A 115343-nucleotide genomic window follows, 5' to 3' on the forward strand; every position below is an offset into this window, starting at 1 on the left:
AGCATCAACGACATCATCTGCTCCGCCTTGAGCTGCTTCTGGATTTTCTTGAGCTTGTTGTTGTGCAGCTTGTTCGTATAGTTTAACAGTCAAGTTTTGAACGATTTCGTTCAATGCATCGCGTTTAGTTTTCATTTCCTCGATGTTGTTTGCTTCAACAGCGGCTTTTAATTCGTCACGAGCTGTTTCTGCTTTTTTCACTTCTTCTTCGTCCACTTTGCCTTCTAATTCTTTCAATGTTTTGTCCACAGAGAATAGCAATGCGTCTACATCATTACGTAGGTCAACTTCCTCTTTACGAGCTTTATCTGCTTCAGCGTTTGCTTCTGCATCTTTCACCATACGTTCGATTTCTTCGTCTGTTAGACCTGAAGAAGATTTGATCGTGATTTTTTGTTCTTTTTGTGTACCTAGATCTTTCGCAGATACATTTACAATCCCGTTTTTATCAATATCGAATGTTACTTCGATTTGTGGAATACCACGAGGAGCTGCTGGAATATCTGTCAATTGGAATCTTCCTAGAGTTTTGTTGTCAGCAGCCATTGGGCGTTCACCTTGTAATACATGGATGTCTACTGCTGGTTGATTATCTGCCGCAGTTGAGAATACTTGTGATTTACTTGTTGGAATCGTTGTATTGCGGTCAATCAATTTAGTGAACACTCCACCCATTGTTTCGATACCTAATGACAATGGTGTAACGTCAAGTAAAACAACATCTTTCACATCACCAGTGATCACGCCACCTTGGATAGCAGCACCCATAGCAACTACTTCATCAGGGTTAACTGATTTGTTTGGTTCTTTTCCTGTTTCTTTACGTACTGCTTCTACAACTGCAGGGATACGAGTAGATCCACCGACTAAAATAACTTCGTCGATTTCTGATTGTGACAGACCTGCATCTTTTAACGCTTGACGTACTGGTACTTTTGTACGTTCTACTAAGTCAGCTGTTAATTCATCAAATTTTGCACGTGTCAATGTCATTTCCAAATGCAATGGTCCAGATTCTCCTGCTGTGATAAATGGCAAGCTGATTTGTGTGCTTGATACGCCAGATAAATCTTTTTTCGCTTTTTCAGCAGCGTCTTTCAAGCGTTGTAAAGCCATTTTGTCTTGAGACAAGTCAATGCTGTTTTCTTTTTTGAATTCTGCTACCATGTAGTCGATGATTTTGTTATCAAAGTCGTCCCCACCTAGATGGTTGTCGCCAGCTGTTGACAATACATCAAAGACACCGTCTCCTAGTTCAAGGATAGATACGTCAAAAGTACCGCCACCAAGGTCGAATACTAAGATTTTTTCGTCGCGATCTGTTTTATCTAAACCATAGGCAAGAGCAGCTGCAGTTGGTTCATTGACGATACGTTCTACTTCTAGACCAGCGATCTTACCAGCATCTTTTGTTGCTTGACGTTGTGCATCATTAAAGTAAGCTGGCACAGTGATAACTGCTTTTTCGACTTTTTCACCTAAATAGTCTTCTGCGAATCCTTTGATATATTGAAGGATCATTGCTGAGATTTCTTGTGGTGTATATGATTTACCTTCTACATCTACTTTGTAACCTGCTTCACCGATATGGCGTTTGATTGATGAAATCGTATTTGGGTTTGTCACAGCTTGACGTTTTGCAACTTCCCCTACTTGGATTTCTCCATTTTTGAATGATACAACAGAAGGTGTTGTACGGTTTCCTTCTGGGTTAGCGATGATTTTTGCTTCGTTTCCTTCCAATACTGCTACTGCAGAGTTAGTCGTACCTAAGTCAATACCGATAATTTTACTCATAATTAACGTCTCCTTCTTTAATTGAAAGTGTAAGTTTTATATCCGCACAATTATTGTGCAACAATGACCATAGTTGGTCTTAACACGCGATCATGTAATTTGTAGCCTTCTTGTAGTACTTCTACAATCGTATCGGCTGGTGTATCTTCAGTCGCTGGAACAGTTTGTACTGCTTGATGAAGATTAGGATCAAAGGCTTCTCCTTTAGCAGGGATTTTTTCAATTCCTTCTTCTTCCAGTGCGTTACGCAAACTTTCCAAGACCATTTCCACGCCTTTTTTCAAACCTGCCCCTTGATCATCTGACACTTCTGTGGCTAATGCACGTTCCAGGTTGTCAATTGATGGAAGTAATTTTTTGGCTAAATCTTGCGAACGGTATTTTTGTAATTGCTCACGCTCATTTTTTCCTCGATTTGCCATATTTGCGATTTCAGCACGAGCCCGCAAGTATCTATCTTCCATTTCTTCTAACTCAGCTTTTAATTTCGCTGTTTCGAATTCTTCCGCTTCAGCTTCTGAAATACCCGAATCTTCTGCAGCTTCGACATCGATTTCCGGTTCTGGCTGAGCATCTGTCATTTCTTTATCTAGTTCTTCTTGATTTTCTTTCACGATACAGTCTTCCTTTCATTATTCAGTCAGCTGTTTGATTGCTCTTACTAAGAAAGAGAGAACGATCAGCTGCAAATAGCTTCGTTATTCACATTACGAGTTTGACAAGTCAAGCGAGCGGTAATAATCAGCAAGTTTAGCTGCTAGTTCTCTTCGATAAACATCGACTAGACCGAACATCCGAGAATAAGGCATACTAGTAGGCCCTAACAAGGCTATTGTACCTCTTCCATGACCATCTATCTCGTAACTTGCTTGAATCATACTCATATTCTGCAATAAATCATTGCCTAATTCAGCACCAATCTTGATATGAATATTGCTATCCATCGGAGTGATCATTTGTGTAAGTCCGTCTGAGTCTTTCATAAAAGAAAACATCGATTTGAACTGATCAAGATCTTGACGGGGCTCATAATCCAAGAGATTCATTTGTCCACTGACATAAACCTTTTCTTCAAAAACATGACCAAGAACGGTGTCAAATAACTGAGACATCCCTTCTGTCGTCTGGAAATATTTATGAAGAATCATCGGAATCTCCGTACGAAGTTTATGGTACACCGTCATCAGAGGATCTCCGACTAGACGGTCGTTTACAATCTGTACCATTTTTTCTAGTTCCTGACTTCCCATATATTCGGGAAGAGTGAACACTTGGCTTTCTACATTCCCCATATCTGTTACGACGATAGCAATAATCTGTCGATTATTCAAGGGTACGATACGAAAGCCAGTCAGTCGGCGGTCTTTTATTTCAGGTCCCAATGAAAAAGTCGTATAGCTTGTCAGCTCAGATAATATCTCAGCAGATTGCTTAATAATCTCATTGATTTCATGAAATTCTCTGCCTAGAGACTGACGAATCAGCAGCAAATCATCTTCTGCTACGCGAGCAGGTTTTAACAAATGATCCACGTAATAACGATAGCCTAAAGCAGATGGAATCCGCCCAGAAGAAGAGTGAGTCTTCAACAGCAATCCTTCATCTTCTAATGCTTTCATATCATTGCGAATCGTTGCTGAGCTGGCCTTGACTCCCTCAGACATTAATGTTTTGGAACCAACGGGCACGCCACTACTCGTATAGTGTTGGATGATCAGACGTAAAATGTCGTTTTGTCGCTTTGTTAACATCTTCCTCACCTCTCATTAGCACTCATATATTCTAAGTGCTAATTCACTTATAAATATAGCAAGAAGCCCTTCTCCTGTCAAGAGAAAGACTCCATTTTTTAGCACTCTAAACACAAGAGTGCTAATTCTAAATAATTGATGTAAATCCAGTTATATCAATACTTCAATACCTCATTGTCAAACTTTCTAAACTTTTTCTTTTCAAGTTTCGATAAAAAACAAATATTCTTCAAACTATTTTTCAAATAAAAAGCGCTCAAACACATTGTTCCCCAAAAAAGTCCCTCTTGGTGTCAAATAAACACGGTCTTCTTCATTAACAAGTAACCCTTCTTGCTCTAATTCCCTTAGCACATCACCGTACACCGATTCAATTGTTTTTTGATAGCGATCATAGAAATGTTTTTTAGTAATCCCTGTTTTTTTTCTTAGTCCTAAGAACATTTCTTCTTCTATTTGATTTTTTCGTGTCAATTTTTCTTCTTCCAATACCGGGCGTTCATTTGCTCGTAATGGGCGTAAATAGTGTTGGATCGGTCCTTTGTTGCGGTAACGAATATCTCCAAGATAACCGCTAGCACCAGCTCCAAACCCAAAATAGTGGTCATTGTTCCAGTACATGAGGTTATGTTGAGATTCATGTCCGGAGAGCCCAAAGTTACTTATTTCATATTGGTGACGTCCATGCTTTTCCATTGCTTCAATCGTCTCTTCAAACATTCTGGTTTCCGTTTCCTGATCAGGCAGTTCGAGTCTTCCTTGTCGTACCCAGTTCATGAACATTGTTTTGTTTTCGAGGATCAATGAGTACAAAGAATAGTGAGGCAGATCCAAAGCCAAAGCTTTTTCCAAAGTATCCCGATATCCTTCTAGTGTTTGTCCCGGTAATGCATAAATCAAATCGATGCTTACATTGGTAAAATTTTCTGCTTCTAAAAATTGCATTGTTTGATACACATCTTCTGCAGTATGTTTACGTCCAATTTTTTTCAATAAGCGATTGTCAAATGTCTGCACTCCCATGGATAAACGATTGACGCCATAGTTTTTCATCACTTGAAGTTTTTCACGGGTCAAATCACCAGGATTCGCTTCTACAGTAAACTCATTACCATTTTGAAAAGGCAGGATCTCTCTAGCACCTGATAATAGTCGATCAAGTTGTTTAGCAGATAAAGAAGTTGGTGTTCCGCCTCCTACATAAAGTGTTTCCAAATTCGCTGTAGGATGACTTTCCAGCATTAATCTCATTTCATTCAGCAGCATTTCCACATACTCATCTACTGGCTGCCCTTCTAAAAAAACTTTATTAAAGTCACAGTAATAGCAGATATGCTCGCAAAATGGGATATGAATGTACGCAGAAACCTTGTTTTCTGCGGGATTTATTGTTTCTATCATTGAAATTCTTTCTCCTTACGTCGAAAAGTCGTGCCTGTTTTCGACCTTCTTAAAATCGCGTTCAAGCACCAACTCATTGAAATAAGCCGCATATTTAGAATCAAGGAAACCTAGCTCTAAAAATGCTTGCTTATTGTCATCGGAGCTACACGGTGCTTTTACAGCCTCTCGATAAACGGTAATCGCAAAGCTGACCTTCGGCATTAAGTCAAAATCTGCAAAAATATGAAAAGCTATTTTCACAGATTCCTCCTTAAGTGCTCAGACCACAACGCTTTGCTTACAACCTCTCATATACGCATACTAAACGTATTTGGCGAACAAATCCACTAAAAAATCCAAGAATCGACTTCTTGGATGATTTTTTTACACTCATGATTCTTCCTAAACAATTTTGTCCTTATTTTATTCATAAAAAAATCTAGTCAAATCTCTCACTTCAAGAGTTTTAACTAGATTCCAATTATTATTTTTTTGTAAAAATAAACAGTCTCTTAATCATAGACATTTCTTCGGTGCCCTACTTGAATAGCGATAACAACGAATTGATTATCTTCTATCTCTACCAATACACGTATTTGCCAATCAGAGCTGCTTCTGAATTTCGGGCGTGAATTTTAAACGGCAGGTCATTCCAGCCCACCAAATTCATTAAGGATTCTTCCATGAATACTGTTGTTTTCCCACTTCTTATCCAATGTTTATGGGCAATTTCAGCCGTTTGACGATTGTATTCATCTTCTAGTTGTTCCATCGAATAGTTTTTTAGAAGTTCAGATAAAGTAATCCCATAAAATTCAGCTATATAAGAAAGCCATTCTTTTTTGGCGTCACTTACACGAACCGTAATCATAGCCCTATAATTGCCTCTCTTAAAGAATCTCATGCATTTCCTGATGTGATTTTAGAAAAATTTACTTGCTAAAAAACTGTGAAAATGTAGGAGCTAGCATCCTTGTAGTAAATGATCGAGCTCTTTATTATACATTAAAAAAGTTCAGAAATTTTGATGAAGTAGACAACTACTTTTTCATGAGTAAAGCAACACTAGAAAAAGAATCCTCCAGTACTTAGAATTTACTGGAGGATGTACTTTTGAAGAAGCCTATAGGTTATTTAAAAAATATTACTACAGGAAGGAACGAGAATTACTTCGTTACTTATAATAGAACTTAGTCTTATATAGAAGGCATAGCTCACATTAGCTTATTTGTCCTATAAAAATAAATTACGGTATTTTAGAAAAGCTATTTTCTCTTTTTTCAACGATCTTCAGCAATTTTTCTTTATCGTCAGGTAACTCAAGTTCATGAATTCTAGCATGACAATTGGGACATAACGCGATACAGTTTTCAATCACATCTTTTCCACCTTGCGACAAATATTCTATATGATGACAATGTAAATAAGGTACACCTTCTTTTATAAATGGCCCTTTTTCTTGGCAAAGTTGACAAATACCTTTTGCAAGTCGTTTAACATATTCAGATACGAAGGGATTACGTTTATATATTTTTGTTTTTGAGAAGCAAAACTCCTCTTCGTTAACATATTTTGCAGCCATTTTTTTATTATAATTACTAACTTTTCTTGCTTCTTCCTCTAATTTAGCATCAGATAAATTACGAATATGTCTAGTTTGATTTTCTTCCTGGTTATATATATCTTTATCTTCAATCAATTGCATATATATCTTTATCTTCAATCAATTGCTCTTGATTTATTAAAGCTAATGGAAATTTATATACTTTTCTGCTGTTGCCCGAACTATCTTTTTCATTAACAGTATATATTTGTCCTGCTAAATATACTTCTCCCAGATACGTGTGTTCTTTTGGTTTAAATGTTTCAAATAAATGAATCTTTACAAAATTACTTTTTGAATTGGCTAAAACTTTATTTTGATTCTTATCCAATACTTGATCCCCTTTTAGTCCCATACCGGTATATTGTAAAATACCATTTAACCACTTATCTTTATAAACATTACTTCCTGTTTGATCACTAAACAGTACAAGAGTATTAGTTTGATGAGATCTTCTCATTCCACCCTGTTTGGAACATTTAAACTTCTCTGAAATTTCTTTGTTAGTATATACTCTACCAACTTCTAACTCACCTAATATGTTTTTAGACCAATTTTCTCGCCATGTAATAATCTTATCAAGATTAAACATTTCTCCCTCTTTTGGCATGCCATTTCTAATTAAATCAGCTAATACACCAGTAGAAATATCTAATTTTTTTAGTAATTCTTTCTTAGTAATCAATGTTGGATTCATAACAATGCAGCTCCTAATGATATCAATATAATTGCATTAGATAACTTGAAAAATCGAAAAAAACTCATTTTGTGTCAAGTTATCTGTAATATATAAAAACATCATTATTATACCTCATCTATGTGAATTTTTACTATTCTTACCTTAGCATATTCTTTATAGGTATATCAGAGCTAATCAAACTAAAAAATACCCGAAGTCTTCTTATGTAAAAACACCGGTTATTACTTAAATATGACTTAGGTAAAACAATGAGTGATCCAATTATAAAATTTTATGGCGAATAATTTAGTAAGCGCTACATATTGAATGATTTAGAAATTTTGAAAAAGTAGCTAGTTCCTTTTATACCAGAAAAGTAAACCTAATAAAAAACACAACTAATTTTTAGCTGTGTTTTTTAAGTTACAATAATTATCTATTTAATAGTCTTAATTCATTAAAATAAAAAACTCAACTTTACAAGGATATGGTTTAAAAAATTTATTTATCCAACCCAACTAGTTTTCGCTGCTTACGATTTGCTTCATCTGCTACGTACTTCATTACTGTTTTAAATTCTTTCGCTGAGGCGTTTTCTGATAAATCAGCGATACTTTTATTATACTTCTTCACGATTTGTTGTACTTGTTCTTTCTCAGTCATGTAATTCCTCCTCCAACTCTTTTGAAGTATATTGTATTGGTAGTACTAATTGAATATTATCTGCTGCATAATGCACTTCAGAAATGTCGTTTTGATAATCCTTAATCATTATGTGAAGGACTACTTCAGGATGTCTATTTTTGACTTTTTCAATATTCTCTCTGGACTTAAAAAACGCATTGATAAACATTTCTTTTGGCACATGACGTCCTTCAGCTAGTTCACGTTTTCGAGTGAAATCCCAGGCAACTTTGGGATCTTGGTAAACATAGAAAATCGTAACGCGAAAGTTATTTTTAAGGGCTCGAATAATATTTTTCTCTGCACTAAGGATAGCAAAAGTATCCTTTAGTATGAAAGAATAGCCATGTTCCAGTACATATTTTAATGATTGTTCAACTAACCAAGAAGAAGCTTTCTGAAAAACACTTGAGTTCTTTCCATTGTATTCTGGAAATTGTGCTCTAAAATAGTCCGCATCAATCACAACATGGTTGTCATAATTTTCAGCTAAACCTAGTGCAACCTCTGTTTTACCTGCTCCTGGGCTTCCAGCCATGAATACCGCATCTTTTTCATCATCAGGGATTTTTCCCTTGATGATTGTTTCAATAAATTTATCTTTATTGACCCTAGCGTAATCTAAATACTTGTCTTTAGGTTCCAAGATTGCAGCTTCTTTCCTTCTTCTATATTCATACTAATTATACGATATTTATATAAAAAATATAACGGTCATTTTAACCATATTAACATTTAGTCACAGTAATAGCAGATATGCTCGCAAAATGAGATATGAATGTACGCAGAATCCTTGTTTTCTACGGCATTCGCTGTTTTTTCATTGGACTAGTTATATATTTCTAGGGTTGTTTTCATGTCTGAGTGCCCGATATGATTTATTTTTCGTTTCTATAATTACTTTTTGCCTTCCAGTTTCTTTTAAGATTGTACTCAAGCAAGTGGGAATTGGTTCTTTTGTCATCCATGTATGCAAAATGTTATAATGCTGGTAAACAAAAATGATTACCTGTCATTTTTATTTAGTTCGTATTTAATTAAGTTGACTGTCTGTATACTCTGTCTAAAACTTAAGAATTGTTGTTTTCGCTGTCGCTATCCAAATTTAATGAATGTCTGTATGTTAAAACTGTTGTCCTTGTCATAGATAGTAAAGGAGAGCTTGAAAATGAAAACTGCGATTACGTTTCTATTAGAGGAATATGCCGATTGGGAAGGTGCTTATATTACTAGCACACTAAACCAAAAAGAGGGATGGCAAAACAAAACTGCTTCTATCCAATCAGAGGTCACTTCCATTGGAGGATTAAAAACAAAAATCGATTACTTAATCGAACAAATACCTGAAAAAGTTGACCTTTTTATTATGATCGGTGGCAATTCATGGGACATAAAAAATCATCATTTATATCAAATAATCGATAAATTGTTAAAAACAGACGTACCAGTAGCTGCTATTTGTGGGGCAGTTGATTATTTAGCTCAGAGCGGATTATTGCAAGGTTACAAACACACCGGAAATGCGCAATTTCCTTGGTTAGAATCGGAAAATTATCAGAATAAAGAAGATTTTATAGAACAACAAGCTGTGAAAGATCGTAATTTGATTACTGCGAATGGAACAGCTCCTATAGAATTCACAGACTTGATTCTTCAAGCAGTCCATTTTGAAACAGAAGAAATAAGAGAAAAAAAGATTCGTCTATACAAACTTGGATTCTATGATTACTATAAAAAGTACGGAGATCCTTTCTCCTAATCATTCTCTTCAATTAAATACTCCTTATCAATAGTATGACAAGTAATTTTACTGATGGTTATTTGTCACACTTTTTCTGACATTTATCAAAGAAGATACACTCTATTTATATTCATAGACAAGGTTTTACGGATTCAAAAATTCAGGATTATGCTATACTGGTATTAAAAAAATAATGAGGTATTTTATATGAAAAAGTTAGGTTTTATTTTATTGTTGGTCTCTTTATTCCTTGTAGGATGTACGTCTCCTAGTAAAGAAAATAGTGATCCATCTGCGACCACAGACAAAAGTTCAATCAAACAAACCAGTTCAGCTGAAAAATCAAGTACTCAGAAATCAGCTTCTACTGAAACGAATACATCTTCAACAAGCAGTAAAGTCTCAGAGCCCAATACTTCTTCTACATCTAGTAGTACAGTTGAGACAAATATTTCTTCTTCAACAATAGACACAACTTCCTCACAGTCTTCTCAGTCAATAGATCCGTTAGCAGGATATTCTGATCTACAAATTGAGTACGCACGTGTTTGGCTAGCAATTAGAGGTAATACTTTTAGAGATACATCGGGTGATTTCGAACTACATGTTATTCATTATCCTGCAGGAACACCTATCGCCCCTTATGATGCAGGGAGTGCAGTCTATCCGAAAGATGTGGTTATGCTCACTGGGAAATACAGTTACCAGGGAGTTTTAGTGTATTCAAGTAACCATGACGGGACAATCACTAGTTATCCAGTTCCTTCACATTGGCAAATGCCTGCAGATCAAACATCTTATCCAGCGTTCATTAGAGAAACAACTCAAGAAATTATTGATAATGCATCTGTAGTAGCTATTCCTACAGGTAATCCAAATGATGTGAAACAGCTGATCAATGTGATAGTTATGGATAATTAAAATTTCTAATAGATCATACAAAAAGAAGCTGGCAAAATACTGTCAGCTTCTTTCATTTTCTTTTCTATTTAGATTTGTTGGTCTTTGATAAACTCCAAGGCAGGAAAAAATTTTTTAAATAAACGTTTGCAAAACAGTCGCTTTTCTATCTTCTACCGCTACTTCTGCATAGGCACCATTGATCAATGTCAGTTGTGGCGGTACATGACCACAATCAATATCATACAAGATCGGTAGTTTTAATTCCTTTGACAGATCTTCATATACATCCTTCATTTTATAATCTAACAAATCCTCTGCTGCACTTCTACCGAACATGATCCCCGAGCTGCCATCAAACCATCCTGCCAGTTTCATCTGAACAAGTGATCTTCTTAAATCAACTGACGATAGCTCACAATTTTCTAGAAACCACAAGATCGGCTTTCCATCATTATACTTTCTTTTAAAAGATTGGACATCTCCATAAGGGGTACCGATTAAATGACTGATCGTATCAATACAGCCACCTAATAATCGTCCCTTCATCCTTACTGCATCTCCGCTGACTGATTGCCAATTTGTTGGTTCAGTGAGATGGAAAACAGAAGATGATGAATGCTCATGGGGCCACTCTTTTTGATACTTTTCAGAAGGTTGCTGTAGAATCGATTCTCCTTCTCTTGTTTTCAGTACACTTTCCCACATTGCTGTCGTTTCATCCAAGTACTCTCCTCTTAAATCAATAAGGTTGGTTCCATGTGCAGTGGCTATCCCTGTTTTTAATGTGACAGCAAGTAGCAACGTACTAATATCTGAATAACCTACTATCCATTTTGGTTGTAGAGCATCAAAATCGACAAAATCGAGAATCTCAATCAATAATTCTCCTCCCCAAGGCGGAAAGATCATTTGGATATTTTCATCTTGCATCATTTGATTGAATTCATCTGCTCGTTTTCTTGCTGGACCTGATTTTTCCTTATCTTGCGTCCAAAGCGTCTTTCCAGTAACTACTTGGAAAGATTTTTCTTCCATTCTCTTTAAAGCTGATTCGAGTAACGAATGGTGTTCCTCTGATACGCCTGAGGATGGTGCAGTAACCCCAATCGTTGCATTTCTTTCTAATAATGGATAACTTATCATGTTGCTTCACCTCCAAGTATGCACTATTTTACTTGGTTAATTGTTTTTTTCGTTTGCCGGCATCAAAAATATCGGCATCTCAAGTAGCTGGATGATTTTGTTTAAGTCAACCGTTTGGATGACCATCGTTTGATCTGGTCTACCTGGTGCAAAAACAAGTTTTTCATTTGATAAGAGCTCTTCATCAATAATAATCGGAATCTGTTTTTCATAACCAAACGGAGAAACAGCGCCCTGCTTTTGTCCCGTTTGTTCTTCCATGCGTTCTGATGAAACAATAGAAAGCCTTTTACCGACGATCTTCCCTAATGCTTTGAAATCCGTTTGTTTCGTAGTAAAAGTCAGATATACGTAGTTATTATCTTTTTTATCTTTTAAGAATAAGCTTTTGGTCTCTGTACCTGTAAATCCTTGTTCTTTCTTTATTACCAAAGCATCTTCATTTGTATAAATGGCTCGATGATGATACAACTCAAAATATATATTTTCGTGTAAGAATTTCTTTGCCAAGTCAATCATTTTTATGTCTCTTTTCTATTTTATTATTTGAGACATCTTATCATATAAATATAGCGGTTACAACATTACTTGTGTTTTGTTCGTTTTTTATACATAACTATTGTTTTTCTGGTAAAATAAATCAAACCACTTAATGGAGGCGTTTTAGAATGGAAAAATTTCAGCCGATCATCAATCAGATCAAAGAAAAAGAACATCAACAAAAGATCAAAGACCTTTTTGCTAAGATAACAGAAACGTATCCCCAGCTAGACACAACTGTAAAATGGAACCAACCTATGTTTACTGACCATGGTACCTTTATTATTGCATTTAGTTTTGCTAAAAATCATTTTTCTATCGCACCGGAAAAAGCAGCGATTCGTGCCCTTGAAAAAAATATCCAAGAAGCAGGCTACGTATATACGGATAACGTCATCAAAGTTCCTTGGAAAAGTGTAATCAACTGGGAATTGATTGAACAATTGATTTCATTTAATATTGAAGATAAAAAAGGTCATGATAAATTTTGGCGATAAAGCTTTATACGAATAAACCTTTTACTGGCGAGGAAACTATTCATCAGCTTATACAGGTTTTGTTCAATCCTATCCTTTTTATCATCCCTGGTTAAACACTTAATTGACAAAGTATCTGCTATTTTTATAAGGAGTCTTTCTTGTGCTGAAAAAAATCACTGATTGAATGGCTTTGAATTTTCCACTTAGTAAAATTATTTTTTCAGCAATTTTCCTGCAAAACTTTTGAATAAGGAAAAAATACGAGAAAATATCAGTGATCTTTCATAATACTGCCCATTATTTTCAGGTATATTTAAATATAATATCACTTTAGGAGAGAACGAATTTCTTTAGAGAAAGAAAAGTTAGAATTTTCTGACTTGATTTTTACAATGACCTTAATTAAAATCGTTCTTTCTACATTTCGTGATTAAGCAAATATCAACTAAGTCAGTAGAACCATTCACATAGGAGGGTGAACATTGAAAGATTTTTACTCAGTAAATGAATTAGCCGAACAATTAGGTGTTACTACACGTTCTATCAGAAATTATCTTCATGAAGGAAAACTAAAAGGAACAAAGGTTGGCGGGCAATGGAAATTTTCTGAACGTAATCTTTTTGAGTTCCTATACGGAGATCAAGCAGAGGAAGCAGCAAAAGAAATGCAGCGATTCATGCTAAATGCACCAATCACGATGCGTTTCAACCTTCAGTATCGTGATTTTACAGCAATCAATCAAATCCGAGAACAATTAGTCCAGTACCATAACGATGTTTACGCAAATAAAAAAGACCGTCTTTTACAATACGATCTTTATAAAGACAATCATGCGGAGATACTAATCGGTGGTAACTTCAATCATGTCGTAAATTTTAGTCAATGGATCAATGAAAAATTATTGATGCAGACAGATATTTCACTTGTATCTTAAACAATTAAAAAGCGCTAGAAATTCCAGAGATGTTGGAAATTCTAGCGCTATTTTTTTATAAGTACTTACTGTTTGGTTCAAACAAATATTTTTTTAATAAATGAGATTTTACCATCTTTATCCTCAAATAAAGACCGTGACCATGCTTCCTACTACGATCAGCAATAATCCGATAATCGTTAATTTTTTTTCTTTTGGTGTCTTATTTTCATGCAGGATGTACATACCGCCTAATGTAGAGATAACTACGTTTAGCTGTGTAATGATATATGCAGTAGCAACCCCATTTTCATTTGCTGAAAAAATATAAGCCAATGCTGACACACTGAAGATGGCTCCAACTATTGTTGCTTTCCAACTCTTGTCTTCAGAAAATGCGGTTGGTTTTCGGAAAATCACATAAATCACTGCCCCTAAAAAGACACCGATCATTTGCGGAAAGAAAAGGGAAAGTCCGCTTGCATCAACTAGTTTGGGCAATGCACTGTAAACCCAATAACCAATACTTGTTGATGCTAATAGACTGATTCCTTTTGTGATACCGCCTTTTTTTCCAGGATCATCACTGATTGCCGTTAAAGCAGAACCAAATACAAGAAGAATGATTGCTGCTGCACCAATGATTTTTCCCATACTTCCAGACCATTCTCCAAAAGCGAAGACACCAATCAATGAGGTTCCGACTAACTGTAATGCAGTCGAAATTGGCATCGTTTTAGAAACACCAATCAAGTTGAAAGATGTATACTGTCCTGTTTGTCCGATGACCCAGAATGCACCAGAAAGTAAACTAATCAAAAATGTAGTCACTGAAATACCAGCTGGAGAAGCGAATAATTGAACAAGTAAGCCAACGAGCACGGCTCCAATACCAGTTCCTAATATCTCATTTGTTGGTCTGCCACCAATCTTTTTCAAAATCAGTGGCTGGATCCCCCACCCAACTGCCGGGATCAATGCAATCAATAAACCCATTTTTATTCACCCTTATCCTTTTCCACCTTGGAAAGAAGGATATAAAGTCATCCCACCATCTGCAAATAGTGTAATACCTGTAACATAACTGGATTCGTCTGAAGCCAACCATGCAGCTGTCGCCGCTATTTCTTTTGGTTCACCTACGCGTCCTAGTGGGATCATACTTTCCAAGAGTTCTTTTTGTTCAGGATCATCAAATTTTGCCGCATTAATAGGTGTACGGATAGCACCAGGTCCTATACTATTGATTCTGATTCCCTTTGGTGCGTACTCCATTGCTACCGTTTCGGTGAATAGTTTTACTCCGCCTTTTGAAGCAGCGTAATGAGCAAACGTTGGCCATGGGATTTGTTCATGAACAGAAGACATATTGATGATATTTCCTTTTTTATCATTCTCTGTAAAGTAATTTAAAGCCGCTTTCGTTCCGATAAAAACGCCAGTCAAATTGACTTTTAATACTCTTTCCCAATCTTCAAGGCTAAGTTCATGGGTTGGATGCTGATTTTCCATCCCAGCATTATTAATCCAAACGTCCAGTGTCCCAAAATTTTCTAAAGCCGTATCAAGTAAACGCTGTATTCCTTCTTCAGAACTGACATCTGCTTGTACAGAGACTGCTTTTCCGCCTGCCTCTTCGATTGCTTTGACTGCTTTTTCTGCTCCTTCTTTATCCGAGTTATAGTTGACAACTACATTCATTTTTTCTTTCCCGAATCGTTGAGCAATCGCTGTTCCAATCCCCTTTGAGCCACCAGTTACTACTGCGACTTTGTTTTCTAATTCCTTATACATAGTACCCACTCCTTTTTCATACCTAAACCTGTTATTACGGATAACTTTTATTTCCGTCTTAAAGTGAGTGTACACCAAGATATATAGTCTAAAGCAAATGATACGCTTTAGCAATCGTTTTCATGAATTGCTAGTGTCCTTTTATTTCTATAAAGAAAGAGGTTGTGACAGAAGTGGCCAGCTTCAAGAAATAAGAAGTAATTTACAAAAATTACTTCTCAAATTTTTGTGAAATTTCGGCTTATTTCCGAAGAAGCTACTTCTGAAAAACCATTTATTTGGAAAAAAAGGCTGTGACAAGACTTTTGTCACAGCCCCTTTCCTGGGCTTATTTATCACCCATTTTATTGAAATTGCTAGTTATACATAAACAAGAGATTTTATGCATAATGTTTTATTGCTGAGAAAAATATTCAGCTGTTGCTTGTTCATCCTCTTTGAGTTGTTCAATCAATTCCTCTACACTAGAAAATTTCACTTGATCTCTTAAAAATTGATTCCAGCGTACTGCGACATGTTCACCATAGATATCTTGATTAAAGTCCAAAATATACAATTCTACAGTCAGCTCCCGTCCTTCACCGAATGTATCATTATGTCCAATTGAACCCATGGCTGGATACCAAATTTCCCCAATTTTTATTTCCGATACATAAACACCTTCTTTAGGCAAATGAACTGTGCTCTTTACTTTGACATTTGCTGTAGGGAATCCTAGTAGTCTGCCTCGTGCATCGCCATGGACAACTACCCCTTCTACCTCATATGTGCAACCTAATAGTTTTGCTGCTTCTTTTACTTGTCCGCTGTCTAGTAATCCTCGAATACGGGTAGAGCTGATTTTTTCACCTTGTTCTTCTTCTTTAGAAACTGTGACGATTTTGAATCTTCCTTTGGCATATTCAGGAAAATGAGCGACATCTGCAATGTCTTTTGGTCCATACGTATAATCAAAACCGGAAACAGCATATTTTGCATGTAACCCTACGATGTATTGATCAACAAATTCCTGCGGTGCTAAATGAGCAAAAGAAGAAGTAAAATCAACTTCATATAAATAATCTATACCCAAAGCGGCCATTTTTTCTTCTTTTTGCTTAAGGCTAGTCAAATATTTCACGCTGCTAGGATCGATCTTTTTAAAGACAATCGATGGATGCTGATTGAAAGTCATCAATGCTAATTTCAATCCTTCTTTTTGTGCAATTTCCATACCTGTCTTTATGACTTTCTGGTGTCCAATATGCACGCCGTCAAAAAATCCCAGTACTAAAACGACATCGTCTTCTGGAATTTGTTCTGATTGGTAAGGATGTCTGATCTTGATGATATTCATTCGTTATTCCTCATTTCTCAATACTTTACTAGGTTTTAATTTGTTTTTTTCTTTCGGGTTTGGCTGATAGATACTGACAACTTTGCCTTTATAAAACAAAGCAATTTCTTCTGACGGCATTTCTGGGAGCGCAAATACAGTATAATTAAGTCTCATACCGTTTTTTACTTTCTGCCATACTTCATCAGTAATATCTACTCGTTTGAATCGTTTCACTCCTTTTTCTATTGGCAGCAAACAATCATCGATTGTCCCATTTTTCACAGCTTGAGCTACTTCTTCTAATGTCAGAGCATCTTTCTGGGACATACCGGCACTTGCTGTTCGGGTCAGATCAGACATGTGCGCAGGGTAACCAAGTTTCTTGCCTGTATCTACAGCTAATGTGCGGACATAGGTTCCTTTCCCGCATTCTACTTCGAAGCGCCAAGAAATGGTTCCTGTCACTTCGTCTCTTGTCAATTCACTTGTCCGGATAAAACGGTAAATCTGAGCCTTTCTAACAGGACGCTCCACTGTTTCATTATTGCGGGCATATTCATATAACCGCTTACCGTTGACTTTTATCGCTGAGTACATTGGTGGTATCTGGGTGATCTCACCAATAAATGAAGCCATCACTTCATCTATTTTTTCTTCAGATAAAGACATATCTACTGGTTTTGTTTCTACCCGTTCTCCGGATCGATCTTCCGTCGTTGTACTGAAACCTAGAGTTATCTCGCCTACATAGATTTTCCCAGAATCTGTCAAATATTCGATAACTTTTGTGGCTTTTCCAATACAAATGGGCAACACACCGTCTACGTCTGGGTCAAGCGTACCCCCATGTCCGATTTTTTTCGTATGTAAGATTTTTCTTAATTTGAATACGCAATCATGACTTGTCATTCCGCGTTCTTTCCATAAAGTTAATAACCCGTCCATGTCTTTTCTCCATTTCATTTTTGATTTAACTGAATTATTATAACACATTGCATCAATTACTGACGAATTTGACATCATAATGAACGGTTTTTATTTTTCGGCAATAAAAACGTAACAAAATTCATGCTCACGTAAATAGAAATCATGTTATGTTTTTTTTAAAGGAGGGAATAGAATGGAAGATTTTTTCTTTGCACCATTTGATTGGATTTATGGGTGGCTTACAGGTAAATAGTTTGGTTTTCACTTCCCAAAAACGAAAAAAAAGACTGTCCATTCTTCCAGTCTTTTTTCCGTTTTTTTTTATTTATTTTTTCAGTTTCTTAATCAATGTAAAAAATTCTGTTTTGCGGGATCGATTTTATCATTTTATTGGTCAAGATTTTTCCATTTCCAATCCAATACTTCTGGCAGATCAATACCATTTTCACGAATATAGTTTTGATGTTCTTGTAATTTCTGATCCATTTTTTCCGCAAAATCTTCTGCTTGACTTCCTTTGATTTTTAAAGCTGCGTCTTTTGCCAAATGATAACGATCAAGTTCATTTACTACACGCATGTCAAATGGTGTCGTGATATCTCCATTTTCTTTGTAGCCATGAATCATTAAATGATGGTTATGACGATCAAAGAAAATCGTGCGGACCAATGTTTCATAACCGTGGAAAGCAAATAAGATCGGTTTGTCTTTTGTAAAATATTGATCAAATTCTTCATCGCTCAACCCACGCGGATCTTGACTTGGATGACGTAATTTCAATAAATCTACGACATTGATGAACCGAATTTTTAGTTTTGGGAATTCTTCCAGCAGCAAAGTTACAGCTGCTAATGCTTCTAAGTTAGATTCCGTTCCTGCAGCAGCAATGACCAATTCAGGTTCCTCCTCTTTTGCTGTCGAAGCCCAATCAATGATTTTCAAGCCTTCATTCACTAAGACGGCTGCTTCTTCTGCTGAGTAAAATTGAGCACGCGGATGTTTGGAAGAGATGATCAAATTGATTTTTTCTGACGAGCGGAATGCTTTATCCATGACTGCGAGCAATGTATTTGCATCCGCAGGCAGATATTCACGGATGAACTCCGCCTTCTTTTCTGCCAAATGTGTCAATATTCCTGGATCTTGGTGGCTATATCCATTGTGATCTTGCTGGAAGACTGTTGAGCTTGCAATGAGATTCAGCGAAGGATAATCTTTTCGCCAAGAAAGGTCATGTGATTTCCGTATCCATTTGAAGTGCTGAGTCAACATAGAGTCAACCACTCGCAAGAATGATTCGTAACTTGCAAAAAAACCATGCCGTCCAGTCAGAACGTACCCTTCTAAGAACCCTTCATCTTGGTGTTCCGATAATTGACTGTCGATGACGCGACCAGATGGCGAAAGCCATTCATCATTTTCTGGTTCGATTTTTTCCATCCATTGGCGATTTGTCGTTTTGAAAACTTGATTCAATCGGTTTGATTTTGTTTCATCTGGTCCAAATATACGGAAATTTTCTGGATTTTTCTCAATGATCTCGCGAACGAATTTACCAAGTTCGGTCATATCTTCTGCTTTAACGGAGCCTGGTTTTTCAAATTGCAAAGTATATTTTTTCCAATCTGGCATAATAAGCGGTCTTGGATCGATTCCACCATTGGTGATAGGATTTTTTGCCATTCTTTGGTCACCAGTAGGCGCAATTTCTCTGATTTCTTCTAAAATACGTCCTTGTGCATCAAATAATTTTTCTGGTTCATAGGATTTCAGCCAACGGAGTAAAGCATCTACATGATCCATATGTTCTTGATCTACAGGAATCGGTACTTGGTGTGCTCGGAAGGTTCCTTCAATTGGTTCCCCGTCCCATTCTTTTGGACCGGTCCATCCTTTTGGTGTGCGTACGATCAATACTGGCCATTTTGGCATCACGACATCTGTTGCTGTCTTCAGGCGAGCTTCTTTTTGGATGGATTTGATTTTCTCGATTGCTTGATCCATTTTTTCAGCCATAACAGGATTTAATTTTTCTGGATCATTTCCTTCAATAAAGAAAGGCTCCCAGCCAAGTCCGTTAAAGTAATTTGCTAATTCTCCATCTGATTTACGTGCCAAGATCGTTGGGTTGGCTATTTTTGCACCATTTAAATGAAGGATCGGTAAAACAGCTCCATCTATCACTGGATTGATAAAGACATTTGAGAACCAGCTTCCAGCTAAAGGACCGGTTTCTGCTTCACCATCACCAATCACGACAGCAGAGATTACTTCAGGATTGTCTAATACAGCTCCGACTGCATGTGAAAGAGAGTATCCAAGCTCTCCGCCTTCATGGATAGAACCTGGTGTTTCTGGTGCTGCATGAGAAGCAATGCCTCCAGGAAATGAAAATCGCTTGAATAATTTTTGCATTCCTGTCTCATCTTCCGTTACTTCTGGATAGATCTCTGTGTAACTTCCATCTAAATAAGCATTCGATACCATGACTTGTCCGCCGTGTCCTGGCCCTTCGATATAAAACATGTTCAAATCATATTTATTGATGACTCGGTTCAAATGGACATAAATAAAATTTTGGCCAGGAATCGTTCCCCAATGACCGATTGGATGTTTTTTGACATCTTCTGGTTTCAGTGTACGTCTCAGTAAGGGGTTATCTTTAAGATAAAGTTGCCCAACAGAAAGATAATTAGCAGCACGCCACCAAGCCGTCATTTTATCAAAGTATTCTTTACTAGAATAATCCATACATAACACTCCTTTTCATTATTACTCTTATTCTAGCGCAGATACTCCCAATTGAAACCTAATAAGCACTTCTGTTCATTTGTTTGGATTTTATATCTAGCCAAATGAACAGGTATAAAAAACCACGAAATTTTTCCTTTCGCTGACGTTTTTTACATTGATCCAAAAAACTTGTCGTTATCACAATGGCTGTTCCGCAGTTCATTTCGCTCCTCATCATGCATAATTTGCTGAATGACGCTAGGCCAGTTAACACATTGTTGGAAAACTGGGGCTGGATCGAGCAATTCCTTTCCTGATTGATCCGTTTTATGTAAAAGTCTCTGTTATCTTTGTCAATATGTGAATTGGTATCCCAGCTACTATGCTAATTTCTACAGGGATTATCCAAAATTTGGATCGTGACCAAATCGAAGCGGCGTAATCGGAAATATCAATAACTTCAACGTGATTTTTCTTTTAACTGTCAACGGACCGACAAACTCAAACTTTTATGGTGCAGGTTCCACTGATCTTCTAGTTACTTGGCTATACCTGACTGTCACTAAAATAGATTACAATCTAGCTTCCGTTATCGGTATCTTGATCTTTATCTATATGCAAAAATTTATATACTATAGAAAAAAGAAAGTCGAATTTTTTACTTTTCTTTTTCTCTTTTTTGGTTAGCTGACACGCTACCAGACTAAAGTCATGGAACTCTTAGGTAATACGTCTTAATGAAAACAAAAAAATCCCGCAACCCCTGATTTCACAGGATTTGCGGGATTTTTTGATTAGTCTTTGTTCAAGTCGCGAAGCAATTCATCGATATGGTTCCCATAGACAACTGATTCATCAAGTTCAAAGAACAATTCAGGTGTCTTATAAATACTTAGATTGTGCCCTAACTCTCGACGAATCAATCCTGATGCTTTATTCAATCCATCTTGTGCTTTTTTCTTATCTGATGCTAAGTCAGATAAAATGCTGTAATAGATCGTTGCTTGCTGTAAGTCCCCCGTAACTTTCACATCTGTGATCGTTACGTTCTCCACACGAGGGTCACGGACCTTTTTGCGCAAAATATCATTGACTTCTTTTAAGATTTCTTGACCGACTCGGCGATCACGGTAGTTAGCCATAATGATTGGCCTCCTTTTATCAGTTTTTAGTCATTTTTGACTTCTTCCATGATAAATCCTTCAATTACGTCATCTACTTTGATGTCATTGAATTTTTCAATCATCGCACCACATTCATAACCCATTTTGACTTCTTTCACGTCATCTTTGAATCGTTTCAGACTTGCAAGTTGGCCTTCATAGATTACGATTCCGTCACGGATTACACGGACACCGCTATCTCTACGAATATATCCTTCTGTTACATAGGCACCTGCAATCGTACCAACTTTAGAAACTTTGAAGGTTTCACGAACGATCATTTGACCGGTGATTTTTTCTTCAAATTCAGGGTCTAGCATCCCTTTCATCGCAGTTTCGATTTCTTCGATGGCTTTATAGATGATACGGTGAAGACGAATATCGACTTCTTCAGTATCAGCTTGCACTTTTGCCTGCGGTGTAGGACGAACGTTGAAACCGATGATAATAGCGTTGCTGGCTGCTGCTAAGGTTACATCACTTTCATTGATTGCTCCGACAGCTGAATGGACGATTTTTACACGGACACCTTCCACATCAATCTTCTTCAATGATGCAGCCAGTGCTTCTGCTGAACCTTGTACATCTGCTTTGATGATTACGTTAACTTCTTTCAATTCGCCTTCTTTCAGGCTTTCAAATAAGTTGTCCAAAGTCACACGGCTTGTGGCAGCACGGTTTTCCAATAATGCACGTTTTGCGCGTTCTTCACCCGCTGCACGTGCTGTCTTTTCGTCTTCGAAGACTACGAAACGGTCACCTGCTTGAGGTACATCATTCAAGCCAGTGATTTCTACTGGCGTTGCAGGTCCTGCTTCTTTATCGCGACGGCCAAGATCGTTTGTCATTACACGGACACGTCCGTAAGTATTACCGACAACGATTGGGTCACCAACGTGAAGTGTTCCTTCTTGGACAAGTAAGGTTGACACAGGACCTTTACCTTTATCAAGACGTGCTTCGATCACTGTTCCGATTGCGCGTTGTGTTGGATCTGCTTTTAAATCTTCTACTTCTGCGACTAACAGGATCATTTCCAGCAATTCTTCGATGTTTTGGCCGAATTTCGCTGAGATCTCAACAAAAATCGTTTCTCCACCCCATGCTTCAGGAATTAATTCATACTCACTTAATTCTTGCATAACATGCTGAGGATTTGCACCTGGTTTATCAATTTTATTTACAGCGACGATGATTGGAACGCCTGCAGCTTTGGCATGGTTGATTGCTTCAACTGTTTGTGGCATGACGCCATCATCTGCAGCAACAACTAAGATCGTGATATCTGTGATACTTGCTCCACGTGCACGCATACTTGTAAAGGCCGCATGTCCTGGTGTATCCAAGAAAGTGATTGGTTTACCATCAATATCGATCTGGTAGGCACCGATATGCTGTGTGATTCCGCCGGCTTCGCCGCTTGTTACACGTGAATGGCGCAATGTATCCAATAAGGTTGTTTTCCCGTGGTCTACGTGTCCCATAATCGTTACTACTGGCGGACGTGAGACTAATTTATCTGGATCGACTTCTTCTGCCTCGAAGAATTTATCGATATCAGCAATGTCAACTTGGACTTTTTCTTGTGGTTCCATGCCATAGTCCGTCGCTAACAGTTCAATCGTATCTTTATCCAGTGCTTGGTTTTGATTGACCATGACACCAAGCATAAATAATTTTTTAATGATTTCTGCTGGCTCACGATGAATTTTTTTCGCAATATCTGCTACGTTCATACCTTCAGTATACTCTAATACATCTGGCAATTCACGGAATTTGCGTGGTGGTACAGCTGGTTTAGTTGATTGTTGCTGTTTGCCTTTTTTACCTTTTTTATTATAACGATTACGGTTATTATTATTAAATTTGCCGCGATTGTTATTGTTTGGTTTGTTGTTATTGTTAGTACGGTTTTGATTGCCGCCTTGGCTCGTTCCTTGACGATTTTGGCTGCTGGTATTTCCCGTATTATTTTGGTTTGTTGTTGGTTTTTTTCCTTGATTCACTTGACCGCTCCCTTGACCGCGATCTTGATAACTGCGGTTATTTTTATTTTTTTGTTGATTGTTCGTTGTTTCTTTTTTACGTTGATCGTTCGGCTGTTGATTGGCTGGTTTTCTGCTTGCTTGTTGTGCAGCTTGTTGTTTCGTGCTTGGGTTTTTGAACGCTTGTTGCAATTTCTTCTCATCACTGCTAGTAATCGCACCCATATGGTTTTTCACATCGATGCCAAGTTGTTGTGCTTTTTCCACGACGTCTTTACTAGATTTTTTGAGTTCTTTTGCTAATTCATAGATTCTTTTGTTGCCCATGCAATCACCTTCCTAACCTTCAATTAGCTCCTTGGTCTTCTTCGCAAATCCGGCATCCATTATTCCGAATACCTTGCGAGGTTTTCCGATCATCTGCGTGATTTCTGCTTCAGAAAATAGCTCAAAGCAAGGAACTTCATAATATGAACTCTTATCTTTTATCTTTTTTCTTGTATTCTCACTTGCATCGGTTGCCACAAACACCAATTTTGCTTTTTGTTTGCGGATTTCAGCAATGGTCAGTTCTTCACCCGTGATTAGTTTTCCCGCGCGCATCGCTAGACCGATGAGATTCATGGCTTTTTGCCGATTAACTGTATTCATTTTCCAAATAACTCTTTACGTGCTTTTTGGTGAGTGACATAGTCAAGAAGTTCTTGATAAAACTCATCTGTTAATGTTGTTTCGAGTACTCGATCGAGAATTTTTTTATCCCAAGCTTGTTGTACTTCTTCCGGCTCAAGTGAGACATACGCTCCTCGTCCAGGCATTTTTCCAGTTGGATCGATCGATACTTCCCCTTCTTTTGAACGGGTGATTCGGACCATCTCTTTTTTAGGTTTCATTTCACCTGAAACCACGGATTTGCGTAAAGGAATTTTCCTTTGTTTCATCTCTTTGCCTCCTTACTAAAGTTAAGCTTCTGGTTTTTCTTCGACCGTTTCATTGTTGAATGCAATTGTTTCATATTCATCGTCTGTTAAATCTGACTGAACGATTGCTTCATCATGCAGTTCTTCTGTTTCTTTTTGTTGTTCTTGATTTTCATAAAATTCCGTCATGTCAGATTCTGATTTGATATCGATTTTATGGTTAGTCAATTTAGCAGCTAAACGTGCATTTTGTCCGCGTTTACCGATTGCTAGCGATAATTGGTAGTCTGGAACGACAACTGTGCAGGCCTTTGGATTTGTCTCATCGAAGATCACATCCATGACTTGTGCAGGATTCAATGCATTTGCGATGAATACAGCTGGATCTTCATTCCATTCGACGATATCCATGTTTTCGCCTTTTAATTCATTGACGATTGCTTGAACTCGTTGTCCCTTTGGCCCGACACATGTACCGACTGCATCGATATTTGGATCATTTGAGCGAACTGCCACTTTTGAACGATCGCCAGCTTCACGGGCGATGCTGACAATTTCAACGATTCCATCATAGACTTCTGGTACTTCTTGTTCAAATAAGCGACGCAATAGGTCTGGATGGCTGCGGCTAACAAATACTTGCGGACCTTTAGACGTATTTTCTACTCGGGAAACATAAACTTTGATTCGATCATGTGGTTGATAAAATTCATTTGGCATTTGATCTTGTTTAGAAAGAACTGCCTCAATTTTACCAAGATTGACATAAATATAACGTTTATCCTGGCGTTCGACGATTCCTTGCATGATGTCTTTTTCATAAGCACTGAATTCGTTATAAATAATCGTTCTTTCTGCTTCACGTACACGCTGTAAAATAACTTGTTTAGCCGTTTGCGCAGCGATCCGTCCAAAATCTTTTGGTGTTACTTCAAAACGGATCGTATCACCGATCTCATATGCTGGATTGATTAAAAGTGCATCTTTCAATGAGACTTCCAACTGTGAATCCATCACTTCTTCCGTTACTTCTTTTACCGCATAGACATGGATCTTTCCTTTTTTCTGATCAAATTCCACTTCGACGTTTTGTGCTTGGCCATAGTGACGTTTGTATGCAGAAACCAATGCTGCTTCTAAAGCATCGATCACGATTTCTTTTGAGATCCCTTTTTCAGCTTCTAAAGCGTCTAACGCATTTAACATTTCTTTACTCATTTTTTTCTGATTCCTCTCCGTGATTAAAATTGGATAGCTAAGCGAGCTTTTGCAATATTTTTTCGGTCAAAAGTCAATTCTTTTTCTCGTGTTTTTATGCGTATTTTCAATGTAAGCTGTTCAGCATCAAATGATTGAAGAAATCCTTCATATTGTTTTTCGCCATCTACTGGTTGGTATAAGGAGACATGGACATAATCACCAAGTGCCTTTTCATAGTCGCTTTCTTTTTTCAATGGCCGCTCTGCTCCCGGGGAGGATACCTCCAGGAAATAAGCTTGAGGAATCGGATCTGGATCTGCTGCATCAAGTTTTTCACTCAGTTTCTCACTGACAAAGGCGCATTCTTCGATATCGATACCGCCTTCTTTGTCAATAAATACTCGTAAGAACCAGCTTTTTCCTTCTTTTACAAATTCGACTTCGACAAGTTCAAAATTTTGTTCATCTAAAATCGGTGTCACCATTTCTGTGACTGTTTCAACGACGCTACTCAAAAGTTTCGCCTCCTTAAAAATTAAGTGCGTAATTCCATTAAAAAGAGTGAGCGAAAAATCCGCTCACTCACAGTTAGTATCATTACCTATAAGAACTATACCATACTCTGCTTAAAATTACAAGCAGACAGGAAAACAGATGCTTATAGCATATCGAATAACGATAATTGATTTTCATCTGGTAGATCTTTCAATACGCCATTGTCGTTCATATATTCGATCAATGTTTTTGAAACTTTACCGCGGGTGGCAAGATCTTCTTTGGATAAAAATGGACCGTCTTTTCTTGCTTCAACGATTTGTTTCGCCACGTTGGTTCCCAAACTTGGGACAGCTCTAAATGGTGCGATCAACGTATCACCTTCAATAACAAAGTTAACGGCATCCGATTTATACAAATCAATCATTCCAAATTTGAATCCTCGTTCCAGCATTTCATTGGCTAACTCCAGCACTGTCAGTTGATTCTTTTCTTTTACGGAAGCATCTAATCCCTTGTCCGTGATTTCTTTCATTGCTTGTTTCACAGCATCTTTTCCTTTGCACATGGAGACTAGATCAAAGTCGTCTGCACGTACAGAAAAGTATGCACAGTAATACAAAATAGGGAAATAAACCTTGAAATAAGCGACACGAAGAGCCATCAATACGTAAGCTGCAGCATGGGCTTTCGGAAACATATATTTGATTTTTGAACAAGAATCGATATACCAGTCGGGCACATTATTTTCTTTCATCGCCGATAGATAGGTTTCTCGCAATTCATCAGGGATCTTGTTCCATTGTCCTTTACGAACAGTTTCCATGATTTTAAATGCCATCCCGCTATCTAATCCAGCATGGATCAAATAAACCATAATATCATCACGACAGCCGATTACTTCCGCCAGTGTCGCATCTCCTCGTCGAATCAATTCTTCCGCATTTCCTAACCATACGTCTGTACCATGAGATAGTCCGGAAATTTGCAGTAGTTCTGCAAAAGTTGTAGGATGCGTTTCTTCTAACATCCCTCGAACAAAACGAGTGCCGAATTCTGGAATACCTAATGTCCCTGTTTTGGAATAAATTTGTTCCTGACTTACTCCAAGTACTTCAGGACCGGCAAATATCCGCATCACTTCCGGGTCATCCGTAGGGATCGTTTGTGGGTCGATCCCTGATAAATCTTGAAGCATCCGAATAACAGTTGGGTCATCATGCCCTAGAATATCTAATTTCAATACATTATCGTGAATCGAGTGGAAATCAAAATGAGTCGTTTTCCATTCTGAATTTTGATCGTCTGCTGGATATTGGATCGGCGTAAAATCATAGACATCCATATAATCGGGAATAACGATGATCCCCCCTGGATGCTGGCCGGTTGTCCGTTTGACTCCAGTAGCGCCTTTTGCTAATCTGTCGACTTCTGCACTTCGAAACTGCAGATTATTGTCCCTTTCGTATCCTTTTACATAGCCATATGCTGTTTTGTCGGCGACTGTACCAATCGTTCCGGCACGGTAAACATAGTCTTCGCCAAACAATACTTTCGTATAGTTATGGGCTTCTGCTTGATAATCACCTGAGAAGTTCAAATCAATATCGGGCACTTTGTCTCCATGGAATCCTAAAAATGTCTCAAATGGAATATCATGACCGTCTTTGTTTAAGCGTGCACCACATTTTGGACATTGTTTTTCTGGCATGTCAAATCCAGAACCATACGTACCATCTTCAAAAAACTCGGAATATTGGCACTCTGGACAATAATAATGAGGGGCTAATGGATTAACTTCAGTGATTCCTGTCATCGTCGCAACAAAGCTAGAGCCAACAGAGCCACGTGAACCTACTAGATAGCCATCTTCATTACTTTTATGCACTAGTTTTTGGGCGATCAGATAAATAACCGAGAAGCCATTACCATTAATAGAATTCAACTCTTTTTCTAATCGTTTTTGAATGATCTCAGGTAACGGATCTCCGTACATTTGTTTTGCTTTTGTGTAACTCAATTCTGATATTTCATCTTCTGAACCTGGAATCTTCGGTGTATAAAGTTCATCTTTGACTGGAATCACTTCTTCGCAGATATCTGCGATTTTATTCGTATTTTCTACTACGATCTCTTTCGCTGTTTCTTCCCCTAAAAAGTGAAATGCAGTTAGCATCTCATCGGTTGTTCGGAAATGGACATCCGGCAAACTATGACGATTCAACGGATTCGCTCCGCCCATAGAATTGATCAAAATTTTTCGGTAAATGGCATCTTCTTCGTTCAGATAATGTACATTACCTGTTGCAACAACGATTTTATCCAAACTTTTTCCGATTTCTACCAAATTTTGGATAATTTCTTCCAAATCATGTTCATTTTTTACCAATTCTTGCTCGATCAAAGGCGCATAGACCGCTTTTGGCATAACTTCAATATAATCATAGAATTTTGCTCGGTTTCTTGCCTCTTCTACCCCTTTTTGCATCATGGCTTCGAATATTTCTCCCTTATCACAAGCTGAGCCGATCAATAGATTTTCACGCATCTTTTTCAATTGGGAGCGTGGTATTCGTGGGACGCGTTCGAAGTATTCGACATTCGACATTGAAATCAGTTTGAACAAATCTTTCAGTCCTGCCTGATTTTTTGCTAAAATCGTTACATGGAAAGGTCGAGCCCTTTTGTAAGAATCTCCTTCTCCGATATGCTCATTTAGCTGATCATGATAAAGCATGTTATGATTGTCCATTGCCTCTTTCACAAAGATCCATGCTAAGTGACCAGTTGCTTCAGCATCATAGATTGCTCGGTGATGCTGTTCCAAGCTAACACCAAACTTTTTAGATAACACACCTAATCCGAAACGTTTGAATTGAGGATACAGATATCTAGCTAATTCCAACGTATCAATGACTGGATTGGCCGCTTCAGGAATACCATACCTTGCGTAGCTAGTATTCAAGAACCCCATATCAAAAGCCGCGTTGTGGGCTACCAAAATTGTATCTTTTGAAAATTCAAGGAACATCCGCAATACTTCTTCTTCCGACTTTGACCCTCGAACCATTTCATCCGTGATACCAGTCAGATCTACCGTTGTTCGTGACAATGGATGTCCTGGATCGATAAATTCATCAAAGCTTTCGATCACATTTCCTTTATACATTTTGACTGCGGCTAGCTCGATGATCGTGTCATATACTGCAGACAATCCTGTCGTTTCCACGTCAAATACGACGTATGTGGCTTCACTCAATGCTTCATGTGCATCATTATAAGCAATTGGGACACCATCATCTACGACATTCGCTTCCACGCCGTATAAGATTTTCACACCTGCTTTTTTTCCAGCACTATGTGCTTCCGGAAAGGCTTGCGCACCACCATGGTCTGTAATGGCGATAGCTCGGTGTCCCCATTTTCCTGCTTGTGCCACAAGATCAGAGATGCTGTTTGTTGCATCCATCGTACTCATATTGCTATGAACATGAAGCTCTACTCGTTTTTCCCCTTCAGGAGCATAATCTTTGCGAGGTGTATGTTTGACTTCTATGATATCTTGCGCATTCATGACCAAATCACGGACAAACGTATCTTCTTGAATACTTCCTCGTACCTTTAACCAGCTACCGACACTGATCGCATCAAATACTTGTTCATCTTTTTCGCCGTTCGAGAATTTTTTGACGATAAATGATGAAGTATAATCTGTGATTTTCAAAGTCAAGATCTTGCGTTTTGAACGTAGTTCTCTGACTTCTTTGTCGAATACGTACCCCTCAAGTGTGACTCTTCGTTCTTCTTCAACGATACTGATCATTGGTGTCGTTGGTTCATCGGCTGGAATATTTCGTCCTAGCTGGATGGGTCCTTCAAGAGCTGGCGATTGCTCTTTTCTTTCCTTTTTCTTTTGTTCGTGGACAACTAGACTTTCAGCTGCTTGCTTCATAAAGGCTTCTGCCTGTTCTTGTTTGCGTTCTTCAAAAAGTTTCAATACACGTTCCGCTTGCTGCTCATCCACTTCTGGTTCGATACGAAATTTTGGGAATCCGTAACTGACGAACAACTCTTCTACTAATGGCAAGTATTGTTGCTTCAAATAAGAAATAGCTCCTGTACTGTCGATTGGCAAGATGACTTTACGATCTTTTATCACAGGTACCTGCGTTTTCAATACTTGCTGTGCTAGTGGTGTATCGCATTGCTGATTTTCCAAAGCTTGGGCCCAGTAATCTTGCAAGAGCTGTTCATCGAATGTCTGGTCATCTGCTAAGATATTCAGTTTGACTTGTGCAATATCTTTAAAAGCGATAGTCAGATGCTGAGTCAATGACCGATATAGCATAATAGGCAAAATTTTGGAAAAATGTAGCGTAAATTCCCATAAACGCGATTTACGATGGACCACTACACTATCCATTTCACCAGCAGTAAGCAGTGGATGATTTTTTTCTGCTTCCTCTAGTTGGATTTGTTCCAACAGTTTTTCAAATAAATCTCGTTTTTCTGACAAAGATATACGCCCTTTCTGATGAGAAACAATGCAATTGATCGCATCTTATCCTCTTCTTTTTCAGTACCTTTTAGTATACTCGTTTTTTCTGAGTTTTACATTAAAAAATTGGAACTGCGATTCAAATCGCAGTTCCAATTTTAAAAGCGAATCATCAGATTGTCAAAAACAGCTGATTCAGCTATTTTTATTTTCTGTGTTTTAACGCTTATTATTCGCCTTGGTTCAAGAGGATTGGTAAAGTATTCGCCAATTCTTCTTTACGTACTTCAACCATTTCGCCAGTTTTCTTGATTTTCACTTCTACGATTCCATCCACTGCTTTTTTACCGACAGTGATTCTGATTGGACAGCCAATCAAATCAGAATCCGCGAATTTCACTCCTGCGCGTTCATTTCTGTCATCAACCAGTACTTCATAGCCAGCTTTTGTCATCGCTTCTTCTAGTTCATTCGTCAGGCTTGTTTGGTATTCGTCTTTTAGATTCATTTGGACGATATGCAGATCAAATGGCGCAATTCCTTTTGGCCAATTGATTCCTTGTTCATCTGAATGTTGTTCTACGATTGCTGATAATAAACGACTTACACCGATACCATAACAGCCCATAATCACAAATTTTTCTCGTCCATTTTCGTCTAGTACAGTTGCTCCCATAGATTCACTGTAACGAGTGCCGATTTTGAATATATGTCCGATTTCGATTCCTCGAGTAAAGGCAAGAACACCGTTGTTGTCTGGTGAAGGATCTCCTTCTTGTACAAAACGAAGATCTTCATAAGAAAGCACAGTGAAATCGCGTTCTGGATTCACATTTTTATAGTGGAATCCTGTTTCGTTCGCTCCAGTAATGGCATTCGCTAAATCTTGGACATAACGGTCTGCATATACTTTTACGTCATCTGAAACACCGACTGGTCCGACAGAACCAAACTCAGCACCTAGATATTTTTGTGCTTCTTCTTCTGTTGCTTCTTCTAAAAAGTCAGCAGATAAAAAGTTTTTCAGTTTTACGTCATTGACTTCATGGTCTCCACGTACCAAAACAAGGACAGGTTGTTCATCCGCAATGAACAATACAGACTTGATGATTTTTTGAGGTTCAACAGAAAAGAAATCTGCTACTTCGTCAATTGATTTTACGTTAGGTGTAGCTACTTTCTCCAATTCAAGCTGTGTTTCATGCGATTTTTTTGATACATAGTAGCTTGTAGCCATCTCCAAGTTTGCAGCATAATCACTTTCAGTCGAATAACAGATCGTATCCTCCCCGATTTCTGAGATCGCCATGAATTCCTTTGAGTCTTTCCCGCCCATTGCGCCGCCGTCTCCGATGATCGAGCGAAATTCTAAGCCACAACGCTTGAATACTTCGGTATAGGCTTTTTCGTAATCTTTATATGTCTCGTCCAAACTTTCTTCCGTTGCATGGAAAGAATATGCATCTTTCATGATAAACTCTCTTCCGCGAAGCAAACCGAAGCGAGGTCGTTTTTCGTCACGATATTTAGGTTGGATTTGATAAAGATTTAAAGGTAATTTCTTATATGAATTGATTTCATTACGCATCAAATCAGTAAAAGTTTCTTCGTGAGTTGGTCCAAGGATCATTTTTCGATCATTGCGGTCTTTGAAACGATACAAGTTTGGTCCATATGTTTCGTAACGCCCGGATTCTTCCCAAAGTTCTGCTGGCAAGATGGCAGGCATCAGCATTTCTACCGCTCCGATTTTTTCAAATTCTTCCCGCATAATGCGTTTCAGTTTTTCCAATACACGATTTGCTAATGGCAGATATGAATAAATACCCGCTGATACTTGGCGGATATATCCAGCTCTTAGCAAGATTTGATGGCTTAATACTTCTGCATCATTTGGAACTTCGCGTAATGTTGGAATCAACATTTTTGATTGTCTCATTCTATATACTCCTTTATTTCCTCAAAATAGTTATCGTTTGTTATTATACCCTATTTGTCAACTTTTTCTAGAAAAAGAATCGTTGAATATCGTTCCATGTAACTAGCACCATCAACAACATTAAAAATCCAAAGCCAGCTAATGTCAATATTCCTTCTTTTTCTTGACTTAATGGTTTCCCGCGAATCCCTTCAAAAATATTCAAGACTAATTTCCCGCCATCTAAGGCAGGAATCGGAAGCAGATTGACGATTCCGAGATTCATTGAAAGAAGCGCCATCAAACTAATAACAGTTGTTACACCTTGATTTGCTGCTTCTGAAGACAATTGGTACATCATGACAGGTCCGCCTAATTTATCTAAACTGAAACCTGTAAATAGTGATCCTAAGGCTTTGAAAATTTCCAATGAACCGCTGAAAGCTTGACGCGTCCCTCCAATGATCTTATCCATAAAACCTGTATTCATTGGGGCTTTTATACCAAGTTGGCCAACTTTTTCGCCATTTGACTCTACAGATTTCGGTGTCACGTCGACAGATTGCACCTGACCTTCTCGTTCGATCTTAAAGTCTAATGTTTTACCTGGATTTTTCGTAATGACTGTTGTCAGATCATTCCATGAATGGATTTCTTTTCCGTCCACACTGACTACCTCATCATTTTCTTTTAAGCCTGCTTCTGCCGCAGCTCCATTAGGCATGATCTCTCCTACGCGATTAGTGTTCGTCACTTGAACACCACCTTGCATAAATGCCAGAATGATGAATAACACGATTGCCAAAATAAAGTTATTCATGGGTCCAGCAAAGTTGGTCAGCATACGCTGCCACAATTTAGCCGATTGGAACTGTACGTCTTTTGGCGCAATTCTGATTTCTGTTCCGTCGTTTTCAATAATCGTCGCATCGTGATCAACAGGGTAGGTTACTACTTCTGTTTCGTCTCCATTCACATAACCAGTGATAGTCAGCTCATCTTCTAAATCATAACGGCTCAATTCCATCGGGATAGCATTTGTCAATTGGATTTTCTTACTTAAATTTATCTTCTCTACGATGCCGTCAGAATTTAGTAAAAGAGAAAGAGGCATTCCTGGTGCCATTTCTGTTTCATCATCCCCATTGCCTGCCATTCGAACATAACCGCCAATAGGTAATAGGCGAAGCGTATATGTTGTCCCGTCTTTTGCTTGATGCCCATAAATTTTCGGACCCATACCGATAGCAAATTCGCGGACGAGGATTCCTGATCGTTTCGCAAAGAAGAAATGACCAAACTCATGAACAATCACTAATATACCAAAAACGATGATAAATGTCAGAATCGTTTTCATAGCTTTTTTCTCCTTTACTTGTTTTTTGTGTTTTTTATAAAACAACGATAAAACACTATAATTTTACCATAGTATACCAAAGACACCAATAGTATCAATATAATGAAAAATAAAAACCTGCGTCTTTTATGAAATTCACAAAGAAACGCAGGTATACTTACTAAATAATGCCAAATAAATGCATGATAGGAAATACAAACAGCAAACTGTCGAAACGGTCTAAGATTCCACCATGGCCTGGTAAGATATTTCCCGAGTCTTTCACATCATAATGACGTTTGATTGCAGATTCGACCAAATCACCAAATTGTCCGACTGCTGAAAAAATAATCGTCATCAGAAGCATGACAAACATACCATGATTGAATAGTTCTTTTGCTGGGTATAGCAATAAATAAAGAAATGCGACTACAACAGCACTACCGATACCACCGAGCGCACCTTCAATCGTTTTGTTGGGCGAAATATCAGGACTTAACTTATGCTGACCATAACGTCGACCAACCATATATGCTCCGATATCAGTTGCCCAAACAATAAATAGACCAAATATCAAAACAGCCAAGCTTTCTGTTCGTGCATTGACAAAATTCTGGAAACCTATTCCCACATACAAGCTGACAAGCACAGGAAAACCTGCTTCATCAATCGTATACGTATTTTTAGAAATAACTGATGTTCCTAAAAGAATCATAACTATAAGATAAAATAACATAAATGTACTTACATTCTCTGGAAGAAAGAAAAACCATCTTTCTTTTGGCAAAACAAGTAACACTGCACCAACGGCGGATAAAACTCCTTCAAAACTTAAGAGTGTCAATCCTTTCATCCGGAACAGCTCGTAAACTCCTACTACCGCTAAGATTGCTGCTGTAAGCTCAACCGCTATGCCTCCGATCCATATAATCGGAATAAACAAGACTAGCGCCACAGCTGCTGTGATCACACGTTGTTTCATGACTGATCCCCTTTCTCATCTTCTGTTTTTTTTACACCGCCGAATCGACGGTCTCGATTTTGATAAGAGGCGATTGCTTCTTCAAGATGCGCACCATCAAAATCAGGCCAAAGCGCTTTTGTAAAATACAGCTCACTATATGCGATCTGCCATAACAGAAAATTACTAATTCGCTCTTCTCCACTTGTACGGATCATCAGCTCAGGATCTTGTAACTCTTTAGGCAAGAAACCTGTCATTAAATGCTTAGCAATCAATTCATCATCGATTTCTTCTGCGTGTATTTCTCCTTTTGCTACTTCTTCGGCAATTTCTTGGACAGCAGTCACGATCTCTGCTCTACTTCCATAATTCAAAGCAAAATTCAATACCATTCCAGTATTGTTTTTTGTTTGCTCAATTGCACGTCTTACAGCATCTTGCGTATGTTCTGGCAATACGTTTTCATAACCCATGACATGAACTTTGACATTTTCTTTAATCAATTCTGGTACGAACGTATCAAAGAAGTCGACAGGTAGTTGCATGAGAAAACTTACTTCATCTTTTGGTCGCTTCCAGTTTTCAGTCGAAAAGGCATAAAGCGTCAACACTTTCACTCCAAGCCTTGATGCTTTTTTTGTGACTTTCTTTACTGTTTCCATGCCTTCTTTATGGCCAGCAACTCGTGGCAAACGACGGTTTTGCGCCCAACGACCATTGCCGTCCATGATGATGGCAATGTGCTGAGGAATTGGTCCATCAGTATTAAATTGAAATTCGCTTTTTTCTTGAATATATTTGTTTTTTTGCGGAAAAAAACGTAACATTCTTTTTCCTCCTATACTTAAAAGATTCCCACTATCTTAAGTATTATAGCAATATCTAACTGTTTTTCCTATGAAATCATTGTTTTTTTATTTAAAAACTGAATAATTTTTTCTTTTTTTAATTTTTAAATAAAAGAAATATAAATAAAAACAGAGGAAGCGGAATGATCCGCCCCTCTGTTTTTATGATTTTATTAAACTTCCAATAATTCTTTTTCTTTATCAGCAGCGATCTTATCTACTTCTTTAATGCTGTTATCTGTCAATGTTTGTACGTCTTTTTCTAATCCGCGCAAATCATCTTCGGTAATATCACCATTTTTTTGTTGTTTTTTATATTCATCGATCGCATCACGACGGATGTTACGAATCGCGATTTTTGCATTTTCTGCTTCTTTTTTCACATCTTTAGCTAATTCTTTTCTGCGTTCTTCTGTCAGTTGCGGGATAACTAAGCGAATGACATTTCCATCATTGGTTGGACTGATTCCGATATCACTTGCCATAATAGCTTTTTCAACATCTTGAAGAATGCTCTTGTCAAAAGGTGTGATCATTAAAACACGTGCTTCTGGAATTTGGATTGATGCCATTTGGTTCAATGGTGTTGGCGCACCGTAGTAGTTCACAGTAATACGGTCCAAAAGGCTAGCGTTCGCACGGCCTGCGCGGATTTGCCCAAGTTCACGTTGAAGATTTTGTGCTGCTTTTTTCATTTTTTCTTTTGCTTCTGTCATAATTGCATCTGCCATTTTTATTTCCCCCTTACAGTTGTTCCGATATTTTCGCCTAAGATTGCACGGCGAATATTTCCGTGTTCATTTAAATTGAAGACAAGCAGTGGAATATCATTATCCATGCTTAGTGAACTTGCAGTTGAATCCATGACTTGTAATCCTTTGGCAATAACTTCCAGATGAGTCAGTTCTTCAAATTTTACTGCATTTGCATCTACTTTCGGATCAGCAGAATAAACACCGTCTACATTGTTTTTAGCCATCAGGATAACATCTGCGCCGATTTCTGCCGCTCGTAATGCTGCTGTTGTGTCTGTCGAGAAGTACGGGTTGCCGGTACCGCCTGCAAAGATAACGATCCGTCCTTTTTCTAAATGACGTTCTGCTTTACGGCGAATATATGGCTCTGCGATTTGACGCATTTCAATCGAAGTTTGCACGCGTGTCGGTACACCCACGTTTTCCAACGTATCCTGTAAAGCTAAGGCATTCATAACTGTAGCTAACATACCCATGTAATCAGCTTGAGCACGTTCCATGCCCATTTGTGCTCCGATTTGTCCGCGCCAGATATTTCCGCCACCCACAACGATTGCCATTTCAACGCCCAGCTCGTGAACTTCTTTGATTTCTTGGATGATTTCTTTGATTACTGGTGGTTTGATTCCAAATCCTGCATCCCCAGCTAAAGCTTCTCCACTCAATTTTAAGACTACACGCTGATATTTCGGTGTGACCATGTTCATTCCTCCAATATTTTCTATTGCCATTTTACCATACTTAGATGATTTCGACACTCTAAGACTGGTTTTTCTTGTTTTGCTTAAAAAAAGGGAGCGCACAAACCGTGCGTTCCCGTCTGTTATTCAACAGAATTATTTTTTCACTTGGCTCATAACTTCTTCTACAAAGTTATCTTCGCGTTTTTCGATACCTTCGCCAACTTCGAAACGTACGAATGTTTTAACAGTTGCGCCTTTTGATGCAACGTATTTTTCAACAGTCATATCAGGATCTTTAACGAATGGTTGGTCCACCAAAGCGATTTCTGCTTTGAATTTCTTCAAGCGTCCTTCTACCATTTTTTCAACGATATTCGCTGGTTTGCCTTCGTTCAATGCTTGTTCTGTAAGAACAGTTTTTTCATGTTCTAATTCAGCTTCTGGAATTTGTGATTCGTTTACATAACGAGGATTGATAGCTGCTACGTGCATAGCTACGTCTCTTGCAACTGTTTCGTCAGTTGTTCCATCTAGAACAGTCAATACGGCAATACGTCCGCCCATATGCAAGTATCCACCAAATGCAGCATTGTCGTCTTTTTCTACAACTTCAAAGCGACGGAAGCTGATTTTTTCTCCGATAACTTGAGTTGCTTCGATCAAGTCAGATTCAATTGTACCTTTATCTGTTTTGATTTTCATTGCAGCTTCCATGTCTGCTGGTTTGTTTTCAGCAACAAGTTCTGCAATTTCTTTTACTAAATCTTGGAACATTTCGTTTTTAGAAACAAAGTCTGTTTCTGAGTTTACTTCAACGATTGCTGCAGTGTTACCTTTCACAGCAACTGAAGCCAATCCTTCAGCTGCAATGCGGTCATTTTTCTTCGCAGCCTTTGCCATTCCTTTTTCACGTAAAAGATCAACTGCTTTTTCCATGTCGCCTTCTACTTCAACTAATGCTTTTTTCGCATCCATCATTCCTACGCCAGTCATTTCGCGTAGTTCTTTTACCATTTTAGCTGTAACGTCTGCCATGTTTAACTCCTCCTGTGTGTTTTTCTTTTTAAAAAAAGCTGCTTCAAAGGAGAGTGAGGCTTGTCGCCCAGCCTTTGAAACAGCTCCATCATTCAAAATTATTCTGCTGAAGAATTGTCGCCTTCAACAACATCTACGATTTCTTCGATTGATGTTGCTGTGTTTTCTTCTGTGAAATCTTCTTCAACTACTTGATCTTCACCTTGGTTTCCTTCGATGAAAGCATCAGCCATTTTTGAAGTAATCAATTTAACGGCACGAATTGCATCGTCGTTTGAAGGGATTACTACGTCGATTTCATCTGGATCGCAGTTTGTATCAACCATAGCTACGATTGGGATATTTAATTTGTGTGCTTCTTGAACAGCAATACGTTCTTTACGTGGGTCAACGATGTACATTACATCTGGGATTCTTGGCATATCAGCGATACCGCCTAAGAATTTTTCAAGACGTTCACGTTCTTTGTTCAAACCAGCAACTTCTTTTTTAGGTAGAACTTCAAAAGTTCCATCTTCTTCCATTGCATTGATTTGTTTCAAACGGCTGATACGTTTTTGGATAGTATCCCAGTTTGTCAATGTTCCGCCTAACCAACGATGGTTAACGAAGTATTGTCCTGCACGAGTTGCTTCTTCTTTGATTGCTTCTTGTGCTTGTTTTTTTGTACCTACGAATAATGCTACGCCGCCTTCTTCAGCAACGCTCTTCATGTAATCATAAGCTGCATCTACTAATTTAACTGTTTTTTGCAAGTCAATGATGTAGATTCCGTTTCTTTCTGTGAAGATATATTTCTTCATTTTTGGATTCCAGCGACGAGTTTGGTGACCAAAGTGTACGCCGGCTTCTAGTAATTGTTTCATAGAAATTACTGCCATGTTTGTTTCCTCCGATTTGGTTTTATTTTTCCTCTTCTTATCTTCTACCTTGCCGGCAAACTTTTTCAAGCACCTACCGACAATCCAATAAGAATGTGGATTTGCTGATGCATAAAGCACCCTCAGCTATTATACAGACAAAAGATCCGTATCGCAAGAGCAAATATACTTTTCTGCTCAACATTCAATAGTTTACCTGAAAGATAAAAAGAATTCAAGAAAAACAGTAGATTTCTCTTTGTTTCTTTATTATCCTTTTTCCATAAAATAATTTTAGGTATAAAAGACGAATATTATTGGGCAATCCTTCTTTTTTTTGTTATGATACATGTGAAATCTTTCGTAAAGGAGAAAGAAAATGCGCAAAGCTCAAAGACATTTGCTGATTAAACAAGTCATTGAAGAATTCCCGATCCGTACGCAAGAAGAACTATTAAACAAACTTGGGCATTATGGCGTTACCGCCACGCAGGCAACGATTTCTCGAGATATCCGTGATCTAAAAATCGTGAAGGCACCTGATGAAAATGGCGTTTCCCGCTTCGTATTGTTTCGCGAAAAAGGAACTCCTGAGACTAGGACTGAGGAAGAGGATCGGCTGGTTCAAATGATTGAAGACATTGTATTGAAAGTCGAACGAGTCCACTTTTTGACGATCGTCAATACCTTGCCAGACAATGCTCATTTATTTGCATCTGTTTTAGATGAGATCAAACCTCCCTCTATTGTCAGTACAATTGCTGGATTCGATACGATCATGGTCATCTCGGAAAATGAGGAGGACGCAAAACGAGTAGAAGAATTTCTTCACCATCCAACTGAAGTATCACTTTTTTAATCAGAGCACGTATTCCTAATATGGAATGCGTGTTTTTTTATTTTCAATATTTTCCTTATTAAATAAACCTTTACACTCTTTACAAAAATACATCATTTTTTATTCAATTTTTTCAACACCTTGATTGAATCACAATAATCATCATTTATATTGGATGTTAACAAGAGCAGCTTCTTGCTCTTTGTGTATTTCAAAAAAGAAATGAAAGGAAATCATATGTATAAATTATTAACTCCTGGACCATTGACGACTTCTGAAACAGTGAAAAATGCTATGCTGATCGATCATTGTACTTGGGATCAAGAATACAAAGAAATTACACAATGGATAAGAAAAAAATTATTGGATCTTGCTCAAGTATCGGAAGGAATATACACAACGGTCTTAATGCAAGGTAGCGGCTCCTTTGGGGTAGAATCGGTATTAAGTTCTGTGATCAGGCCAGAAGATACTGTACTGATTTGTTCAAACGGCGCATATGGACAACGAATGATCAACATGTGCGAATGTCTGAAACTGAACTATACCGTTTATGAGGTATCGGAACATCAAATCCTCCAAGCTCATGTGATTACACAGCTGATTGAAGAGAATCCCTCTATCTCCGCACTAGCAATGGTCCATAGCGAGACTACTTCCGGTATTTTGAATAATTTGGAAGAGATTGCTGCTGTCACACAAGAAAAAGATCTTTTGTTTATAGTGGACGCGATGTCAAGCTTTGGTGGGATACCGATTCGTGTAGCCGAACTAGGGATTGATTTTTTGATTTCCAGCTCAAACAAATGTATTCAAGGTGTTCCAGGCTTTTCTTTTGTACTTGCTAATAAAGCGGAACTAGAAAAGCGAAAAAATGGGAGTCGAAGTTTGCCACTTGATCTATATGACCAGTACCGCGTGATGGAAAACGAGAATGGCAAATGGCGTTTCACTTCCCCTACCCATACGGTTTTGGCTTTTCAACAAGCGCTGAAGGAACTAGAGGCAGAAGGAGGAATCGAAACTCGATATTCACGTTATCTCGCCAATAATCATGTACTATGACAAAAAATGACAGAGATGGGGTTCCAGCCTTTCATTCAAGAATATCAGGGGCCATTCATCACCTCTTTTCTTTACCCTAAGGACTGGCGATTTGATTTTAATCATTTTTATCAGTATTTAAAGCAAAACGGATTTGTGATCTATCCCGGGAAAATCAGCGATCATGAATGTTTTCGTATCGGAAATATTGGCGAGATCTATCCGGAAGATATTTTGGAACTGACAGCAATTATCAAAGACTATAAGGAGAACGTTAATGATTAAAACTGTAATTTTTGATTGGGCAGGAACAACTGTGGACTTTGGCTGTATGGCTCCTGTCCACGCTTTTAGAAATGCTTTTCTAGAAAAAGGAATCCAACTGACTGACAAAGAAATCCGCGAACCGATGGGAAAATTAAAATGGGATCATATCCAACAGCTTCTTTCCCTCCCTTCTGTCAAAAAACAATGGATAGCTATTTATGGACAACTACCTCAGGAAAAAGAGGTGGAGGAATTGTATCAACAATTTGAACATTATCTGTTTAAAGATTTGGTCAAGCATTCTACCTTGAAACCCGACACATTGGAAACGATCGAACGGTTGAGAAACGCTGGGATCAATATTGGTTCCACGACTGGATTTACTGCTCCTATGATGACAATCGTAGCAGAAACCGCAAAAAAAGAAGGGTATTCACCAGACTTCATGGCAACTTCTGAAGACGTCGAAGGGTATGGTCGACCGTTTCCTTATATGATCCATAAAAACATGCAGTACTTCAAAAACAAGTCGGTTGATGAAGTAATCAAAGTCGGAGATACGGTCTCAGATATCCAGGAAGGGAAAAATGCCGGAGTGTTGACAGTAGGTGTAATTGAAGGTAGTTCGCTAATGGGGATTTCTTATGATGAGTACCAAAAATTAGAGATGGGGAAAAAAGATCGTTTAAAACAGTCTGTTGCTCTTAGATTCCAACAAGCTGGCGCTGATATTTGTGTAAACAATTTAAAAGAGTTAACAGAATACATTTTGTACGCTGACAAGAATCCAGAATGACTTTTATACAAAATCAGAGGTCGTGAAAAAGCTGTACTGCATCAAGTAATAAGAACAGCCAAACAAAAATAGCTCCTCATATTTTTCGTTTGGTTAGGCTTATTACCGCAGATGCAAGCTTTTGAACACCGTTTATTCGAAAAAAAAGGGAGCTGTGACACGACTTTTGTCACAGTCCCCTTATTTACAAACAAACAGTGTTTAAGAGACAACCTCTCCACTAAACGGTGTTCATTCAGCTGACTCTCGGTATTTGCTCAAAAAACGATAAAATTTGAAAAGCTATTTTCTCTTTTGTTTCTCTAATACTCGGATCAGAACGCTGATTTCACATTCTCTTTTTCTTACATCTTATCTGGTGCATGAAGTCCTAGCAAACGAAGGTCTTCTTTCAATAATACAGTCACTGCATAAACTAGAGCTAAGCGTGCTTCTTTTTGTTCATCATCAGCTAAAATCTTCGTATGAGCATAGTATTTGTTGAATGCTTGTGCTAATTTGATTGCATGTTTCGCAATCACTGACGGTTCGTATTTTTCCCCAGCAGACAAGACCGTTTCAGGGTATTTTTGAACTAATTTAACCACTTCCCAGCTGGTATCGTCATTCAATGCATAGTCTGCTGTTTCTGAAGGGACAAATCCTGCTTTTTCCAACAGGCTGACTGCACGAGCATGTGTATATTGCACATAAGGTCCAGTTTCTCCTTCAAATCGAACAACTTCTTCCAGGTTAAAGTCAAATGTATTCAGTCGATCGTTTTTCAAATCGTGGAAAATGACTGCCCCAACCCCAACTTGTTTAGCTACAGCATCTTTGTTTTCCAAATCAGGGTTTTTCTCGCTGATTTGTTCTTTAGCAGATTGGATTGCTTCATTTAATACTTCTTCTAATAAGACGATCTTTCCTTTACGAGTTGATAATTTTTTACCACCTTGCGTGATCAAACCAAATGGAATATGGCGCATATCGTCAGACCAGTCAAAGCCCATTTCCTTCAAGACAGCTTTCAACTGTTTAAAATGATAGCTTTGTTCATTCCCTACTACATATAGAGATTGTTTGAAGTCGTAAGTACGTTTACGGTACAATGCAGCAGCTAAGTCACGTGTAATGTATAGTGTCGCACCGTCTGACTTCTTAATCAACGCTGGATTCAGGTCATAAGCAGATAGGTCAACGATCTCTGCACCTTTATCCTCGTTCAGCAAATGTTTTTCTTCTAAAAGTTTGACGATTTCATCCATCTTGTCATTGTAGAAAGCTTCACCGTTCAACGAATCGAAACGTACTTCCAGCAGATCATAGATTTTATTGAATTCTTTCATCGATTCATCACGGAACCATTGCCATAATTGAATAGCCTCTTCATCGCCTTCTTCCAGACGTTTGAACCAAGCACGAGCTTCTTCATTTAATTCTGGTTCTGTTTCAGCTACTTCATGGAATTGGACATATAAACGAAGCAATTCATTGATTGGTTCTGCTTTAACAGCTTCTTCTGTACCCCATTTTTTGTAAGCGACGATCAGTTTTCCAAACTGTGTTCCCCAGTCACCTAAATGGTTGATGCGGATTGGCTGATAACCGATTTTTTCCATAATGAAACCGATCGAATTACCGATAACTGTCGAACGCAAATGTCCCATTGAGATTGGTTTGGCAATATTAGGAGAAGACATGTCGATTGGTACTGTTCCTTGATTCCCGATATTGCTATCCCCATAATGTTCTTTTTCTTTCACTACTGTTTGCAAAACTTTTTTGCTGATAAGTTCTTTATTCATGAAAAAGTTCAAGTAAGGTCCGACAACTTCGATTTTTTCAAAGTTGGCAGAATCGATTTTTTCTGCTAAATCTGCAGCGATTTGCTGTGGCGCTTTTCGGTAAACTTTTGCTAATGAAAAGGCTGGAAATGCAACATCTCCGTGTTCAGCTGATTTTGGATTTTCTAGTAATTGTTCGACTTGTTCCAGTGTTAAATCATCTTTGACAGCGTCATAGACAGCTTTTGCGACAAGATCTTTATTATTCATCTTTATTCCTCCTAAAGTGCTCCCTTGATTGTTAAACAAAAAAAATCTCTAGCGACGGCATACTTAGTATGCCATCACTAGAGACGAGATTTCCCGCGGTACCACTCCAATTGTCCTAAAAAAGGACCAGCTCCATCTGATATCGGTAGACGACCGTCTGTTTAAAACAGAATTCTCCAAGTGCGCTTCGTTGTATCTTCTTCATTCGGCTTCCACCACTTCCGAATTCGCTAGCCAAGAATGATACAAGTACTCTCTTGTTCAACAAATCTTAGTCTTATTAAACTTTCTTGAATTATATCAGAAAAAAAAACGAAAGGCTAGTCGTTTCTGATAAAAAAACAATCCAGATGGCCTAAAGGAGAAGAAATACCACCTGGATAGCTATAAATCATTTCGTAAATACGAAAGACTTAACAAATTAATCAGCTACGATAATCGTTCCTTCTTCAGAAGCTAAAAGATTCTCGATATTTTCTAAAGAAGTGATGATTGCCTTAGCGTTTGGTTTTGCTTCAACAAATGCAATAGCTGCCTCTACTTTCGGAAGCATGCTTCCTGGAGCAAATTGCTTTTCATCAATGTATTGTTTCATTTCTGAAACAGTAACAGTTTCTAATTTCTTTTGATCTGGTTTTTGGTAATTGACATACACATTGTCTACTCCTGTCAATACGATCAGCAAATCCGCATCGATGATTTCGGCTAATTTTTCTGAAGCAAAATCTTTATCGATTACGGCTTCTCGTCCTTCTAATCCAGTAGCTGTTTCTACAACAGGAATCCCACCGCCACCAACAGAGACTGTGATAACTCCTTGATCGACCAGCGTTTCGATGACACGTGCTTCTTTAATCGAGATGGGTTTAGGGGAAGCGACTACTTTTCTCCATCCACGTCCAGCATCTTCTTTGAATGTCACAGTGGAGTCAGCATTCATTTGTTCTTTGGCTTCTTCTTCCGTGTAGAATGGACCGACTGGTTTACTTGGATTTTTGAATGAAGGATCATTTTCATCCACAATAACTTGAGTGACTAAAGAAACCACATCTTTATCGATCCCTTTTTCCTTCAGTACTTCGCCCATGGCATTTTGTAACCAGTAACCGATAGATCCTTCTGTCATTGCAACACATGTATCTAAAGGCATTGCCGGTGTTTTCTCAGAATCAGCAGCTTGCTGCTGAATCAATAGGTTACCGACTTGCGGACCATTTCCGTGGGAGATGATCAATTCATCTCCTTGTTCGATAAATTTCACTAAATACTTTGCTGTTTCCATTAACGCTTCTTGTTGGGCTTTTGCACTTGCATCCGTAGACAAGATTGCATTACCCCCTAAAGCGACAACTACTTTTCGTTTGGCCATTTCATTCGTCCTTTCTTCAGTTCTACCGAATTTTCTAGATAACAAAACGAGCCAGCGTTTTGTGATTTTCCCTCAATGCTGACTCGTTTTTTCGTGAGATGAATGTGGTTATGCTTAAACGCGAGGGATAAACAAGTTACCTAATGTTGCTGCCATGATCGCTTTGATTGAGTGCATACGATTTTCTGCTTGGTCAAATTGACGAGCATATTTGCTGCGGAAGACTTCATCTGTTACTTCCATTTCAGTGATGCCAAAGCGTTCTTTCATTTGTTCACCGTAAACAGTGTTTGTATCATGGAAAGCTGGCAAGCAGTGCAAGAAGATCAAACGATCTGTGTTGTGTGTTTTTTCTACCATTTCCATATTGATTTGGTAAGGTTTCAACAATTTGATACGTTCTTCGAATTTATCTTCTTCACCCATTGATACCCATACATCAGAATAAAGGACGTCTGCTCCGTCTACACCTTTATCAACATCGTCGGTAATCATCAATTGTGCACCGGATTTTTCAGCAAAGCCTTCTGCCATTTTGACGATTTCTTCTTCAGGTTGTAATTCTTTTGGTGCAACGATACGCATATTCGCTCCTAAAATTGCACCTGTGACTAATAAAGAGTTAGCCATATTGTTTCGACCATCTCCGCAGTAAGCAACAGTGATACCTTCTACTGTTCCAAAGTTTTCTTGGATAGTTAAAAAGTCAGCGATCATTTGTGTTGGATGCCATTCATCAGTCAAGCCATTCCAAACTGGAACACCAGAGAATTCTGCTAGTTCCTCTACCATTTTTTGACTGAATCCACGGAATTCGATTCCATCAAACATACGACCTAGTACTTTAGCTGTATCTTCTGTGGATTCTTTTTTACCTAATTGGATATCATTTGCACCTAGATATTCAGGATGTGCACCTAGATCGATCGCTGCAGTAGTAAATGCAGAACGAGTACGTGTAGATGTTTTTTCAAATAAAAGCGCAATATTTTTTCCTTCTAGATAGTGATGTGGGATACCACGTTTTTTCAAGTCTTTCAAGTGTTCTGAAAAATCGATCAAATATTGTAATTCTTCTTTTGTAAAGTCTTTTTCTGCTAATAAGCTTCTTCCTTGGAATACTGATTCTTTCATATTAAACATTCTCCTTTAGATTGTTTTTATTTAAGATTAAAGAGGAAATCCCGACGGCAGCTGACAGTAAGACCGCCGTCAGGAAACAAATTACTTCAAGTCTTCACGGACAAGTGGTTGGCTCATGCAGCGTGGACCACCACGGCCTCGTGACAATTCACTTGAATTGATTTCTAACACTTTGATGCCATAGCTACGAAGCAATTCGTTCGATACATAATTTCGGTTATAAGTGACTACAACACCTGGAGCGATTGCCAATGTGTTTGATCCATCATTCCATTGTTCTCGAGGTGCAACGATCTCATCTCCATTACCAGTTGGGATCAGTACAAGATCATCTAATCCAAGAGCAGCTTTCATCGTTTCGTGTAAGTTATCTGAATGAGTAATTTTGATATCATCACCATCTGGTTCGATTGTAAAGACATCCATCTTACCGTCTTTACTTTGAATTGCTGGATGGATAGTGAATTTATCGTGATCTACCATTGTAAATACGGTATCCAAATGCATCATTGCACGGTTGTTTGGAATTTTGATTGCTAACACTTTTTCAAATCCTGAATTTTTTGCGAATAGGTGGCGTGCTAATTTTTCTAAAGCTTTCGCATTAGTTCGTTGAGAAATCCCAACAGCTACTACTTTATCGCTTAAGATCAATTCGTCTCCGCCTTCGATATGATCTGGATTTTCACGATCCAACCATACTTCGATTCCTTTATTTGCAAATCTTGGATGATGTTTCAAAATATATTCTGTAAACATCGATTCACGACGACGTGCTTCAAAAGTCATCTTATTGACTGTCATCCCATTTCCCATTGATGCGGAAGGGTCGCGTGTAAAGTACAAGTTTGGCATTGGGTCCATGTAAAATGGATAGTCATCGTCTGCTGACAGATCGTATAGACTGCTAGAACGTACTTCAATATCTTTTGTACGAACCCCAGCCATGATTTTATCTACCATTTCTTGCGTTTCCATTGATAGAAGGAACTCATGAAGACCCTCTCTTACAGCATTCGATGCAATATGAGATTCATCCAACATTTTATTCAAGAATTGTTCTTTGACATTGCCTGCGTCAATCGCTTCTGCCGCTAATTTTTCCAAGTAAAGAGTCTCGACGCCTTCATTTTGCAATGTCTTTGCAAAGTTGTCATGTTCTTCTTGAGCAATCGGAAGATATGGAATATCATCGAACAACAGACGATCCATAATATCTGGTGTCAAATTTTCCACTTCTTGTCCAGGCCTTTTCAGTAAAACTGTCTTTAATTTCCCTATTTCAGAGAAAACGTGAATAGGTTTATCCATGTTGTGTTGCCTCCTTCTTTTTGATTACATGTATAGGATATCCTCCTTTTGTAATCACTTTCATAATTTTGTCTCATTCAAAATGAGACATTCCTCACATTAATATTCGATAATTAAATAATTAAACGTTTTTCTATTTTTAAGCGTAATTTATTCATTTTTTATTCTGTATACACTTTCAAAAAAATATTTATTCATTGAAAAAAATTTTTTGAATAAATTAAAAAAATAAATTATATTAGCGTTGTTAGCGTTTACTATATGTATTATTGTTGTTTTTTATACACAAATCATTCGCTTCAAAACAAATTATTCAATACCATTGTATATTTTTTACATAATAACAAATTATATTTGTAAAGTATTAAAACTTGTTTCTAATGTTGGTATGTTAAAACTTTACAAATTCTTTAAAAAAAGTGACAATAAATATAGTGAACAATAAGGAGAGGACTTTTTAATGCGCGTTAATAAAATCGATTTTCACTTTTCAAAACTCAGATATCAACCTGATTTTGAACATTTCTCGGATGAAGAGTTCCAACAGATCAAGGAACATACTGTTCTTCGTTCTTATAAAAAAGGACAGATCCTTTTCGACGATGGTGATCCCAGACAACGGTTGTATATCTTGACCAAAGGACTCGTTCGTTTAGAACGTTATGATGAAAGTGCAACTTATTACTACTATGACTATGTGAATACAAATAACCTTTTTCCTATGTCAGGAATGTTTGGAGAAGAGACCTACACTTATACAGCTCAAGCGATGACTGATATTGAAACATTCTACCTTCCTGTTTCCTACTATGAAAAATTAGCACGAAAAAATCCCGAACAGTTGATCTATATGATACAAAAAATTTCTAAAGTAGTTGAAATACATGAATTGCGTATCCAAATCGGATTGACCTCTAGCGCCTTTGACCGGGTAAAACAAAATTTATTCATTTTGAAAGAAGAATTGGGCGTACCAACAAAAGATGGTCATATCACCATTCCTTATCCGATCACCTTAAAAGAATTAGCAGTGAATAGCGGCACGACACGTGAAACTGCTGGACAAGTAATCAAACAACTACGTGATTCCGGACTGTTAGATTATGACAAAAAGCGTTTTACTTTCTGTAAGACAGCTACTACTCCAGCTATGAGAGAATAACGCGAACAAAAATAAGCAGTGACCCTGATATTTATCAGGGTCACTGCTTATTTTCCTCCCTAAAACTTCTGAAAGATCCGGCAGTTTTAGATCACTGGGCAAGACTCAAAGATTTTCTATGTGTGTTTCAGTTATGTAATATTCACTGTTTGCAAAAAATACTGATAGATTAACTAGAGGAAGCGTCTTGTCCTCATCCGACCTAGATTATTCGATATTCCTCGACAATAAACGATTAATCAGTGAGGGCAATCAGAGGAACGGATAATGATGAATAAGCTGTAAAAAATAGGGCTTTGACAAAAGCGTGTCACAGCCCTTATTTCGATTAAACGGTGTGTACCTGTCAACTCTTCGGTCACAAGTCATAATGTTCATAAACATGAGGAGCTGTTTTTTGAAATTGTTCCTTGTGAATCAGAGTTAAACGACAGGCTTACGAACTCTTGATTAAACGGCGTTCAAAAGCTTGCATACGCGGTAATAAGAACAGCCAGGTCAAAAACATGAGAAGCCGTTTTTCCTGGGCTGTTCTTATTACTTGATGCAGGGCAGATTTTTCACAACCTCTTTATTCAGATAAAACCAAGCTTGGATCAGCATTCAACTGATAGCTAGCAAAATTTCTTTTTTGCATTTCCACATGTGCTGCTGCTCCAATCATTGCAGCATTATCTCCACAAAGTCGAAGAGGGGGAATCACTAGTTCTACCTCAGGGAGTTTAGTTGCCAAAGCATCCTGCAATCCTTCACGCAACCCTTGATTGGCCGCTACACCTCCAGCTACAATCAGTTGCTTGACTGGATAATTTTGACAAGCTCGAAGTGTTTTAGTAATCAATACATCGATCACACTTGCTTGAAAGCTAGCTGCTAAATCATTTTTGTCTAGATCTTCTCCACGCTGTTGTGCATTATGCACCAAATTGATAAATGCACTTTTTAATCCGCTAAAACTGAAATCATAATTATCTTCATGGATCATCGCTCGTGGAAAATGGTAATTATCTTTTCCCTGATGAGCTAGCTGATCGATTTCTTTTCCGCTTGGGTAAGAAAGACCTAATACTCTTCCAACTTTGTCATAAGCTTCTCCTGCTGCGTCATCTCTTGTCTCCCCAATGATTTCATATGATCCATCTTCTTGCATATAGACTAATTCTGTATGTCCTCCGCTAACAAGAAGTGCCATCAATGGAAACTGGAATGGTTTAACCAGACGGGCTGCATAGATATGCCCTGCCATATGGTTTACAGGAATAAGCGGCAATTGGTGTGCCCAAGCAAAAGCCTTAGCTGCAGAAATACCAATCAGCAACGAGCCGACAAGTCCTGGTCCATAAGTGACAGCGACTGCCGATAAATCTTCTGCCGACACACCAGCTTCTACCAGTGCATCTTCCAAGCATAAGGTGATTTGTTCTACGTGATGGCGGCTAGCTACTTCAGGAACTACGCCACCAAAACGTTTATGACTGTTTATTTGAGAAGCAACGATGTTAGATAAGATCTCTGTTCCATTTCTAACGACCGCTACACTCGTTTCATCACAACTTGATTCAATCGCCAGAATCAATTCTTCATTCATTTCATCGTCTCCGTTTTTAACTTTCTGCTCATAATGATCGCATCTTCCGTCGGATTGCGATAATATGATTTCCGTTTACCTAATATACGAAACTTTTCTGATTCATAAAGTTTTCTTGCTGCTTCATTAGATAGACGTACTTCTAAAAAAACATGCAGCGAATCTTTTATTTGTTCCGTAATCAGTAATTGTAACAAATGCCGTGCATGCCCTTTTCCTTGTTCTGAAACTGCAACAGCAATATTTGTGATCTCGACTTCATCTATTACTTTCGAGTATCCAATAAAGCCACAGATCTGGTTATCTTCAACTAAAAGCAGATAATCAGAGTGAGGCTGTTGGATGTCTGCCAAAAACTGCATTTTCGTCCAAGGTGAACCATGTGGATAAGCATTTTCGCTAATCATCCATACGCATTCTGCCAAGTACGCTTCATCAAAATCTTTTTTTCTGCAAATCAACTAATCTCACTCATTTTCTAAAAGTTTTATCATATCCAACGCATCTTCTTTTGTTTCAGTGTAATATCTTTTTTTGATCGTTGTTGCTTGAAAACCTAACTTCCGATAAAGTCTTTGTGCATCTTGATTACTCATACGCACTTCTAATGACATCGTCTCACAGCGATTCATTATAGCAAAGTTCTCGATTTCGTCAATAAGCAGCGAACCGATTCGTTTACGCTGATATGCCGGTCGAACGGCAATATTCGTGATATGGCAATCTAAACCGAACGCTCTTGAACCGATAAAACCAATCATTCTTCCATTATCAAAGATACCTAGATATAGATGAGGAAGCGGTGACTTCAATTCTGATATAAAGGCACTTTTTGTCCATGGCAATTCGCCATTATAGACTTCTCGTTCGACATCCAGCAGCTCTTTGATATCTTCTGTAGTCAATTCTCTTAGTACGTAACGACGATCGATTTGTTCGATTGTTTTTTCTGTATAAATCATTTTATCTTGAAAAAAGCTTCTGGCATACGCTCTAAATTTTTTCAACATAACTTTCGTCTCCAGGTGTGTGCGTCTCCAACCATTTTTCTTCTGCTTCTACCCGTTTTAAATAGCGAGGAAGAAAAGCTTGTTTCTCTGCAACTGGTTCAGCTAAAGCACCTAATTGAGCCACAGTTACACCACTTGGAATATCCCATGCTGGAACTGTATTAATCATCGCACTAGGCAATATTTCCTTTATTTCATAGAAGAATTTGTGACAATCACTCCCGACGAAATAAATAGCTTCATTCAGCTTTTGTAGTTGTGTGAACAAATCAGAAGCAGAAATATGTACATCTTCAAGTACAATTTCTAATCTATTTTCTTTCCAGCGGTATGCCCCAGCGTATACATTTTTTCTTCGAGCATCAAACATGGGCACAATAATTTTATCCACACCGATGCAATTAGCCGCGATGGTTTTCAGACTAGATACTCCTACTAGCTCTTTATCTAATGTATAAGCAATCGTTTTTGCTGTCGTTACACCTATACGAAGCCCTGTATAAGAACCGGGACCATCAGAAACCGCGATTCGGTCAATGTCTTTTGGACTTATTTGAAGATCTGCAAACAATTGGTCGATTGCAGGCATCAGTGTTACACTGTGGTTGCGTTTGATATTTGTTTGTATTTGTCCAAGAATTTGTTCGTCTTCTACCACACCGATCGCCAAAGTTTGGTTTGCAGTATCTATTCCTAATGTAATCATATATTTGATCCTTTCTGCTATGACATTCTCGCCTTCCATTGTAGCATACTTTTTTATTCTGAGGATGAAAATACCAAAGGCAAAACTAGTACAATGATACATGATTATCTGCTGGCGGGCAAATTTTGCCCCTTCCTGAAACACAAAAAAGCTGCGGTATCACTTCATTTCCCCACAGCTTTTCCATCTTTTATTTCGTTGATTCTCGAATAATCAACTCTGTTTCCACAATAATCTTTCTTGAAACCGGTGCTTTGGAATTACTTAATTGAAGAATCGTCTCCACTGCTAGCTCTCCCATCCATTCGGTATAAACTTTTACAGTAGAAAGAGAGGGCGTTACATATTTCGCTACACTGACATCATTGAAACCCATCACAGAAATATCTTCTGGTACCACTAAACCTTTTTCTTGAATCGCTTTCAGTGCGCCAATCGCTAATGCATCATTAGCTGCAAAAAGCGCATCAGGAACATGCGGATTCGTTTTTAAATACTGCTTCACTGCTTGATATCCTGACTCGACAGAAAAATCTGCTTCGATAATTGGACCTTCGTCGTAGCCTTTTTCTGCCAAAACTTGTTGAAATGCCATAATTCTGGGATCTTTTAGCCGCTGATGGTTTTTCTTCGTATATTCTGTTCCAGCAAGCATAGCGATATGTTGCGCTTTATGGGAGACAAAATGTTCAATGACTTTTTGAACACTTGACTTAAAGTCGACAACTAGAGAGTCGATTCCTTGAGAAGTGCCGTCAGAATCTACCAAAAGCAAGGCATTTTGGGATCCTTTCATTTCTAATAACTGAGCTTCGTCGAATTTTCCTAGTGCGATCGTTCCATCTGTCGGAAGATCACTAATGGAATCCCACGTTTCTTTCAATAAAGTAACGTTTGCTTCTTCTGCCTTTTTTTCGATTCCTAGACGAATAGATAAATAATAAAGATCTTCAAGCTCTTCCGTATCGTCGTACCACTGGATCAGGCGAAGCGTTTGCTTAGTATTTGCTGCATTTTTACGATGTTTCGTATAATTTAAGCGTTCTGCTGCTTCAAAAATTTTTTGCTTTGTGGCTAAGCCAACGGAAAGATCAGGATCATAGTTGAGAACTCTTGAAACAGTAGCAGGAGAAACTCCTGCCAACTGCGCAATGTCTTTAATTGTTGCCATTTGTCTCTCCTCCTTTTTTACGTTTATAAAATTGCAGTAAATCGTTCAAACGCTGCCTGTCCTTTTTCATCTCGCTTGAATACTCCAGCGTCTTCCAGTACACGTGCAAAAACCTGACCTACAGATTTTTGTACGACATCGGTGACCGTATCTTTCGTCAAATCAGGATGTTCTTTTTTTAATTGTTCTGCCCACGGACGATGATATTCAGCCATCTGGTTTTCTTCTCCTAATAAGAAATGCTCTACTTCTACTAGTTCTGGTTTCAAACGAGGTGGTAAAACAGCAAGCCCCATTACTTCGATCAACCCAATGTTCTCCTTTTTGATATGTTGGACATCTTTATGTGGATGAAAAATCCCATCAGGATGTTCTTCTGAAACATTGTTGTCTCGAAGGACAAGGTCCAACTCAAAGTAATTGTCCCTTCTTCGTGCAATTGGCGTAATCGTATGGTGTGGTGTACCATCTGCTGAAAAAGCTCTGATAGATACTGTTTCATCCGAATATGCTTTCCACTTTTCCAATACTGAGTTAGCTGCTTCAATCAACAATTTTTTCTCTGTTGATTGCAAACGGATCACAGACATCGGCCATTTCACGACTCCTGCGATGACTTGCGGATAATCTGCTAGTTTGATAAGTTTTTCTATCGGTGCTTTTGCCATAGGAAATTCATGACGTCCTGCCTGATAATGATCATGAGAAAGAATCGATCCTCCAACAATCGGCAAGTCAGCATTCGAACCAACAAAGTAATGAGGCAAGACTTCAGTAATCCGAAGCAGTCTAGCAAATGTTTCCTTTGTGATTTTCATCGGGCGGTGTTGTTCTGATAAAATGATCGAATGTTCATTGTAATAAGCATAAGGAGAATATTGGAATCCCCAGCTTTCACCGTCTAGATTCATTCGAATAATCCGGTGATTGGTGCGGGCTGGATAGTTCAAGCGACCTCTATATCCTTCGTTTTCCATGCAAAGCATGCAGGTAGGATAGTCTACTTTTACCGCCTCGCGTTCTGCTGCGATTTGTTTTGGATCTTTTTCTGGCTTAGATAAATTGATTGTGATTTCCAGTTCACCATACTCCGACTCTGCCGGAAATTTGATGTTTTTTGCGATGGCTCTTGTTTTGATGTAGTCATTTTTCTTACTTAAATTAAAGAAATACTCAGTTGCTTCCTCTGGGCTTTTCGAATAGTGCTGTGCAAAGAATGCATTGACGACTGAAGGTGGCGGTGTGAGAAAATCCATTAATTGCGCTTCAAAAATCTCTTGTTCTGCTGGCAATTCTGAAAGAACACCATTTTCTCTTGCCTTAGCGACAAGCTGATCCAATAAGTCTACAGATTCTTCCTTAACTGGTCTTACTTCAATGCTTTCTAGAGCATCTTCTCCTACCATCCCTAAAAGACGATTCTGTAAATATAAGCGGTCCATTTCCATCCATCCGCCAGCTTCGATCGCAAGTGTGGCAAAATCACAAATCGTTTGACTGATTGACATATCTCATTCCCCTATTCTTCATAACCATTTGGATGGCTGACATGCCAATCCCATGCTGTTTTGATAATTGCTTTGATATCTGTGTATTCAGGTTTCCAACCCAGAACCTCTCTCGCTTTTTCACTTGAAGCGACTAATCGGCTAGGATCTCCAGCTCTTCTTGGTGCTATTTCTGCTGGAATTTCTTTTCCTGTCACTTCTCTAGCTGCTTCTAGCATTTCCTTGACTGAGTATCCTTTGCTGCTGCCTAAATTGAAGAAGTTGCTTTCATTTCCTTCTTTCAAGTATTCCAAAGCTAAAATATGTGCAGCAATCAAATCTTCTACTTGAACATAATCTCTGATACATGTTCCATCTGGTGTATCATAATCGTCTCCATAAACAGCCAATGCTTTTCTTTGACCAAGAGCTACTTGTAAAATGATTGGGACAAGATGCGTTTCTGGTGTATGATCTTCTCCGATAGATGCATCTGCTTTTGCTCCGGCTACATTGAAGTAGCGCAAAGCGACATAGCGCATGCCATATGCTTGGTCACACCACTTCATCATTTTTTCCATCATCAATTTACTTTCACCATACGGATTTTTAGGATTAGCTGGTGTATCTTCTGTGATTGGAGACTCTTTTGGTTCTCCGTAAGTTGCTGCAGTAGAAGAGAACACGATTTTATTCACATTGAACTCGTGCATGACTTCAAGTAAGATTTGCATACCGTATACGTTGTTGTTGAAATACATCAATGGTTTTTCGACAGATTCTCCTACTAAAGAGCTTGCAGCAAAATGGATTACTCCTTCAATCGGTTCCTTTTCAAATACGGAACGTAGAAATTCTTTATCCCGGATGTCTCCTTCATAAAAATGAGCATCTGGATGTACTGCTTGTTTGTGACCTGTGAGCAAATTATCTACCACAGCTACTGGATACCCCTTTTGAACTAGCTGGTCTACAGCGTGCGAACCGATATAACCGGCTCCGCCTAGTACTAAAATTGTCATAAAAAACACTCCTTTGATTAGTAAAATTGTGTTTGTTGATTATATATAATTTAAAAAAACGAAGTTTACTTTTATGGTGAAAACAAACAAAGTAAAATTTCGTAAATTCATATGGTAAATTTATAATAAAACATTTAGTAAACATTTTCAAGGATTTTTTGCAAAGGTTTACAAACAAACGTAAAACTAGCCTTTTTTTCTCTTTTGTTCCATAATAGATATAACAAATAATAAATGAGGTGGATTCAATGAAAAAATTTGTATCTGGAATATTAGTAGGAAGTCTGGCAACAGCCGCTGCCGTTGCTGGTTTGGTCGCTTCTGTGAAAAAAACAGTGATCGATCCAATTGACGAAAAAGAAGCAATGATCGAAGAAAACCGTAAAAAAGCAATGCGCAAACGCGTTTCTCGTTAATAATTATTTAAAAACACGCATGAAGACTTGTGAAAGAACAGATAAGTCATCATGCGTATTTTTATTTGTCAGTCAATATAAGTTGTGCTATTTTATCTGCCTGTCTCAGATTCCATGGATCTGTATAAGGTCTAGCTACTGCTGCAGTTAGCCAATCCACACCTTCAACAGGTATTCCATAGCAATAAAAGTCAGACTGGATTTCCCCTGAAGCATCAATCACGCGATTCGTACCTCGCTCAACATCTATAGCTTCTGAATGATAACTTCCTGTATTATCTGAAAATGAAAAAGGGCGAACAAGTTTGTTTTCCTTCAAATTTTTTATGACAGGATTACTTGAACGAGAAAAGCTTGTTTGTGGCAATCGAGCTTCAATCAAATAGCGACTGCTGATTTCTTTATCTTGTAGAGAAATAACATAGCGGTTGTGCTTTTGCTGAATATCAAATGGCGGTTCGAACAAATGAAAAATACCCGCATCTATCAGTGCTGCTAATTCTTTCGTCCGAATGACTGGCGGACCGATCGTTAAAAAGCTATTTAGATGAGTAAACCATCCCCATAGTATTTCTTTGTATTCCTTTGCAGAAAAAACGTGCCATTCAATAGCCTGCCGGATTGGATCACGCCAGTCTTTTAATGCATCAAATGTTGAAGCAAATGCTCCTGTGCAATTGCCTTTTTCCGCTTCTTTTATCTGCCCTTCAATAAATGCTCGGCTAGCTTCTGCAAAGGACTCATCCTGATAGGTAAGAGGAATTTCTAAATACGACCAATCCCATCTATAAGGGATTAGTGCTGGATGCTTTCCGAGACACTCCTCTGAAGAGAGGGAGAGAAAATCATGCTCAAAATTTTTCTTTGGAATCGGCAAATGATATTCTTCGATGATTTTCTTGTAATAAAACAACTCAACGTCTTTTTTCAGATAGTCAAAAAATGTTTCGCCAGTCAAAAATCCCGACTGATGCCATTGCTCCAGGTTTTCTTTTGTTAGTAACCGTGGCCATGCCATTGATCCGCCTTGCTTTTGGTTTCTTCCTCGAGGGTAATAAGGGAGCCCCCTTCTTGATCCACTGTATACAATCGGTTCCTTGCCTGATGGATGATAGACAAGTTTTCCTTTTTCGTTCTCGAAGCGCCCTTCTCTTGATACTGTAAACAATCCGACATAATCAAAAAAACTTAAGCCTAGACCTCTTAAAAAGACATTTTCTTTAGGCGGTATCTTCGAAAGATCGACATCTGCAGGATTAGAAGGAAGCTGATACAGTAAATCATTTTTCTTTGCGTAGTCTACCCACACTCTTTCTTCTTCTGTCTCATCATTTTCCCAGTGACCGCTTGCTAAAACAAGCTGATCGATAGAATAGCTTTGCTGATCTGTCTGTAAAAGATAACCATCTTTTCTTTTGCTGACTTTTTTTACTAAAGAATAAACAAACTGAATAGAAGCTGGAAATTCTTCTTGCAACTTTGAGAAAAACCAGCGTTGATAGAGTCCGTATAAACATCGAGTAGATTGCTGATCTTTTTCCAGACGATTGATTTCTTCTATAATTAGTTGCTTATTTTTGGTTACCGTCTGTTCGATATAATCTGTAGCAGGTCCTTTACTCCATTGAAACAAGTTGGGTCCCTGTGTTACCAATCCTCCACTGGACAATGTTTCATCTGTAAAAAGCGTCACTTGTTGAGAAACAGAATTCATTAATAACTCCGGTGGCTGATTCAACCGCCAAACTCGACCTCCAGGACCATTGGGATCGAAAAGAAAAAGTTCAAGAGAATGTCTGTCCTGATTATTATGGAGAATCCTTTCTGCTATACTTAATCCTCTAGGTCCGGCACCAATGATCCCTATTTTCATTTGCATGCCTCCATTTCGATAAATTTTTTCAATAAAACAGCATGGTTCTGATGTTCATTTTTTGCACCATAAACAAAAGTAATGACTGGATGTTCTTTCATAAGTTGACTGAGTTTAAAAATAGCTTGCTTCTTTTCTTCTTCGAAAATCAATTCTTGCTGGTATTTCTTTGCAAATGAAGCAAATCGTTCTGGTACATGGTCAAAAGTTTTGCGTGCTTCATTACTAGGTGCAATTTCTTTCAACCACAGATCTAACTGCGCTTTTTCTTTTGAAATTCCTCGTGGCCAGAACCTATCCACGAGTATTCTATAGCCATCCTCTTTTTCAGCATCAAGGTAAACACGTTTTAATTTGATCATAGTTGTTTCCTTCTTTCTGCCTTTTCGCTTAGCTTATATATGTAGATAATAGCACAAAATAAAAAAAATGAACGGCACAACTATCCATTGCGCCGTTCATGTGATCTTGGTCAAAATCTAATGATTGATTCGGTTTTTAAAGCTGTCATACAATCATCTGTTTTATACTTTTTTACTTTTGATTTTTCCAGACCATCCGTCATATCCACCCTTAAGTAAATAAATCTCTTGATAACCTGCTTTACGTAATTTATTTGCTGTACGGATGCTCAAGCTTTTCTTTTGATCGTAAATATAGACAGGCTGGTCTTTTCGAATAGATCCTAATGAATCTTTCAAAACAGTGTAAGGGATGTTTCTTGCACCTAAAATATGCCCAGCATCAAACACATCTTTTTCGCGAACATCGATTACTTGTGCTTTTCTCATTCCTTCTCGAAATTCTTCTTCTGTCAAAGTCGTTGCTGAACGCTTGGCCATTACTCGTAGATAGACTTCCCAAAAGATGATTGCAAGCACAATCAATAGCAAAATGATATTAATTACCCATAAAACCATGTAATGCCTCCGTTTTTTTAAGCAAATTTCAAGGCTAATGAGGCAGCACCAATGACACCAGCTTCATTACCAAGCTCTGCTAATTTGATTTTTGTTGATTCTCTTACTTGCGGGAAAGTAAATTCTTTAAAATATTTCTCTACACGGCTACGTAAAAATTCTCCTGCTGCCGATACTCCTCCACCTAACACAATACTTGACGGATTCAATGTATTCCCCAAGTTGGCGCAAGCTAAACCTAAGTAGAAGCATACGCGATCAACAACCATCAATGCAAACGGATCGTCTTCTTGAGCCATTTCAAAGATATCTTTACTTGTTACTTCTTCACCGTTGTCTAACATTGCTTTCAGTTTTGAATCTCCTGCGTATTCTTCTGCCAAGTAACGACCTAGACGTACCACACCAGTAGCGCTAGACACAGTTTCTAAACATCCGCGTTTACCGCAAGTACATTCGAACCCTTCAGGATCCACAGTGATATGGCCGATCTCTCCGCCTGCTCCGCTCACGCCGTGAATCAAATTTCCGCCAGCAACGATACCACCGCCAACACCTGTTCCTAGAGTAACGAATACAACGTCTGGATCGTTTTCTCCAGCACCTTTCCATCGTTCACCTAAAGCAGCAACATTCGCATCATTATCGATAGCGAATTTGATTCCTGTTCCTGCCTCGATCAGTTTTTTCACAAATTGAACTTCTGTCCAGTTTAAGTTATACGCACCAATAACCGTTCCAGCTTCGCTGTCCACGCTTCCTGGGGTACCCATGCCGATTCCGATAAAGTCTTCGGCTTTCATATTATATAAATTCAAACGATGGTTGATTGATTCAATGATTTCAGGAACGATATGCTTACCATCATCCAAAATATTGGTATCGATGCTCCATTTTTGTTGAATCTCTCCTTCTGGTGTTAAAATTGCAAATTTTGCTGTTGTTCCACCTAAATCAATCCCAATAATCTTCTTGTCCATTACAAATTTCCTTTCTTTCGGCTTTCTTCAATTCGGTGCTCTCTTTTTAATATGCGCCACGCTGTCATGTATGTATCATGATCAATCAAACGGCTATCATACAGATTACGCAATTCGATAGTCATTAATTCAATGTCATAGATGCGTGCACCCACATAGATAAAGATGCCAAATTTTTTGAACAGCTGCTGTACATCATATAAGCTCTCCATCTTTAAGCACTTCCTTCATATTATACAAGTAAACCATATTTTTTTAAACCCAGTAAAATACATATTACAAAAAGAAATACAAAAACTAGTGTAGAAAGAATCCTTTGGTGTATCGAATAGCTTGTCTGTTGTTTCGGTAGACCCAAAACATTCCCTAACACTAATCCGCCAATTAGCCCACCGACATGTCCCCAAACATCTACAGAGGTATCCAGAAGACCAAAAACAAATGTCAACACAATAAATAAAAGAAAATGTCTGACTAGCTGCTGGATCGCTGGGTTATGTTTAAAATGAAACCCTAAGATAAACAACGCACCGAACAAACCGAATATCGAAGTACTCGCACCACCAGACAGAACATTCGCTTCGTTAAAAGCAAAGCTTGCTGTATTTCCCATTATCCCGCTGAACATATAAATCAAGAAAAAACGCCAATGGCCATAGATTGCCTCGATTTGCTGCCCCATAAAATACAGTATCAGTGAGTTCATTACGAAATGCATCAGTCCAAAATGGATGAAGATTGGTGTCACTAAACGCCACCATTCATTGAAGTGAACAAGATAAGGACCATACATTCCGGCATAATAAGGGATCTCAAGTCGCGGAAATAATTCCATCATGAGGAAGACCGCTGTCTGTATCCCTAAAAAAGCATAGGTCCATAACGGTCGTCTTAACCATGCACGCAATTTTATTTGCTGTTGATAATTCATGAAAACCTCCCATTTCATTTTAGTCAATAAACAATTGTTGGATCTTCTGATCAAAGCTCTCCGGTTGCCATTGTTCATTCAATTGTTCACGAAAAACAAGGCTACATGTTTTTTTATGAAAATTATTTAAATACCGGTCGTAATAACCACCGCCAAAACCGATTCGATAACCGGCTCTATTGTAGATAATACCTGGTACAATGAGGAGATCGATCATCTCCGGCAAATAGAGCTTCTCTGATTGTGGCTCAAGAACACCAAAACTCGAACGTACAAGAACGGACTGTTCATCCATTTCATAAAACGCCATCTGACGTTTCGGCAAAGTTTTAGGTACAACTATTTTCTTTTGTTCTTTTTCTGCTCGTTGGATAACCGGCTGTGTATCCAGTTCAAATTCATTCGATAAAGTCGTCCCTATCACTTTTGCTGACTTCCAGTACTCGCTGGCGAATAGCTGTTTATAAATTCGCTGTTCTTTTTCCTTTTTCTTGCCACTTTTGGCCAGATTTTTCAGCTTTTCGATTCCTTTCCGGCGTAATCTTACTTTCAATTGGTCCAAAAACTCACCCTTCCTTCTCTCATAAAATGGTATAGGAAAAAAAGAAAAATAGCAATCGAACTTTCAAATAAATGCATAAATAGAATAAAAAGAAGACCTAGAAATGATTGACCTTCCTTTTTTAATGAATTTCAACTGTTCAGCGCGTGTTTTTGTCTGATAAAAAGTGCATACAGAAAATATGGCGCACCAAAAAGGGCAATCAAAATTCCTGTAGGTACTTCCCCACTTGGTAGAATCACTCTAGCAACCATATCTGCACTAAGCACAAAAATGGAACCGAACAAACCGCTCAGAACAAAGGTCCAGTTATTTTCTTTACGTACGACTAGCTTCGCAGCATGAGGAGCTAGTAGTCCTACAAAAGATAAACTACCTGTCACCGCTACACTACCGCTTGCCAAAGCAACAGCTAACAACAAAAGGATTTTTTGACTTTTAGCCACGTTAAGGCCTAATCCTTGCGCGCGTTCTTGACCAAATGATAGCAATCCAATCCTCTGTGCATAAAGTCCTCCTAGCGGAATTAAGATAACCGCCCATGGAAGCAATGCCCAAACATAAGGCCAGCTCGCACCCCAGATTGATCCCGCTAACCATGCATTCACAAATCCATAATTTTCCTTAGATAATTGGATCGTGCATAGCAATGTTAATGCAGAAAGGCCGGCATTAACGGCAATACCGGACAATAAGATTCGATTCATACCCAAAAAGCCATTTCGATCATAGGCCGCAAGATAGACACAGCAAGCAGCTAAAACACCACCTAGAAAGGCTACAACTAGCAATAGAAACGGCAGCGAATAGTGCGAAAAGAAACCTAAATAAAGCATCACTAAAAATCCTGCTCCGGCATTAATGCCCAATATACTAGAATCTGCCAATTCATTTCTTGTTACTCCTTGCAAGATATAACCAGAAACGCCAAGACAAGCTCCTGCTAATAAACTGATCAGTAATCGAGGAACTCGAAATTCTCTAACAATCAGCGCCAAAGAAGATGATTCTTTCCCTATGAACGTGGCAAAAAGCTGATCCAGGTAAATAAAAGGCGTACCAATCATTAAACTACCTATAGACAGGATGACAAGTACAAAAAGCAAGAAATAAAACGTCCAATATATTTTTTTCACCGTTGTTCCCTCCTTACTTGTATCAGTAAAAACGGAACGCCAATCAATGCAATGACTAATCCAAAAGGTGTTTCAAAAGGGGGATTGATCATCCTCGCTGTAAAATCCGCCAACATAACCAATCCACCGCCAACTAAAAAAGAGACAGGTAGAACATAACGATAGTCCGTTCCAACCATTCCACGAACAACTGGCGGAACCAACAGTCCAATAAAGGAGACTGGACCGACTAACGAAACTGCTATGGCTGCCAACACTGCGACTAGACAGAAAACAATCAACCGCGTTCGTTTAGGATGACTTCCAAGAGCTAATGCATGTGTTTCACTCAAATGAATCAAAGATATTGCTTTTCCTAATGAAAAAGAAACCAAAACAGCAAGTATATATAAAGGAAACAATACTGCTAATTGTTTCCATGTGATATTGGCAGCTCCGCCTACAAACCAAAAAGCAAGATCCTGCTGCAGATTAAAGAATTGGGTCAGTGCTTGGCTGATAGCAGTAAAAAAAGAACTAATAGCTACGCCAGCTAAAATCAGCTGTAAAGGATTCATGCCCATTTTCGAAAACTGCAAAAAACCAAATACGAGCAAAGTTACAGCAAAAGAACCTGCCAATGACATTAGAAATACAGAAAAATCAGAAGCTTTAGGCCAAAAAGCAAAACTAAGGGCCATTGCCAACGAAGCACCCGCGTTGATTCCTAGTAAGCCTGAATCTGCTAAAGGATTTCTTGTCACTCCTTGCATCAATGCACCGCTCAATGCAAAACAACTCCCTACAAGAAATGCTCCCGCCACACGAGGCAAACGAATATTTCGTATGATTTGGTGACTTTGTTTTGATCTATCAAAATCAAACAACGCCTGCCAAAAATCTGCTTTTCCCACAGTCGCTGCGCCATTTGAAAGAGCAACAAAAAAAATAATCAAAAGAACAAAACAGACCAAAAGCAGGAGTCTATTTTTCTTCATAGTCCTCATAATTGATCCTCCTGCTCTTTTGGCAACAAATCATAGGTTAGAAAAACTGGTTTATTTGTTCTTGGAAGCGTGACAATCGTTGCATCAATCTCAAATATTTTTTTCATACACTCTTTTGTGATCACTTCTTCAGGTGTACCTTCTGTGATCAACTTACCGTTTTTCATTGCTAATAAATAATCTGAAAAACGTGAAGCATGATTAATGTCATGAATCGACATCAAGATCGTTGTTTGTTTCATTTGATTGATTTCAGTCAATAACTGTAGGATCTCTAATTGGTGTGCCGGATCTAAAAATGTTGTCGGTTCATCCAAGATCAAGATATCTGTTTCCTGAGCAAGCGCCATAGCGATCCAGACACGCTGGGTTTGTCCACCAGACAGCGTTGCGATATCCCGCATACGAAATCCAGCTAGACCTGTAGCATCCAACGCCCACTCGATTGCTTCATGATCTTGCGTGTCCATGCCACTGAACAGTTTTTGATAAGGGTATCGTCCGTAAGATACTACTTCTTCTACTGTCATACCTGTAGGGTGTTCACTAGTTTGTGCTAATAATGCAATTTTTTTTGCAAGTTCTTTTGAACTGTATGTAGAGATATCAGAGTTATTGACAATGATCTTTCCTGATTTCACAGGTAGTATACGGGTAAAACTTTTCAATAAAGTAGATTTTCCACTTCCATTTGGCCCAATCAAACTAGTGATTTTCCCTTCAGGAATCGTAACAGACATGTTTTCAATGATTTTTTTGTTTTCGTAGCCGGCTGCAATGTCAGCTGCTCTTAATCTCGTCATTTCACCCATCCTTTCGCTGAAAATCATTCTCAATTATGACGCTGTTTCAACATTTCGTCAAGCGCTACTTTCATATCTATAGCCAAATGAAGCGGTTGACAGCGTTCGAAATATCAGGAATAATAACCAATGAGAAAGATTCTCAATTATGTCAGGAGGAAAGAAATGAAATTAAAAACAAAAGTATTCACATTATCTAGCATATTGCTGCTGGCTGGAGTACTGAGCGCTTGCTCCCCCTCTTCAGATAAAGAAACAGCTACAACTGCCAATTCGACGACTTCATCCAATAGTACTCATACAGTCACAGATACACTTGGACATAAAGTAGAGATTCCAAACGCGCCCAAACGGATCATCGGCAGTTACTTAGAAGACTATCTGATTGCACTAGGGGAAAAACCTATCGCCCAGTGGACTGTTGGCAGTGGTTCCATTCAAGATTATCTGCAAGATGATTTAAAGGATGTCCCAACGATTTCTTATGACCTTCCTTATGAGAAAGTGTTAAGCTTTGAACCTGATTTGCTGTTGATTTCTTCTTCCGCTACTGTCGAAGGCGGGAAATACGAACAATATAGCAAAATCGCGCCAACTTATGTTGTAAAAAACGGAACAGATGTCACATGGGAAGAACAACTAAAAGATGTCGGCAAAGCTTTGGCAAAAGAAAAAGAGGCAGAAAAAATCATTTCCGATTATCAAAAATCCATCAAGAAAACTCGAGAAGAACTAGCAGATAAAATCGAGAACAAGACAGCTGCAGTGTTGTGGGTGACCAACAACTCAGCCTTTATGGTCAGCAAAAATCGGTCAAGTGGAAGAATCGTATACGACGATCTGGAATTTGGTGTTCCTGATCTAGTGGAAGAGGTCTCCAAAAAAGCCACTTCTGACTGGTCTGCTGTTTCCTCTGAAAAGCTAGCTGAATTAGATGCTGACTACATCATCCTTGTGAACAGTGACAAAGATGCTGCCATGTTCAATGAACCAAGCTGGAAGAATCTTAAAGCAGTGACAGACAATCATGTACTGCAATTCGGACCTGAATCTAGCTGGCTATATAACGGACCTATTGCCAGTCAGGAAATGGTCAATGATATCAAAGAAAAACTAAATTGATTTTAACTAAAAAAAGCATCTTCACGATTAGTCGTGAGATGCTTTTGTTCTTATTAACAAACTAGACGCATAGATTTTATTCTTCTTTTGAAGCAACCCTATTTTTTACTCTTTCCCATTTTTGAAAACGATGGGCATATAGATTTTCTTGATCCGTTATCCCCTCATACTCCTCTATAAGGGCGAAGTCTGAAAAATCAATATTCCCAATATACGTATCGCCTTCAAACGTGCTATCGATCAATGTTCGCCAGATCCGACCAGTGTAAGGAAGAAGTTCTTGAAAAATCCGACTACCACCCGAAACATAGATATCTTCTGAGATCGTTTGACTATACGACAAAAGTTCATCAATCGAATGCATTACTTCCGCATTTTCTTTCGTACGGAAATTTGGTTGCGTTGTCAACACGATGATATGACGATAAGGAAGTGAAAGATCCCCCATTCCTTCATAGGTCTTTCTTCCCATCACTAAAATTCGATCCATTGTATGTTCGCGAAAGAAACGCATATCATTTGGCAATCGCCATGGTAACAAACCATTTTTGCCGATCAGACCATTTTTATCTTGTGCCCACATGGAAATAAACATATTATCCGCTCCTTATGATTTTAGATGTTTTGAGATAAAAAAAGTCTCAATTCTTTGACCAGCAAGGAATTGAGAACTTTAAAAACATTATTTTGTTTCACGGTGCAAAGTAACTTTGCGTTCGCGTGGGCAATATTTTTGTTTTTCCAAACGATCAGGATTGTTACGTTTGTTTTTGCTTGTTAGATAGTTACGTTCTTTACAAGAAGTACACTCTAAAGTGATGTTTACGCGCATGATTTTCCCTCCCATTTTTACAAGAATCCTCTAAGATGACTCTCAGACTTGATTATCTTACCATGATTTTTTCCAGATTGCTAGTGTTTTTCACGATTTTGTTAAGTAAAACTACTTGACGATAAATACAACGGTTTTACTTCTCAGACAAAATCTTTTTCTTTTTGTATAAATACCCTTACACTTGTTTATAGAGACTATGTTTTTTTAAATAAAGGGGGATACTAATATGCCATGGAACATGAAGGACTTTCCTGCATCAATGAAAAACTTAGATAAACTGACAAGAAAAAAGGCGATCGACATCGCAAATGCTCTATTAGATGAGGGTTACCCTGATAGCCGTGCGATCCCAATTGCCATTGATCAAGCAAAAGAGTGGTATGAAAATGCTAGTGAATCAGAAAGACGAACATTCGAAAAAGAAAAAAATCCAAGTAAGTCGGATAAACATGATACGAATCCTCGTGCCGGAAAATTGCTTGATTCAGATGTGATCGTAGAATATGCCGAAGAACAATGGATCGTGAAATCTAAAGGAGCAAAAAAGGCTAGCAACCATTTTGATACAAAGAAAGAAGCGATCGAAAAAGGAAAGCAAGTAGCACAAAACAAAGAATCAACTTTGGTCATTTATAAAAAAGATGGGACAAAAGAAAAAGAAATCGATTATTGAACATATGTAAAGGGGTTGTGACGAAAATCGTGTCACAACCCCTTATGTTCGAAACAATGGTGTTCCTCTGCCAAATCCGAACCACAAGTCATAATATCTATAAAACGGGAAGAGCTGTTTTTTTTAATTGTTTCTTATCACTCGGTGTTAAACGGTAGGAGCAAACCTATTTTTTATTGATATTTGATTTTCATCAAACAGTCACATAGTCGATTGCTTCTGCTTGCGGAATCGTTTCATCTACAAAGTAGACTTTATACCATGTCAAGAAACTGAAGATTGTCCAGATTTTTCTTTGCTCTTCTTTACGTCCTTCGTGATGGTCATCTAGCAACTTCATGATTTTTTCTTGATCAAAAAATTCTTTTGCAAAATCTGCTTCGAATAATGCTTTGACTTGTTCGTAGCCGTGTTCTTCTTTCAACCAAGCTTTGATTGGCACAGGGAATCCTAATTTCACACGATTCGACCATTCTTCCGGAAGATGTTTGTTCGCAGCTTGTCTGAAAATATCTTTTGTGTTGTTTTGATTCAATAAGAACTTACTTGGTATTTGTTGAGCCAATTTCATGACTTCGATATCCAATAAAGGTACTCGGACTTCCAAAGAACTTGCCATAGAAAGTTTATCTGCCTTCAACAAGATATCTTTTGGCATCCATTGATGAAGATCGACATATTGCATCTTATTGACTTCATCTTTGATTCCTTCTGTTTTCTCGTAATGAACAGTCATGATTTCATCCACAGATGGTGCTGTTTGATATTTTGGTGTCAACACTTCTGATGCTTCTGATTCTTCGAACACTCGAGCATGACCGATAAAATATTCTTTTGCAGGAGCAAGTGATTCATATAAATGGATCCGTCCATGGAAATTTTTCATTTTTCCGATTTTACGTCCTAAATTATAGCGTGTTCCTTTTGGTAATTTTTTCAATCCTTGAGCAATCACACGGATGAATTTTGAATTCGTATGGAATCCATACGTTTGGTATCCCGCAAACAGTTCATCCGCCCCTTCTCCAGATTGGACTACCCGCACGCTTTGTGAAGCAAGATTTGCTAAAAAGTACAAAGGTACGCAAGAAGGATTTGAATCAGGTTCATCTAAGTGATACTGGATCAAAGGGAATGCTTTGAACGACATGTCTCCGTCGATCACTGCTGCTGTATTATCTAAATCCAATAGTTCGGTTAGTTTTCTGGCTTCAATCGCTTCATTATAGGTTTTATCATCAAACCCGATTGAGAAAGAATGATCTGGTTTCAATACAGAGGTTACATAACTGGAATCAACCCCGCTGGATAAGAAAGAACCAACTTCTACATCACTGACCGTATGTGCTTCAATAGAAGCTTGAACGGTTTCGTCGATTTTTTCGATCCATTCTTGTCGGGAATGCGTTTCTTTTGTTTCAAAATCTGCATCCCAATATTGCTGAATGTCTAGTTTTCCATCTTTATACGTATAATAATGGCCTTCAGGCAAACGATAGACATCTTTGAAGAATGTTTCGCCGTTTAATGGAGAATATTGGAAAGTCATATAAGGTTTCAACGCTTCTTTGTTCAATTCTTTGTTAAAATCAGGATGAGGCAGAAAACTTTTGATTTCTGAACCAAACATAAATGTTCCGTTCATTTCTGCATAATAATATGGTTTGATCCCAAAGTGGTCTCTTGCACCGAATAACTCATTCTTTTCATTATCCCAAATAGCAAAAGCAAACATTCCGCGGATCTTTTGCAATAATTCTGTTCCCCATTCTTCGTAACCATGCAAAAGGACTTCTGTATCTGCATGTGTTTGAAAAACGTGGCCAGCTGCAATCAATTCTTCTCTCAAAGGCTGGTAATTATAGATTTCGCCATTAAAAATAATGATCTTTGTCCGATCTTCATTGTAAATAGGCTGAGTACCGCCCTCTAAGTCAATAATACTTAATCTTCTGAATCCTAAAGCAACATGTTTATCGATATATTCTCCTGAACTATTAGGTCCACGGTGAACGATTCGATCCATCATTGTATTAATAATTGTTTTTTTGTTGTCCTTGTCGTTAACAAAACCTACAATACCGCACATTTAACTTTCACATCCTAATATAAAATTACTGTTTATTTCATTCATATGCATCTTATCATAGAATAAATAGCGGACGAATATTTTCTCTCTTACAGTTTCGTCACGTGAAAACAAAAGATGAAAGTTTCTGTTTTTACAGAAAATAAAGTCCCAATATCTAATTTACCATGTTTTCTTTTTTGAGGCTATCTTATTCTCTTCGTGTTAAAAAAATATTAGTGGATGCTATTTCCAAAAAAACCAGCAAAAAAAGACACGACCTAAAGATCGTGTCTAATTATGACTGTATCAGAAAATATGATACCAAACGGATCTATTCATTAATTAATTGACATAGTTTATCTGTTGCTCTTTTATGACTGGATAACTGACCAATTCATGACGATCCAAGTCTTCTTTATTCATATTTACAGCAGTAATTTGACTGTCTTCATACGTACGATAATAATAAATCCCTTTATCAACGTTACAGCAAGAAGAATAAATCGTATATTCGTATTTTCCTTCTCCAGTATCGCATACTCCTTTTTGTTGCTCGACTGAGCCTAGTATATGAAAAAATTGACTGATACTTTCAGATTCTGAATCACCTGATGCAGCATTCATTTTAGTAAATGTGGCTTTTACAAATCGAGAAACAGAAGAGAGAACTCCAGGTAAGCCCAATCCTCCCATCCCACGACTATAAACATCCAAGCTGATCTGGTTTGAAAAATGATTTTCTGGTGTTCCATTTGATAGCGAGCGATAATTGTTCAGATTAAATAATTGATAATCAAATGGTGGATTATTTGTCAACACACCGACAGGATTATCATATAAATGAAGTCCATCTTTCATACTTTCAATTACTATCGATTTTTCTTTATCAGCTAATAACCAGTGTAAAGGTGACAAGGGTAGTTTTTCACTAAAATCGATATTGACTAGATTGATAGTAGTCAATAATTCTTTAGCTTCGTCTATGGTTGAGCATTGCCCTAGTATCCATGGAATAAACTCAAATGGTGCAACGTTATCTTTTCCTTCTTGTAATTCTTTATAATCAGCATTGCCAGGAAAATTCAGTCCTGCCATACTCAATCCTTTTTCATTTGTAGCCTCATAATAGAGTGGATAGTTGGCTACCCCAGCTGCTATCCCAATCATTGCATAATGTTTATCTAAATTTTTTACCTTTCTAAAATCGAAACGATAATTTCTTGGAGTAATAGTGACTACTTCATTATAAGACATCTCATAATCAAAATTCCTTCCAAAATAATGGTCTTTCGTCGCATAAGTGATTGCGGTACACATCGTTTTCCCTCCTAAAACAAATCGTTTTTACACTTTTATCTTACATCTAGTATTTTTTTTATCAAAAAAAAGGCCAAAGAAGATTGATTTACTAGCATTTATAAAAAATAGTACTCAGGGGGAATCAAAAAATATTGTAGGCTAAAAGTACAACAAAAATAAGGGGCTGTGACAAAAGCCTTGTCACAGCCCCTTATTCCGAACAAACGGTGTTCAAAAGCTTGCATCTGCGGTAATAAGTCCAACCAAACGAAAAAATAGGAAAAGCTATTTTTGTTTGGCCGTTCTTATTACTTGATGCAGGACAGCTTCTTTACAACCTCTAATCGTTGATATAAGGAAGGTACAGGATTTGAACCTGCGCGCCGGTATTAGCCGGTTCGCCGGATTTCGAGTCCGGTGCATTACCACTCTGCCAACCTTCCGTAAGTACTATTTTTAAACTTTTTCCACGAAATGTCAAGCCTATTTCTAATAGATAAATAACAGAAATCGCTTTTTTTAGCAAAAAAGTCCATTGACAGTTTGCAGCCAACGGACTTACCGATCAAATTCATACTGATAGAACACTATCTGATTATTTCAGGATTATCTAATGCTAAAATCGAGTCAATTGTCCGTTTGATCAGTGCAATGATTTGTTCTTCTGTTGGATGCATGATATTTGATGACATCAATGACGCTAAGCCAGTCACTGCTACCCACGTACCAGTATGCAGAGCATCGACATATTCATCCGATAATTGATTGTATCTTTCATCTTCTTTAACTATTTCACAGAAATAATTGTATGAAAAATCATGCATTTTCTTTCCGTCCCCATGTTCATCAATGTACAATGCCATGTAAAGACTATGATGCTTTTTTGCAAAGTAGATATAGTTCAAACCGAGATCAATGATTTTATCACCAGTACGTTCAATAGGGAAAACATCTTCTTTTAGTTGTTCAAAGATAGAATCCAGCAACGTATTTTTTAAATCTTCCATGTTTTTGAATTCCAGATAAATCGGCTGTGTCGAAATCCCCATCTTTTTAGCAATATTTCTCGCAGTAAATCCTTTAAACCCTTCCTTTGCAACAACATCATAAGCAGCTTTTAGAATTTGATCCTTGGTATAGACTTTTCTTCTCATTAAAACTCCCCCACTTCTTTACTGCAGTATATGTTGTTTTATTGTACCCTATTTTTAGCATTTTTTGCAAACATTTTACTCAAAACGTTATATTTTAAATTTTTTTCTCAGTCTTCTTTAACTTTTTTTGCAAAATTAAAAAAATTTGGTTAAATTCAATGGGTTCCCTTACATTTTTAGTTTTGACCTAAATGATAGTTGACCAAATCTTTCATTTCAAGTTATAGTTAAAGAAAATGAAAAAGAAGGTGTGTAATGGAAAACGAAACTGACGTTATTTATATTCATCCTCAAAAACGAATCGTTTCACAGAAAAGAAAGTATTTTTATCTTGGTTTTACAGGTGCTTTTTTTCTTTTTATTGGCTTGCTTTCTGGTACTCCTACTGATAATTGGAGTGGATTGCTAACTATTCTTACCTCGCCAAGCAATCTTTTGACAGATTATTTTGCTTTAGGCGGTTTCGGAAGCGCATTCATAAATGTAGGGATTTTGACCTTACTTTCTGTGCTTTTAGCTTATCGGCACAAGGTGATTTTAAACGGTCCCTTATTTGCTTCGATTCTAACAGTTACCGGTTTCTCTTTTTTTGGCAAAAACCTTTATAATTCTATCTCAATCATTTTAGGTGTGTATCTATACGCTGTATTTGTCAATAAACCTTTTTCTCAGTACATCATGATCGGACTGTTTGGTAGCGCATTATCACCGGTCGTTAGTTATATCACTTTTGGTATGCGTTTTCCTTTACTGATAGGTATTTTATTGGGGAATTTAGCTGGCATAGCAATTGGTCTACTTCTTCCGCCCTTAGCTGCTCAAACTTTAGTTTTCCATCGTGGATTCACACTTTATAATATTGGATTCACCTCTGGGTTGATTGCGATGACTTTTACTGCTGTTTTGAGGTTATTCAGCTATTCAATCGTCGAAAATACATTGGTTTCCAATGAATATCACTTTCCTCTCATTTGGATTATTTTTGGCTTTTTTTCGCTGACAGTCGGAATTGGTTTCTATTATAATTCCTTTCGGCTTTCGGGGATTCGAGAGATTTTCGATTCATCTGGAAAATTGACAACTGATTTCATTGCTAATTCTGGTATTGGTGCTACTTTGATCAACATGGGCTTAGTTGGTCTGATGCTGTCTTCTTATGTTTTACTGGTTGGCGGTCAGTTAAATGGACCTGTCATCGGTGCTATTTTATCTGCGGTTGGTTTCAGTGCTTTTGGTTGTCATTTAAAAAACAGTTTTCCGATACTAGTCGGAATATTTATTGCTTCTTTGTTTGGAACTTTTCATGAGATCACCAGTACTGGCATGCTTGTGGCAGCTGTGTTTGGGACAGGTCTCGCGCCCATAAGCGGTTTTTACGGCAGTTTTTACGGTGTAATAGCTGGTGTGCTACATATTGCTCTTGTCCATAACGTCAGCACTTTACACGGAGGACTAAATCTATATAACAGTGGTTTTTCAACTGGTTTCGTTGCAGGTATCCTTGTACCGATACTAGATAACTTTACCGCTGTCAGAAAGGAAAAAAAGACACTTGGAAAAAGAATTATCAAAAAGAATCATCGATGAGCTTCTTACTTATTTATATTCCCATGAAATAACTGAAATACGTATTGGAGTAGAATTTGCTGAGGAAGGGCTTTTCATAGAGATACAGGGTACGGCAGAAACTCAGCCAGAAGATTTAGATGTACTTGCTGATTTGCTGAACAATCCTCGGGATCCTAGTATGGAAATCTACTATCAGGAACTATTAGGTAATCCCCGACATGATCGGGAAGATTATCATCTGTTAGGTAGTTTGATTGATGACGTGGAAATCATGTACGCCCAGCCGATTATCAATATTAAGATCTTTCGACGTGCTTCTCCTCGTTCCTATTATTAACCCTATTTTCTATTTATAAAAGGCTGAATCAAAAAAGCAGCTCCTGAAAGTTCGATTACAATCTACTTTCAGGAGCTGTTCAAGCTTGACATTATTGATTTTCCAATCCTTCATACACTTCATCTGTTACAGGTTCTAAAAACTCTGAGTTTCCGGAAGTGATCGCTAAATGTTCAAACCAACTGTCTTTTGTAGCACCATGCCAGTGTTTGATTCCTTTGTGCGTCACCACAACGTCTCCAGCTCTTAATCGTCTTGCTGGCTTTCCTTCTTCCTGGTACCATCCTTCTCCGCCAGTCACAAGTAAGATTTGATATCCATCTGTATGGACATGCCAGTGATTGCGACAACCTGGTTCAAATGTTACATTCCCTACACCAACAGAAACTTCGGGATCATTCACTAACATATTCAGATAGCTTTGCCCAGTAAATACCTGAGCGTAAGCTTCGTTTTTTTCCCCTGCTGGAAAAATCACGCCATTGTGTATTTCTTCGTATTTTGTCATCATTTACGCCTCTTTCTTGTTTACGCTGTTTCCTTCTAGATAGATTTCTTTTGCTAAGTTAAAAGCTGACCAAGCTTTTGGCCATCCTACATAAAAAGCTAAATGGGTAATGATTTCTGCTATTTCTTCACCAGTAATGCCATTTTGTTTGCCAATCTTCAGATGAGCTGGCAATTGTTCAAAATTTCCTCCTGAAATTAATGAAGATATGGTGATGATACTACGCTGATGAGCAGATAATTCTTCTCTGGACCATACTTGTCCAAATAAAACATCATCATTCAATTCTGCAAATTTTGGTGCAAAATCTCCTAATTGATCTCGTCCTGCGGTTTGTTTTTCTGCCATTTCTCTTATTCTCCCTTCACGACTGTTAGGTGATTCAACTATGGTTCTAAGGCAACTTTATTTTCTATTGTTTCTTCGCATTTCATTTTAAATGTAGTCTTTCAGCCTGTCCAATGCTTAGTTTATTCAGTCGATATGCTTTTTAAGCATAGTTGCTAACGCTTTTTTTATTTAAAAAAAAACAAGTTATTAAATAAGTCTTTAGTTGGATGTTTTTTTGAGATCAATCTTTTATACTTATGATGAACTTACAAAATTGTTTGTTTTCTGTCATATCAAAAAATGGCGCAGTTAGTTGCTTTTCTAGTAAAGTATAGTTAACAAAGAACCTCTAAGGAGTTGATGAATAATGAATATTGCTGCCTCTCGAAAACTGATAAATTTCATATCCATTATCGGATTAGGCCTATCAATCGCGCTGACGATTTATTTTATTAATTTAGGTGTTTTCAAAGATTTGAATGCGTTAAGAGGATTAGTAGGTGATTCCATCATTTTAGGACCGATTATTTTTGTCTTCATCCAAATCCTGCAAGTAGTTATTCCAATCATTCCTGGAGGGATCAGTACTGCAGCTGGTGTCCTGATATTTGGCCCTTATGCTGGATTTATCTATAACTATATTGGAATCTGCATTGGTTCGATTATCATTTTTCTGCTAGGGCGTCGTTATGGAAAGCCATTCATACTTTCCATGATTAGCGATAAGACATATAACAAATATATTGGCTGGCTGGATAATCAAAACCGCTTTGAGAAGCTGTTTGCTCTAGCTATTTTTCTTCCAGTTGCTCCTGACGATGCGTTATGTTTGATGGCTGGATTGACAAACATGTCAGTGAAACGATATACACTAATCATTTTGATTGCTAAACCACTGTCGATTTTCTTATATAGTATGGCCTTGATTTATGGAGGCCAATATCTAAGTGGTCTTCTTGGATAATATTTATTTTGCAAAATTAGTCATTGATTGACAATGTTAAATCTGGGAAAGGGGCTGCAAAACACACTGCACCCTTTCCTTTTTCATTAGATTTGCGCTACAATGTGAAGAGCAGGTGATAGGATGAATTATTTAAAACGTAGCTTAGGTAATGCTTGGGACTTTTTAAAAGGAACACAAGCTTATTTCCGTGATGTCTTGCTGATGCATGGCTTTATTTTATTTATTTGTTTACCCTTATTGAGCAGTACGACCCGTTTTATTTTACACCGAGGGGCAATTGACTATTTGTCTTATGACAATATTCCTTCAATTTTTTCTCAACATCCTGGAGTTCTACTCTCGTTAATCGTAGTTTTGATGATGATTTTACTGTTAGTTTATTTCGAATTTACTTTTCTTTTGATGAGTGTCTTTTTTATTAAAAAGAAAGAACCAATCTCTTTGAAGCAACTCTTACACTTGACGATACTTCAGCTGAAGAAAGTGAGACCCATTACTTTTTTGTTTTTCCTTGCTTATTTTTTATTGATTCTACCGATCAGCGGATTAAGTTTTAATTCTGATCTACTGTCAAAAATAAAAATCCCCGCTTTCATTATGGATTTTATTTTTGCTAACCGTTGGATCATCGTCAGTTCCTTTTTACTCGTTTATATTTTCCTTGGCTATATTGGGATTCGACTGATTTTTGCTTTACCGGAAATGATTCTACGAGATCGTCCTTTTCGAGCAGCCATTCGGGAAAGCTGGTCATTGACCAAATCGCGTCTTTTGGCCATCACGGGCCAATTTATTGTGATTGGCGGTACGATTTTACTCCTTTCTTCTTTAGGATATATCGTTGTTATTTTGGCACAAAGTATGGTTGAACAATTTTTCCCAGACTATGCATTGATCAGCGCTGTGTTTGCTATGACGCTTTTACAAGGGATTTTATTATTCAATATCGTGATGTCTACCGTAGGGATTTTTTATATCATTGTTGATTTCATGGATGACGAAGGCTTCTTGCCTGAGATCCCTAAGTGGTTTATCCCACAAGCCCCCAACTTGCGTTTCTCTGCGCTGAAAAACACTGGTTTGACTCTTTTTGCAGTTTTTTTCGGTATTGGCGTCTGTCTTTACAATATGGATTATCTGACTTCAGCTGTTCAGACAAAACCAGTGACTGTCTCTCACAGAGGTGTGAGTACCCAAAATGGGGCGCAAAATACTTTAGAAGCACTTGAAAAAACAAGCAGAGACTATCATCCTGATTATGTAGAGATGGATGTTCAGGAAACAAAAGATGGTCATTTCGTAGTGATGCATGATGCAAATCTTCGTCACTTAACAGGGGTAAATGGAACACCACAGGATCTTACATTGAAAGAATTGACAAATCTTACAGTTACTGAAAACGGAGTGCAAGCCCCTGTTTGTTCTTTTGATTCTTATTTGGAAAAAGCACATAAGCTAAACCAAAAATTACTTATTGAGATCAAGACCTCTAAAAAAGATTCGGATGACCTTGTCGAACGATTTGTCCATAAATACCGCAAAGTTATCTTAGAGAACCATCATATTTTGCAAAGTTTGACGTACCAAACCGTTTCAGATTTAAAAGAAGCAGAACCAAACTTTTATGTGGGCTACATCTTACCTTTCAATATTGTTGGGCCCCCTGTGACGCCTGCTGATTTTCTGACAATGGAATATAGTACGATCAACCGTAACTTCATTAATTCTGCCCACCAAGACGGAAAAGAAGTATATGTATGGACAATCAACGATTCAGATGCCATGAGTCGCATGATGTTTTATGGTGTGGATGGTATCATAACCGATGAGATGGGACTACTAAATGAAAGTGTGAAACAAACAGATGAAGAAATCACTTATTCAGATAAACTGCTAAATTTTGTTTTGGGAGTCGGCTAATCAAAAATCGTTAATGAAAAAAGTCTTTATACAACAAAAAACGCATAACCTGCCACCGCAGGTATATGCGTTTTTTGTTTGACGCTCATAATGTGTGCTTAACTTTCTCTTGATTCCTTCATCGCACGAACAATAGCTAAAATAGCAGGAATTGCAGAGATCACTGCAAGAATAATTCCCATTTTCCCTGAACTTTTTCTTTTTGGCATATCTTCTCGCTCCCTTCTGTCTTTATTTATATTATAAGGGAGTTCTTGCGAATTCTCAAAAATACTGTTTAAGAAACCAATTCAGTAGGTGCGCTAATATCACAGAATTTTACGAGCATGCGATACTTGCTTTCATTGATAAGTTGATAGTCTCGTTGGTCATAACTTTCAACATACACGACAGCCGTGTTGATATATGTACGTTCAATACAGCCGATTAGTTCATGAGATACTCCGATCGGTTTGCATATATAAGATCTTCCTACTTCTGCTTTTACCATTTCATTCCCTCTTTTCTTTATTTTTATTTTGTTTTTCTTTATTTTATAATAACAAATTACCTTATATTTGAAAACGTTTTTATTCATTTTTTTATTTTTTATTTTGAGTATCTTTCTGCTTTTTAGATAACTATTTTTTAACACGATCTTAGACGTTGTGACAAAAACGTTTGTTTATATTCCTATGTTGTTCGTGCGTTTTTTTCTTTATATTGCTAAGTTATTTATAAAGAGGTGAGCATATGATTTATATTCAAGCAATAGTATTTGTAACCTTGATGATTGGGCTACTTATCGGATTAAAAGAAAATAGCTAAACCATTTAAGAAAAAATAAATAAGGAAAATGATAAATGCTTTTTAATTGCATCAAAAAACGTACGATGCTAAACTTGGTATAAGTTCGAAAGTTTAAAGGAAACTTTCAAGAACTAAATTACATTACAAAGGAGATGAATTTTATGACGTTTACAAAAACAAATATGCAATACCGCGTAGCTTTTGATACAACTTCTAACCGTTTTATGGCGATTGATGCACAAAACGAAAATAACGTTGCGTTTGGTATTACAATCGAACAAGCAGTCCGAGCATTAAACGAATCTAGATAAGGAGTGAACCATTCCAAATGGCGACTGATGAGATCTCGGAAAATCAATAAAAGACGTTTGTAACGGTAATCCGCGACAAACGTCTTTTTGTATTCATTACATATATTTGGAAATTGTCTCTCTTTATCTCTAGACCTAAACAAAAACACAAGTTCTAATATCAACCATCTCGTTTTTTATGACAATTTTGTTAGCTGTTTCGATGATAATATTCCGTTATTATCTGTATAATATTTAATATAATAAAAATAAAAAAGGAGATCTTTCATGAAAAAAATGTTAGGGTTGATCGTTATCATATTGATTGCTTTTATAGGATGGAAAGGTTGGGACTACTATCAGTCTACTTATGTAGGTAAAGATTATTATGCGGTAGTCAAAGCTCCAATGCCTGCAGAAACTGATATTAAAGCAGATAATGGGGAAGTAATTGGAAGAGGTTTTAAATACAACGTAGATGCTTATGCTGAAAACGGTGAAAAAAGACAGTTAGATTTCGATGTCATTACTTCTGGTGACTCTGCCAATGGTTCTGCTTACCCCGAAGGAACGATCTTGCAGTTGAAAGCAAGCGAAAAGCGGATCATAGAGAAAAAAGTAATTACCAGCGATAAGGTACCCTCATCTGTAAAAGAAAAATTAGGCCTATCTTAAGCTAAGAATATATCGTAAAAAGCACTCGAAGTGAGTGCTTTTTTTGTTGATTTTAGAAAACAAAAAAATAGAATGGGTCTTCGAAGTCACTTTCCTGTTCTTCCAGTCCTTATTAGAAGATATCAAAGATTTTTTAGGTCATAAAGATATTTCTACTACACAAGTCTATGCCCATATTTCTCCCGAAGTGAAAAAAAGATCAATGAATCAACTAGAAAACTATATAGAAGAGCAAATAAAAAAGCACTCAAATTGAGTGCTTTTTTTTAAGTTCGCTATCACTAAAACTATCACTAATTTTATTTAGAAGCGAACATGTTTCTATCACTGATTTTTTAAATCTAGCGAAAAAACCTTATCTTACAGGCGTTCGTTCAATTCTTTGGCAAGGTCTTCAAAGCCTGGTTTGCCTAGAAGTGCGAACATGTTTTTCTTGTAAGCTTCTACACCTGGTTGGTCGAATGGGTTGATTCCATTCAAGTAACCTGAAATACCTACAGCAATTTCAAAGAAGTACATTGTATAACCCAATGTATAAGCATCCATTTCTGGAATTTTGACTAGCAAGTTAGGCACGTCACCGTCTGTATGAGCAAGCAATGTTCCTTCAAATGCTTTTGTATTTACGAAGTCCACTTCTTTTCCTTGCAAGTAGCCTAGACCGTCTAAATCTTCTGCTTGTTCAGGAATTGTGATTGATTTACGAGGTTTTTCAACCTTCACAACTGTTTCAAAAATATTGCGACGTCCTTCTTGGATGAATTGTCCTAAAGAGTGCAAATCAGTTGAGAAGTTTGCACTTGAAGGATAGATGCCTTTTTGGTCTTTTCCTTCAGATTCACCATACAATTGTTTCCACCATTCTGAGAAGTATTGCATTCCTGGTTCATAGTTGATCAACAACTCAGTTACTTTGCCTTTACGGTAAAGAATGTTACGCATTGCTGCGTATTGGTAAGCTTCGTTTTCTTCTAGTTTGTCGCTTGAGTATGCTTTGCTTGCATCAGCGGCACCTTGCATCAATGCATCGATATCTGCACCACTAACAGCGATTGGTAACAAACCAACAGCAGTTAATACAGAGAAACGTCCGCCGATGTCATCAGGAATCACGAAAGTTTCCCAACCTTCTGCATCTGCTTCTACTTTAACTGCACCTTTTGCTTTATCTGTTGTAGCGTAGATACGTTTGTTTGCTTCTTCTTGTCCATATTTCTTAACAAGAAGCTCTTTGAATACACGGAACGCAATCGCTGGTTCAGTAGTTGTTCCAGATTTTGAAATAACGTTTACTGAAAAGTCGCGATCACCGATTACTTCGATCAAGTCAGCAATATATGTTGAGCTGATTGAATTTCCGGCAAAGAAGATTTGTGGTGCTTTTCTTGTGTTGCTATCTAATAAATTGAAGAATGTGTGATTCAAGAAGTCAATCGCTGCACGAGCGCCTAAATAAGAACCACCGATACCGATAACAACTAATACTTCAGAATCAGATTGGATTTTTTTAGCTGCTTCTTTGATACGTGCAAATTCTTCTTTGTCATAGTTCGTTGGTAAATCGATCCAGCCGCGGAAGTCGCTTCCTGCGCCAGTACCTTCCCGTAATTCGTTGTGGGCTGCTGTTACTTGGCTTTGCATGTACCCTAACTCTTGTTCGTTGACAAACGGTGCTACTTTTGAATAGTCAAAATGAATGTGTGCCATTTGTTCTCCTCCTTATAGGTTTACTCTACAGGTAATACTTTACGTTTTTTTTTATTATTTTTCAAGCAAATAAACAAAATGCTGACAATATTTCCAAGAAAGTTTCATTTTTCAAACTAAACCTTCTGCTGCCATTGCTTTGGCAACTTTTTCAAATCCAGCAACATTTGCTCCAAGAAGCAGATTTTTTTCGTCGCCGTACTCGGCTGCTGTTTGGCGACACGCATGGTAAATCGTTTCCATGATTTGATCCAGCTGCTCATCCACTTGCTCTCTTTCCCAAGTCAATCGCTGGGCGTTCTGACTCATTTCTAAAGCAGATACTGCCACTCCTCCAGCATTAGCAGCTTTTCCTGGACAATACCACACGCCTGCTTCATGAAGAACAGAAACAGCTTTTACTGTACATGGCATATTAGCGCCTTCTGCTACGATTTTGATCCCATTTTCTACTAAGATTTCGGCCAAGCTTTCGTCTATTTCATTTTGAGTAGCACATGGCAAAGCGATATCCGCTTTTTCTTTCAATGTCCAAACAGATTCTCCAGCATGATAAATAGCAGAAGGACGTTGGTTTGCGTATTCCGTCAAACGTTGTCTATTGATTTCTTTGACTCCTTTCAATAGTTTCACATCTATTCCTTCTGGATCATAGATGTACCCGCTAGAATCTGAACATGTAACAACTTTCCCGCCTAGCTCTTGCACTTTTTCGATTGCATAAATGGCTACATTCCCGCTTCCGGAAACAAAAACTGTTTTTTGATTAAATGAATCTTTTTCTTCGTTCAATAGATGTTTGACATAATACACTAATCCATAACCAGTAGCTTCCGTACGTATCTTACTTCCCCAAAAATCCAAAGGTTTACCTGTCAACACACCAGTATCATATTTTTTCAATCGTTTATATTCGCCGAACAAATAGCCGATTTCTCTAGCTCCTACACCGATATCTCCCGCAGGAACATCAATCGATGGGCCGATATGTTTTGACAATTCCAGCATGAAACTTTGACAAAAACGCATGATCTCATTATCAGATTTTCCTTTAGGATCGAAGTCACTTCCGCCTTTTCCTCCACCGATTGGCAGACCGGTTAAACTATTCTTGAAAATCTGTTCAAAAGCCAAAAATTTTAAGATACTTAGATTGACACTAGGATGGAAGCGCAATCCACCTTTATAAGGGCCGATAGCTGAATTGTATTGGATACGGTAGCCTCTATTTACTCGCCAGTTTCCTTCATCATCTTGCCAAGGCACTCGAAATTGAATAACTCTTTCTGGTTCCGTTAAAAGTTCTAAGATATTCTTTTCGATATATTCGGGATGAGTGTCCAAAAAAGACATAACCGTGGGCATGAATTCATCGATTGCTTGTAAAAATTCTTCTTGCCCTTGATCCTTTTGATGTAGCTTTTCTTGAATTGCTTGAACATATTCTGTTGCGTTTGTCATCGTTCCACGCTCCTTTGCTTATCTTCCCCCATTTTAGCTCATTTTCTCTTTTGGCTCAAAACATTTTTTTCTGTTTTCTTTCTTCAGATATGCTACACTTTCCTTGAGGTGAGGGAATGGAAAAACTGTATGATGTGATCGTAGTCGGCGCTGGAACAAGCGGGATGATGGCAGCGATCAGTGCAGCTGAACAAGGCGCACGCGTACTCTTGATCGAAAAAAACAAAAAAGCAGGAAAAAAACTACTGATGACAGGTGGTGGTCGGTGCAATGTTACGAACAATCGTCCTGTTGATGATTTGATTGCACATATTCCTGGAAATGGAAAGTTTTTATATAGTACGTTTGCGCAATGGAATAATTTCGATATCATGAACTTCTTTGAATCACAAGGCGTACATTTAAAAGAAGAGGATCATGGACGGATGTTTCCTGTAACAAATAAATCAAAAACGATTATCGAAGCATTGCTCAATCGTCTGAAAGAACTAGATGTGACGCTTCTATTCTCTACTCGAGTAGAGAAATTGATCCACAAAGAACATAAAATTTACGGTATACGCACGGAATTCGAAGAGTTTCATGCTCCTGCCGTTATCTTAACAACTGGTGGACGGACTTATCCATCTACTGGTTCTACTGGAGATGGGTACAAGATCGTGAAGCGAGTGGGTCACACGGTGACGCCTCTTTATGCGACAGAGTCCCCCTTGATATCGGATGAACCGTATATTCAGGAGAAAACACTTCAAGGGCTTTCTTTACAAGACATCACTTTACGCGTTTTAAATAAAAAAGGTCGTGTATTGACTGAACATACGATGGATTTACTTTTCACCCATTTCGGTATTTCTGGTCCGGCTGCACTGCGTTGTTCAAGTTTTGTCAATAAAGAATTAGAGAAAACGGGAGAACCAGTGACACTTTCTCTGGATTGTTTCCCTACACAAACCAAACAAGAGCTTATTCATTTATTGACAGAAAAAAGTAAAACCACCAAAAAGAACTTGGTAAATGCCTGGCACGGTTTATTACCTGAGCGGTTGTTAGTTTTCTTTCTTGAGCGGCTTGAAATGGATCATCTGACAGGACAACAAGCCTCTCAAAAACAAATTCAAGATTTCGTTCAATTATGCAAAGAGTTTAAGCTATCAATCAACAAGACTTTTCCTATTGAGAAATCATTTGTAACTGGCGGAGGGGTTTCTCTAAAGGAAATTCATCCTAAAACGTTGGAGAGTAAAATCATTGATGGTCTGTATTTTGCGGGAGAATTACTGGATGTCAATGGTTATACTGGCGGCTTTAATATCACAGCGGCTTTCGCTACAGGGCATGTAGCAGGAATGAATGCTGGGCAAAGAGCATAATGTATAAAAAAGAAAGAAGAAGACTGGGCAAACAACATCCCGGCCTCCTTCTTTCTTTTATACGTATGATTTATTGTTTTATATCTGCAAATTGTCCGCTCGTTAATGCACAGATATCTTGAGGTGCTAACTCCATCTGTAGCCCTCTTCTGCCAGCCGAGACAATGATTTGTTCATAGCTTTCTGCAATTTGATCTAAATAAGTAGGAAATAGTTTTTTCATACCTATAGGCGAGCAGCCACCACGTATGTATCCGGTCGTTGCTTCCAAATCTTTTAAATGGAGCATTTCTACTTTTTTATTCCCTGAAACTTTTGCTAATTTTTTTAGATTCAATTCGGCTTCTCCCGGTATCACAGCAACAAGAGGCCCCGTCACATTGCCCACAGCAACCAGTGTTTTAAATATACGAGATTGGCTTTCTGGAAGCTGTTCAGCGACCGATGACGCACTTAGGTGGCTTTCGTCCCACTCATATTCGTGCTCTGTATAGGGAATCTTTTTTTGTTCGACCATACGGATTGCATTCGTTTTTACTATTTTTTTCTTTGCCAAAAAATATCACCTCAAACTTGTTCTACAACGGTTCATTTAATAATTGAATAATTTGCTTCAATGCTTTGACCGGTAATTGTCCTGGAGCAGAAGTAGAATCGCTGCTTAAGGAACCAAATGTCATAACGGAACCCGTCGTTCCGCCAGCCAGACGAGAAATTTTACCAAGATTTCCCATGGACATCGTAATAATAGGCATGGAGACAAAAGCATTTGCCCGTCTAGTCAACTCCATCAACCGCAAAACATCTCGTTCATTATTGGGAGTTACTGCCAGTTTTCCGATATCGGCTCCAAAATGTTCCATAACATTCAATCGGTAAAGCAAGACAGGGTCTGCTGGTGTTTCTTTAAAATCATGACTACTGATAATTAAAGGAATGTTTAAAGACTTGATTTCCTCTATCAGTCTTTTTCCTAGACTTTCTACTTTGAACAACTCGATATCGACCATATCTACTAATCCTGTGTGTATCACATGTTCATAAAGGTCGCGATACTGACGGATCGATATGTCTTGTTCTCCGCCTTCAGCTAAGGTACGAAACGTAAATAATAACGGCAGTCCATCAAGCATCTCATGGATAAGAACCAATGTTTCTGCTACTTCATCAAAAGAAAAAACTTCACGATAATGATCGACTCGCCATTCGACTAAATCGGCCCCTGCTTCACGTGCAAGAACTGCTTCACGTAATACTTCCTCTCGGACGGCCCCGATAAGAGGCGCACAAATCTTTGGTCTACCGCTTCCTATATTCAATCCCTTTACCCGAACCATTCTGCATCGCTCCTTCTAATGGTTATTTTTAATTTGATAAACAAACACTTTCAGATAATTGCCTTCTAAAAAGGTATCCGTCGTCTGGAAATCTTTTGGCAGACGATATAAAGCAAGTTGTTCAAAAGAAACATTTTTGGCATGGAATTCCTCTTCAATCATTGTTTGGAATTGTTCTATCGAGACATTCGCAGCATTTGTAGACGCAATAAGTATCCCGTCTTCTGCTAAAATATCCAGACTATCCTTGACCAGTTCCCCATAATCTTTTGCTACGCGAAAGACTTTTTTCTTATTTCTGGCAAAACTTGGTGGATCCAATACAATCATGTCATATAAAAATTGTTTTCTTTTGGCGTATTTGAAATACTCGAATACGTCCATAACAATGATTTTTTGCTGATCGACATCCAAACCATTCACTTCAAACTGTTCCTGTGTTTTTTTTAAACTGCGTTTTGCTAGATCGACACTTGTTGTTTCGATTGCCCCTCCCATTGCGGCAGCAACAGAAAAGGCGCCGGTATAACTAAACATGTTCAAAACTGTTTTCCCAGAAGCGAAACCTTCTGCTAATGATCCCCGTACTTCTTTTTGGTCTAAAAAGATCCCAGTCATTAATCCTTCATTTAAATAAACGGCAAATTTTACTCCGTTTTCTTTTACGATCAAGGGTTCCGGTGCCTCTTTTCCGTAAATGAACTGGCTCTCAGGCAGATTTACTGATTCAAATCGAATTTTCTCATAGCCTCCTATGATTTCCGGGTAGATTTCACGAAAAGCTTGAATCAATAATTCACGATGTGCATATAACGTTTCGTTATACCAAGAAAAAACAGCATAACCTGCATAATAATCAACAATCAGACCGCCGATCCCGTCTCCTTCTCCATTGAATATACGAAAAGCGGTAGTAGAATCATCTGAAAAAAAGAAAGTTCTTTTTTCTTTTGACTTCACAAAAAGTTCTTCAAAAAATGATTGATCAAATGGGATGTTCTGCTGGCTCAATACCCAACCGATTCCCTTATTCTGCTTTCCTAGATATCCTTTTGCGATAAATTGGTTTTGCGAATCAACTAATTCCACCCATTGCGTGGTTTCTTTTTGGGGATGAGCAAGGTCTTCTTTTTGGATCAGTGGATATCCTTTTTTCAATCGATTGCTTGCTCTTTTTTTTACTTGTACTTTCATTCCTTCACCTACTTTAGCTTTCTCTTCCCAAGTATAACAAAAAACATAGGACTTGTCTTACTGCTCATTTTTTCATGAAGCTTAAAGAAAACCTTAATGAAACAGCATAAACTTCTGGTTTCAATTGACACTATATTGTCATACTAGTAAAATAAATGAGAATAAGTGAGCTGTGTAACATGGTTTCATGACACTTCTGTGATTAAGAAGTGCAGAAAGGAAGATTATCTTGAAATATATAAAAACACCTGCCTTTTTGAATAAGAGGCTCGGATTTTTTTCTTTACTAGTCGTTTTACTTTGGTTGAAAACGATTTTTGCCTATTTAGTTGATTTCCATCTCGGAATCGAAAGTGGCATTCAATACTTTATCTTGTTTATCAACCCTATTGCAACTACATTGTTATTACTTGGAATTGCTCTTTATATCAGACGCCCTAGAGTTGCTTATATCACGATGATGGTCATTTATTTTCTTTTGACATTGCTTGTTTTTTCGAATGTCACTTATTATCGAGAATTCACGGACTTCATTACGATCAACACGATTTTAGGTGCTGGGAAAGTAGCGAGTGGTCTGGGAGAAAGTGCCATTCGACTGTTTCGCCCATATGATGTGATCTATTGGATCGATTTTATTATCTTGGCTGTTCTGCTGATTGCAAAAAAAATCAAGTTGGACCCTCGCCCGATCCGAGCAAGAATGGCTTTTGCGATCTCTACATTAGCAGTTATGATTTTCTCAGGAAATCTTTTTATGGCGGAAGCTGATCGTCCAGAATTGCTGACTCGAACATTCTCTCGTGATTATTTGGTCAAATATCTTGGCTTGAATGCTTTCATGGTTTATGACGGTGTTCAAACTTACCAGACAAACCAAGTGCGGGCAGAAGCAAGTCCCAATGATATGAAAGAAGTAGAAAATTATGTAAAAGAACATTATGCAGCACCAAATGACGATTTGTTCGGGCTTGCTAAAGGAAAAAATGTGATTTATATCCATTTAGAAAGCTTCCAGCAATTCTTGATCGATTATAAATTGACAGATGAGAATGGTGTCCAGCATGAAGTTACACCTTTCATCAATAGTCTTTACCACAGCAACAGCACGTTCAGTTTTGACAACTTTTTCCATCAAGTAAAAGCAGGAAAAACAAGCGATGCGGAAACGCTGATGGAAAATTCATTGTTTGGCTTGAATCAAGGCTCCTTGTTCACACAATTAGGCGGAAAAAATACTTTCCAAGCTGCACCTGATATTTTAAGTCAAACACAAGGTTACACTAGTGCGGTATTCCATGGGAACGCTGGTACATTCTGGAATCGAAACGAGACATACAAGAATTTAGGATATGATTATTTCTTTGATTCTTCTTATTATGATGTTAATGATGACAATTCGTTCCAATACGGGTTGCATGATAAACCATTTTTCCAACAATCCGTACAATACTTGGAACGTCTGCAACAACCATTTTATTCAAAATTCATTGCTGTATCTAACCATTATCCTTATTCAAAATTCACCAATGACGAAGCAGGATTCCCGTTAGCCAATACAAATGATGAAACGATCAACGGTTACTTTGCGACAGCCAATTATTTAGATACCGCCGTACAAGAATTCTTCAATTATTTGAAAGAAAGCGGCTTGTATGATAATTCAGTCATCGTCCTTTACGGTGACCATTACGGTGTCTCGAATTCAAGAAATAAAAATCTAGCTGAATTAGTTGGAAAAACAAGTTCTACTTGGACAAACTACGACAATGCACAAATGCAGCGTGTCCCTTATATGATCCATATCCCTGGACAAACACAGGGCGGAATCAATCACACTTACGGCGGACAAGTTGATGCCTTGCCTACATTACTTCACTTACTAGGTGTAGATACAAAAAATTATATTCAGTTAGGACAAGATCTATTCTCGAAAGATCATGAACAGCTTGTTTCTTTCCGTGATGGTGATTTTGTTACACCAAAATATACTTACTACGGTGGTACGATCTATAGTAACGAAACTGGTGAAGCTATTACTGAACCTACTGAGGAAGTACAGAATGAAATTGATTCACTGAAAGAAAAAGTTGATAAACAGTTAGCTGTTTCTGACCAAATCAATAATGGTGATCTTCTTCGGTTCTATACGAATAGTGGATTAGACCCAATTGATACCAGTGATTATGACTACAAGAATGGCTTAGAGAAATTAAAAGAAGCTGAAAAATCTCTTGGTGACAAGTCAACTAGTGTCTTTAGTGAACACAAGGGACAATCAACTGTTGATCTTTATAAAACGCAAACGTACCAAGAACTTCACGGAACGACCACAAGTTCTTCCGAATGATAAAATAAATTTAAAAGGAGCAGCGACAAAATTATTGTCGCTGCTCCTCTTTTCGAATAAACAGTGTTCAAAAGCTTGCATCTACGGTAATAGAATAGGGCAGCTTCTTCACAACCTCTTGCTTTTTACAAAATATTTTCTGGTTTTAATTCGTGATTTCACTAAAGGAATTTCATACTTTATTCATATTCATTTTCTATACTTTTTATAGAGGTGAAAAGTATGAAAATAATCCGCTATGCTACTGCTCGATTAATTTATTACAAAAAGCAGACAATACTCTATTGTTTATTTTCAAGCTTTTCTGCTTTTTTATTGATAGCATGCCTGACTCTTTACCATTTGCAATCGGCTTTAGCCAATCAAGTCCAAGATCGGCTTTCATTTATTGGCGCTTCTGCATCTACAGAGCTTCTTCCGGCTTTAGAATTAGCTAGCCGATTTTATATAAAAGGCATATTCAGTTTATTTTTTCTATTTGCCTTCCTTTTTATCTTTTTCTTTTACTATTCAGTCAGGCAAAACAAGCAGGAATTGATCAATTGGCGCCTGACTGGTCTTTCTAAAACCAAATTATTCCTTTTTATTTTCTGGCAGCTGTTCTTTCCTCTCTTTCTTTGTTGTATCTTGGTTTTATTGTGGATCGTCAGCTTCCAGTCAGTTTATGAAGCGCTTCTTCAAAGGATCAATTTTCTTGTCTTAAAGACTACTGAACTGCCAGATATCCGTGATATCTTGACTTCGGTAAGCGGACTTACAATTCCGATGGATCAACAGACTTTTTTTACCATCGATTTCCAAAATGATCTTTTTTTCACAGATATACTTAAGGGATTTGCCCAAACTCTTATTGGGCTCAGTGGATGCTGTCTCATTCTTAGTCTATTCCCTTTCACTTTTTTTATCCATCATTTGCAAAGTAGGAGGCCTGGACGTAATGAAACCTGAATATTTGATTCATGCTGAACACTTGACCGTTATTTTGTGTCCTCTCGAAAAACAGCATAAAATATTGGAGCACTTGAAAAAAGAGGTTCTTGTTGCAAAACTGGATAATTTTGCGATCATCCAAAAAAATTGGCCGATGTTTCCTTATCTGAATCTTAAAGACCATGTCCTGTTGGATGTACCGGAAAAAGAAATCAAACAAGATCGTTTGGCCTATCAAGAAAAACTTGATATCTCTCCTTCCTTGCTTAATTGTGCGGCAGCTGAGTTGACGTCTTTTGAAAAAGTAAAGCTGCAATTACTTCATGCCTTGCTTTCCAAGCGAAACAATATTGTTATTGAAGATACATTTGATGAACTTAGTGTATTGGAGATCCAAGAGCTACTCCACTTGCTTTCTTATTTAGCTCATGAAGAAAATCAAGGTATCTTACTCTTTACTCATGATGCTACTATTGCTCAAAGTCCTTATATTGATCGTTTAGAGCCCGCGGGCTAAATCAATCATTTTATAGTAAAAACAAGCGGTATAGAAGATCGATTCATGATCTTTTATACCGCTTGTTTTTTACTCTTTTTTGATTTCTACGTCAGGCAAACGAACAGCGAATTTTGTTCCTTTTCCTAGTTCGCTTTCTACTTCTAATTTTCCTTTATGCAAGCGTACAAGTTGCTGCACGATTGGTAAACCTAATCCTGATTCACCATATTTTGTATTTTTTCTTGAAGGATCTACTTTATAATAACGATCCCAGATACTTTTCATTTGTTGTTCAGACATTCCAATTCCCGTATCTTCAATCGTGATGATCGTTTCAAGATAGCCTTTTTCTAAAGTAATCGTGATTTGGCCGTTTTCAGTAAACTGTATCGCGTTTTGAATAATATTGACCATGATTTGGACAAATCGGTCATAATCAGCGTAAACATCAATATCATCAACGGCTTTCAATGTCAATGTATCTCCTGCTGCTTCTGCTTTAGCTTCTAACTGTGCAACAATATTTTTCAATGTTTCTGTTCCATTGAATTTTTTAATGACCATACTGATTTGATTCGTACGGATTTTTTCATAATCCAAGTTTTCATTCACCAAACGGATCAGACGCTCTGTTTCATTTTTCATCAATTTAATCGCGTTTTCTCGCTGATTTTCAGGGATTGCATTGTATTCTAACCCTTCCAGAAGTCCGTTGATTGTCGTAAGAGGTGTTCTCATCTCGTGAGAAGCATCTGCCATAAATTGTCTTCGACGATTTTCTTGTTCTTCAATTTCTGCTTGAGATTCTCTCAATGAATTCGTCATTTTATTGAAATCATCTGCTAACTCATCAAATTCATCTTTGTCATGTACGGGGAGCTGTACATCAAAATTACCATTCGTCACTTCTTTCGTCGCATTCCTTAACCGATTGATACGCTTAACTTGGAATGCTGCAAAAGCATAGCTGGCAATAACTGCAACGATACTGGAAAAAATAAATCCTTTGAACAGGTTCAGTGTAATTGGACGAACGCTGTTATCGATATTTCGCGCAGGTTGACTAACTACAAGTGCTCCATAGAATTCATGATTCAAATTAAATGGCACAAGTGCGTAAGAGGTCGCCTGTGCTTGTCCTAAAATATTTTTATTCGATGTGAATTTTTCTTGACGTCCATTCCTCAGATTTTTCCATTGATCAGCTGTTAAGGTAAAATTCAGTAAAGCTGTATTAGTCGGATAAATGACACGTTCGTTTTTATCGATAAATATAAAGTTCACATTTTGTTCTGTCAGTACTTGCTCTGTCAGCAGCAATGCATTTTGAAACGCCTGATCTTGACTAAACTGCGGGAGCGTATCGGCATAGGTTTGCGTTGTCTTTTCAACTGATTCAGCATATCCAAACAGTTGCTGGTAATTGTTTTCTTCAATCGTTTGTTTTGTCAGTTGTGTAAAAGAAACTCCAACGATCAATAAGATCAACGCGACCATTCCGCAAAAAGCTAAGAGTTGCTGATACAAATAACGCATTAGGCAACACCAGAATCATCGAATTTGTAGCCGACTCCCCAAACAGTTTGGATGACTTGTGGTCCGACCTTTTCGATTTTTTGTCGTAATTTCTTGATATGGGCGTCCACTGTCCGTTCATCACCAAAGTACTGATAATCCCAGACTAATTCAAGCAACTGCTCCCGAGAGAATACTTGACGTGGTTTTTTTGCTAAAGTAAACAATAGATCGAACTCTTTAGGCGTCAGTCCTTCAATTGGCCGGTTGTCCAGATACGCTTCTCGTGTTTTCGTATTCATCTTGAAATGACTAGTCTCGATATCAAAATGATCATCTGAAACTGCTGCTTCTTCTCTTGCTTCTGCCAACTCACTACGGCGATGCAAAGCTTTCATTCGAGCAATAAGCGTCAGAGGACTGAAAGGTTTTGTGACATAATCATCTGCCCCCATCTCTAAGCCGATCACCTGATCGCTTTCAGAATCTCTAGCTGTCAGCATGATAATCGGCACAGTACTTGAAACTTTGCGGATCTCTCTTCCTACTAGCATACCGTCCAGTGTGGGCAAATTCAGGTCTAGTGTAATCATATCCCAATGTTGTGGGTTTTCTAAAAAGGCATCGAGCCCTTCTTTTCCATCATACTTGAAAGTTGCTTCCCAACCTTCATTTAAGAAAAACATCTGCATCATTTCAGAAACAGATTGATTATCTTCAATCATTAAAATATTCATTATCGTTCCCTCCAGTTTCCAGGTCATATTTCTGTAATGTCTTTTCTGTCATAATAAAAATAGGCATAATTGGAAATACTAGCAGAAGCATTTCAATCAGAAAATAATTCGTATGCCCAGATGTCTTTAAATAATAGCCGATCAATGCCATCAGTAAGCCCATAAGAAAAAACCAGTTTCCGCTTGTCTTTTGAGCCAGCCGCCAATGAGCGTCTGTTTTTGCGGCAAGAGGCGAATGATACCCATAAAAAGGCAGATTTCCTTTTGAGGGCAGAATCCGAAAAAGACTGCCAATTATTAAGAATAAGATACCAATACTGAAAAAAATCATTCTTTCCCTCCTAAATTCTCTTCTTATAGTATACTCTAAATTGTTGACTGAACCAATATGTTCAGGAATTCTTCACGAAAGGTTTGTCTTTTGTTCATTCTTTGTTAAGATAAACTTATTCCAATAAAAAAGGAGTTTTATTTGTGTCAAATTATCGTGCAATCACTTTCTTTGATCTTGATGGAACATTACTAGATGCGAAATCAAAAATCACACCCGAAGTGGCAAAAGCTATGAACGCATTAAAAGAAAACAATGTTCTCCCCGTCATCGCTACAGGACGTACAGAAGCAGAAATCCACTCTATCATGGAAGATGCGGGCATTACTTCTGCGGTCACCATGAATGGTTCTTTCATTCGAGTAGACGGCGAAGAAATCTATTCTCAAACATTTTCTTCAGAAGAATGTCAAAAAATGTATGATCATGTACAGTTGAACGGTCATGAACTTTCTTACTATAACGATCAGAAAATCTGGTGTACCGGTCATAGCCAAACAATGATCAATGCTTACGACTTCATTCATTCAGATGTTCCGGAAATTGATCCTTTAGGCTTTAAAGAAAACACAGTAAATATGTTGCTGATCTTATCTCAATCAGGTGACGAATACTATCACGAACATTTTCCTGAGCTAACTTTTTATCGGAATGGTCCTTACTCGATCGATACAGTGAAGAAAGGAATCTCAAAAGGGGCAGGTGTCAAACGTCTGCAAAAAGAACTTCAGCTGGAAAAAGTTCCTACTTTTGGATTTGGCGATGGTCCGAATGATTTTGCCTTGTTGGAAGCTTGCGACAACAAAATCGCTATGGACAACGCCTATGACGGATTAAAAGAACTTTCTACCTTTATCACAAAGAAAAATACAGAAGGCGGAATTGTCCACGCATTGAAGTATTTTGATCTGATTTAAGATCTTTTTTTGAAGCTACCTCTTTTCTTAAGAAAATCGCTTATTTTTTCTTAAGAAAGGGGCAGTTATTATATAAATAATGGGATATGATTCGCTTTTTTATTGAATTTATCCCAATATATGCTATACTAATTTTGTATGAAAAATACACGTAACCCTTGTTAGCTAACGGGGACGTTACGGATTCGACAGGCACAGTCGAGCTTGAATTGCGTTTCGTAGGTTACGTCTACGTAAAAACGTTACAGTTAAATATAACTGCTAAAAACGAAAACAACTCTTACGCTTTAGCTGCCTAAAAACAGTTAGCGTAGATCCTCTCGGCATCGCCCATGTGCTCGAGTAAGGGTCCTAACTTTAGTGGGATACGTTTCAACTTTCCGTCTGTAAGTTGAAAAAGAGAACATCAGACTAGCGATACAGAATGCCTGTCACTCGGCAAGCTGTAAAGTGAATCCTTAAATGAGTTGACTATGAACGTAGATTTTTAAGTGGCGATGTGTTTGGACGCGGGTTCGACTCCCGCCGTCTCCATATATGTATGGTTGAGACAGATAAACATGTATGAAAAACGTTGTTAAATCAACGTTTTTTTATTTTGGTCAAGGAGAGAAAAGTAGAGAAATACAAAATTTTTTGCATTGATTTTGCATTCAAAAAAACATTCAAACATTTAGAAATCCCCAATACGTATTCAGGAAAATCTATTTTAAGGTTTACAAAAAGAACTTTTGTTCGTACACTCTTTTTGAGGTGAACTTTTATGCTGATGGAAGGAAAAACACAATTATGGTTTAAGCATGTTCCTTCAAATAAGTTTTTTTAATTATAAACTCTAGAGAAATTAATTCATCCTAACATAAAATAATTGTTCACTCAAAAGTTTTTCTAGAACAATTAAAACAGCAGGCTTCACATTCGCTATACATTTGTAAGAAGTAATAATTCCTGTACTAAAAGGCATAATTGCTTTAATTATTTTTTGACTTCTCTTCAAACACAAGAAGTAGTTGTGTAATAATTGCAGAAATAAGGATTCCAATAATAGATATAAAATTTGACATGGAAACGTCTATAACATTAAAAGAATAAAGTGTTGAAGAAAGTAAACTAATTGAAATAACCCCTCCGTAAAAAATAGTCTGTGAATATACCCACTTTTTTTCAGAAGACGTACTTCGTTTGGTTCTAAAACCTATCCCTGCATTTCTACTCTTATCAAAAAACCAAATATTTAGAAGTAATAATATTGCTATTATTAAGATAAAATTACTGTAAAAATCCAAAAGCTATCCTCCTAGCAACTATTTAAATACCCAAAAAAATGACCTCTAGATAATATCATACCTACGTTTTCACTTATAAATTTTTTCATAAAAAAAGCGTTTAGAGGCATAATCGTTAATACAGATGGTAACCAATGTATCTGGTTTGAACTGGGATATCACCCTCTCCATATATGTATTACTAAGACTAATAGATACTATAAAAGACTTGATAGTTTTGCATTGATTTTGCCTAATACTGAGCATAGGTGTATGCTAAACGATACTATAAGGAGTGTGTACATAATGAAAAGAATTCTGTTTATCAGTTTATCAAATTTATTGTTACTTACTGCTTGTGGGACTTCTGCATCAAAGAACATACCTTCAGATACGCAAATTTCGAATAGTATCGATTCAACAATTTCTACAAATGAGAAAAATTCTCCGGTAGAAACTTCCGATATAAAAGTTTCTACCTCTGCAAAAAACAGGGTAAAGAAACTGTCAGCACGTCTCCTTTATTTCAAACAAACTCTGAATTAGCTTCTTCATCTTCTTCAGCAAATAATGATGATAGTTTCGCGTTTACTCCTAACTAAATGCAACCTTTACAAATGCTTTACGATAACAAGCCTGAGCTAAATGATCCTGATATCAGTTTTGCATTTTTTGAAATGATTGGATCGGATGATCTTTTTAAAACTACTAGTTTGTCTATCCGAAAATAGGACAGTTCTGGCAGTATAGGTTTTTATCGAGTTTCTCCACCAGGCCTCGTTACAGAGACAGATTCTCTAGGCAAACCTTTTGAATAAATCAAAAATCATGAACAATCACTGCCAACTAAATAAAGTGCCTTCAAAAGCTTGGTCTTCTCGCTTTTGAAGGCACTTTATTTAAATCTTTATGAAACTAAAGTATGTTCATATTTGTTGCTATAGTTATATAGATATTCTGTTGTTTCCAACTCATAAACGTGAGTATATTTTGCCACTACTTTTCCGCATTTTTCTAATATTTCATTGCGATCGACGTCATGATATTCGTCTACGCAGATCACAACACAATTTTCTAATTTACTGATTACTTCTCCAACCACTTTTTGTTTCAAGCCAATAGGTTGGCAAATATATTTTTTTCCTAAAATGATAGTTTCGTTATTCATATTTCATCCATCCTTAATGTTTTTTCATTATTTAAAATGATAATAACATTAAAATATGATTATGAAAATCAATAACGCTTGTGATTTTATAAAAAAATAAAAAAACCGAAAAACAGAAATGCCCACTGTCTTTCCGGCTCTTTTTATTCTTGATTTCTCTTCTTTTTTGTTTCAATAGACGATTTTAGTTATTAATAAATGAAAAAGCATTTATATTAAAATTTGATAATAAAAGATCTACATATTTTTCTAGAAATGCTTGATCGATTTCATCATACCCTTTCGTTACTCCGCAATCGATATCTAAAACACCGATTAAATTACCTTCTTTTACCATTGGCACTACGATTTCTGATTGTGCGGCTGAATCGCAGGAAATGTAATTTGCATGGGTTTTGACATCATCAACGATCAATGTTTCTTGTTTTTCAGCTGATTCTCCACAAACTCCTTTTCCCATCTTGATACGTGTGCAAGAAACTCGCCCTTGGAACGGTCCTAAAATCAATTCATTACCATCGAATAAATAATATCCTGCAAAGACAGTCTCAGGCAAAGTCTCATTCAACAATGCAGATGAATTTGCTAAATTTGCTAACCAGTTATCTTCTGCTTCTAATAATCCTTGTTGCTGTAATAATAAAATTTCGTATGCATCTTTTTTCTGTTTTTCTGTCCACATGATAAAAACCGCTCCTTTTTGATCTATGGAGAAGATTATAGCTCAGTTTTTTTGTAAACGCTAGGTTTTCTCCTCAAAAAAACGAGATACGTCAGGTTAATCACCTTGAACGCATCTCGCTGTCTTTTTCTATTCTGCTTGTTGGATTTCTGCTGCTAAATCAGCATAATCAATCGTTTCGTGAACAAAAGTCGGATCATCAACTGGAAAATGCTGTACAAGGGACGAGATGCGGCTAATCTCAACTTTTCCTTCAGCCACTTCAAAATCCATTACATGTCCGCCAAATGTATGTGTATCATCGATAAAATGCAGGTGAAATCCCGCTGCAGCAACTCCTTGGAATAATTCAGGCGTAAAGAACCCGACTAATGTTCCTTGGACATTGCTTTGTTGGAATTCTGGTTGAGACTCTGAAATTTTTGCTAGTCTTCTGTAAGGTTTTTCTTGCTTCGGCATGATACGGATGTGCATATTTTTGAATAATCCAGTTATCTTCACTGCCAAAAATAGGTTTTCCCCGGCTTCTCTTACTAATATGTCTTTTTTCAATTGTTCTCCATCTGCAGTTTTTGAGACAGAAAAACTAGTATCTGGCGTAAAATCTGTAATTGCTGCATAGGGGGTAAGTTCACTTCCATCTAATTGGGCAACTGAGCCATCTGATCTTCCTTGATAAGCTACGCCATCTAAAAAGATGACTTCACCATCAAGCCCATGCAATGTTCCCAATCCCAGAGTTCCTTTTTCTAATATATGAGCAATCGTTTCTGTTCCATCCATCAAGCCGGCCATCAAAGCTCCTAATGTCCCGTGCTGGTATAAGATTTTTTCAGTCATGTCGACACTTCCTTAATAGAATTGATCTGGTAAGATTGTTTCTCCCAATTTCTCATTATCACGGTAATCAATCGGAATATCAATAATTACGGGTCCTTCTGTCGCAAATCCTTCTTCTAAAGCTTTTTCTAATTCCTCTACACTTGTAGCTCGGATTCCTTTAGCGCCAAAAGCTTCTGCATATTTCACAAAATCAACTGGACCAAAGTCTACACCTGACGCCCGCTGATATTTCATTTTTTCTTGGAACTCTACCATATTGTAGTGTCCATCATTCCAAATCAAATGAACGATATTCAATTTTTTACGTACCGCCGTTTCTAAATCCTGGGCAGAGAATAAAAATCCCCCATCGCCGGAAACTGATACGATTTGTGTATTTGGACGCACCAATGCAGCAGAAATCGCCCATGGCAATGCAACACCAAGCGTTTGCATACCATTACTGAATAACAAATGACGAGGTTCATAACTTCTAAAGTGGCGTGCCATCCAAATATAATGACTACCTACATCTACGGTAACAGTCATATCATCTGTTACTTTTGACTGAAGCGTGTTAATAACTTCTAAAGGATGCAAGATACCTGCTTCTCCTTTTGATTGAACAATGTCCCGCTCCGTTAATTTTGCTTGAAGAGATGCTAAATATTCTTTTGCATCTTCTGACACTTGTTGAGGCTCTAATGAACCTGTCAATAAATCAAGAGTGGCTGAGATATCACCGATCAATTCTCTTTCAGGCTGCATAAAAGGATCGATTTCAGCTGGCGCTTCATCGATCACAATGATCCGCGCATCTTTTTCCGCATTCCAGTTTCTTGCTTCATATTCGATTGGATCATAGCCAATTGCAATAACTAGATCACTTCGTTTCAAAAGCATATCTCCTGGTTGGTTTCTAAATAAACCCACACGACCAAAGAAATGCGCTTCTAATTCACGTGAGATCACTCCAGCTGCTTGGAATGTCTCTACAACAGGCAATGCTGTCTTTTCAACTAATTGCCTGATGGCTAACGTTTCTTTTTCACTTGATCCTCGCATACCTACTAATAGTACCGGTAGTTTTGCTTCTCTAATGCGTTCAGCTAGGTAACGGATATCATCTGCAGAAGCAGAACCTAATTTAGGATCGCTCAATGGCTTGATGACATTACCTTGGACAGGTGCATCCACTACATCTTGCGGGATACTGATAAAGCTCGCGCCTTTTTTTGAACTCTTAGCCATACGATAAGCATTGGCAATCACTTCTGAAATTGTTTCTGGATCTTGGATTTCTGCACTGTATTTTGTGATTGGCTGGAACAGTGCTGCATTATCCATGCTTTGATGGGTCAACTTCAATAGATCGCTTCGTTTTACTTGTCCGGCAATTGCTAAAACTGGGTCACCTTCTGCTGTCGCTGTTACCAAACCTGTAGCTAAGTTACTAGCACCAGGACCACTTGTTGCGATAACTACTCCTGGCTCTCCTGTAATACGTCCGATTGCTTGTGCCATAAATGCAGCATTTTGTTCGTGACGAGTCACGATTAATTCAGGACCTTGATCCTCTAATTCATTAAATACACCATCGATTTTTGCACCTGGTATACCGAATACATAATCAACATGATGATTAATCAAACTTTCTACTACAGATTTCGAACCTTGTTTCATTTTTTTAGCCATTGAACATCGTCCTTTTTATGCTTTATTTTTAATTATTAGTTAGAAATAATCACAAATAAGTGATACAGTTTCTAAACCTGTTTCATTCAAAAGTATAGCATGTTTTATTTCATTTGTTTAGCCATATGTTTCAAAAAATGAAAAAGAATGACAGTTTTTACATAAAAAACTGTCATTCTTAATTGAAAGTTTCAATTTATAAAGTCTACAGATCCATAGTTCTCATCAATTTACGATTGTTGAAGTAAATCAAACCAAATACGATAGAAGGACCTAGTAGAATACACCATTGGGGCTTTACGAAAAAGAAGAGAAACAAACTTGTCAATAGTAAAAAATCTAGTAAACTCACATACCATTTTTTCAACGTATAGTAGAACGCTATCCGTAGAACTTGATTTGGTTTCGACGCTGGATTTCTCACCTGAAAATACCAGCAGTTGATGCTAAAGGAAACTGATAAACAAGCAAGTAAAACAAACAACGGAATCAACCATTTTCCATAAGAAAAACGTATAAAAAAGAAACAATCAAAAATCATTATCACACTAACTATCCAAGCAAATAGCCAATAAAAAAATCCCTTTAGCCAAAATTGGCGAAACGTCTTTATGAACAAACGTACTGGTGAAAAACTTTTTTCTTTTGCTAATTCTTCTGTCATACCTATCATCACGATGCAACCTGGACCAATAAAAAGTAAAGAAAAAATAAAGGAAAAGACATTCCTTCCATCTATCGACAAAAGGAACGCAGCTGCTATATACAAGATATTGACACACCAAAAACAAAGGCTACTTGCCAATGATTGATACAACCAATAAAAGAATTCCATATAAACATTTTTGTCAAAACGCTGCTCTTTCATAATCACCTCCTATTCCTTCATTCCTGATGAAGCGATCCCTTCTACAAAATATTTTTGCATCGCTAAAAATATAAAAGCAACAGGAAGAACAGAAACAACTGAGGCAGCCATGATTAATGCGTACTCTGCATCAAATAGCCCAATAAACATTTTCAACCCTAACTGGATTGTTTTATTTTCCGTAGAAGACAAATAAATGAATGGCCCCATATAATCGTTCCATGTATTAACGAATGTGATGATCGTCAAACTGGCAATCGCCGGTTTTGTAAGAGGTAAAATGATCTTGCGATAGATTTCCCACTCTGATAAGCCATCGATCCGCGCACTCTCACATAAAGAATCTGGGATACTACTGTAATATTGCTTCAACAAGAACACACCAAAAGCATTGAACGCTTGTAATAGCACCAACGACCACAACGTATCTGTTAAACCCACTTTTCTCATCATAATGAACTGCGGGATCATATAAGACTGCCAAGGGACAGCAATCGTGCCGATATATGCTAAAAATAAAATATCGCGCCCTTTAAAATTTAGTTCAGAAAACCCGTAAACAGCAAAACTAGAAGTAAACAACTGAATCAACGTGATCACAACGCTTAAAAAAGCTGTATTCTTAAAAAATGTCACTAAAGGAATACGAGACCAAATAACCAGATAATTCTCTAAATGCCAAGTTTTAGGGATCCATTGAATCGGAATCGTTAACACTTCATTATTTGCTTTGAATGAAGCAGAAACCATCCATAAAAAAGGAATGATCGTCAATAAAGCTAATACAATCAGCAGAATCATACCCAACCATTGAATAAAGGGCATGTTTTTTGAACGAATTTTTGCTTTTTTTCTTTCATTTCGAACACTCTCTTCCATATCACACCTCCTAAGTACGACGCTTATTCCAAGAAAATTGAACAACCGTAACGCCCAAAACAATTACGAACAAAACAAGTGAAATAGCTGAAGCATAACCAAAATCAAATTTTTTGAATGCTTCATTGTAGATTTGGTAAACCAGCACATTTGTCGCTCGACCAGGGCCGCCATCCGTCATCACTTGCACAAGGTCAAACACCTTGAAACAATTGATGACAAGCATGATCGTTACAAAGAAGGTTGTTGGTCTCAACGAAGGTAATGTCACATTCAAAAATTGTTTCCAACGGTTTGCTCCATCTAGCGAAGACGCTTCATATAGTTCTTTTTGGATACTTTGTAGTCCTGCAAGGTATAGAATCATGTAATAACCCATCCCTCGCCAAATACTGACAATTACAATTGCCCAAAGCGCCCAATTTGAACTTGAAGTCCAACCTGGAGGATGTTCAATAAATCGTCTTAAAAAGATATTAATAGGTCCCACTGTTGGATGAAACAACATATTCCAAACAACAGCAATTGCTACTAAGGAAGTAACATACGGAAAGAAAAATATCGTACGAAAAAGCTTCATCCCTCTAATTTTCTGATTTAGTAGTAAAGCTAGCCCTAACGAACAAACAAGTGTGCCAGGCACTACAGCAGCGGTATATAAAAAAGTATTTTTCAAAGAAATCCAAAATGTCTCATCGTTGGCCATTTTACGAAAGTTATCTAGTCCAGCAAATTCTGGCATTGAAAAAGAATCCCATTTCATAAATGCTAGTACAAGCGAAAACAGGATTGGTATTAATGTAAAAACGAAAAAACCAATGAAATTCGGGGCGATAAACGAATAAGCGATCCACGTTCGTTTTCTACGCAAATGATTTGTAGCTTTCTTATTTATACTATTCTCCATTTCGATGACGAAACCAAGAGTGTTTGATCTCTTGGCTTCTCTCCTTTCATGATTATTCTTTTTCCGCAGCTACACGTTTCTCCATATTTACCGTTCCTTTTTCCGGCGTTTCATCTCCAACCAAAACTAAGTCATATTCTTCTTGTAAAATCTTATCGATTGCAGGCCCATACGTATCAATCGGAAATTCAAGTTTGATTTCATCAGGAGAAAAAGCTTTTTTAGAAATTTCATCCGTTGGCATTCCAGCGAGATTAAAATAAAGCTGATCAATCTCATCCGTACGATATGAAGGAACTACTCCTACTCCTGCTAATACTTTTGCTCCTTCTTCACTGGCTGCAAATTCAATAAATTCTTGCGCCGCTTTTTGTTTCTTTGAGTTTTTATTGACAGCAAATGCTGTTGGTGAGCCAAACGTCGTGACCGATTCTCCTTTTTTCTTCTGAGGAATAGCTGTAATTCCCCATTCTACTTCTGTCTTACTTGCTTCTTTGTTTGCGAGTATGCCAGCCATATACCAAGTTCCCATGTACATCATTGCTGCTTTTTGTTCTTCAAATTGAGACTGATAGGTTACTTTCGTTGATTTAGCCGTGCCAAAATCCATCTGCGCGCCTTCTTTTTGCATCCTCAATGCTCGATCATAATAATCAGTCATATATTGATAATCTGGTTCAACAAGATTCGCCTCGTTTTGAGCAGCTGCAATAGCTTGGATTGTCGAACGCCAGATATGTTGATATGCTCCGTAAACTTGTCCGTCATTTTTACTAAGTTTTTTTGCTAAATCTTCATATTCGTCCCAAGTTAGATTTTTTGGATATTCGATTCCTGCATCATCAAACATTTTCTTATTGTAATATAGTACCCAAAAGTCCGTTCGATATGGCAATGCATATGTTTTTCCATCGATATCATACATTTCATATGTTTCTTCAGCAGCATCAGTGTCTAATTCTCTAATTCGTTCTGTTTGATCGACTAACTGATCTCGTAAAGCATAATTTGAATACGACAAAAGATTTTTCATCGTCAATACATCTGTCGTGTCTACAGAAGAAAGCATCGTGGTGAGTTTCGTATCATAATCATCTGAAGCAATATCTACTGCTTTCACTTTGATTCCCGTTTTCTTTTCGAATGCTTCAAAGAGCGCTTTGAATTCAGGTGTTGTTTCATAATTCCATGTCGAAACGGTAATTTCATTTGCTGATTCTTCACTACTGTCTTCTTGATTACCACAAGCACCAAATACGAGTGACATTCCTAAAACTATTGATCCAATCATCATTTTTTTCCATCGCTTCATTATATGAATCCTCCTCTTCTCTTATACATCACCAGTAACAGTACCATGTTTTAGCTAGACGAGTGATTCCTTCTACATAAAAGTAATCGCCCCAGATCACACATTCATCTACACCTTTTAAGCTGTTTTTATCATAAACGGCATGGAGAAGCAGACCGTTTGATCCGTTAACTCGTTTCGTTGTATAGTTTTTCTGTAATTCTTCCAAGATTTTGATTGCTATCTCTTCGTAATCGAAATGACGAGGATCTGAAACAGGCAGTTGTTTGGAAAGTTCTAGCAATCCACATGCCGCTATAGCTGCTGCAGAACTATCTTTTTCCTCTTTGCTATCTTCTTTGAATCTAATTTTAGGAGGTACGTTTTGGTATTTATTCGTACAAATAAAAGAGAATTATCTTTATTCATGTAACGCATCCAATTGATTTTTTCATGTACGCTCCTGGAACGATTTTACTGACGATTGCTTATTTAACTGCGAATCGCTCATTAGCTTTTATCATAGCTATCCATATTTTGAATAACGTTCTTGGCTTTGTATTATAGATACAGATGACAAAAAAAGTTCAAGTATGCGGTGTAGAACCAATATCGCATACTTGAACTTTTTTCAATGAGTATAAATTAAAACTTCTAATTTTCAATTCCCATCATCTGATATGCCCGACCGTCTGAACTTCTTTTGAAAAAGCCAAATGTGATTAGATAACGTCTTTGTTCGACATAATCGCCACTAGAAAATACGTTCAGCAGTATCGAATTAACCTCTGTTTCTGTATAAGTCACTCCATGGTCAAAGCGTTTCAAGACTTCTTTCAATAGGATGTTTTTCTTTTTTGTTGAACTTGGTACTTGTTTTACTTTTCCATCATTCATGAATGTGTCTCAAACTTTCATTTTTTCTTGCTCCGTATAAGTATAAACCATCTTCTTTCTCCTTTTGATTCTAAGAATACTCCATTTATGTTAGAATATTCTGGATTTTTTATTAAAGCGGTTACTCTTAAGAAAGATATTATCATAGTGCTCTTTTTTTTACTACTACTTATAGGTAGATTTATTCTAATCCATTATTCTCCCCTACCAATAATTAAAGAAAAAAACTGGATCAGGGTGTTCAAATTACATGCTAAGAAAAAAGAACCCTTGAATACCAAGGGTTCTTTCTCAGTCTGATAACAATGATTAACGACGGATTTCTTTGATACGAGCAGCTTTTCCGTGTAATGCACGTAGGTAGTACAATTTTGCACGACGTACTTTACCGTAGCGAACTACTTCGATTTTTGCAACACGTGGTGTATGCAATGGGAATGTACGTTCAACGCCCACTCCGTTAGAAACTTTACGTACTGTATAAGTTTCGCTGATTCCAGCACCGCGGCGTTTGATAACAACACCTTCAAATAACTGGATACGTTCACGAGTACCTTCAACAACTTTTGCGTGAACACGCACAGTGTCACCAGGGCGGAACGCTGGGATGTCAGAACGTAATTGTTCTTTTGTTAATTCTTCGATTAATGAATTCATGGTTTTCTTCTCCTTATTCCAAATATTCTTATGAGCTTTTCTCACAGCGGAATATCGTAATAGTTAAGTGCTTTTGCACTCACCATAAAATACTAACATATTATCAACCTACTGTAAAGAAGATTTTAGAAAAAGTCACTTGGCTTCATCTGCTGTTTTTTCTTGTTCTTCTTTCTTGATTTCTTCTAAAAATTTCGTCATTTGAGGTGTCCATTCAAGTGTTTCCAAAAGATCAGGCCGACGTTGATAGGTCCTTCTTAGTGATTCTTTTAATTGCCATTCTTCAATCAATTTATGATTTCCATTTGTTAATACTTCTGGTACTTTCATCCCTTTATATTCTGCCGGGCGAGTATATTGGGGATGTTCCAATAAACCGGTTGAATAAGAATCCGTTTGAGCTGAAGTCTGATTCCCTAACACATCTGGCAAAAGCCGAACTGTTGCATCGATCATGACCATCGCACCTAATTCTCCCCCAGTAAGGACATAATCTCCTAAGGAAACTTCATCTGTCACTAATGTGCGGATACGTTCATCATATCCCTCATAATGACCACAAATGAATACTAAGTGTTCTTCTTGTGAAAATTCTTCTGCCATTTTCTGATCGAATCGTTTACCAGCTGGGTCAAGAAGAATTACTCTTTTTTTGACATCCGGTGCAGCTTTTTCAATGGCTTGGATGTTATCATAGATGGGCTGGACTTTGAGCAGCATGCCTGCTCCACCGCCGTATGGATAATCATCTACTGTCTGATGTTTGTTATCTGAATAATCGCGGAAGTTAGAGATATTGATATCTAATAATCCTTTATCTACAGCCTTACCGATGATGGATTCCCCCATAGGACCTTCAAACATTCTTGGAAATAAAGTCAATACATCAATCTTCATCGTCAATCAGTCCTTCTGGAATTTCTACACGGACCACTCCAGCTTCTAAATCGACTTCTTTGACGACAGAAGCGATATATGGAAGCAATATATCAGCTTTTTTCGGACGTTGAACGACCCAAACATCATTGGCACCTGGTGACAAGATTTCTTTTATTTTACCTAACTCAGTTCCATCTTCTAATACATGCAGACCGATGATCTCATGGTAATAGAATTCATTTTCAGCTAGATCTACAGAGTTGTCTTTTGACACTTTTAATATGCCATCCCGATATTTTTCCACATCATTGATAGAAGGATGTCCTTCAAAACTCAATAAGTCAAAATTTTTATGTTTGCGATGACTTTTGACTGTTAATTCCACAGGTGCTTTTCCGTCTTGGAATAGTGTTAGCACCGTTCCTTTTTTGTAACGTTCTTCTGGGAAATCCGTTGTTGAGATAACACGGACTTCGCCTTTGATACCTTGTGTGTTTACGATTTTTCCTACATTCAAGTATTCAGTCAACTTATATCCCCATTTCTTTTTTGTCTGTTTTATTTTAGCATGTGTGAAGAGGCAATTCTAGTTTTCTTTTAAGGTATTAAGCCAAAATTATGCAAAAATGCGGCGTGCTATTTTTGATTACTTCCTGTGACTTGGAGTTAAATGATGGGCTCAGATCAGCGCGCTGATTTCACAACCTCTTCATAGAAACTGCCATCTTCAACGCAGACATAGGATCTTGATGAGTGATCGTATAGGCATTTTTCGGTTCTTGCCAGCTTACTTCTACGGCTCGATTCGTCGTATCACCCATATCAACAGTAATTTTACCAAATTGTTCAGGTGCTGGTAGACTGTTTTCTTCCAAATAAGCTACGATTTCTTTAGCTAATAGTAAGGGATCTTGGCCTTTTATATTATTCCCACGGATTCGAATACGCCAGTTTCCTTCTTGCCATTCAAGAAAACTTGAACCTGCTGCACCTTGCTGATACCCTGTGATTCGAGAACCTAAGTCCACTTGCTGACCCTTTGTGTCGATCTCAAAGGGCTGCAAAACTTGGATTGTTTCTTGACTAGAAGCAAACCCATATTGATATAGATAGGTTGCAATAGGCGTTTCTTGATTCAATTCGTCAGCATTCAACCCGAGGGGACGATCTGTTCTGTAATATAAAATAGAATAACCTTGCTTTGTATGTGTCGCTGCGATATTGAGATAGCCTGAAGAGACTGGTACATCTAGAGGCATGGGAACATTTGGCTGTTGTTCTTTCAACTGGTCTAAAGCAGTCTTTTTCTCATTATTTGAGGTAGCCATTGTTTGTTCAGTGGTGGAAGCCGTTTTGGTACTACTTTTTTCTGGACTGGTAACAGTTTCAGATATACTGCTTGATAGATGTGTATTGTCTGATTCTTGAGTAACCGAACTACAAGCGCTTAACAATAGAGCAAATGGAATAAATAACATTTTCTTTCTCATTGGCTGTTCACTCCCTCCTCCTATAAGGATACGCTTTCTTGCTTGTTTTGCCAAATAATTATTTCTTCAATTAATAAAAAAAACAAAAAAGCTGCACTCGAAAATTCGAGTACAGCACGTTTATTTACTTTTCCTTATCATCGATGATATTCAAACGCACTTTTTTCGGTGCATTGATCCGAACACCGTAAATGATTGTGCGGATTGCTTTAGCAACACGCCCTTGTTTTCCAATGATACGGCCAATATCTTCAGGAGCCACTGTTAGATTGTACTCGTAAAAGTCTTTCGACTCTACGACGTCTAACTTGACTTGATCAGGATAAGTGACTAGCGGACGAACGATTGTTAAGACTAAGTCGCTTAAATCTTTCATATCCGGTCACCTTATTTCTTTGAGAATTTAGCTTCGTGGTGTTTTTGCATAACGCCTTCTTTTGAAAGGATGTTACGTACAGTGTCAGAAGGTTGTGCACCTTTTGATAACCAGTCAAGAACTAAGTCTTCTTTTAAAACTACTTCTGCAGGGTCTTTCAAAGGATTGTAAGTACCTACAGTTTCGATGAAACGTCCATCACGAGGAGAACGTGAATCAGCTACGACGATACGGTAAAACGGACTCTTTTTAGAACCCATACGTTTTAAACGGATTTTAACTGCCATTATTTATTTCCACCTCCATTGTTTTATTCACAAGATGTAGTGTAACAGTTTTTTTTTACCCTGTAAAGCTTTTTTTCTTTACAGCTTGATTAAATTCGATTTTTTTTAGGAAATAGAAGATTTTAGACTTCTTTTTTGTTAAAAATAAGTAATCTATCTTCTATGTAGCTTTTGTCAGTAAGTGTTTTTATTTGCTCCAGTTACTTATTTTTTGTAAGATTATTATAGATAGTTTGAAGGAGGAAAAATCGTATGACAAAAAAAATTGGATTTTTTATTGGTAGTTTAAGAAAAGATTCTTACAACAAAAAAGTAGCAGAAGCTTTTGCGAAATTGCTTCCTGAAGGGTACGAAAGTGTATTTGTAAAAATCGATGATCTGCCATTTTACAATGAGGATCTCGAAACTCCAGAACAGGCTCCTGCTGAATGGACTCGTTTTCGTGAGGAAGTGAGGGGACTAGACGGTGTCGTTTTCGTTACTCCTGAATACAACCGTTCTGTGCCAGCAGTATTGAAAAATGCTTTAGATGTAGGCTCAAGACCTTATGGACACAGTGTTTGGGATCATAAACCAGGTTTAGTCGTTACTGCATCACCAGGTGGGATCGGCGGCTTTGGCGCAAACCACCATCTACGCCAATCACTTGTCTTTTTGAATGTGCCAACCTTGCAGCAACCGGAAGCATATATCGGAAACGTTGCGAATCTAATTGATGAAAATGGTAATATCGTTGAAGGAACATTAAGTTTCTTCCAAACGATTTTAGATGCGTATCTAGATTTTTCTAACAAATTAACAGAGTAAAAAGCATAACGGTAATAAAAAAGGCAACTATGTACAGGACATTTCTGCATATAGTTGCCTTTTTTATTTTATTTACTTCTACTTTCGTACATAATGCAATTCGATAAATTCACCGAATCGTGTCGTGTCTAGCATTTCAAAACGCGCTTCATATGTTCCTTTTTGGAATAAAGGAATCCCGTCCCCTAATAATACAGGGGTAATCTGGATATACCATTCATCAATCATTTGATGTTCCAATAGCGGTTTGATCAATCGACCGCCACCCACAACCCAGATATCTTTTCCTTCTGTCATTTGTAGATTTTTTAGAAAAGCAACAGGATCTTCGTTTACGACCTCAGCATCTGGCAATTGTAATTGTGCGTGGGTGGAAAAAACGAAATTCTTTTTCTCTGGATAAATTGCTTCGGTCTCCAAATGTTTTTTTGCTTCCTGATAAGTTTTTCTGCCCATGATGGTCGTATCGATTGTTTCATAAAAAGCTTCATAAGTGGTTTGCTTACCTGTTGGAGTGTCAAAAAGCCATTGAAGATCATCCGTTTTCGTTGCCAAATAGCCATCTAAACTTATAGCACCATAAAATATGATTTTTCGCATGCTTTATTCGCCCTTTCTGCCGATACGTACGACCTCTTCTTTGCGGAAACAACTGTCAAGGTGATCATTGATGATCCCGACAGCTTCTAAAAAAGCATAGATTGTTGTGCTTCCGATAAATTTAAATCCTCTTTTCTTTAGATCTTTTGCTAATTCATCTGAAAGAGGACTTGTTGTTGGGACTTCTTCTTGTGAATGATAAGAAGAATCAACGATTTTTCCATTAGAAAACGACCAAAGATACTCTGAAAAACTGCCGATTTCTTCTTGAATTTTCAAGACTGCTTTGGCGTTTTGGACGGCTGCTTCGATTTTTCTTCGGTTACGAATAATTCCTTTGTTTTCCATTAGTTCACTGATTTTTGTTTCTCCATAATTTGCGACTTTTTTGATATCGAATCGATCATATGCTTCATCGAATGCTTCACTTTTATTTAAAATCGTCTGCCAGCTCAATCCGGCTTGATTAATATCAAGCATCAATTTTCGGAACAGCTTTTGGTCATCATATTCAGGAACACCCCAGACAGTATCATGATATTGCCGCATACTTTCTGTTTGTTCACTCCACGGACATCTCATCTGTGCCACCACTTCGTTTAGAGTAATTGTATTAGTAAAGAATAAAAATTGCTGATAGAAAAGCTCCGGCAGTAGACATTTTCAGTCTGTACCGAAGCTGTTTTTTTCATCTTATTTCCGTTTTTTCTTTTTCTTCTTATTTTTCTTGATCATTCGATTCATCGCCATTTTGCCTAGTTTTCCTTTGACGCCTGAACCAAACATTTGGTCCATACCTGGGATGTTCATATCCCCTTTGGACATTTGCTGCATCATTTTTCTTGATTCCTTGAATTGTTTGATCATTCGATTCACTTCAACAACACTGTTTCCAGAACCGGCAGCAATTCGGCGACGACGGCTTGGGTTCAACAGATCAGGATTTGCTCTTTCTGCTGGCGTCATAGAATAAACCATCGCTTTTTTGCGTTCAACATCTTTTGGATCTACCTTGACGTTTTCGATTCCAGGGACTTGATTCATTCCTGGGATCATTTTGATTAGATCTTCCAGTGGGCCCATACCCATCACTTGATCAAGCTGTTCAATAAAGTCATTGAAATCGAATGAATTTTCCCGCATTTTCTGTGCAAGTTCTTCCGCTTTTTTCTCGTCATAGTCTTGCTGCGCTTTTTCAATCAATGTCAGCATATCCCCCATACCAAGGATACGGCTAGCCATACGATCTGGGTGGAATACTTCTAAGTCAGTCAATTTTTCACCAGAACCGATGAATTTGATTGGTGCGCCTGTCACTGAGCGGATCGATAGTGCTGCCCCGCCTCGAGTATCCCCATCAAGTTTAGTGATGACGACCCCTGTAATACCTAATTGCTGGTTGAAGCTATCAGCTACGTTGACGGCATCTTGACCAGTCATGGCATCGACAACAAGCAAAATCTCATTTGGTTGCGTCAATTCTTTGATTTGTTTCAACTCATCCATCAATGTTTCATCGATATGCAGACGTCCTGCCGTATCGATCAATACATAGTCGTTTTTCTTTTCTTTTGCTAACTCCATCCCTTGACGGACGATCTCTACCGGGCTGACTTCAGTTCCCATATCAAATACAGGAACGTCTAGCTGTTGACCTAATACTTTCAATTGGTCGATCGCAGCTGGTCGATATACGTCCCCTGCGATTAGGAGCGGACGAGCATTTTCATTTTTCTTTAAATAATTGGCTAATTTACCAGTAAAGGTCGTTTTACCTGCCCCTTGAAGACCAGCCATCATGATAACAGTTGGTATTTTTGGTGATTTATTTAACTCTGCTGTTTCAGAACCAAGTGTGATCGTCAATTCTTCATCAACGATTTTTACGATTTGTTGTGCAGGTGATAAACTTTCCAGCACTTCTGCCCCTACCGCACGTTCGCGTACGCGCTTAGTAAAATTTTTGACTACTTGCAAGTTAACATCGGCTTCTAGTAAGGCAAGGCGGATTTCCCGCATCATTTCTTTTACGTCAGCTTCTGATACTTTTCCTTTTTTTCTTATTTTTCCCATCGCCTGCTGGAGACGTTCAGTTAAGCTTTCAAATGCCATATTTTCTTCATTCCTTTTATTTATTCTTCGATTGCTTGAATTTGCTGTACATATTCAAGTAGTTTTTTATCTTCCGGGTACTTATCTGTAATATATGCAGTCATATTTTCCAATACCTGTTCTCGAACAATATAATTAGAAAAAAGATGGAGTTTTTTTTCATAATCCTCCAAGATCTTGCTTGTCCGCTTGATATTGTCATATACTGCTTGTCGGCTTACTTCGTATTCTTCCGCGATCTCACCTAATGAAAAATCATCTGCATAATATAATTCCATGTAGTTCATTTGTTTTTCTGTCAATAAGGTCGAATAAAATTCAAAGAGCGCGTTCATTCGATTGGTCTTTTCGATTTCCATTCTGCTCACCTCTAGTTTTCAGCCATTCTTCATCAGAGAGCACAGTCATTTTTTGCTGAATAAAATAAGCAGTAGCCACTCCGGCACCATTTTTTTTTATTCCGGAAAAACTCCCGTCATAAATCGAATGGGTTCCGCATGAAGGGCTTTTTTCCTTCATGATGACTAGATCAATGTGTTTTTCCTGCAATTTTTGATAGGCTTTGATCGCGCCATTTTTGTACGCTTCCGTTACATCTTCGCCGCTTGTCGTCCATACTTTTGCTTGATCTTTCCACACATCGAATCCATTTCCACCAATGATTTCAGCGGGATCTCTAGGAATTGGTAATCCGCCGATCACTTCTGGACAGACCATGACAGCTTCTCCAGTTTCAACTAGTTCCATCAATTCTGGTACTTCTTTTTTCTGTCCATCATAGCGACAGGCCAGACCGCCTAAACATGCACTGATTCCAATCATTGACTGCTCTTCCTTTCTATTCAGCAAAGTGCCTTCCTATTATACCATTTATTTCTTTTGTAAAATAGCCCTTTGTACTGATTCTATGCTAAAATATAAACAGAATGAAACCTATTTAAAGGAGATTTGAATGAAAAAAATACTAGTTGTTGATGATGAACCTTCTATTGTAACGCTCTTGACGTTCAATTTGGAAAAAGAAGGCTACAAGGTAACCAGTGCCACAGATGGAGGCGAAGGATTAGAATTAGCATTAGAACAATCATTTGATTTCATCATTTTAGATGTGATGCTTCCAACGATGGATGGCATGGAGATCACTCAGCGGCTGCGTCAAGAAAAAAATGAAACACCGATTTTGATGCTGACGGCTAAAGATGACCAAGTGGATCGGATCATTGGCCTAGAAATAGGTGCTGACGACTATTTGACCAAACCATTTAGTCCTCGCGAAGTATTAGCCCGTATGAAAGCAATATTCAGACGGATTGAACCTCGTAAGCAATCAAAAGATGAAGCTGAGCCTGAATATCTATCGATTGGACAAATCACTGCTGATTTGACCAATTATCAAGTGACCGTAGACGACCATCTGATTGAACTAACACCGAAAGAATTTGAATTACTTGTTTATTTCATGAAACGAAAAGACCGTGTGATCGACCGAGACACATTGCTAGACCGCATTTGGAATTTTGACTTCGCAGGACAAAGCCGAATCGTAGATGTACACGTTAGTCATTTGCGAGAAAAAATCGAGCGAGATCCAAAACATCCAAAGTACTTGGTGACTATTAGAGGATTTGGCTATAAGTTTCAGGAACCAAAACGATGAAATGGAAAAAAATTTATGAACGTCTCTTCTTTCTTATTCTTTTAGTTAGTTTGTTTTTTGGTGGCTGGCAATTGATTTCCCATTATTTTCAACAGCAGATCGTGGAACAGCAAGAAAGCTACCTGACAAAAAAAGTACAACTGCTGATCTGGCAATTAGATGTCGAAAACCTCCAAGCAGCGCAAAACAAAACTGCTTTGGAAGAATTCGTCCATCAGTCGAACGAACGGATTACTTTAATGGATGCTACTGGAAAGATCTTATTTGACACAAACAATGAAACATTGAATGAACAGCGAAACTCCCGTCCCGAAATCAAAGCCGTATTGAATGGTGGGAACCTAGGTAGCGCTTTGCGCAAAAGTACTACTTTGAATGAGGATCTTTTATATGTCGCATTACCAGTCAAAAAAAGTGGCCAGTTAGAAGCCATTTTACGTATCGCAGAACCGACAAGCGGTTTTTTACCGAGAACTGAGAGTTTTCGCCGTTGGGTCTTTTTCTTCTTTCTGTCTTTCTTCCTTGTTCTTGCAGGAATGATCTATTATCTGATCTATCAAAAAAACCAGCCATTGAAAACCGTGCTGCCCGTACTAAAAAAAATGGTGCAAAATCCTAATCAGGCGGAAGTAATCATGCAAACACCCGATCAATGGGAAGAATTGTATCAGACGATCAATGCGTTGAGCGAACAAATGAGTAAGATGTATCGGGCGTATACTACCACAGAAGAGCAATTATATACGTTACTGAACGAACTGATGATTGGCGTATTCCTGATTGATGATGCTGATTCTCGTTTACTACTGCTTAATCCAAAGATGCAGCTACATTTAAACGTGGTAAGCTATCAACCTGAACAGCGGTACACAGAAGTCATTCAAGAGCCAAAACTCATTCAGCTGATTCATCAAGTGACTCCTGAGCATCCGCTGATCCATCAGGAGATCACCCTTACAGAAGGTCGGCAGACATTAGACTTGAGTTTGCGCTACTTTACTAATTCAGAAGGTACCGGACAGATTCTAGGGGTGGCGTATGACTTAACGAAAGTGCGACGTTTAGAAAAGCTACAAAAGGATTTCGTTGGCAACGTCTCTCACGAATTAAAAACTCCTGTGACTTCACTGATTGGTTTTACCGAGACTTTACTGGATGGTGCAAAAGATGACCCGCAAACTCTGACTTCTTTTCTTGAGATCATGCAAAAAGATGCGATCCGGTTAGATAAACTGATTCGGGAAATCATCCAGCTGTCAAAAGATGGCGAGAATTCTTACGAGATCCAGACAATTTATACAGAACCTTATTTCCAGCAAATCGTTCAAAATTATCAGCCAATCATCGAAAAGAAACGGTTGACGATTCGATTGATTGGAAAGAACGAACCATTTACTACTAAAACAGATATCCTTTATCCAATTATCAAAAATCTGATTGAAAATGCTGTCCAATATTCAAAAAGCGACAGCGAGATTATTATCCGCTATCAGGCAACAGATGATCTATCGTTTTCTGTCCAAGACTTTGGTATAGGTATCGACATTGAGGATCAGGAACGGATCTTTGAGCGTTTTTACCGCGTAGACAAGGCGCGAAGCCGACATTCAGGCGGGACCGGATTAGGGTTAGCGATTGTAAAAGACTACGTGCAACTCCTTCATGGTACGATTACTGTAGACAGTCATCTTGGAACAGGTTCGACTTTCACCGTTACCATTCCGAAAATGTAAAAAAGAGCAACTGCTCGTGCGTTTTAAAGTTGGATGACTCATCCTGCTTCGAAAGATACACGAGTGGTTGTTCTTTTTTACTCTTTTTTGAGATACTTTTCGTCAATTTTCTCGTTTAAATATCGATAGAAATTTTTTAACTACGCGACTAAACGGCTTTTGCTCTTTTTCATTTTTACGTTCAAACAAATATTCTACCAATGTGGTCAAATGCCTAAAAATCGAATCTGCCGAGAAAAATAGAATGCTCAACAGCAAAAGTGATACAGCTGAGATACCGGTGATTGAAAACAGCTTATGCAAAAAGATGACCGAAAAAAAGTTACCGCTAGCACAGAAAAGAATGATCTGACTTCTGAATTTATTCAGCGGTGAACAGATTTTATAGAGAACGAGGAACCCTACTGCAATCAAAAGCATGGTAGATGCTGTAGAAACATCTGTTTTATTTAGATTCAAAGTCACCCCGCAGATCACCAACGCACCGACTACGATCATATCTGTTAGTCCACCTGGCACAGCTTTTTCCATCACATTCATGATGAATTTCCCTCTGATTCGCTTTTTGTTTTCTTCTAGAGCAAGCAAGAAAGATGGAAGTCCGATAGTAAACAAACTAATCAATGTGATTTGTGATGGTTCTAAAGGATAGGTCAGAGCAAAGATCACTGAAAACAGTGAGAGCAAAAAGGAGAAAATATTCTTCACTAAAAACAAGCTGGCTGATCGCTCAATATTGTTCACAACGCGCCGTCCTTCTGCAACAACTTCTGGCATG

At 37.8% G+C, this 115343-nt stretch carries 117 protein-coding genes, 1 tRNA gene, 1 other RNA gene, 4 pseudogenes and 1 other annotated feature (2 of these 124 cut by a window edge); of the genes and pseudogenes, 29 read left to right on the plus strand and 94 right to left on the minus strand.

Annotated elements, in window-relative coordinates; translation table 11 throughout:
* The 11 genes and pseudogenes from dnaK to OS138_RS04650 all read right to left on the minus strand — a co-directional run.
* Positions 1 to 1797: the 5' portion of a molecular chaperone DnaK gene (dnaK, locus tag OS138_RS04605; RefSeq protein WP_002292134.1), read on the minus strand. Its footprint begins 33 nt before the window's first position; 1797 of the gene's 1830 nt are visible here — the first part of the coding sequence; it begins with the start codon at positions 1795 to 1797; its stop codon lies beyond the left edge, outside the window.
* A gap of 50 nt (positions 1798 to 1847) precedes the next feature.
* Entirely contained in the window at positions 1848 to 2411 is a 564-nt protein-coding gene (grpE, locus tag OS138_RS04610) for a nucleotide exchange factor GrpE (RefSeq protein WP_002294448.1), read from the minus strand.
* Between the two features lie 93 nt (positions 2412 to 2504).
* Positions 2505 to 3548 carry a heat-inducible transcriptional repressor HrcA gene (gene hrcA, locus OS138_RS04615; RefSeq protein WP_002294449.1) on the minus strand — a complete coding sequence of 348 codons (1044 nt, stop codon included), beginning with the start codon at positions 3546 to 3548 and terminating at the stop codon, positions 2505 to 2507.
* 234 nt (positions 3549 to 3782) lie between these two features.
* Positions 3783 to 4949 carry a radical SAM family heme chaperone HemW gene (gene hemW / locus OS138_RS04620; protein WP_002300945.1) on the minus strand — a complete coding sequence of 389 codons (1167 nt, stop codon included), beginning with the start codon at positions 4947 to 4949 and terminating at the stop codon, positions 3783 to 3785.
* Between the two features lie 15 nt (positions 4950 to 4964).
* Positions 4965 to 5192, minus strand: a complete 228-nt coding sequence (locus OS138_RS04625) for an adenosine deaminase (protein WP_002300943.1) — start codon at positions 5190 to 5192, stop codon at positions 4965 to 4967.
* 251 nt (positions 5193 to 5443) lie between these two features.
* Positions 5444 to 5524 (minus strand): annotated as a pseudogene (locus tag OS138_RS12750) (type II toxin-antitoxin system RelE family toxin); the annotation flags it as partial.
* Complete coding sequence (relB, locus tag OS138_RS04630) at positions 5512 to 5835, minus strand: type II toxin-antitoxin system RelB family antitoxin (protein WP_002333063.1); 324 nt, start codon at positions 5833 to 5835, stop codon at positions 5512 to 5514. The pseudogene OS138_RS12750 and the gene relB, both read right to left, overlap by 13 nt.
* Positions 5836 to 6177: 342 nt before the next feature.
* Positions 6178 to 6630 carry an HNH endonuclease gene (locus tag OS138_RS04635; protein ID WP_369598449.1) on the minus strand — a complete coding sequence of 151 codons (453 nt, stop codon included), beginning with the start codon at positions 6628 to 6630 and terminating at the stop codon, positions 6178 to 6180.
* The gene (locus OS138_RS04640) at positions 6623 to 7231 is read right to left on the minus strand and encodes a hypothetical protein (protein WP_002294459.1); all 609 of its coding nucleotides are present in this window, start codon (positions 7229 to 7231) and stop codon (positions 6623 to 6625) included. Before OS138_RS04640 ends, OS138_RS04635 begins: the two co-directional genes overlap by 8 nt.
* Before the next feature lie 483 nt (positions 7232 to 7714).
* Positions 7715 to 7876: a hypothetical protein gene (locus OS138_RS04645; RefSeq protein ID WP_002294460.1), complete on the minus strand. Its 162-nt coding sequence runs from the start codon at positions 7874 to 7876 to the stop codon at positions 7715 to 7717.
* The gene (locus OS138_RS04650) at positions 7869 to 8543 is read right to left on the minus strand and encodes a zeta toxin family protein (protein WP_002294461.1); all 675 of its coding nucleotides are present in this window, start codon (positions 8541 to 8543) and stop codon (positions 7869 to 7871) included. Before OS138_RS04650 ends, OS138_RS04645 begins: the two co-directional genes overlap by 8 nt.
* Positions 8544 to 9065: 522 nt before the next feature.
* On the opposite strand from OS138_RS04650, the gene OS138_RS04655 reads away from it, so the two are divergent.
* Together OS138_RS04655 and OS138_RS04660 are read left to right on the plus strand one after the other, a co-directional pair.
* Positions 9066 to 9656 carry a type 1 glutamine amidotransferase family protein gene (locus OS138_RS04655; protein ID WP_002294462.1) on the plus strand — a complete coding sequence of 197 codons (591 nt, stop codon included), beginning with the start codon at positions 9066 to 9068 and terminating at the stop codon, positions 9654 to 9656.
* A 189-nt stretch (positions 9657 to 9845) separates the two neighbouring features.
* Positions 9846 to 10559 (plus strand): hypothetical protein, encoded by a 714-nt coding sequence (locus tag OS138_RS04660; RefSeq protein ID WP_002325767.1) that lies wholly within the window; start codon positions 9846 to 9848, stop codon positions 10557 to 10559.
* Between the two features lie 114 nt (positions 10560 to 10673).
* Here OS138_RS04660 and OS138_RS04665 read toward each other — a convergent pair whose 3' ends face one another.
* Together OS138_RS04665 and OS138_RS04670 are read right to left on the minus strand one after the other, a co-directional pair.
* Positions 10674 to 11684 carry a S66 family peptidase gene (locus tag OS138_RS04665; RefSeq protein WP_002294465.1) on the minus strand — a complete coding sequence of 337 codons (1011 nt, stop codon included), beginning with the start codon at positions 11682 to 11684 and terminating at the stop codon, positions 10674 to 10676.
* Between the two features lie 36 nt (positions 11685 to 11720).
* The gene (locus OS138_RS04670) at positions 11721 to 12203 is read right to left on the minus strand and encodes a YbaK/EbsC family protein (protein ID WP_002294466.1); all 483 of its coding nucleotides are present in this window, start codon (positions 12201 to 12203) and stop codon (positions 11721 to 11723) included.
* Positions 12204 to 12352: 149 nt separating this feature from the next.
* Between OS138_RS04670 and OS138_RS04675 the strand changes: the two genes are divergently transcribed.
* Positions 12353 to 12721, plus strand: coding sequence for an iron chaperone (locus OS138_RS04675; protein WP_002294467.1), 369 nt, complete (start codon positions 12353 to 12355; stop codon positions 12719 to 12721).
* 464 nt (positions 12722 to 13185) lie between these two features.
* Positions 13186 to 13638, plus strand: a complete 453-nt coding sequence (locus OS138_RS04680) for a helix-turn-helix domain-containing protein (protein ID WP_002294470.1) — start codon at positions 13186 to 13188, stop codon at positions 13636 to 13638.
* A gap of 123 nt (positions 13639 to 13761) precedes the next feature.
* Here the strand turns inward: OS138_RS04680 and OS138_RS04685 are convergent, their stop codons facing one another.
* The 5 genes from OS138_RS04685 to OS138_RS04705 form a co-directional block, all read right to left on the minus strand.
* The gene (locus tag OS138_RS04685) at positions 13762 to 14613 is read right to left on the minus strand and encodes a GRP family sugar transporter (protein ID WP_325069756.1); all 852 of its coding nucleotides are present in this window, start codon (positions 14611 to 14613) and stop codon (positions 13762 to 13764) included.
* 12 nt (positions 14614 to 14625) lie between these two features.
* Positions 14626 to 15411: an SDR family oxidoreductase gene (locus OS138_RS04690; RefSeq protein ID WP_002294471.1), complete on the minus strand. Its 786-nt coding sequence runs from the start codon at positions 15409 to 15411 to the stop codon at positions 14626 to 14628.
* A 394-nt stretch (positions 15412 to 15805) separates the two neighbouring features.
* Entirely contained in the window at positions 15806 to 16747 is a 942-nt protein-coding gene (gene ribF / locus OS138_RS04695) for a riboflavin biosynthesis protein RibF (RefSeq protein ID WP_002294472.1), read from the minus strand.
* Positions 16748 to 16750: 3 nt separating this feature from the next.
* On the minus strand, positions 16751 to 17674 hold the full coding sequence (gene truB, locus OS138_RS04700; protein WP_325069757.1) for a tRNA pseudouridine(55) synthase TruB: 924 nt from the start codon (positions 17672 to 17674) through the stop codon (positions 16751 to 16753).
* A gap of 369 nt (positions 17675 to 18043) precedes the next feature.
* The gene (locus OS138_RS04705; RefSeq protein WP_325069758.1) at positions 18044 to 20407 is read right to left on the minus strand and encodes a phosphoketolase family protein; all 2364 of its coding nucleotides are present in this window, start codon (positions 20405 to 20407) and stop codon (positions 18044 to 18046) included.
* 164 nt (positions 20408 to 20571) lie between these two features.
* Between OS138_RS04705 and OS138_RS04710 the strand changes: the two are divergent.
* Positions 20572 to 21076, plus strand: a pseudogene (locus OS138_RS04710) (hypothetical protein); the annotation flags it as partial.
* A gap of 107 nt (positions 21077 to 21183) precedes the next feature.
* Here the strand turns inward: OS138_RS04710 and rbfA are convergent.
* The 15 genes from rbfA to rpsB all read right to left on the minus strand — a co-directional run bounded on the left by rbfA (position 21184) and on the right by rpsB (position 39070).
* Complete coding sequence (gene rbfA, locus OS138_RS04715; protein WP_002294142.1) at positions 21184 to 21531, minus strand: 30S ribosome-binding factor RbfA; 348 nt, start codon at positions 21529 to 21531, stop codon at positions 21184 to 21186.
* Positions 21532 to 21557: 26 nt separating this feature from the next.
* Positions 21558 to 23864 carry a translation initiation factor IF-2 gene (gene infB, locus OS138_RS04720; RefSeq protein ID WP_002294141.1) on the minus strand — a complete coding sequence of 769 codons (2307 nt, stop codon included), beginning with the start codon at positions 23862 to 23864 and terminating at the stop codon, positions 21558 to 21560.
* A gap of 12 nt (positions 23865 to 23876) precedes the next feature.
* Positions 23877 to 24188 carry a YlxQ-related RNA-binding protein gene (locus tag OS138_RS04725; RefSeq protein WP_002288509.1) on the minus strand — a complete coding sequence of 104 codons (312 nt, stop codon included), beginning with the start codon at positions 24186 to 24188 and terminating at the stop codon, positions 23877 to 23879.
* Positions 24185 to 24478: an RNase P modulator RnpM gene (gene rnpM / locus OS138_RS04730; RefSeq protein WP_002288501.1), complete on the minus strand. Its 294-nt coding sequence runs from the start codon at positions 24476 to 24478 to the stop codon at positions 24185 to 24187. The genes OS138_RS04725 and rnpM overlap by 4 nt, the downstream gene beginning before the upstream one ends.
* A gap of 21 nt (positions 24479 to 24499) precedes the next feature.
* Complete coding sequence (gene nusA / locus OS138_RS04735; RefSeq protein ID WP_002288500.1) at positions 24500 to 25675, minus strand: transcription termination factor NusA; 1176 nt, start codon at positions 25673 to 25675, stop codon at positions 24500 to 24502.
* Between the two features lie 23 nt (positions 25676 to 25698).
* Entirely contained in the window at positions 25699 to 26172 is a 474-nt protein-coding gene (gene rimP / locus OS138_RS04740; protein ID WP_002288499.1) for a ribosome maturation factor RimP, read from the minus strand.
* Positions 26173 to 26315: 143 nt separating this feature from the next.
* On the minus strand, positions 26316 to 30668 hold the full coding sequence (locus OS138_RS04745) for a PolC-type DNA polymerase III (RefSeq protein ID WP_002294138.1): 4353 nt from the start codon (positions 30666 to 30668) through the stop codon (positions 26316 to 26318).
* 211 nt (positions 30669 to 30879) lie between these two features.
* On the minus strand, positions 30880 to 32589 hold the full coding sequence (locus OS138_RS04750) for a proline--tRNA ligase (protein ID WP_002294137.1): 1710 nt from the start codon (positions 32587 to 32589) through the stop codon (positions 30880 to 30882).
* A gap of 67 nt (positions 32590 to 32656) precedes the next feature.
* On the minus strand, positions 32657 to 33925 hold the full coding sequence (rseP, locus tag OS138_RS04755) for an RIP metalloprotease RseP (protein ID WP_002294136.1): 1269 nt from the start codon (positions 33923 to 33925) through the stop codon (positions 32657 to 32659).
* Between the two features lie 160 nt (positions 33926 to 34085).
* Complete coding sequence (locus OS138_RS04760) at positions 34086 to 34886, minus strand: phosphatidate cytidylyltransferase (RefSeq protein WP_002294135.1); 801 nt, start codon at positions 34884 to 34886, stop codon at positions 34086 to 34088.
* A complete protein-coding gene (locus OS138_RS04765) occupies positions 34883 to 35695 on the minus strand; it encodes an isoprenyl transferase (protein WP_002294134.1) in 813 nt (270 codons plus the stop codon). Before OS138_RS04765 ends, OS138_RS04760 begins: the two co-directional genes overlap by 4 nt.
* Before the next feature lie 194 nt (positions 35696 to 35889).
* Positions 35890 to 36447: a ribosome recycling factor gene (frr, locus tag OS138_RS04770; RefSeq protein ID WP_002293875.1), complete on the minus strand. Its 558-nt coding sequence runs from the start codon at positions 36445 to 36447 to the stop codon at positions 35890 to 35892.
* A gap of 2 nt (positions 36448 to 36449) precedes the next feature.
* A complete protein-coding gene (gene pyrH, locus OS138_RS04775) occupies positions 36450 to 37172 on the minus strand; it encodes a UMP kinase (protein ID WP_002293877.1) in 723 nt (240 codons plus the stop codon).
* A gap of 135 nt (positions 37173 to 37307) precedes the next feature.
* The gene (gene tsf, locus OS138_RS04780; protein WP_002293878.1) at positions 37308 to 38189 is read right to left on the minus strand and encodes a translation elongation factor Ts; all 882 of its coding nucleotides are present in this window, start codon (positions 38187 to 38189) and stop codon (positions 37308 to 37310) included.
* A 98-nt stretch (positions 38190 to 38287) separates the two neighbouring features.
* Positions 38288 to 39070: a 30S ribosomal protein S2 gene (gene rpsB / locus OS138_RS04785; protein WP_002293880.1), complete on the minus strand. Its 783-nt coding sequence runs from the start codon at positions 39068 to 39070 to the stop codon at positions 38288 to 38290.
* A gap of 358 nt (positions 39071 to 39428) precedes the next feature.
* Here rpsB and OS138_RS04790 point away from each other — a divergent pair, with 358 nt between their 5' ends.
* The 3 genes and pseudogenes from OS138_RS04790 (at position 39429) to phnX (ending at position 41994) form a co-directional block, all read left to right on the plus strand.
* A complete protein-coding gene (locus OS138_RS04790) occupies positions 39429 to 39908 on the plus strand; it encodes an arginine repressor (protein WP_002293881.1) in 480 nt (159 codons plus the stop codon).
* A gap of 216 nt (positions 39909 to 40124) precedes the next feature.
* Positions 40125 to 41216: pseudogene (gene phnW / locus OS138_RS04795) on the plus strand (2-aminoethylphosphonate--pyruvate transaminase).
* The gene (gene phnX / locus OS138_RS04800; protein ID WP_002293884.1) at positions 41209 to 41994 is read left to right on the plus strand and encodes a phosphonoacetaldehyde hydrolase; all 786 of its coding nucleotides are present in this window, start codon (positions 41209 to 41211) and stop codon (positions 41992 to 41994) included. Before phnW ends, phnX begins: the two are co-directional and overlap by 8 nt.
* A 344-nt stretch (positions 41995 to 42338) precedes the next feature.
* Here phnX and argS read toward each other — a convergent pair whose 3' ends face one another.
* From argS to arcA, 4 genes are all read right to left on the minus strand, one after another.
* Entirely contained in the window at positions 42339 to 44030 is a 1692-nt protein-coding gene (argS, locus tag OS138_RS04805; protein ID WP_002293885.1) for an arginine--tRNA ligase, read from the minus strand.
* A 76-nt stretch (positions 44031 to 44106) separates the two neighbouring features.
* Positions 44107 to 44304, minus strand: a binding site (T-box leader).
* 147 nt (positions 44305 to 44451) lie between these two features.
* Entirely contained in the window at positions 44452 to 45399 is a 948-nt protein-coding gene (gene arcC / locus OS138_RS04810) for a carbamate kinase (RefSeq protein WP_002288434.1), read from the minus strand.
* A gap of 114 nt (positions 45400 to 45513) precedes the next feature.
* On the minus strand, positions 45514 to 46533 hold the full coding sequence (argF, locus tag OS138_RS04815) for an ornithine carbamoyltransferase (RefSeq protein ID WP_002288437.1): 1020 nt from the start codon (positions 46531 to 46533) through the stop codon (positions 45514 to 45516).
* 90 nt (positions 46534 to 46623) lie between these two features.
* Complete coding sequence (gene arcA, locus OS138_RS04820) at positions 46624 to 47853, minus strand: arginine deiminase (RefSeq protein ID WP_002288439.1); 1230 nt, start codon at positions 47851 to 47853, stop codon at positions 46624 to 46626.
* Between the two features lie 460 nt (positions 47854 to 48313).
* Between arcA and OS138_RS04825 the strand changes: the two genes are divergently transcribed.
* Positions 48314 to 49015 (plus strand): Crp/Fnr family transcriptional regulator, encoded by a 702-nt coding sequence (locus tag OS138_RS04825; protein WP_002288442.1) that lies wholly within the window; start codon positions 48314 to 48316, stop codon positions 49013 to 49015.
* Positions 49016 to 49586: 571 nt separating this feature from the next.
* On the opposite strand, the gene tsaD is transcribed toward OS138_RS04825, so the two are convergent.
* The 7 genes from tsaD to galE form a co-directional block, all read right to left on the minus strand.
* Positions 49587 to 50603, minus strand: coding sequence for a tRNA (adenosine(37)-N6)-threonylcarbamoyltransferase complex transferase subunit TsaD (gene tsaD / locus OS138_RS04830; RefSeq protein ID WP_002293887.1), 1017 nt, complete (start codon positions 50601 to 50603; stop codon positions 49587 to 49589).
* Positions 50600 to 51064: a ribosomal protein S18-alanine N-acetyltransferase gene (rimI, locus tag OS138_RS04835; RefSeq protein ID WP_002293888.1), complete on the minus strand. Its 465-nt coding sequence runs from the start codon at positions 51062 to 51064 to the stop codon at positions 50600 to 50602. The genes tsaD and rimI (OS138_RS04835) overlap by 4 nt, the downstream gene beginning before the upstream one ends.
* 6 nt (positions 51065 to 51070) lie before the next feature.
* The gene (rimI, locus tag OS138_RS04840) at positions 51071 to 51613 is read right to left on the minus strand and encodes a ribosomal protein S18-alanine N-acetyltransferase (RefSeq protein ID WP_002293890.1); all 543 of its coding nucleotides are present in this window, start codon (positions 51611 to 51613) and stop codon (positions 51071 to 51073) included.
* Positions 51597 to 52319, minus strand: coding sequence for a tRNA (adenosine(37)-N6)-threonylcarbamoyltransferase complex dimerization subunit type 1 TsaB (gene tsaB, locus OS138_RS04845; protein ID WP_002326250.1), 723 nt, complete (start codon positions 52317 to 52319; stop codon positions 51597 to 51599). Before tsaB ends, rimI (OS138_RS04840) begins: the two co-directional genes overlap by 17 nt.
* A gap of 190 nt (positions 52320 to 52509) precedes the next feature.
* Positions 52510 to 53490, minus strand: coding sequence for a LacI family DNA-binding transcriptional regulator (locus OS138_RS04850; protein WP_002293893.1), 981 nt, complete (start codon positions 53488 to 53490; stop codon positions 52510 to 52512).
* A 23-nt stretch (positions 53491 to 53513) separates the two neighbouring features.
* On the minus strand, positions 53514 to 54998 hold the full coding sequence (gene galT / locus OS138_RS04855) for a UDP-glucose--hexose-1-phosphate uridylyltransferase (protein WP_002293895.1): 1485 nt from the start codon (positions 54996 to 54998) through the stop codon (positions 53514 to 53516).
* 11 nt (positions 54999 to 55009) lie between these two features.
* Positions 55010 to 55999, minus strand: coding sequence for a UDP-glucose 4-epimerase GalE (gene galE / locus OS138_RS04860; protein WP_325069759.1), 990 nt, complete (start codon positions 55997 to 55999; stop codon positions 55010 to 55012).
* 248 nt (positions 56000 to 56247) lie between these two features.
* Here galE and OS138_RS04865 point away from each other — a divergent pair, with 248 nt between their 5' ends.
* Positions 56248 to 56415 (plus strand): DUF3042 family protein, encoded by a 168-nt coding sequence (locus OS138_RS04865; protein WP_002288457.1) that lies wholly within the window; start codon positions 56248 to 56250, stop codon positions 56413 to 56415.
* A 61-nt stretch (positions 56416 to 56476) separates the two neighbouring features.
* On the opposite strand, the gene OS138_RS04870 is transcribed toward OS138_RS04865, so the two are convergent.
* The 10 genes from OS138_RS04870 to OS138_RS04915 all read right to left on the minus strand — a co-directional run bounded on the left by OS138_RS04870 (position 56477) and on the right by OS138_RS04915 (position 64606).
* Positions 56477 to 58288 carry an FAD/NAD(P)-binding protein gene (locus OS138_RS04870; RefSeq protein WP_002293899.1) on the minus strand — a complete coding sequence of 604 codons (1812 nt, stop codon included), beginning with the start codon at positions 58286 to 58288 and terminating at the stop codon, positions 56477 to 56479.
* Positions 58285 to 58650 carry a DUF488 domain-containing protein gene (locus OS138_RS04875; protein ID WP_002288459.1) on the minus strand — a complete coding sequence of 122 codons (366 nt, stop codon included), beginning with the start codon at positions 58648 to 58650 and terminating at the stop codon, positions 58285 to 58287. The genes OS138_RS04870 and OS138_RS04875 overlap by 4 nt, the downstream gene beginning before the upstream one ends.
* A gap of 162 nt (positions 58651 to 58812) precedes the next feature.
* Positions 58813 to 59208 (minus strand): rhodanese-like domain-containing protein, encoded by a 396-nt coding sequence (locus tag OS138_RS04880; protein WP_002293900.1) that lies wholly within the window; start codon positions 59206 to 59208, stop codon positions 58813 to 58815.
* Between the two features lie 17 nt (positions 59209 to 59225).
* Complete coding sequence (locus tag OS138_RS04885) at positions 59226 to 60188, minus strand: ROK family glucokinase (RefSeq protein WP_002293901.1); 963 nt, start codon at positions 60186 to 60188, stop codon at positions 59226 to 59228.
* Positions 60188 to 60400, minus strand: a complete 213-nt coding sequence (locus OS138_RS04890; protein ID WP_002293902.1) for a YqgQ family protein — start codon at positions 60398 to 60400, stop codon at positions 60188 to 60190. Before OS138_RS04890 ends, OS138_RS04885 begins: the two co-directional genes overlap by 1 nt.
* Before the next feature lie 20 nt (positions 60401 to 60420).
* Positions 60421 to 61119, minus strand: a complete 699-nt coding sequence (locus tag OS138_RS04895) for a rhomboid family intramembrane serine protease (RefSeq protein WP_002289885.1) — start codon at positions 61117 to 61119, stop codon at positions 60421 to 60423.
* A 19-nt stretch (positions 61120 to 61138) separates the two neighbouring features.
* The gene (locus OS138_RS04900) at positions 61139 to 61681 is read right to left on the minus strand and encodes a 5-formyltetrahydrofolate cyclo-ligase (protein WP_002289886.1); all 543 of its coding nucleotides are present in this window, start codon (positions 61679 to 61681) and stop codon (positions 61139 to 61141) included.
* Positions 61682 to 61812: 131 nt separating this feature from the next.
* A complete protein-coding gene (locus OS138_RS04905; protein WP_002293903.1) occupies positions 61813 to 62817 on the minus strand; it encodes a FecCD family ABC transporter permease in 1005 nt (334 codons plus the stop codon).
* On the minus strand, positions 62814 to 63803 hold the full coding sequence (locus OS138_RS04910; RefSeq protein ID WP_002293904.1) for a FecCD family ABC transporter permease: 990 nt from the start codon (positions 63801 to 63803) through the stop codon (positions 62814 to 62816). The genes OS138_RS04905 and OS138_RS04910 overlap by 4 nt, the downstream gene beginning before the upstream one ends.
* Positions 63800 to 64606 carry an ABC transporter ATP-binding protein gene (locus OS138_RS04915; RefSeq protein ID WP_002293905.1) on the minus strand — a complete coding sequence of 269 codons (807 nt, stop codon included), beginning with the start codon at positions 64604 to 64606 and terminating at the stop codon, positions 63800 to 63802. Before OS138_RS04915 ends, OS138_RS04910 begins: the two co-directional genes overlap by 4 nt.
* 165 nt (positions 64607 to 64771) lie before the next feature.
* Here OS138_RS04915 and OS138_RS04920 point away from each other — a divergent pair, with 165 nt between their 5' ends.
* Positions 64772 to 65728 (plus strand): ABC transporter substrate-binding protein, encoded by a 957-nt coding sequence (locus OS138_RS04920; RefSeq protein WP_002293906.1) that lies wholly within the window; start codon positions 64772 to 64774, stop codon positions 65726 to 65728.
* 76 nt (positions 65729 to 65804) lie between these two features.
* Here the strand turns inward: OS138_RS04920 and OS138_RS04925 are convergent, their stop codons facing one another.
* Positions 65805 to 66323, minus strand: coding sequence for a dihydrofolate reductase (locus tag OS138_RS04925; RefSeq protein WP_002296121.1), 519 nt, complete (start codon positions 66321 to 66323; stop codon positions 65805 to 65807).
* 87 nt (positions 66324 to 66410) lie between these two features.
* Positions 66411 to 66575 carry a 50S ribosomal protein L33 gene (rpmG, locus tag OS138_RS04930; RefSeq protein ID WP_002293909.1) on the minus strand — a complete coding sequence of 55 codons (165 nt, stop codon included), beginning with the start codon at positions 66573 to 66575 and terminating at the stop codon, positions 66411 to 66413.
* Positions 66576 to 66789: 214 nt separating this feature from the next.
* Here rpmG and OS138_RS04935 point away from each other — a divergent pair, with 214 nt between their 5' ends.
* Positions 66790 to 67236 carry a DUF2188 domain-containing protein gene (locus OS138_RS04935; protein WP_002293914.1) on the plus strand — a complete coding sequence of 149 codons (447 nt, stop codon included), beginning with the start codon at positions 66790 to 66792 and terminating at the stop codon, positions 67234 to 67236.
* 193 nt (positions 67237 to 67429) lie between these two features.
* Here the strand turns inward: OS138_RS04935 and asnB are convergent, their stop codons facing one another.
* From asnB to OS138_RS04955, 4 genes are all read right to left on the minus strand, one after another.
* The gene (gene asnB, locus OS138_RS04940) at positions 67430 to 69325 is read right to left on the minus strand and encodes an asparagine synthase (glutamine-hydrolyzing) (RefSeq protein WP_002293915.1); all 1896 of its coding nucleotides are present in this window, start codon (positions 69323 to 69325) and stop codon (positions 67430 to 67432) included.
* Positions 69326 to 69649: 324 nt separating this feature from the next.
* Positions 69650 to 70624 carry a choloylglycine hydrolase gene (bsh, locus tag OS138_RS04945; RefSeq protein ID WP_325069760.1) on the minus strand — a complete coding sequence of 325 codons (975 nt, stop codon included), beginning with the start codon at positions 70622 to 70624 and terminating at the stop codon, positions 69650 to 69652.
* 337 nt (positions 70625 to 70961) lie between these two features.
* Positions 70962 to 71049: transfer RNA gene (locus OS138_RS04950), tRNA-Ser, on the minus strand.
* Between the two features lie 144 nt (positions 71050 to 71193).
* Positions 71194 to 71760, minus strand: coding sequence for a TetR/AcrR family transcriptional regulator (locus OS138_RS04955; RefSeq protein WP_002302607.1), 567 nt, complete (start codon positions 71758 to 71760; stop codon positions 71194 to 71196).
* 255 nt (positions 71761 to 72015) lie between these two features.
* On the opposite strand from OS138_RS04955, the gene OS138_RS04960 reads away from it, so the two are divergent.
* The gene (locus OS138_RS04960) at positions 72016 to 73347 is read left to right on the plus strand and encodes a DUF1576 domain-containing protein (protein ID WP_002293921.1); all 1332 of its coding nucleotides are present in this window, start codon (positions 72016 to 72018) and stop codon (positions 73345 to 73347) included.
* Positions 73313 to 73666: a hypothetical protein gene (locus tag OS138_RS04965; RefSeq protein ID WP_002293923.1), complete on the plus strand. Its 354-nt coding sequence runs from the start codon at positions 73313 to 73315 to the stop codon at positions 73664 to 73666. The genes OS138_RS04960 and OS138_RS04965 overlap by 35 nt, the downstream gene beginning before the upstream one ends.
* Before the next feature lie 91 nt (positions 73667 to 73757).
* On the opposite strand, the gene OS138_RS04970 is transcribed toward OS138_RS04965, so the two are convergent.
* Together OS138_RS04970 and OS138_RS04975 are read right to left on the minus strand one after the other, a co-directional pair.
* On the minus strand, positions 73758 to 74177 hold the full coding sequence (locus tag OS138_RS04970) for a cupin domain-containing protein (protein ID WP_002306407.1): 420 nt from the start codon (positions 74175 to 74177) through the stop codon (positions 73758 to 73760).
* A complete protein-coding gene (locus tag OS138_RS04975) occupies positions 74178 to 74522 on the minus strand; it encodes a carboxymuconolactone decarboxylase family protein (protein WP_002293927.1) in 345 nt (114 codons plus the stop codon).
* A gap of 349 nt (positions 74523 to 74871) precedes the next feature.
* Here OS138_RS04975 and OS138_RS04980 point away from each other — a divergent pair, with 349 nt between their 5' ends.
* Complete coding sequence (locus OS138_RS04980) at positions 74872 to 75468, plus strand: TVP38/TMEM64 family protein (protein WP_002287776.1); 597 nt, start codon at positions 74872 to 74874, stop codon at positions 75466 to 75468.
* 123 nt (positions 75469 to 75591) lie between these two features.
* On the plus strand, positions 75592 to 77391 hold the full coding sequence (locus tag OS138_RS04985; RefSeq protein WP_002293929.1) for a glycerophosphoryl diester phosphodiesterase membrane domain-containing protein: 1800 nt from the start codon (positions 75592 to 75594) through the stop codon (positions 77389 to 77391).
* 277 nt (positions 77392 to 77668) lie between these two features.
* On the opposite strand, the gene OS138_RS04990 is transcribed toward OS138_RS04985, so the two are convergent.
* On the minus strand, positions 77669 to 77881 hold the full coding sequence (locus tag OS138_RS04990; protein WP_002293930.1) for a hypothetical protein: 213 nt from the start codon (positions 77879 to 77881) through the stop codon (positions 77669 to 77671).
* 460 nt (positions 77882 to 78341) lie between these two features.
* On the opposite strand from OS138_RS04990, the gene OS138_RS04995 reads away from it, so the two are divergent.
* From OS138_RS04995 to OS138_RS05005, 3 genes are all read left to right on the plus strand, one after another.
* On the plus strand, positions 78342 to 78491 hold the full coding sequence (locus tag OS138_RS04995; RefSeq protein WP_002293931.1) for a hypothetical protein: 150 nt from the start codon (positions 78342 to 78344) through the stop codon (positions 78489 to 78491).
* A gap of 267 nt (positions 78492 to 78758) precedes the next feature.
* Complete coding sequence (locus tag OS138_RS05000) at positions 78759 to 79145, plus strand: YxeA family protein (protein WP_325069761.1); 387 nt, start codon at positions 78759 to 78761, stop codon at positions 79143 to 79145.
* 67 nt (positions 79146 to 79212) lie between these two features.
* Entirely contained in the window at positions 79213 to 79401 is a 189-nt protein-coding gene (locus OS138_RS05005; RefSeq protein WP_080115581.1) for an integrase, read from the plus strand.
* A 104-nt stretch (positions 79402 to 79505) separates the two neighbouring features.
* Here OS138_RS05005 and OS138_RS05010 read toward each other — a convergent pair whose 3' ends face one another.
* Together OS138_RS05010 and gdhA are read right to left on the minus strand one after the other, a co-directional pair.
* Positions 79506 to 80852: a glucose-6-phosphate isomerase gene (locus OS138_RS05010; protein ID WP_002288574.1), complete on the minus strand. Its 1347-nt coding sequence runs from the start codon at positions 80850 to 80852 to the stop codon at positions 79506 to 79508.
* Between the two features lie 111 nt (positions 80853 to 80963).
* Positions 80964 to 82313, minus strand: a complete 1350-nt coding sequence (gdhA, locus tag OS138_RS05015; RefSeq protein WP_002293933.1) for an NADP-specific glutamate dehydrogenase — start codon at positions 82311 to 82313, stop codon at positions 80964 to 80966.
* 116 nt (positions 82314 to 82429) lie between these two features.
* Here gdhA and OS138_RS05020 point away from each other — a divergent pair, with 116 nt between their 5' ends.
* Complete coding sequence (locus OS138_RS05020; RefSeq protein ID WP_002293934.1) at positions 82430 to 83683, plus strand: NAD(P)/FAD-dependent oxidoreductase; 1254 nt, start codon at positions 82430 to 82432, stop codon at positions 83681 to 83683.
* A 70-nt stretch (positions 83684 to 83753) separates the two neighbouring features.
* On the opposite strand, the gene ybaK is transcribed toward OS138_RS05020, so the two are convergent.
* Genes ybaK through OS138_RS05035 form a run of 3 tightly spaced genes read right to left on the minus strand, consistent with a single transcriptional unit; the run spans position 83754 to position 86214 of the window.
* The gene (gene ybaK / locus OS138_RS05025; protein WP_002288577.1) at positions 83754 to 84239 is read right to left on the minus strand and encodes a Cys-tRNA(Pro) deacylase; all 486 of its coding nucleotides are present in this window, start codon (positions 84237 to 84239) and stop codon (positions 83754 to 83756) included.
* Between the two features lie 22 nt (positions 84240 to 84261).
* The gene (aroD, locus tag OS138_RS05030) at positions 84262 to 85020 is read right to left on the minus strand and encodes a type I 3-dehydroquinate dehydratase (RefSeq protein ID WP_002293935.1); all 759 of its coding nucleotides are present in this window, start codon (positions 85018 to 85020) and stop codon (positions 84262 to 84264) included.
* Positions 85021 to 85035: 15 nt separating this feature from the next.
* On the minus strand, positions 85036 to 86214 hold the full coding sequence (locus OS138_RS05035; RefSeq protein WP_002293936.1) for a class I SAM-dependent rRNA methyltransferase: 1179 nt from the start codon (positions 86212 to 86214) through the stop codon (positions 85036 to 85038).
* A 229-nt stretch (positions 86215 to 86443) separates the two neighbouring features.
* On the opposite strand from OS138_RS05035, the gene OS138_RS05040 reads away from it, so the two are divergent.
* From OS138_RS05040 to OS138_RS05050, 3 genes are all read left to right on the plus strand, one after another.
* Positions 86444 to 88564 (plus strand): LTA synthase family protein, encoded by a 2121-nt coding sequence (locus tag OS138_RS05040; protein WP_002293938.1) that lies wholly within the window; start codon positions 86444 to 86446, stop codon positions 88562 to 88564.
* A gap of 222 nt (positions 88565 to 88786) precedes the next feature.
* A complete protein-coding gene (locus tag OS138_RS05045) occupies positions 88787 to 89512 on the plus strand; it encodes a hypothetical protein (protein WP_002297641.1) in 726 nt (241 codons plus the stop codon).
* On the plus strand, positions 89502 to 90011 hold the full coding sequence (locus OS138_RS05050; protein WP_002288586.1) for a hypothetical protein: 510 nt from the start codon (positions 89502 to 89504) through the stop codon (positions 90009 to 90011). The genes OS138_RS05045 and OS138_RS05050 overlap by 11 nt, the downstream gene beginning before the upstream one ends.
* 69 nt (positions 90012 to 90080) lie before the next feature.
* On the opposite strand, the gene OS138_RS05055 is transcribed toward OS138_RS05050, so the two are convergent.
* The 3 genes from OS138_RS05055 to OS138_RS05065 are packed head-to-tail and all read right to left on the minus strand — an operon-like array spanning position 90081 to position 92576.
* A complete protein-coding gene (locus OS138_RS05055) occupies positions 90081 to 91529 on the minus strand; it encodes a sensor histidine kinase (protein ID WP_002293941.1) in 1449 nt (482 codons plus the stop codon).
* Positions 91529 to 92245, minus strand: coding sequence for a response regulator transcription factor (locus OS138_RS05060; RefSeq protein WP_002293942.1), 717 nt, complete (start codon positions 92243 to 92245; stop codon positions 91529 to 91531). The genes OS138_RS05055 and OS138_RS05060 overlap by 1 nt, the downstream gene beginning before the upstream one ends.
* On the minus strand, positions 92226 to 92576 hold the full coding sequence (locus OS138_RS05065; RefSeq protein ID WP_002293943.1) for an SdpI family protein: 351 nt from the start codon (positions 92574 to 92576) through the stop codon (positions 92226 to 92228). The genes OS138_RS05060 and OS138_RS05065 overlap by 20 nt, the downstream gene beginning before the upstream one ends.
* A 143-nt stretch (positions 92577 to 92719) precedes the next feature.
* On the opposite strand from OS138_RS05065, the gene OS138_RS05070 reads away from it, so the two are divergent.
* Positions 92720 to 93493: a Cof-type HAD-IIB family hydrolase gene (locus OS138_RS05070; protein ID WP_002293945.1), complete on the plus strand. Its 774-nt coding sequence runs from the start codon at positions 92720 to 92722 to the stop codon at positions 93491 to 93493.
* Positions 93494 to 93663: 170 nt separating this feature from the next.
* Positions 93664 to 94030: a transfer-messenger RNA gene (gene ssrA, locus OS138_RS05075) on the plus strand.
* A 434-nt stretch (positions 94031 to 94464) separates the two neighbouring features.
* Here the strand turns inward: ssrA and OS138_RS05080 are convergent.
* On the minus strand, positions 94465 to 94779 hold the full coding sequence (locus tag OS138_RS05080; protein WP_002323892.1) for a hypothetical protein: 315 nt from the start codon (positions 94777 to 94779) through the stop codon (positions 94465 to 94467).
* A gap of 285 nt (positions 94780 to 95064) precedes the next feature.
* Here OS138_RS05080 and OS138_RS05085 point away from each other — a divergent pair, with 285 nt between their 5' ends.
* Positions 95065 to 95304, plus strand: a complete 240-nt coding sequence (locus tag OS138_RS05085; RefSeq protein ID WP_002321266.1) for a hypothetical protein — start codon at positions 95065 to 95067, stop codon at positions 95302 to 95304.
* 361 nt (positions 95305 to 95665) lie between these two features.
* Here the strand turns inward: OS138_RS05085 and OS138_RS05090 are convergent, their stop codons facing one another.
* The 16 genes and pseudogenes from OS138_RS05090 to rpsP form a co-directional block, all read right to left on the minus strand.
* Entirely contained in the window at positions 95666 to 95926 is a 261-nt protein-coding gene (locus OS138_RS05090) for a hypothetical protein (RefSeq protein WP_002289617.1), read from the minus strand.
* A 184-nt stretch (positions 95927 to 96110) separates the two neighbouring features.
* Positions 96111 to 96608, minus strand: coding sequence for a GAF domain-containing protein (locus tag OS138_RS05095; protein WP_002293950.1), 498 nt, complete (start codon positions 96606 to 96608; stop codon positions 96111 to 96113).
* A gap of 129 nt (positions 96609 to 96737) precedes the next feature.
* Entirely contained in the window at positions 96738 to 97448 is a 711-nt protein-coding gene (gene budA / locus OS138_RS05100; protein WP_002289619.1) for an acetolactate decarboxylase, read from the minus strand.
* A gap of 12 nt (positions 97449 to 97460) precedes the next feature.
* On the minus strand, positions 97461 to 99125 hold the full coding sequence (gene alsS / locus OS138_RS05105) for an acetolactate synthase AlsS (RefSeq protein ID WP_002293952.1): 1665 nt from the start codon (positions 99123 to 99125) through the stop codon (positions 97461 to 97463).
* A gap of 205 nt (positions 99126 to 99330) precedes the next feature.
* Positions 99331 to 99993, minus strand: a complete 663-nt coding sequence (locus OS138_RS05110) for a DUF624 domain-containing protein (RefSeq protein ID WP_002297646.1) — start codon at positions 99991 to 99993, stop codon at positions 99331 to 99333.
* Positions 99994 to 100002: 9 nt separating this feature from the next.
* Positions 100003 to 100818, minus strand: a complete 816-nt coding sequence (locus tag OS138_RS05115; protein WP_025477565.1) for a carbohydrate ABC transporter permease — start codon at positions 100816 to 100818, stop codon at positions 100003 to 100005.
* 64 nt (positions 100819 to 100882) lie between these two features.
* Entirely contained in the window at positions 100883 to 101779 is an 897-nt protein-coding gene (locus OS138_RS05120; RefSeq protein WP_325069762.1) for a carbohydrate ABC transporter permease, read from the minus strand.
* A gap of 52 nt (positions 101780 to 101831) precedes the next feature.
* Positions 101832 to 103091, minus strand: a complete 1260-nt coding sequence (locus tag OS138_RS05125; protein ID WP_325069763.1) for an ABC transporter substrate-binding protein — start codon at positions 103089 to 103091, stop codon at positions 101832 to 101834.
* Between the two features lie 28 nt (positions 103092 to 103119).
* Positions 103120 to 103434 (minus strand): annotated as a pseudogene (locus tag OS138_RS05130) (glycoside hydrolase family 88 protein); the annotation flags it as partial.
* Positions 103435 to 103724: 290 nt separating this feature from the next.
* On the minus strand, positions 103725 to 103967 hold the full coding sequence (locus tag OS138_RS05140) for a DUF2087 domain-containing protein (protein ID WP_002293958.1): 243 nt from the start codon (positions 103965 to 103967) through the stop codon (positions 103725 to 103727).
* A gap of 309 nt (positions 103968 to 104276) precedes the next feature.
* Entirely contained in the window at positions 104277 to 104624 is a 348-nt protein-coding gene (gene rplS / locus OS138_RS05145) for a 50S ribosomal protein L19 (RefSeq protein ID WP_002337802.1), read from the minus strand.
* Positions 104625 to 104759: 135 nt separating this feature from the next.
* Positions 104760 to 105521: a tRNA (guanosine(37)-N1)-methyltransferase TrmD gene (trmD, locus tag OS138_RS05150; protein ID WP_002293717.1), complete on the minus strand. Its 762-nt coding sequence runs from the start codon at positions 105519 to 105521 to the stop codon at positions 104760 to 104762.
* Entirely contained in the window at positions 105511 to 106032 is a 522-nt protein-coding gene (rimM, locus tag OS138_RS05155) for a ribosome maturation factor RimM (protein WP_002337803.1), read from the minus strand. The genes trmD and rimM overlap by 11 nt, the downstream gene beginning before the upstream one ends.
* Before the next feature lie 169 nt (positions 106033 to 106201).
* The gene (locus OS138_RS05160) at positions 106202 to 106993 is read right to left on the minus strand and encodes a hypothetical protein (protein WP_325069765.1); all 792 of its coding nucleotides are present in this window, start codon (positions 106991 to 106993) and stop codon (positions 106202 to 106204) included.
* A gap of 124 nt (positions 106994 to 107117) precedes the next feature.
* Positions 107118 to 107369: a KH domain-containing protein gene (locus tag OS138_RS05165; protein WP_002337805.1), complete on the minus strand. Its 252-nt coding sequence runs from the start codon at positions 107367 to 107369 to the stop codon at positions 107118 to 107120.
* A gap of 11 nt (positions 107370 to 107380) precedes the next feature.
* Positions 107381 to 107656 carry a 30S ribosomal protein S16 gene (rpsP, locus tag OS138_RS05170; protein ID WP_002290274.1) on the minus strand — a complete coding sequence of 92 codons (276 nt, stop codon included), beginning with the start codon at positions 107654 to 107656 and terminating at the stop codon, positions 107381 to 107383.
* A gap of 252 nt (positions 107657 to 107908) precedes the next feature.
* On the opposite strand from rpsP, the gene OS138_RS05175 reads away from it, so the two are divergent.
* On the plus strand, positions 107909 to 108463 hold the full coding sequence (locus OS138_RS05175) for an NADPH-dependent FMN reductase (RefSeq protein ID WP_002293714.1): 555 nt from the start codon (positions 107909 to 107911) through the stop codon (positions 108461 to 108463).
* A gap of 78 nt (positions 108464 to 108541) precedes the next feature.
* On the opposite strand, the gene OS138_RS05180 is transcribed toward OS138_RS05175, so the two are convergent.
* From OS138_RS05180 to OS138_RS05200, 5 genes are all read right to left on the minus strand, one after another.
* Positions 108542 to 109063: a dihydrofolate reductase family protein gene (locus OS138_RS05180; RefSeq protein WP_002337806.1), complete on the minus strand. Its 522-nt coding sequence runs from the start codon at positions 109061 to 109063 to the stop codon at positions 108542 to 108544.
* Between the two features lie 3 nt (positions 109064 to 109066).
* On the minus strand, positions 109067 to 109645 hold the full coding sequence (locus tag OS138_RS05185) for a DNA-3-methyladenine glycosylase I (RefSeq protein WP_002293710.1): 579 nt from the start codon (positions 109643 to 109645) through the stop codon (positions 109067 to 109069).
* A 111-nt stretch (positions 109646 to 109756) separates the two neighbouring features.
* The gene (gene ffh, locus OS138_RS05190; RefSeq protein ID WP_002303400.1) at positions 109757 to 111175 is read right to left on the minus strand and encodes a signal recognition particle protein; all 1419 of its coding nucleotides are present in this window, start codon (positions 111173 to 111175) and stop codon (positions 109757 to 109759) included.
* A gap of 20 nt (positions 111176 to 111195) precedes the next feature.
* On the minus strand, positions 111196 to 111534 hold the full coding sequence (locus tag OS138_RS05195) for a putative DNA-binding protein (protein ID WP_002293708.1): 339 nt from the start codon (positions 111532 to 111534) through the stop codon (positions 111196 to 111198).
* Positions 111494 to 111997 carry a DUF523 domain-containing protein gene (locus OS138_RS05200; protein ID WP_002297194.1) on the minus strand — a complete coding sequence of 168 codons (504 nt, stop codon included), beginning with the start codon at positions 111995 to 111997 and terminating at the stop codon, positions 111494 to 111496. The genes OS138_RS05195 and OS138_RS05200 overlap by 41 nt, the downstream gene beginning before the upstream one ends.
* Positions 111998 to 112127: 130 nt before the next feature.
* Here OS138_RS05200 and OS138_RS05205 point away from each other — a divergent pair, with 130 nt between their 5' ends.
* Positions 112128 to 112832, plus strand: a complete 705-nt coding sequence (locus OS138_RS05205; protein ID WP_002293705.1) for a response regulator transcription factor — start codon at positions 112128 to 112130, stop codon at positions 112830 to 112832.
* Entirely contained in the window at positions 112829 to 114565 is a 1737-nt protein-coding gene (locus tag OS138_RS05210) for an ATP-binding protein (protein WP_002303401.1), read from the plus strand. The genes OS138_RS05205 and OS138_RS05210 overlap by 4 nt, the downstream gene beginning before the upstream one ends.
* A gap of 102 nt (positions 114566 to 114667) precedes the next feature.
* Here OS138_RS05210 and OS138_RS05215 read toward each other — a convergent pair whose 3' ends face one another.
* On the minus strand, positions 114668 to 115343 hold the 3' end of the coding sequence (locus OS138_RS05215; RefSeq protein ID WP_002303402.1) for a cation-translocating P-type ATPase. Its footprint extends 1796 nt past the window's final position; the window shows 676 of its 2472 coding nt (coding positions 1797-2472); its start codon lies beyond the right edge, outside the window — the gene reads right to left on this strand; its stop codon occupies positions 114668 to 114670.

It is taken from the genome of Enterococcus sp. E5-37 (assembly GCF_035726925.1).
In the GTDB taxonomy this organism is placed as follows: domain Bacteria; phylum Bacillota; class Bacilli; order Lactobacillales; family Enterococcaceae; genus Enterococcus_B; species Enterococcus_B faecium.

What these genes read in the sequence shown, in the direction of transcription:
- hrcA (WP_002294449.1), bottom strand. Translation starts at nt 3,548, where the DNA reads ATGTTAACAAAGCGACAAAACGACATTTTACGTCTGATCATCCAACAC.
- hemW (WP_002300945.1), bottom strand. Translation starts at nt 4,949, where the DNA reads ATGATAGAAACAATAAATCCCGCAGAAAACAAGGTTTCTGCGTACATT.
- relB (WP_002333063.1), bottom strand. Translation starts at nt 5,835, where the DNA reads ATGAGATTCTTTAAGAGAGGCAATTATAGGGCTATGATTACGGTTCGT.
- OS138_RS04640 (WP_002294459.1), bottom strand. Translation starts at nt 7,231, where the DNA reads ATGAATCCAACATTGATTACTAAGAAAGAATTACTAAAAAAATTAGAT.
- OS138_RS04645 (WP_002294460.1), bottom strand. Translation starts at nt 7,876, where the DNA reads ATGACTGAGAAAGAACAAGTACAACAAATCGTGAAGAAGTATAATAAA.
- OS138_RS04655 (WP_002294462.1), top strand. Translation starts at nt 9,066, where the DNA reads ATGAAAACTGCGATTACGTTTCTATTAGAGGAATATGCCGATTGGGAA.
- OS138_RS04660 (WP_002325767.1), top strand. Translation starts at nt 9,846, where the DNA reads ATGAAAAAGTTAGGTTTTATTTTATTGTTGGTCTCTTTATTCCTTGTA.
- OS138_RS04665 (WP_002294465.1), bottom strand. Translation starts at nt 11,684, where the DNA reads ATGATAAGTTATCCATTATTAGAAAGAAATGCAACGATTGGGGTTACT.
- OS138_RS04670 (WP_002294466.1), bottom strand. Translation starts at nt 12,203, where the DNA reads ATGATTGACTTGGCAAAGAAATTCTTACACGAAAATATATATTTTGAG.
- OS138_RS04675 (WP_002294467.1), top strand. Translation starts at nt 12,353, where the DNA reads ATGGAAAAATTTCAGCCGATCATCAATCAGATCAAAGAAAAAGAACAT.
- OS138_RS04685 (WP_325069756.1), bottom strand. Translation starts at nt 14,613, where the DNA reads ATGGGTTTATTGATTGCATTGATCCCGGCAGTTGGGTGGGGGATCCAG.
- OS138_RS04690 (WP_002294471.1), bottom strand. Translation starts at nt 15,411, where the DNA reads ATGTATAAGGAATTAGAAAACAAAGTCGCAGTAGTAACTGGTGGCTCA.
- ribF (WP_002294472.1), bottom strand. Translation starts at nt 16,747, where the DNA reads ATGAATATCATCAAGATCAGACATCCTTACCAATCAGAACAAATTCCA.
- truB (WP_325069757.1), bottom strand. Translation starts at nt 17,674, where the DNA reads ATGGACGGGTTATTAACTTTATGGAAAGAACGCGGAATGACAAGTCAT.
- OS138_RS04705 (WP_325069758.1), bottom strand. Translation starts at nt 20,407, where the DNA reads ATGGATTATTCTAGTAAAGAATACTTTGATAAAATGACGGCTTGGTGG.
- rbfA (WP_002294142.1), bottom strand. Translation starts at nt 21,531, where the DNA reads ATGGCTAACTACCGTGATCGCCGAGTCGGTCAAGAAATCTTAAAAGAA.
- infB (WP_002294141.1), bottom strand. Translation starts at nt 23,864, where the DNA reads ATGGGCAACAAAAGAATCTATGAATTAGCAAAAGAACTCAAAAAATCT.
- OS138_RS04725 (WP_002288509.1), bottom strand. Translation starts at nt 24,188, where the DNA reads ATGAATACAGTTAATCGGCAAAAAGCCATGAATCTCATCGGTCTAGCG.
- rnpM (WP_002288501.1), bottom strand. Translation starts at nt 24,478, where the DNA reads ATGAAACAAAGGAAAATTCCTTTACGCAAATCCGTGGTTTCAGGTGAA.
- nusA (WP_002288500.1), bottom strand. Translation starts at nt 25,675, where the DNA reads ATGAGTAAAGAAATGTTAAATGCGTTAGACGCTTTAGAAGCTGAAAAA.
- OS138_RS04750 (WP_002294137.1), bottom strand. Translation starts at nt 32,589, where the DNA reads ATGAGACAATCAAAAATGTTGATTCCAACATTACGCGAAGTTCCAAAT.
- rseP (WP_002294136.1), bottom strand. Translation starts at nt 33,925, where the DNA reads ATGAAAACGATTCTGACATTTATCATCGTTTTTGGTATATTAGTGATT.
- OS138_RS04760 (WP_002294135.1), bottom strand. Translation starts at nt 34,886, where the DNA reads ATGAAACAACGTGTGATCACAGCAGCTGTGGCGCTAGTCTTGTTTATT.
- OS138_RS04765 (WP_002294134.1), bottom strand. Translation starts at nt 35,695, where the DNA reads ATGTTACGTTTTTTTCCGCAAAAAAACAAATATATTCAAGAAAAAAGC.
- frr (WP_002293875.1), bottom strand. Translation starts at nt 36,447, where the DNA reads ATGGCAGATGCAATTATGACAGAAGCAAAAGAAAAAATGAAAAAAGCA.
- pyrH (WP_002293877.1), bottom strand. Translation starts at nt 37,172, where the DNA reads ATGGTCACACCGAAATATCAGCGTGTAGTCTTAAAATTGAGTGGAGAA.
- tsf (WP_002293878.1), bottom strand. Translation starts at nt 38,189, where the DNA reads ATGGCAGACGTTACAGCTAAAATGGTAAAAGAACTACGCGAAATGACT.
- rpsB (WP_002293880.1), bottom strand. Translation starts at nt 39,070, where the DNA reads ATGGCAGTAATTTCTATGAAACAATTACTAGAAGCCGGCGTACACTTT.
- OS138_RS04790 (WP_002293881.1), top strand. Translation starts at nt 39,429, where the DNA reads ATGCGCAAAGCTCAAAGACATTTGCTGATTAAACAAGTCATTGAAGAA.
- phnX (WP_002293884.1), top strand. Translation starts at nt 41,209, where the DNA reads ATGATTAAAACTGTAATTTTTGATTGGGCAGGAACAACTGTGGACTTT.
- argS (WP_002293885.1), bottom strand. Translation starts at nt 44,030, where the DNA reads ATGAATAATAAAGATCTTGTCGCAAAAGCTGTCTATGACGCTGTCAAA.
- arcC (WP_002288434.1), bottom strand. Translation starts at nt 45,399, where the DNA reads ATGGCCAAACGAAAAGTAGTTGTCGCTTTAGGGGGTAATGCAATCTTG.
- argF (WP_002288437.1), bottom strand. Translation starts at nt 46,533, where the DNA reads ATGAAAGAATCAGTATTCCAAGGAAGAAGCTTATTAGCAGAAAAAGAC.
- arcA (WP_002288439.1), bottom strand. Translation starts at nt 47,853, where the DNA reads ATGGATAAACCTATTCACGTTTTCTCTGAAATAGGGAAATTAAAGACA.
- OS138_RS04825 (WP_002288442.1), top strand. Translation starts at nt 48,314, where the DNA reads ATGCGCGTTAATAAAATCGATTTTCACTTTTCAAAACTCAGATATCAA.
- tsaD (WP_002293887.1), bottom strand. Translation starts at nt 50,603, where the DNA reads ATGAATGAAGAATTGATTCTGGCGATTGAATCAAGTTGTGATGAAACG.
- rimI (WP_002293890.1), bottom strand. Translation starts at nt 51,613, where the DNA reads ATGTTGAAAAAATTTAGAGCGTATGCCAGAAGCTTTTTTCAAGATAAA.
- tsaB (WP_002326250.1), bottom strand. Translation starts at nt 52,319, where the DNA reads ATGATTACATTAGGAATAGATACTGCAAACCAAACTTTGGCGATCGGT.
- OS138_RS04850 (WP_002293893.1), bottom strand. Translation starts at nt 53,490, where the DNA reads ATGGCAACAATTAAAGACATTGCGCAGTTGGCAGGAGTTTCTCCTGCT.
- galT (WP_002293895.1), bottom strand. Translation starts at nt 54,998, where the DNA reads ATGTCAATCAGTCAAACGATTTGTGATTTTGCCACACTTGCGATCGAA.
- galE (WP_325069759.1), bottom strand. Translation starts at nt 55,999, where the DNA reads ATGACAATTTTAGTACTAGGCGGAGCCGGTTATATCGGTTCGCACGCT.
- OS138_RS04865 (WP_002288457.1), top strand. Translation starts at nt 56,248, where the DNA reads ATGAAAAAATTTGTATCTGGAATATTAGTAGGAAGTCTGGCAACAGCC.
- OS138_RS04870 (WP_002293899.1), bottom strand. Translation starts at nt 58,288, where the DNA reads ATGAAAATAGGGATCATTGGTGCCGGACCTAGAGGATTAAGTATAGCA.
- OS138_RS04875 (WP_002288459.1), bottom strand. Translation starts at nt 58,650, where the DNA reads ATGATCAAATTAAAACGTGTTTACCTTGATGCTGAAAAAGAGGATGGC.
- OS138_RS04880 (WP_002293900.1), bottom strand. Translation starts at nt 59,208, where the DNA reads ATGGTTTTATGGGTAATTAATATCATTTTGCTATTGATTGTGCTTGCA.
- OS138_RS04885 (WP_002293901.1), bottom strand. Translation starts at nt 60,188, where the DNA reads ATGGACAAGAAGATTATTGGGATTGATTTAGGTGGAACAACAGCAAAA.
- OS138_RS04890 (WP_002293902.1), bottom strand. Translation starts at nt 60,400, where the DNA reads ATGGAGAGCTTATATGATGTACAGCAGCTGTTCAAAAAATTTGGCATC.
- OS138_RS04895 (WP_002289885.1), bottom strand. Translation starts at nt 61,119, where the DNA reads ATGAATTATCAACAGCAAATAAAATTGCGTGCATGGTTAAGACGACCG.
- OS138_RS04910 (WP_002293904.1), bottom strand. Translation starts at nt 63,803, where the DNA reads ATGAGGACTATGAAGAAAAATAGACTCCTGCTTTTGGTCTGTTTTGTT.
- OS138_RS04915 (WP_002293905.1), bottom strand. Translation starts at nt 64,606, where the DNA reads ATGACGAGATTAAGAGCAGCTGACATTGCAGCCGGCTACGAAAACAAA.
- OS138_RS04920 (WP_002293906.1), top strand. Translation starts at nt 64,772, where the DNA reads ATGAAATTAAAAACAAAAGTATTCACATTATCTAGCATATTGCTGCTG.
- OS138_RS04925 (WP_002296121.1), bottom strand. Translation starts at nt 66,323, where the DNA reads ATGTTTATTTCCATGTGGGCACAAGATAAAAATGGTCTGATCGGCAAA.
- rpmG (WP_002293909.1), bottom strand. Translation starts at nt 66,575, where the DNA reads ATGGGAGGGAAAATCATGCGCGTAAACATCACTTTAGAGTGTACTTCT.
- OS138_RS04935 (WP_002293914.1), top strand. Translation starts at nt 66,790, where the DNA reads ATGCCATGGAACATGAAGGACTTTCCTGCATCAATGAAAAACTTAGAT.
- asnB (WP_002293915.1), bottom strand. Translation starts at nt 69,325, where the DNA reads ATGTGCGGTATTGTAGGTTTTGTTAACGACAAGGACAACAAAAAAACA.
- bsh (WP_325069760.1), bottom strand. Translation starts at nt 70,624, where the DNA reads ATGTGTACCGCAATCACTTATGCGACGAAAGACCATTATTTTGGAAGG.
- OS138_RS04955 (WP_002302607.1), bottom strand. Translation starts at nt 71,760, where the DNA reads ATGAGAAGAAAAGTCTATACCAAGGATCAAATTCTAAAAGCTGCTTAT.
- OS138_RS04960 (WP_002293921.1), top strand. Translation starts at nt 72,016, where the DNA reads ATGGAAAACGAAACTGACGTTATTTATATTCATCCTCAAAAACGAATC.
- OS138_RS04970 (WP_002306407.1), bottom strand. Translation starts at nt 74,177, where the DNA reads ATGATGACAAAATACGAAGAAATACACAATGGCGTGATTTTTCCAGCA.
- OS138_RS04975 (WP_002293927.1), bottom strand. Translation starts at nt 74,522, where the DNA reads ATGGCAGAAAAACAAACCGCAGGACGAGATCAATTAGGAGATTTTGCA.
- OS138_RS04980 (WP_002287776.1), top strand. Translation starts at nt 74,872, where the DNA reads ATGAATATTGCTGCCTCTCGAAAACTGATAAATTTCATATCCATTATC.
- OS138_RS04985 (WP_002293929.1), top strand. Translation starts at nt 75,592, where the DNA reads ATGAATTATTTAAAACGTAGCTTAGGTAATGCTTGGGACTTTTTAAAA.
- OS138_RS04990 (WP_002293930.1), bottom strand. Translation starts at nt 77,881, where the DNA reads ATGGTAAAAGCAGAAGTAGGAAGATCTTATATATGCAAACCGATCGGA.
- OS138_RS04995 (WP_002293931.1), top strand. Translation starts at nt 78,342, where the DNA reads ATGACGTTTACAAAAACAAATATGCAATACCGCGTAGCTTTTGATACA.
- OS138_RS05000 (WP_325069761.1), top strand. Translation starts at nt 78,759, where the DNA reads ATGAAAAAAATGTTAGGGTTGATCGTTATCATATTGATTGCTTTTATA.
- OS138_RS05010 (WP_002288574.1), bottom strand. Translation starts at nt 80,852, where the DNA reads ATGGCACACATTCATTTTGACTATTCAAAAGTAGCACCGTTTGTCAAC.
- gdhA (WP_002293933.1), bottom strand. Translation starts at nt 82,313, where the DNA reads ATGACAAACGCAACAGAATATGTTCAAGCAATTCAAGAAAAGCTACAT.
- OS138_RS05020 (WP_002293934.1), top strand. Translation starts at nt 82,430, where the DNA reads ATGGAAAAACTGTATGATGTGATCGTAGTCGGCGCTGGAACAAGCGGG.
- aroD (WP_002293935.1), bottom strand. Translation starts at nt 85,020, where the DNA reads ATGGTTCGGGTAAAGGGATTGAATATAGGAAGCGGTAGACCAAAGATT.
- OS138_RS05035 (WP_002293936.1), bottom strand. Translation starts at nt 86,214, where the DNA reads ATGAAAGTACAAGTAAAAAAAAGAGCAAGCAATCGATTGAAAAAAGGA.
- OS138_RS05045 (WP_002297641.1), top strand. Translation starts at nt 88,787, where the DNA reads ATGAAAATAATCCGCTATGCTACTGCTCGATTAATTTATTACAAAAAG.
- OS138_RS05050 (WP_002288586.1), top strand. Translation starts at nt 89,502, where the DNA reads ATGAAACCTGAATATTTGATTCATGCTGAACACTTGACCGTTATTTTG.
- OS138_RS05055 (WP_002293941.1), bottom strand. Translation starts at nt 91,529, where the DNA reads ATGCGTTATTTGTATCAGCAACTCTTAGCTTTTTGCGGAATGGTCGCG.
- OS138_RS05060 (WP_002293942.1), bottom strand. Translation starts at nt 92,245, where the DNA reads ATGAATATTTTAATGATTGAAGATAATCAATCTGTTTCTGAAATGATG.
- OS138_RS05065 (WP_002293943.1), bottom strand. Translation starts at nt 92,576, where the DNA reads ATGATTTTTTTCAGTATTGGTATCTTATTCTTAATAATTGGCAGTCTT.
- OS138_RS05085 (WP_002321266.1), top strand. Translation starts at nt 95,065, where the DNA reads ATGAAAAGAATTCTGTTTATCAGTTTATCAAATTTATTGTTACTTACT.
- OS138_RS05090 (WP_002289617.1), bottom strand. Translation starts at nt 95,926, where the DNA reads ATGAATAACGAAACTATCATTTTAGGAAAAAAATATATTTGCCAACCT.
- OS138_RS05095 (WP_002293950.1), bottom strand. Translation starts at nt 96,608, where the DNA reads ATGTGGACAGAAAAACAGAAAAAAGATGCATACGAAATTTTATTATTA.
- budA (WP_002289619.1), bottom strand. Translation starts at nt 97,448, where the DNA reads ATGACTGAAAAAATCTTATACCAGCACGGGACATTAGGAGCTTTGATG.
- alsS (WP_002293952.1), bottom strand. Translation starts at nt 99,125, where the DNA reads ATGGCTAAAAAAATGAAACAAGGTTCGAAATCTGTAGTAGAAAGTTTG.
- OS138_RS05110 (WP_002297646.1), bottom strand. Translation starts at nt 99,993, where the DNA reads ATGAAAGAGCAGCGTTTTGACAAAAATGTTTATATGGAATTCTTTTAT.
- OS138_RS05115 (WP_025477565.1), bottom strand. Translation starts at nt 100,818, where the DNA reads ATGCCCTTTATTCAATGGTTGGGTATGATTCTGCTGATTGTATTAGCT.
- OS138_RS05120 (WP_325069762.1), bottom strand. Translation starts at nt 101,779, where the DNA reads ATGGAGAATAGTATAAATAAGAAAGCTACAAATCATTTGCGTAGAAAA.
- OS138_RS05125 (WP_325069763.1), bottom strand. Translation starts at nt 103,091, where the DNA reads ATGAAGCGATGGAAAAAAATGATGATTGGATCAATAGTTTTAGGAATG.
- OS138_RS05140 (WP_002293958.1), bottom strand. Translation starts at nt 103,967, where the DNA reads ATGAATGATGGAAAAGTAAAACAAGTACCAAGTTCAACAAAAAAGAAA.
- rplS (WP_002337802.1), bottom strand. Translation starts at nt 104,624, where the DNA reads ATGAATTCATTAATCGAAGAATTAACAAAAGAACAATTACGTTCTGAC.
- trmD (WP_002293717.1), bottom strand. Translation starts at nt 105,521, where the DNA reads ATGAAGATTGATGTATTGACTTTATTTCCAAGAATGTTTGAAGGTCCT.
- OS138_RS05160 (WP_325069765.1), bottom strand. Translation starts at nt 106,993, where the DNA reads ATGAGAAAGAAAATGTTATTTATTCCATTTGCTCTATTGTTAAGCGCT.
- OS138_RS05165 (WP_002337805.1), bottom strand. Translation starts at nt 107,369, where the DNA reads ATGAAAGATTTAAGCGACTTAGTCTTAACAATCGTTCGTCCGCTAGTC.
- rpsP (WP_002290274.1), bottom strand. Translation starts at nt 107,656, where the DNA reads ATGGCAGTTAAAATCCGTTTAAAACGTATGGGTTCTAAAAAGAGTCCG.
- OS138_RS05175 (WP_002293714.1), top strand. Translation starts at nt 107,909, where the DNA reads ATGACAAAAAAAATTGGATTTTTTATTGGTAGTTTAAGAAAAGATTCT.
- OS138_RS05180 (WP_002337806.1), bottom strand. Translation starts at nt 109,063, where the DNA reads ATGCGAAAAATCATATTTTATGGTGCTATAAGTTTAGATGGCTATTTG.
- OS138_RS05185 (WP_002293710.1), bottom strand. Translation starts at nt 109,645, where the DNA reads ATGAGATGTCCGTGGAGTGAACAAACAGAAAGTATGCGGCAATATCAT.
- ffh (WP_002303400.1), bottom strand. Translation starts at nt 111,175, where the DNA reads ATGGCATTTGAAAGCTTAACTGAACGTCTCCAGCAGGCGATGGGAAAA.
- OS138_RS05195 (WP_002293708.1), bottom strand. Translation starts at nt 111,534, where the DNA reads ATGGAAATCGAAAAGACCAATCGAATGAACGCGCTCTTTGAATTTTAT.
- OS138_RS05200 (WP_002297194.1), bottom strand. Translation starts at nt 111,997, where the DNA reads ATGATTGGAATCAGTGCATGTTTAGGCGGTCTGGCCTGTCGCTATGAT.
- OS138_RS05205 (WP_002293705.1), top strand. Translation starts at nt 112,128, where the DNA reads ATGAAAAAAATACTAGTTGTTGATGATGAACCTTCTATTGTAACGCTC.
- OS138_RS05210 (WP_002303401.1), top strand. Translation starts at nt 112,829, where the DNA reads ATGAAATGGAAAAAAATTTATGAACGTCTCTTCTTTCTTATTCTTTTA.